Genomic DNA, 112,508 nt, shown 5'->3' with positions numbered 1-112,508 from the left:
GTCAGCTTCTCCAGGTCGCCGCGGATGCGGTCGGCCTCGGTGCCACGGCGACCGATGACGATGCCGGGGCGCGCGGTGTGGATGTCGACGCGGACGCGGTCGCGGGTGCGCTCGATCTCAACCTTCGAGATGCCGGCGCGCTCCATGCCCTTCGTCATCATGCGACGAATGGCGACGTCTTCCTTGACGTAGTCCTTGTACAGCTTGTCGGCGTACCAGCGGGACTTGAAGTCCGTGCTGATGCCGAGGCGGAACCCGTGCGGGTTAACCTTCTGGCCCATTACCGGGTCCCTTCCTTGCTGCTGACGACCACGGTGATGTGGCTGGTCCGCTTGCGGATCCGGTAGGCACGGCCCTGGGCACGCGGACGGAACCGCTTCAGGGTCGGGCCCTCGTCAACGTACGCCTCGCTGATGACGAGGTCGTCCACGTTGGAGTGGTTGTAGTTGTGCGCGGCGTTGGCAATGGCGCTGTTGAGCACCTTGCTGACCGGCACGGTAGCGGCCTGCGGAGCGAAACGCAGGACCGCCTGGGCCTCCGTGGCGTTCAGGCCACGGATGAGGTCCACCACGCGGCGGGCCTTCATGGGCGTGACGCGGATGTACCGCGCCTGGGCCCTGGCTTCCATGGTTGTCCCCTTGCTGGTGTAAGTCATTGAGTCGGTAATCTCGCTGGCGACTAGCGACGCTTCGACTTGCGGTCGTCCTTGACGTGACCGCGGAAGGTACGCGTCGGCGCGAACTCGCCGAGCTTGTGGCCGACCATCGACTCGGTGACGAACACCGGGACGTGCTTGCGGCCATCGTGCACCGCGATCGTGTGGCCGAGCATGGCCGGGAAGATCACGGAGCGACGGGACCAGGTCTTGATGACGTTCTGGGTACCCGCCTCGTTCTGAGCGTCCACCTTCTTGAGAAGGTGGCCGTCAATGAAGGGGCCCTTCTTGAGACTGCGCGGCATCTGACCTGCTCCTAGCGCTTCTTGTTGGTCTTGCGGCGGCGCACGATGAGAGCGTCCGACGCCTTCTTCGGGCGACGGGTACGACCCTCCTTCTGGCCCCACGGCGAGACCGGGTGGCGACCACCGGAGGTCTTACCCTCACCACCACCGTGCGGGTGGTCGATCGGGTTCATGGCCACACCACGCACGGTCGGGCGAACGCCCTTCCAGCGCATACGGCCGGCCTTGCCCCAGTTGATGTTCGACTGCTCGGCGTTGCCGACCTCGCCGACCGTCGCGCGGCAGCGCGCGTCGACCAGGCGGATCTCACCGGAGGGCATGCGCAGGTGCGCCATCTTGCCCTCACGCGCCAGCAGCTGGATGCCGGCACCGGCGGAGCGGGCCATCTTGGCACCGCCGCCGGGACGCAGCTCCACCGCGTGGATGGTGGTACCGACCGGGATGTTGCGAAGCGGCAGGTTGTTGCCGGGCTTGATGTCGGCGCCAGGGCCGTTCTCGACCCGGTCGCCCTGCGCGATGCCGCGCGGCGCGATGATGTAGCGCTTCTCGCCGTCCGCGTAGTGCAGGAGCGCGATGCGCGCGGTGCGGTTCGGGTCGTACTCGATGTGCGCGACCTTGGCCGGCACGCCGTCCTTGTCGTGACGACGGAAGTCGATCACGCGGTAGGCGCGCTTGTGACCGCCACCCTGGTGGCGAACGGTGATCCGACCGGCGTTGTTACGGCCGCCCTTGCTGTGCAGGGGGCGAACCAGCGACTTCTCCGGCGTGGACCGCGTGATCTCTACGAAGTCGGCCACGCTGGAGCCACGACGGCCCGGCGTAGTCGGCTTGTACTTGCGGATGCCCATTTGGCTCTCTCGTCCTCGTCCTTATCGACGATCACGATCTCCGTTAGGAGACCGGACCACCGAAGATGTCGATGCGGTTGCCCTCAGCCAGCGTCACGATGGCGCGCTTGGTGTCCTTGCGCTTGCCAAAGCCCGTCTTGGAGCGCTTGCGCTTGCCCTGACGGTTGAGCGTGTTGACGGACTCGACCTTGACCGAGAAGACCGTCTCGACGGCCTGCTTGATCTGGGTCTTGTTGGCACCGGGCGACACGACGAACGTGTACTTGTTCTCGTCGAGGAGCGAGTAGCTCTTCTCCGAGATGACCGGCTTCACCAGGACGTCACGGGGGTCCGTGAACGTCTTGCTCGTGATCTCTGCAGCCATCAGGCGGCGCTCCCTTCGAGCTCGCCCTCAGCAGCCACGGCCTTGGCGGACGCGGCGGGACCCGCCACGAAACGCTCGAAGGCGGCCTGGGTGAAGACCACATCGTCGGAGACGAGCACGTCGTAGGTGTTCAGCTGGCCGGCGTCCAGGATGTGCACGTGCGGCAGGTTACGAGCGGACTTGAGGCCCAGCTCGTCCGCGCGCTCGACGACCAGGAGGACGTTCTTGCGCTCGGTGATCTTGCCGAACAGGCTCTTCGCGGCCTTGGTCGACGGCGCCTCGGTCGCGGTCACGTCGGTGATGACGTGGATGCGGTTGTGGCGGGCCCGGTCGGTGAGCGCACCGCGCAGGGCGGCGGCGATCATCTTCTTCGGGGTCCGCTGCGAGTAGTCGCGCGGCACGGGACCGTGCACGACGCCACCGCCGGCGAACTGCGGCGCGCGGGTCGAGCCCTGACGGGCGCGGCCGGTGCCCTTCTGGCGGTACGGCTTCTTGCCGCCACCGCGGACCTCGCCACGCGTCTTGGTCTTGTGGGTGCCCTGACGGGCCGCAGCGAGCTGCGCCACGACGACCTGGTGCATCAGCGGAACGCTGACCTTCGCGTCGAAGATCTCGGCCGGCAGCTCGAGGCTGCCGGTCTTGTCGCCCGAGGGCGACAGGATGTCAATGGTGCTCATATCCTCACAGCCCCTTCGCCGCGGTGCGGACGAGGACGAGGCCGCCGTTCGGGCCCGGGATTGCGCCCTTGATCAGGAGCAGCCCCTTCTCCGCGTCAACGGCATGGATGGTCAGGTTCTGGGTGGTCACGCGCTCGTGGCCCATCCGGCCGGCCATCCGTACGCCCTTGAACACACGACCCGGGGTGGCGCAGCCACCGATCGAGCCGGGCGAGCGGTGCTTGCGCTGCACACCGTGACCGGCGCCGAGGCCCCGGAAGTTGTGGCGCTTCATGACACCGGCGAAGCCCTTGCCCTTGGAGGTGCCGGTCACATCGACCTTGACACCCGCCTCGAACAGCTCGGCGGTGATCTCCTGGCCCAGCGTGTACTCGGACGCGTCCGTGGTACGCAGCTCGACCAGGTGCCGGCGCGGGGTGACACCGGCCTTGGCGAAGTGACCCGCGAGGGGCTTGTTCACCTTGCGGGGGTCGATCTCGCCGAAGCCGATCTGGACGGCGTCGTAGCCGGCCGGGCTGTCGGCGGTGTGGACCTGGGTCACGACATTGGGCCCAGCCTTGACGACGGTCACCGGAACGATCCGGTTGTTCTCGTCCCAGACCTGGGTCATGCCGAGCTTCTCGCCCAGGATGCCCTTAATCTGCTTAGCCATCTTCGGTGTGCCTCTCAGAGCTTGATCTCGATGTCGACACCAGCCGGCAGGTCGAGACGCATCAGCGAGTCAACCGTCTTCGGCGTGGGGTCGAGGATGTCGATCAGACGCTTGTGAGTGCGCATCTCGAAGTGCTCGCGCGAGTCCTTGTACTTGTGCGGCGAGCGGATGACGCAGTACACGTTCTTCTCAGTGGGCAGCGGCACCGGGCCCGCGACCTGCGCACCAGTGCGAATGACGGTCTCGACGATCTTCTTCGCCGAGGAGTCAATCACCTCGTGGTCGTAGGCCTTGAGCCGGATGCGGATCTTCTGTCCCGCCATGGCTACTCAGTAGTCCTTTGTGTCGTCTGCTGCTTCTACGGCCGGATTCATCCAGGTGGACTGTGTCCGGTGGTGCCTGTGGATGGTTTCCTCCGACCCACGCGGTCGGGCGTGTCGCCCTGTCGCTTGCAAAAAGTCCGCGAAGAGGTTTCCCTCTGCGGATTTCCTACGGATCGGTGAGGTCTTGCATCCACCAGGCGCCGGATCGAGGCCCCGCCCACGCTTCCCGGAAGATTCCCGTACGTCCGCCCCGCAGCTGCCGCGGTGTCGCCTTCACACCACTGCGTCCACATACCTCACGTGAACACATGAACGGCCATCACGGGAACGACGAGTACATGGGACTCGCTTCCAGTCCTCCCGGCGGGAGGCGCGTAGCATCGGCACTCAACCGAGCAACTTGGACATACTGCCACATGGAGCAGCGACAAAGCCAATCGGGGCCGGCGGGGATCTCCCCCGCCGGCCCCGATGGGGTCCGTCCCGGTCAACCGGCGCATCCGGTCACCCGGGGCGCCCGGTCAACCGGCGCGTCCGGTCGCTCAGCGCTTGCGCCAGATCATCCAGCCCTGCTGCTTGTTGGTCCGCTCCACGTACCACTCGTCCGGATGTTCCTTCCAGTAGGACTCCGGCGCCTTCCCCTCCTCGGCGAGCGGGGTGACGATCGCGGTCGCCGCGGCGGGGACGGGCTGCCAGCGCGGGTCCAGGTACCAGACCCGGCCGTCGTAGACCTCGAAGGCCTGGGCCATCCGCAGGCTGCCGTCGAGGTCCCAGGCGAGCACCAGGTTGTCCTTGGGCTTGATCCCGGCGGCCTTGGTGAAGCCCGTCGCGAGCGGCTTGCGCCAGTCCGAGTGCGGGTAGGCGACCTGCTCGGTGATGGTCGCGGTGGCGAACCCGGCGAACAGCGCGAGCGAGAGGCCGACCGCCCAGAGCACCCGGCGCCCGCCGGCCACCAGCATCAGGGCGACGGCGCCGAGGATGATGAACGCCGCGGCGGTCGAGCGCATCATGTTCAGCCTGGACCAGTCGGCGGCCAGGAAGGTCACGTCCGGCATGCCCCAGCCGATGAAGACCTGGGTGTGGAGCAGCTTGCCGGCGGACCAGATCACCAGCTTGGCGAGGACGAGGGTGAGCACCACCGAGCCCGCCACCGTCAGGACGACGTTGCGCAGGCTGAACCGGGCGAGCACCGCGACCCCGGCCACGAAGGCCACCGGGACGAGGTAGGCCACGTAGCGGGCGTAGACCCAGTTGTCGATGCGGGCGTCGTCCGGCAGGGCGGCGGCCGAGGCGAGCGCGGTGCCGACGAGCAGGGCCACCATCACGCCGCCGACGATCCGGTGCGGGCGCGGGAAGCGGCCGCTGAACAGCGCGAACAGGCAGACCACGACCGCCAGGCCGCCGATCCCCCAGGTGGAGACGATGAAGTACCAGATCTGCCCGGTGGTCCTGGTCAGCGTGCGCTGCAGGATGTCGGGGTTCTTCAGGCCGTCGATCAGGTAGCTGCCGACCTTGCTCGGCTCGACGGTGAACTGGCGGTCGAGCCACCAGGAGAGCGCCTTGGCGCCGACCGAACCGACGGCGAGCGCGCCCAGGCCGACCAGCGTGGTGCGCCACGGGGCCCAGCGCAGCACCAGGACGCCGACGAGGACCACTCCGGTGAGCGCCACCACGACACCGCCGCGGTCGTGCGTGGCCATCGTGTACGCGGCGGCCGCGCCGGTGCCGGCCGCGTACCAGTAGCGGTGCTTGACCGGGCCCTCGCTCAGCCAGCCGTGCATGCAGAGCAGCCAGGCCAGGATCAGCACCGGCAGCACGGTGTCCGACATGACGAACTCGGAGTAGAAGATCACCGGCGGCAGCAGCGCGGTGGCCCCGGCGAAGACGTACGCCAGCAGCCGGCGCAGACCGAGCCGGCGCAGCGCCAGGTAGGCCAGCGGGAAGACCAGCGCGTTCAGCAGCGCGTTGATCCCCATGATCAGGTGGTAGGCCATGACCGGGTCGTCGGCGATCCGGAACGCCGGGGAGATCAGCAGCGGGTAGCCGCCCGGGATCACCACGCCGACCGGCATCTCGGTGGTCGGCCGGCCGGCCAGCACGCGGGCCAGTACCAGGTACCCGTCCTCGTCCGCGTGGACGGAGGGGTAGCTCATGTGCCGGACGAGGACGAGCCGGAAGAGCACCTCCGCGGCGTACCCGGCCACCAGCGCGGCCGGCCAGAACCAGCGCCGCCCGCGGGCCTCCTCGAACCGCCGCACCGCCCGGGCCGCCAGACCCGCCGACCGCGAGGCGCCGACCCGTCTCGTCCCCTGGACACCGTCCAGCTGCTCGTCGACGGTCTCTGCTGAAGTCTGCACTGGAGCTCCGAACCTTCCCCTGGTCACCCGGCCGGGCATACGATCCGGCATGCCGACGGGCCGTTCACGGTCCACCCGGCAGCACACCGCGCCGTTCGGACAGACCAGTTGTGAAGGTCACGCTAACAAGTCACCCAGACTCGACCTTCCCGCGCACATACCACGTGCGGCGCGCCGCTCATGGTAGCGATAGCCCCCAGGGCCTGTCACAGCCCGATCAAGCGGTGCCGACGCCCTCCGGGTGCGATCCGACAGCCCGGCTAAAGTGTCCAACGTCATTTGCGTCCCGTCCGCCGGTCCAGCCTTTCGACCAGTTGAGGCAGACCTGCTCCCCTACCAGGCCCGGAGCCCTCCAGACATGTCTCGCACTTCGCGCAAGCGGCCTGCTTTCCTGGCCGCTCCACCCTTGGCGGAGGCCCTCGGGCGGAAGAACGGCTTCGGACTGCTCCGCCTGGTCCTCGCCGTCGCGGTCATCTTCGCGCACGCGATGCCGCTCGGCATGAGCAAGCCGGACCTCGGCCTGCTGCAGTCCCGCGGCCAGACCAACGTCGGCGCCATCGCGGTGGCCGGGTTCTTCGTGCTCTCCGGCCTGCTGATCACCCGCAGCGGCATGCGTCTCTCCACCGGCCGCTTCCTCTGGAACCGCGCGATCCGCCTGCTGCCCGCGCTCTGGGTCTGCATCCTGCTGACGGCGTTCGTAATAGCCCCCCTGGTGGCCCGGCACCAGGGCCGGCTGGACGGCTTCTGGTCGCACCCAGAGGGCCCGTTCGAGTACCTGAAAGCCAACTGGGCGATCGGCGTCAACCAGTGGGGCATCTCCGGCCTGCTGGACCACAACCCGCACGTCGGCGCCTTCAACGGGTCGATCTGGTCGCTCGGCACCGAGGTGTTCTGCTACCTGGTCGTCGCCCTCTTCGCCGCCATCGGCATCCTGCGCAGCGCGCGGTGGGCCGTGGCGCTCATGATCGGCGGCATGTACGCGTTCATGGTCTACCTGGCGCTGGACTACGACTTCCTCCGCGCGCCGATCTACGCGACCACCGGCCTGCCCACCTGGCGGCTGCCGTTCCTCTCCTGGATCGCGCCCGAGCAGCTGCTGCCGGTCGGGTTCATGTTCGGCCTCGGCGCGCTCGCCGAGCTGTACCGCAAGAAGCTGCCGATCAACGACGTCGCCGGTGTGCTGGCGTTCGTGGTGTTCCTCGCCAGCACGCGGTACGGGGCCTTCACCGTCGTGGGACTGCCCGCCTTCGCCTACGGGCTGCTCTGGCTGGCCGCCCGGATGCCCGACCCGCTGACCAAGATCGGTACCAAGGTCGACGTGTCGTACGGCGTGTACATCTACGCCTTCCCGATCCAGCAGTGCCTGACGCTCTGGCAGGTCCCGCGGCACGGCTACGCCGTCTACACCGGACTGTCCGTCCTGCTCGCGGTCATCGCGGCCCTCTTCTCCTGGCACCTGGTGGAGAAGCCCGCGCTGAAGCTCAAGGACCTCGGACTGCCCCGCAAGCAGGAGACGGCACCGGCCCCCAGCCGCCCGGTGGACGTCCCGGTGGCGGTCGGCGCGCCGGTGCCTGTCGCTGCGGAGGCGACCGCCGACCGGTAGGAACCCTTGGGGACGAAGGCCGAGGGCCGGTACGCGGTGCGTACCGGCCCTCGGCGTTTCCCGGAGGACGGGCGGGGTCGGGTCCCGCCGCACCGCACCCGTGCCCCGGCGGAGGTCCCTGCGACGAAGCGAAGCCGCTCCACGCCCGTCGGCGGGCGTGGAGCGGCTTCGAGAAACGGGCGGCGGGCTCCGAAGTGCCCCGCCCCTGACGTCCGGTACGAGCGTCAGGACCGTCCGGCCAGCTCGGGGCGGCGGGCCTGCTGCTTGCTCGCGGGCTCGATGGTCTTCAGGTGCTTGGGCATCCGGCGGATCATCGCGAGCAGGAGCACCAGGCCGGCGCGGGCCAGGTAGATCGTCGCCTTGATCGGGGAGGCGCTGGGCGTACCGGTGGTCCGCTCGCGCATCGCCACCGGGACCTGCCGGATGACGAAGCCGCAGCGGGCGGCGCCGACCATGCTCTCGATGGTGTCGCCCAGGTACTCGACCGGGTACCACTGCGAGAAGAACTCGATCATCGGCTTGTTGCAGGCCTTGAAGCCCGAGGTGGTGTCGGTGAGGCGGGTCCGGGTGACCCTCGACAGCACCACCGAGAGCAGCTTCATCGCCCAGCTGCGCGGGCCGCGCACCTTGTAGCTGCCCTGGCCGGCGAACCGGGCGCCGATGACCAGGTCGGCTTCCTGGAGCTTCTCCAGCAGCGCCGGCACGTACGCGGGGTCGTGCTGGCCGTCGGCGTCGCACTGGATGGCGACGTCGTAGCCGTGCAGGTGCGCGTAGCGGTAGCCGAACCGCATGGCGCCGCCGACGCCGAGGTTGTACGGCAGCTGCGCGACCCGGGAGCCGGCCGCGGCGGCCACGGCCGCGGTGTTGTCCACGGAGCCGTCGTCGACCACCAGGGTGTCCACGCCGGGGAGCTTCTGCTGGATCTCGTGGAGGATCTTGGGCAGACCCTCCGCCTCGTTCCAGGCGGGGAGGATGATCAGAACCCGCTTGCCGTCGATCATGCCGTCACCCCGGAGTCCGTCGCCTTGCCGGCGTCGTTGCTGCTGCGTGCGATCGGGTACCCGTGGTGCTCGGCCAGGTGGGCCCGCATCATGGCGACGTCCTCGGCCAGGGTCCGGGTCTCCGCCTCCAGCCGGGAGGCCTCCCAGCTCAGGTGCAGCGAGACCATCAGGACCAGGACGAAGCCCGCGAAGAGCACGAGGCTCACGCCGGAGGCGATGCCGAGCCGGCGGGCGGTCGAGTCGAGGATCGTCGGGAAGAACCCGAGCGGCGCCACGACGACGCCGATCGCGAGCCAGATAGCCGCGTACTTCTCCCGGAGTTGCTGTCGGCGCAGCAACTCCAGGATGTAGACGAGCACCAGCACGCCGGTGATCGAAGTGATGACGGTGAGATGCACGACTGGAGGCGCCTTTCAGCGGCAGTGGCGTGGCCAAGGGTAATCACATATTAAAGGCGTGGCGTGAACGTCCCGCCACCGCCGGCTGTGCCAGGCCCTAAGAACGGGCGTCATACCTCCGACGACTGGTGTGCCGCCAGTGGTGCCCGGTGTTCCGCCACGGGCCGGGCCGGGGCGGACAGCGAGCGGGCCAGCGCCCACAGCATGGCAGCAGCGCTCACGGCCGCACCAGCCAGGTAGGCGAGTTCGACCCTCGTCGCGATGTCTCCGGGCACCAGCGTGACGGCCACCAGCACCACGGAACCGGCCAGCCACGAGAGCAGCTGGCGCTGGTGGCGCCCGAGTGCGAGCAGGGCCTGGCCGAACACGGTCGCCAGCATGTAGCAGAGGGTGCCGAGGGCCAGCCAGAGGAAGTCCACCGAACCCAGCACGTCCTGCGCCTTGAAGAACAGCCGGATCGCCCAGGGGCCGAGGATCACCGTCGGCAGGCCGGCGGCGGCGCTCATCAGCACCACGATGCCGCCGGTGCGCAGCAGGACCTTGCGGAACTCCCCGTGGTTGCCGGCCGCGGCGGCGCCGGAGAGCGAGGAGACCAGGGAGGCCTGGATCGCCGCGTAGGCGAAGAGCGGCACCCGGGCCAGCACCACGGCGTTCAGCAGGGCGGCGATCAGCGCCTTGGAGGACGGCGAGAGCACGCCGACGCTGACCACGGCCGCGTTGACCATCAGCTGGGCCAGCAGCGTCGAACCGGTCAGCAGGCCGAGCCCGGTCACCACGTCGCGCCAGACCGGGGCCGGCCCGCCGCGCCGGTCCGCGAGGACCGAGCGCATCCCGATCGCCGAGGCGGCGAGCGGTGCGGCGACCAGGATCAGCGCGAACGCGAACGCGGAGTGCGCGCCGAACACCGGGATCAGCGCGGCGAGCCCGATCCGCAGCCCGCCGTCGACGGCGAGCTGCATGCCGTACGCGCCGAAGTTGCCCAGGCCGGCCAGCGCCCCGCGGGCCACCGAGCTCACGGCCAGGCCGACCAGGGCGCCGCCCAGGCCGGCCACCAGGCCGAGGTCGCCGGAGAAGAAGCGGTCCGCGATCGGCCGGGCGGCGGCCGCGATCACGGCCAGCACCGCCACCAGGACCCCGGCGGTGACCAGCAGGACCCGCCGGACCGCCGGTCCGGGGCCCTGTCCGGCCACGTCACGGGCGGCCACCAGGCGGGTCAGCTCCAGCTCGACCGGGGAGAACAGCCCGTACCCGACGGACATGACCACGGTCCAGAGCATCGAGACGCCGGCGACCTGGGTGGTGTCCAAGCTGTGCCCGGCCAGGGCCAGGAAGATGTACGAGGAGACACCGAGGACCACGGTGCCCCCCGCGACGAGCCGCACACCGGGGGGCAGCGCCCCCAGCAGCTTGGCCACCGGGTTCGTCATCGCAGGGTGGCCTTGGCCTTCAGCGGCTCCCACCAGGCGCGGTTCTCGCGGTACCAGGCGATGGTGGCGGCGAGGCCGTCCTCGAAGCGGACCTGCGGGGCGTAGCCGAGCTCCTCGCTGATCTTGGTGATGTCCAGCGAGTAGCGCAGGTCGTGGCCCTTGCGGTCGGCGACCGGCTCGACCATCGACCAGTCGGCGCCGGCCGCCTGGAGCAGCAGCTCGGTGAGCTCCTTGTTGGTGATCTCGGTGCCGCCGCCGATGTTGTAGACCTCGCCGGAGCGGCCCTTGCGCATGGCCAGCTCGATGCCGCGGCAGTGGTCGGAGACGTGCAGCCAGTCCCGGATGTTGCCGCCGGTGCCGTAGAGCGGCACCTTCCTGCCGTCCAGCAGGTTGGTGGTGAACAGCGGGATGACCTTCTCCGGGAACTGGTAGTGCCCGTAGTTGTTGGAGCAGCGGGTGACCACCACGTCCATGCCGTGGGTGCGGTGGTAGGCGAGCGCCAGCAGGTCCGAGCCGGCCTTCGAGGCCGAGTAGGGGGAGTTGGGCGCCAGCGGCCACTCCTCGGTCCACGAGCCCTCGGAGATGGAGCCGTAGACCTCGTCGGTGGAGACGTGGACGAAGCGGCCGACGCCGTGCTTCTTGGCCGAGTCCAGCAGCACCTGGGTGCCCAGGACGTTGGTGACCACGAACGGGCCGGCGCCCTCGATGGAGCGGTCCACGTGGGACTCGGCCGCGAAGTGGACGACCACGTCGTGGCCGGGCATGACCTGGTCGACGGCCTCCGCGTCACAGATGTCGCCACGCACGAAGGAGTAGCCGCTGTGACCGGCGACGGGCGCCAGGTTGGCCTCGACGCCCGAGTAGGTGAGCTTGTCGAAGACGGTGATCTGATCCGTTGCGTCGGCGCCGAGCAGCTGGCGGACGAACTCTGAACCGATGAAGCCGGCGCCGCCGGTGACGAGGATGCGCATAGTGCGGGCAGTCTACCGGTGTGCCCCGGGGCCCTCGCCCCGGGTCAGCGGCGGGCTCCGAACCTCACATAAGCTGCGCGCATGCGTGGAATCCTCTTGGCGGGCGGCACCGGGTCACGACTGTGGCCGCTGACCCGAGCAGTCTCGAAGCAGCTCCTCCCCGTCTTCGACAAGCCGATGATCTACTACCCGCTGTCGACCCTGGTCATGGCGGGCATCAGCGAGATCCTGATCATTACCACCCCGCAGGACCAGGAGCAGTTCCAGCGGCTGCTCGGCGACGGCTCCCAGTTCGGCCTCAAGCTGGAGTACGCCGTCCAGGAGAAGCCGGAGGGCATCGCCCAGGCCTTCGTGCTCGGCGCCGACTTCATCGGTGACGAGCCCGTCGCGCTGATCCTCGGCGACAACATCTTCCACGGCAGCGGCCTCGGCACCCGGCTCGCGCAGCGCACCGCGCCGCAGGGCGGCATGGTGTTCGCCTACCCGGTCGCCGACCCGACCGCGTACGGCGTGGTGGAGTTCGACGACAACGGCCAGGTCATCTCCATCGAGGAGAAGCCCACCCAGCCCAAGTCCCGCTACGCGGTGCCCGGCCTGTACTTCTACGACAACCGCGTGGTCAAGATCGCGGCCGGCCTGCGCCCGAGCGCGCGCGGCGAGCTGGAGATCACCGCGGTCAACGAGGAGTACCTCAAGACCGGCGAGCTGCACGTCACCATCCTCGACCGCGGTACCGCCTGGCTCGACACCGGCACGTTCGTGTCGATGGTGCAGGCCTCCGAGTTCGTCCGGGTCATCGAGGAGCGCCAGGGCTTCAAGATCGGCTGCATCGAGGAGGCGGCCTGGCGGGCCGGCCTGATCGACGACGCGCAGCTGCGCGAGCTGGCCGAGCCGCTGTGCAAGAGCGGCTACGGCGACTACCTGATCGCGCTGCTCGAAGAGGAGGCGGCCCGGTGAAGTTCCGTGAGCTCTCGATCCCCGGCGCCTTCGAGGTCACCCCGCAGCAGCACGGCGACCCGCGCGGCCTGTTCATGGAGTGGTACCGCTTCGACCGGCTCGAAGAGGTGGTCGGCCACCCGCTGAAGTTCGCCCAGGGCAACCTCTCGGTGTCCGCCAAGGACGTCGTGCGCGGCATCCACTTCGCCGACGTCCCGCCCGGCCAGGCCAAGTACGTCAGCTGCGTGCGCGGCGCCGTGCTCGACGTGATCGTGGACCTGCGGGTGGGCTCCCCCGCCTTCGGCCGCTGGGAGTTCGTCCGGCTGGACGACGCCGAGCGCAGGTCGGTCTACATCCCCGAGGGCCTCGGCCACGGTTTCTGCGCGCTGACCGACGACGCCACGCTGTCCTACGTCTGCTCCGAGACCTACAACCCGACCGGTGAGCACGCGGTGCACCCGCTGGACCCGGACCTCGGGATCGAGTGGCCCACCGACGCCCCGCAGCTGTCCGCCCGGGACGACGCCGCGCCCTCGCTGGCCGAGGCGCTCGCCACCGGCCTGCTGCCGGACTACGAGAAGTGCCTCGCCTTCACCGAGAGCCTGCGCACCCGCTGAACCGCCCGATGCCCGGGCCCGCCGCCCTCCGGCGCGGGCCCGGGCATCGTCGTCCGCCCCGGCGGGAGCCGCCGACCGGCTCAGTATGATGGGCCCGCCGCGGGGTCCTCGCCCCGCACCCGGCCCCGACTCAGACCAGCGGATGTGCCCTCCACCATGACCACTCTGGAAATCCTGCTTCCGTACTACGGCGACGTCGCGCTGATGCAGGCCGCGGTCCGCAGCGTGCTGGCGCAGAGCGATCCCGACTGGCGGCTGACCGTCGTCGACGACGGCCGGGAGCCCGGCGTCCCGGAGTGGTTCGCCGAGCTCGGCGACCCGCGGGTGCGGTACTTCCGGAACGAGCAGAACCTCGGCGTCACCGGCAACTACCGCAAGTGCCTGGGCATGGCCGAGTACGAGTACATGATGTTCATGGGCACCGACGACATCATGCTGCCCAACTACGTCGCCACCATCCGCTCGATCCTGGCCCAGTACCCCGGCGTCGCGATGATCCAGCCGGGCGTCCAGGTGATCGACGGCGACGGGAAGCCGACCAGCTCGCTGGCCGACGAGGCCAAGCGCCGGATCTACGCGCCCAAGCAGCAGGGCCGCACCCTGCGGGGCGGCGAGGAGCTCGCGGTCAGCCTGCTCAAGGGCAACTGGCTGTACTTCCCGTCGATCTGCTGGCGCACCGAGGCCGTGCGGACCACCGGTTTCCGCGACAACCTGGAGATCATCCAGGACCTCGCGCTCGTCATCGACCTGCTCCAGGCCGGCGAGCACATGGTCGTCGACGACGTCCGGGCGTTCCAGTACCGCCGGCACACCGTCAGCATCTCCTCGAAGTCCGCCTACAGCGGCACCCGGTTCACCGAGGCCCGCCGGTACTTCCTGGACGCCGCCGACCGCCTGGACGCGCACGGCTGGCCGCGGGCCGCCAAGGCCTCCCGGATGCACCTCTCGGCCCGGATCCACGCCCTCACCCTGGTGCCCGGCGCGATGCGCGCCGGCCAGTGGGACGGGGCGAAGGCCCTGCTGCGCAACGCCACCAGCACCGCCGCCCGCCCCCGCTGACCCAGCCGCCACCGTCCCGGGCCGTCCACCGTCCGGGCCCCATCACCGTCCCAGGGAGTCACCGCACATGACCGCACCGCACCCGGCCCCCTCCCGGGTCGCCGTCCTCGGCGGCACCGGCTTCATCGGCCGCGTGGTCGGCGCCCGCCTGCTGGAGCAGGGCGCCGAGGTCGTCAGCCTCGCCCGCAAGGCCCCGGCCGTGCCGGCGCCCGGCCGGTTCGTCGCCTTCGACATCTCCTCCGACGCCGCCGCCGACCTCACCGCGCTGCTCGACCGCGAGCGGATCGACACCGTCGTCAACGCGGCCGGCGGCATGTGGGGCCTGAACGACGAGCAGATGTACCAGGCCAACGTGGTCCTGGTGGACCGGCTGATCGAGGCCGTCTGCGCGATGGCCTCCCCCGCTCGCCTGGTCCACCTCGGCACCGTGCACGAGTACGGCATGGCGCCGGTCGGCACCAGCCAGCGCGAGAGCGACCCCGCCGCGCCGGTGATGGAGTACGGCAAGCTCAAGCTCACCGCCACCGAGGCCGTCGTCCGCGCCGTCGAGGCCGGCCGGCTGGACGCGGTGTCGCTGCGGCTCGGCAACGTGGTCGGCGCCGGCCAGCCCGGTCACAGCCTGCTCGGGGTGATGGCCGCCAAGCTGGACGCCGCCCGCCGGGCCGGCGAGACCGCTCAGCTCTCGCTGCAGCCGCTCACCGCCCAGCGCGACTTCGTCGACCTCGGCGACACCCTGGACGCCGTGCTGCTCGCCGCCGTCCGCCCGGACGTGCCGCCGGTCGTCAACATCGGCACCGGCGCCGCGTCCTCCGCCCGGCTGCTGGTCGAGCTGCTGATCGAGGAGAGCGGGGTGCCCACCGAGATCACCGAGGTCCCCGCGCCGGACGGCACCGGCCCGGAGACGGAGTGGCAGCAGCTCGACATCACCGTCGCCCGCGAGCGGCTCGGCTGGGAGCCCCGGCGCACCCTGCGCGAGGCCGTCCGCGACCTCTGGGAGGCCCAGATCGCCGCTCCGCAGGCGTAAGCAGGGCCGGGCCCCGGGGACCGCGCGGTCTGCCCGACGCGCGGCTCCCGGGGCCGGCTCCGATCCAGCCCTCGAGGACCTCATGAGACCCCGCAGTCTGTTCCACTCCCGGGGCACACTGGCCGAGTTGTTCTCCGGCCGTGCCAACAGCTTCGGCCTGCTGCGGCTGTTGCTGGCCACCTCCGTGGTCGTCTCGCACGTCTATCCGCTCGCCTGGGGCCATCTGGACCCGCTGTGGAAGCAGAGCGGCGAGCAGACCGACATCGGGAAGATGGCCGTGGTCGGCTTCTTCGTCCTGTCCGGCTTCATGATCACGGGCAGCGGGCGGCGGACCACCGTCGGCCGCTTCGGCTGGCACCGGCTGCTGCGGATCCTGCCCGGCCTCTGGGGCTCGCTGCTGATCTCCACCCTGGTCATCATGCCGCTGCTGTACCAGTGGCAGCACCACACCCTGGACGGGTTCTGGGGCCACCCCAACGGCCCGAAGACCTACCTCACCGGCACCTGGAACACCTCGCTGACCGGCGGCTGGGACGTCTCGGGCGTGATGGCGGAGGGCGTCCGGCGCGGCACCAACTTCGACGGCAGCGTCAACGGTGCGCTGTGGTCGCTCAAGTACGAGCTCCTCTGCTACCTCGTCGTCGCGACGCTGGCGGCCGGCGGAGTCCTGCTGCGGGCCCGCCGCTTCGTACCCTTGGCCGCGGCCGGGCTCTGGGTGCTGATCCTGAACGACTGGCTGGACGCACCCGGCTGGCGGGGCATCCCGGGGGACCTGGGCTCCGGCGTGAACGTCCCGTTCCTGGGCTCGCTGAGCGTCCACTTCATCGTCCACCTGACCTTCGTCTTCCTGATCGGCGCGACCTTCCAGCTCTACCGGGAGCGGGTACCGGTCCACGACGGCCTGGCGCTGCTGGCCGCGCTGACCCTCCTGGCCACGCTGCGCTGGGGCGGGGTCTTCGTGATCGGCTACCCGGCCTTCGCCTACCTGCTGCTCTGGCTCGCGATCAGGCTCCCCGCGCCGTTCCAGCGGGTCGGCCGCAGGGCGGACTACTCGTACGGGATCTACATCTACGGCTTCACGGTCGAGCAGGCGCTCGCGATGCTCGGCTACGCGAGGTACGGCACCGTGGGCTTCCTCGCCTGCGCACTGGCCGGCACGCTCGTCCTGGCCGCGCTCTCCTGGCACCTGGTCGAGTCGCCGGCGATGCGCCTCAAGGACTGGACGCCCGGGCCGGTCGCCCGGCTCAAGGACCGTCGCCGGCGCGACGGTACCCCGGACGCCCCGGCGGAGCCGAAGCCCGTCCGCTCGACCTGAGCGGGAACCGGTGCCGGGCCCCCGACCAGGGGCCCGGCACCGAGAGCCACCGGCCCGGGGCGCGCCCGGTCAGTCCTTGAACACCCAGACCTTCATCAGCAGGAAGCGGACGACGGTGGCGAGGCCGTTGGCCACGATGAGACCGCCCACCTCCACCACCTTCGTCGCGTGCGGCGCCACGACGTCCAGCAGGGCCAGCACCCCGCTGCTCAGCCCCAGCCCGATCAGGAACGCCACCGCGCCCTGGAGCTGGTGGCGCAGTGCCCCCTCGGAGCCGGTGATCCCGAAGGTGAAGCGCCGATTGGCCGCGGTGTTGGCCACCGCGCTCACCGCCAGGGCGATCAGGTTCGCCGCCTGGGGGTTCACGAGCTGCCGCGCGCCCACGTACAGGCCCAGGTAGAAGAGCGTGCTCAGCACGCCGATCACCAGGAAGGACGGGACCTGGCGCTTGGCCGAGCCGCCCGGCTGCTCCGCGGCCCGACCGTCCTGTGTCGGCACGGTCGGCTTGTCGGTGGAGACCATCTGGATGCCCATGATTCGATCGTCGGGTCAGGAGAGCTCGTACACGGCCACCCGGCCGTTGTCGAACACCTGCTTGGCCAGGTCCTTGAGGAGCGGCGACTCGACGCCGGCCTTGCGCTCGACCACGAGGTAGCGGACCCCGTGGTCGTCGTTCAGACGGCGCAGGACATCCGGTGTGGGGTGGTAGAAGGCGTCCTCGTTGAGCTTGAACAGCGCCTCGTCCCAGAAGGGGGCCGTGGTCGCCGCCTGGCCCCCCGCCGTCGCCATGAGCCGGGGTGCGTACGCCCAGCCCTCGATCAGCACCGAGCGTTCGGAGTAGGCGCCCAGCCAGTGCGAGCGGTAGTTGTCGCACCAGGGGCCGTTGGCGTAGTCGTCGAACTGCCAGCAGTGGCTGTTGGTGGCCACCACATCGCTGGGATCACTGTGGCTCCGCACCCAGCGCGCCCCGTCGACCTGGGTGGCGGGCAGGATCCACGTCCCCTCCCAGACGACGTTTCGCGCCTGCAGGACGTCCAGGGCCAGCCCCGGCACACCGACGGCCAGCGTCATGGTCAGCAGGACGATGCCGCCCCGACGCCGCAACGACGGGACGACCCGCGCCAGACCCCACCAGACCGAGGCGCAGACCAGGGCGAGAACTGCCAGGCCGCCCGCCGCGACCAGGGCCGGCACCAGCGGGGAGTACGACTTCCAACCGCCCGTTCCGCCGAGGACCCGGTAGGCGAACGCCGACCAGTCGGCGGCATGGCGGTAGAACACGAAGGTCAGCACCGCGATCAGCACCAGCACACCGGCGCCCAGCACGACCTTGGCCCGGCCCCGGAGAGCGGCCCGGTCAAACGCCTCGCAGTAGCCCCAGGCCGAGAGCAGGGCCCCGAAGGGCAGACCCGCCAGGGTGAAGTAGCTGGCGTTGAATCCGAAGACGGCCAGATAGGCGGCCGGCCCGGCCAGCGCGCCACCGAGCAGGAACCACTGCACCGGGTCCAGCCTGAGCCGCCTGCGCCACATCAGCGGCACGATGCCCGCCAGCTTGAGCTGATGGTTCAACACGAACATGATCAGCGTCGCGCCGACCACCGCCGCCTGCGCCGTCGCCGTCCGGTTGTGCTGCGGGTCGGCCCAGTAGGCCTGGATGTTCCCGAAGGGGATGACCTCCAGGCCGTAGCTCTCGAAGTTGAAGATCGCAGCCGTCGCGAAGATCTGCGCCGCGGCCACGACGGCACCGAGACCGACGATGGTCCAGGGGACGCGCCGGGTGCCGATCAGGACCATGAGCCCGGCGAAGGCCAGGCCGGCGAGCGTGACCGGAAGGGAGCTCGCCTTGGCAGCGCTCGAAGCCAGCGCAAACAGCGCGGTCAGCACGAAGGCACCGCGGCCGAGTGCCGGGATGCCCCCGTCGGCCCCCTCCCTACCCCGCCTCAGCGCGTCGCCGACGACCCCGATCAGCGCGATCAGCAGCGGCTGGCTGTACGCCAGCGACAGGCTCGCGAAGGACATCAGCCGCACGGCCGGAGCACCGAAGGTCCAGCTGCTGACGTTGTTCGGGTACGCCGCGGTGAACTCGCCCACCGCGAAGACCAGTACGGCCGCCACCGGCCCCGCCCAGGCCCTGCCGCTGAGCCGCTGGGCGACCACCGCGGTGATCAGGACACCCAGTGCACTGAGGGCCGGAACCATCAAGCGCATCTCGATCACCGGCAGGTCGATGTGCCCGACCAGGTCACCCATCGCCATGTGGGCGAAGGTGAACCAGTGGTAGTGCAGGGGCTCGCCCGCCGCCTGAGGCAGAGTCAGCGGAAAGTTCTGCTTGGCGTTCCCCGCGAGCGAAAGCAGGTAGGGCAGGTCGCCGTACTGACGGGTGGTCTCGTCCTGCGGCAGGATCGGGAACCGGGAGAGGAACACTTCGTAGTAGTAGACCGAGGTGAGCGCGACCGCGCCCGCCATCGCCCACGACCAGCCCTCCGTCTGCCGGCGATAGCCGGTCGGCCGCCAGTGCCGGCGCAGTGCGGGAACCGCCGCGAAGGGCACGACCACGAGCAGCGGCCAGGCGATCGCCAGGTCCTGCAAGCCGCACGAGACCAGCAGAGCCCAGGCGCCGAGTTCGAGGACGAGTCCGGTGGCGGCGCCGAGGACGAGGTCCTCGACCAAGGTGTGGGGGCGCCGCCGCAGCGCCCGGAACACCAGGGTGCCGGGCAGCAGCACGGCCCAGACCGCGTAGCCGGTGTAGCGGGCGACGTCGGCCGGCGAGGTATCCGCGGCCAGCAGCAGGGCGGCGAACACCAGGTAGGCCGCCACGGCCGGTGCGAACTGCCGCAGTCGCCGCAGGACCGGCTCGACCGCCTGATCGACCGTCAGCGGTACAGGCCCGCCGGGTCTACCGGGCCGGTCTCCGCCGGACTCCTGCGTCGGGGTTGCGGTTCGTTCCGTGCCCATGCTGTCCGTTCTGTCGTGCCGACTCTGCCAACGTGCCGCGACCACGCGCGACACGGCTCCGTCAGTGGTCGTGCCGCCGCCGCTGACCGAGCGTCTGTCAGCCTGCGTACGAGGCCTCGCTCGGGCGGGCGGTGGCCGGGGCGCCCTCTTCCGCGGAGTCGAAGCCGACGAAGTAGGCCGGCCGGGCTTGCGCCGCCGAGTAGATCCGGCCGACGTACTCGCCGAGCAACCCGATGCAGACCAGTTGGACGGCGCCGAGGAAGAGCATGCCGACGAACAGCGAGGACCAGCCGGGCACGGTCTTGCCGAGCGCGTACTCGACCGTGGTGTAGATCCCCAGGCAGAAGCAGAGCACGAAGCTCAGCAGGCCGAGCCAGGTGGCGAGCCGCAGCGGGCTGGCGGAGAAGTTGGTGATGCTGTCGATGGCGAGACGGACCATCTTGGACAGCGGGTAATGCGTGCTGCCCGCGACCCGCTCCTCGCGGACGTAGACGACCTCGCCGCTGGGGAAGCCCAGCCACGGGACCAGCAGGCGGTAGACCGGCTGGTGCTCGGGCATCGCCTTGAGCGCGTCCACCGCGGCGCGGCTGAGCAGGCGGAAGTCACCGGCCTGGTTCGGCATGTTCTTGCCGACCAGCTTGCGCATCAGCCAGTAGTAGGCGCCGGCCGTACGCCGCTTGAAGAAGGTGTCGGTGCCGCGGTCGCCGCGCACGCCGTAGACGATGTCGAGGTTCTTCTCGCGGGCGAGCGCGAGCATCTCGGGGATCTTCTCCGGCGGGTCCTGCAGGTCGGCGTCGATGGACACCACGTAGTCGCCGTGGGCGCGGTGGATGCCCGCGGTCAGCGCCGCCTGGTGACCGGAGTTGCGCGCGAAGCGGACGATCCGGAACTCCGGCCAGTCCTGGTGGATCTTCTGCATGATCGCCGGCGTGGCGTCGGTGCTGCCGTCGTCGATGCCGACGACCTCGTAGTCGATCCCCAGCTCGTCCAGGATCGGGCGCAGGCGCTGGACCGTCAGCGGCAGGGCCTCCTGCTCGTTGTAGATCGGCATCACGACCGAGAGCAGCGGGACCGGTCGGACCGCCGGGCCATCTGCCCCGGCTGTTGAGTTGAACATTGTTGTTCGCCTGTCCCCTATGTGTCCGAGAGCGACCGTGAAGGTATGACCCGTGCTGGGACGACACACCAGCGGGAATTCTTCTCCCTCCGTACCCGGAGGATCATGGACAGCGAGGAGGGAGAAATCAGTGAGGGGCCAGGATAGCAGCACGATCCAGACAACCAATGAAGGGCCCTGCCACTTGATCCACACGGTGCGGACACATCTGACACGCCGAAGGGCCCCGCACACCGAGGTGTGCGGGGCCCTTCGGACTTCACCTGTGTGACACAGGCAGGTCCAGAGCCTCGATTACTTGAGGATCTTGGTGACCTGGCCGGCGCCGACGGTGCGGCCACCCTCACGGATGGCGAACTTCAGGCCCTCCTCCATGGCGATCGGCTGGATCAGCACGACCGTCATGGCGGTGTTGTCGCCCGGCATGACCATCTCGGTGCCCTCGGGGAGGGTCACGACGCCGGTCACGTCCGTGGTACGGAAGTAGAACTGCGGGCGGTAGTTGTTGAAGAAGGGGGTGTGACGGCCACCCTCGTCCTTCGACAGGATGTAGGACTGGGCCTCGAACTCGGTGTGCGGGGTGACCGAACCGGGCTTGATGATGACCTGGCCGCGCTCGACATCCTCGCGCTTGATGCCACGGAGGAGCAGACCGACGTTCTCACCGGCCTGGCCCTCGTCGAGCAGCTTGCGGAACATCTCGATACCGGTGACCGTGGTGGTGGTCTTGGTCTCCTTGATGCCGATGATGTCGACAGTCTCGTTGACCTTGAGGATGCCACGCTCGATACGACCGGTGACGACGGTGCCACGACCGGTGATCGTGAAGACGTCCTCGATCGGCATCAGGAACGGCTGGTCCACGGCGCGGGCCGGGGTCGGGATGGCCTCGTCGACCGCGTGCATCAGGCCGAGGAGCTTCTCGCCCCACTCCTTGTCGCCCTCCAGCGCCTTCAGCGCGGAGACGCGGACGACCGGCAGGTCGTCGCCCGGGAACTCGTACTCGGAGAGGAGCTCACGGACCTCGAGCTCGACGAGCTCCAGGATCTCCTCGTCGTCCACCATGTCGGCCTTGTTCAGGGCGACGACGATGTAGGGGACGCCGACCTGGCGGGCCAGGAGGACGTGCTCCTTGGTCTGCGGCATCGGGCCGTCGGTGGCGGCGACGACGAGGATCGCACCGTCCATCTGGGCCGCACCGGTGATCATGTTCTTGATGTAGTCCGCGTGACCCGGGCAGTCGACGTGGGCGTAGTGACGCGCCTCGGTCTGGTACTCGACGTGCGCGATCGAGATGGTGATACCGCGCTGCCGCTCCTCCGGCGCCTTGTCGATCTGGTCGAACGGCGTGAAGGGGTTGATCTCCGGGTACGCGTCGTGCAGCACCTTGGTGATGGCCGCGGTAAGGGTCGTCTTACCGTGGTCGATGTGACCGATGGTGCCGATGTTGACGTGGGGCTTCGTCCGCTCGAACTTCGCCTTCGCCACTGCAGTCCTCCTGAGGACAGTTCTGTACGCCGTGCTGACGTCAGTTGGTCTTTGATCGGGTTGGGTATGCGGCGCTGGAGTGCGCCCCATGCCGTCCCGCGGGTGGGGGCGGAGGCCCCCGGGGGAATCCGAGTGGGTTCCCCCGGGTTCGCCTCCTAATAGCCTAAGGGTTCGCAATCGTCCCGAATGTCGGGATGTCCTGCGAGCTCGGGCAAGGACTCGGCTCGCGCCGGTCCTTACTCGCCCTTGGCCTTGGCGATGATGTCGTCCGCCACGTTCCGCGGAACCTCGGCGTACGAGTCGAACTGCATCGAGTAGCTTGCGCGACCAGAGGTCTTGCTGCGCAGGTCACCGACGTAGCCGAACATCTCGGAGAGGGGCACCAGCGCCGAAACGACGCGGGCACCGTAACGCTCGTCCATGGACCGGATCTGGCCACGGCGAGAGTTGATGTCGCCGATCACATCGCCCATGTAGTCCTCGGGCGTGGTGACCTCGACGGCCATCATCGGCTCCAGCAGGGTCGGAGAGGCCTTGCGGGCGCCCTCCTTGAATGCCATCGAGCCGGCGATCTTGAACGCGAGCTCGGAGGAGTCGACGTCGTGCGAGGCACCGTCGAGCAGCGTCACGCGGACACCCTGGAGCGGGTAGCCGGCGAGCACGCCGAACTCCATGGCCTCCTGGCAACCGGCGTCGACCGAAGGGATGTACTCCTTCGGCACGCGGCCACCGGTGACCTTGTTGACGAACTCGTAGCCCTCGCCGGACTCGATCGGCTCGATCGCGATCTGGATCTTCGCGAACTGGCCGGAGCCACCGGTCTGCTTCTTGTGCGTGAAGTCGATGCGCTCGACGGCCTTGCGGATCGTCTCGCGGTACGCGACCTGCGGCTTGCCGACGTTGGCCTCGACCTTGAACTCACGCTTCATACGGTCGACCAGCACCTCGAGGTGCAGCTCGCCCATACCCGCGATGATGGTCTGGCCGGTCTCCTCGTCCGTGTTGACCTGGAAGGACGGGTCCTCCTCGGCCAGGCGCTGGATGGCGGTACCGAGCCGCTCCTGGTCGCCCTTGGACTTCGGCTCGATCGCGACGCGGATGACCGGGGCCGGGAAGTCCATGGACTCCAGGATGACCGGGTGCTTCTCGTCGGACAGGGTCTCACCGGTGGTGGTCTGCTTGAGACCCATGACGGCGACGATGTCGCCGGCGCCCACCGACTCGATCTCCTCACGCTTGTTCGCGTGCATGCGGTAGATCTTGCCGATGCGCTCCTTGCGGCCCTTCACCGCGTTGAGGACGGCGGTGCCGGCCTCAAGGCGCCCGGAGTAGATCCGGACGAAGGTGAGCTTGCCCAGGTGCGGGTCGGACATGATCTTGAACGCCAGAGCCGCGAGCGGCTCGTCGTCCGACGCCTTGCGGGAGATCTTGACCGTGTCGTCGCCGGGCTTGGTGCCCTCGATGGACTCGATGTCCAGCGGCGACGGCAGGTAGTTGACGACCGCGTCGAGCAGGGGCTGAACGCCCTTGTTCTTGAAGGCGGTGCCGCAGAAGATCGGCGTGAAGTCCGAGTTCAGCGTGCCCTTGCGGATCGCGGCGATCAGCAGCTCCTCGGGGACGGCCTCGCCCTCCATGGCGAGCTCCATCACCTCGTCGCTGACGGTCGACACGGTGTCCAGCAGCTGCTCGCGGTACTCCTCGGCCTGGTCCACCAGGTCGGCCGGGATGTCGACGATGTCGTACATCTCGCCCTTGGCGGCCTCGGCCGTCCAGACCAGCGCCTTCATGCGGACCAGGTCGACAACGCCCTGGAAGTCCGCCTCGGCACCGATCGGGAGCTGCATCACCAGCGGGGTGGCGCCGAGGCGCTCCACGATGGTGTCGACGCAGAAGAAGAAGTTCGCGCCCGTGCGGTCCAGCTTGTTGATGAAGCAGATGCGCGGGACGCCGTAGCGGTCAGCCTGCCGCCACACGGTCTCGGACTGGGGCTCCACGCCGGCGACACCGTCGAACACCGTGACGGCACCGTCGAGGACGCGCAGCGAACGCTCCACCTCGACGGTGAAGTCGACGTGACCCGGGGTGTCGATGATGTTGATGGTGTTGTCGACGCCGTCGAGCGTCCAGTGACAGGTCGTCGCGGCCGACGTGATCGTGATGCCGCGCTCCTGCTCCTGCTCCATCCAGTCCATGGTGGCAGCGCCATCGTGGACCTCACCGATCTTGTACGAGACACCGGTGTAGAACAGGATCCGCTCGGTGGTGGTGGTCTTGCCCGCGTCGATGTGCGCCATGATCCCGATGTTGCGGACCCTGGCGAGGTCAAGGGAGGTTGCAGCCATGGTGGCTCGTTCTCTCTCTGTCTAGTGACGGGGTTCGGACTACCAGCGGTAGTGCGCGAAGGCCTTGTTGGACTCGGCCATCTTGTGGGTGTCCTCGCGACGCTTCACGGAAGCGCCCAGGCCGTTGCTGGCGTCGAGGATCTCGTTCATCAGGCGCTCGGTCATGGTCTTCTCGCGACGGGCGCGGGAGTAACCGACCATCCAGCGCAGCGCCAGGGTGCTGGCGCGGCCCGGACGGACCTCGACCGGAACCTGGTAGGTCGCGCCACCGACACGGCGGGACTTGACCTCAAGAGCCGGCTTGACGTTCTCCAGCGCGCGCTTCAGCGCCACGACGGGGTCGGAGCCGGTCTTCTCGCGGACGCCCTCGAGGGCGCCGTAGACGATCCGCTCGGCGGTGGAGCGCTTGCCGTGCAGCAGGATCTTGTTGACCAGCTGGGTGACGACCGGGGAGCCGTAAACCGGGTCGATGATGACCGGGCGCTTCGGGGCGGGGCCCTTACGAGGCATTCTTACTTCTCCTTCTTGGCGCCGTAGCGGCTGCGAGCCTGCTTGCGGTTCTTGACACCCTGGGTGTCGAGCGAACCGCGGATGATCTTGTAGCGGACACCAGGAAGGTCCTTCACACGACCACCGCGCACCAGCACGATGGAGTGCTCCTGCAGGTTGTGGCCCTCGCCCGGGATGTAAGCGGTGACCTCGATCCCGCTGGTGAGGCGCACACGGGCGACCTTACGAAGCGCCGAGTTCGGCTTCTTCGGGGTGGTCGTGTACACACGCGTGCAGACGCCGCGACGCTGGGGCGAGCCCTTCAGCGCGGGAGTCTTGTTCTTCTCGACCTTGTCCTGCCGGCCCTTTCGGACCAGCTGCTGGATCGTAGGCACCGTTTCTCCGTTTTCTGTGTGCCAAGGCTTGGTAAAACTAACCTGCGGTGTCTCCATCGCACACGACCCCGTGGTCGACCCACGCGGTCGGGTGTGTTGGGCTTATTCCGACACGGAATCCCATGAGCTGATGTACAGCGACGGCGCTCAACGCGCGGAGCGCTGGGAGGCGCTCCGGCTCGGCGCGGCGGCCGGTGTGCATGCACGCACAAGGACCCGGGGACACCCCAGGCACAAGGTCAGAGCGTACCTAGCGCATCGGGCTCGGTCAAAACAAATGCAACGCCGCAGGTCGCGGCGGTGGCCGGGCGGCGCCGGGGTGTCGCGCGCACGACTTCCCGGTGACGAACCGCTCTTCTGCCGCTCTACCACACCCCGGCGGGCGCCGCCACCGGGGCGGGCGCCCGCCGGGGGGCCGGGCGGGCGGGGGCGATCGGCCGGTCAGGCGCTCAGGTGCTGAGGCGCTCAGGCCATCAGGCGATCAGGCGATCAGGCGATCAGGCGATCAGGGCCAGCATCAGCAGGGTGTAGACGGCGCTGGCCAGGTAGCCGAAGACCAGGCCGACCGTGGCCATGGTGTCGCCCTCCTCGTTGCGCTCCCGGATCTGGGCCTTGGCGATGTGCCCGGTGATCACGGCCGGCAGCCCGAGCCCCATCAGGCCGAGCACCATCGACGCCACGGCCGTGCTGTTGGTCGGGCGGGTCGGCACCGGCGGGGGCGGCAGCAGGAAGGTCTGCGGCACCGGCTGGCCGACCGCCGTCATCGGCGGCATCGGCGTCACCATCGGGCCGGAGGGCAGATCGGCCACCAGCCGGGCCAGCTCGCCGTACGTCTGCGCGGCGCTCGCCGCGTCGAAGCGCTGGCCGTACTCGTCGGCGGAGAGCCGGCCCTCGGCGTACGCGGCCTTCAGCACGTCGACGGTGCGGTCCCGGTCGGTGTGGGCCGCCCGCATCGCCGACTGCGGCATCGGCGCCGGCTGCGCGTAGGACTGGGCGTACGGCTGCGGCTGCGCGTACGGCTTGGCCGGTACCTGGGGCGGCCGTCCTCCGTACCCGGGGCCCTGCTCGCCCCACGGTTGAACGGCCATCCGCCACCTCCGACACCCCGGCGCGCCGTGCGCGCTCACTGGCCTTCATAGTGCAGGACGAACAGGGGGCCTGAGTAGTTGCCACTTTCCGCGACCTGCCTCGGCGGCCCCCGAGGAGCGCCTCACACTCACCCGTTCGGCCCAGTCTCGCCCAAGATCATCAATCCGGACGACAGCCCGCCCCGGGCGATGGCAGGCTGGCCTGGACATTCACCCGTTTCCCAGCAGAGAAGGCCGCCATGCAGGCGTCAGCACCGCCGTCCCCGGTCCCCGCGTCCCCGGTCCCCGCCGCCGTCAGCATCCAGGGGCTGTGGAAGCACTTCGGCAGCCAGGCGGCGGTCGCCGGACTGAGCCTGGAGCTGCCGGCCGGCGCGTTCATCGGCCTGGTCGGCCCGAACGGCGCCGGCAAGACCACCACGCTCTCCATGGTCACCGGCCTGCTCCGACCCGACCAGGGCACCGTCCTGGTGCACGGCGCCGACGTCTGGGGCGACCCGGTCGCCGCCAAGGCCCGGATCGGCATCCTGCCCGAGGGCCTGCGGATGTTCGAACGGCTCAGCGGCCGCGAACTGCTGCAGTACAACGGCCGGCTGCGCGGCCTGCCCGGGGCCGAGGTGGACCGCCGCGCCGAGGAGCTGCTGGCCGTCCTGGACCTCGCCGGTGACGCCGACAAGCTGGTCGCCGACTACTCCACCGGGATGCGCAAGAAGATCGGCCTGGCCGCCGCGCTGCTGCACAACCCCGACGTGCTCTTCCTGGACGAGCCCTTCGAGGGCGTCGACCCGGTCTCCGCCCAGACCATCCGCGGCGTGCTCAAGCGCTACGCCGCGGCCGGCTCCACCGTCATCTTCTCCAGCCACGTCATGGAACTCGTCGAGCAGCTCTGCGACTGGGTCGCCGTGGTCAACGCCGGCCGGGTGATCGCCCAGGGCCCGCTGGACACCGTGCGCGGCGACCGCAGCCTGCACGAGGCGTTCCTGGACCTGATCGGCGTCCGCGAGGACGACGGCCAGGCCCTCGGCTGGCTCGGGGGCGAGCGGTGAGCTCCACCCGCGCCGACACCGGGGTCCGCACCGCCCGCGCGACCGTGCCCGACGGGCGCGTGGTCGTCCGCACCCTGGTGTCGCTCAAGCTGCGACTGCTCCGCAACGGCCTGCGGCGCAGCCGCGGACGCGCCGTGCTCTACGTCGTCGGCACGGTGGCCGGCCTGCTGTTCGCCTCGCTGATCGCGTTCCTGCTGGCCCTGCTGAACGGGCACGCCGGCGCCGGTGACGCGGGCGTGATGCTGGTCGGCGCCCTCACCATCAGCTGGGCCGCGCTGCCGCTGTTCCTCTTCGCCAGCGACGAGAGCGCCGACCCGACCCGCCTCACCATGCTGCCGCTGCGCCCCGGCCCGCTGCTGCGCGGCTCGGCGCTGGCCGCGCTGCTCGGGCCCGGCCCGCTGGTCGCCCTGGTGCTGGTCACCGGCGCGGCGCTGTCCGGCGCGGACGGCGCCGCCTCGGCGGCGGCCGCGGTGGTCGGCGTCCCGCTGACGGTGCTCACCCTGGTGACGCTCTCCCGCGCGGTCGCGGCGGGCAACGCCCGGCTGCTCTCCAGCCGGCGCGGCAAGGACTTCGCGATCTTCGGCGGTCTGCTCTTCGCGCTGCTGATCCAGGTCGCCAACGTCGGTTCGCAGAGCGTCTTCGGCAAGCCGGGGAAGGACGGCCTCGACCTCAGCCCGCTGGCACCGATCGCCTCGGTGCTGCGCTGGGTGCCGCCGGTCGGCGCGGCGGACGCCGGACGCACCGCCGGTGAGGGGCGGTACGGGCTGGCGCTGCTCCAGCTGGCCTCCACGGCCGTCGTGCTGGCCCTGCTGCTGCGCTGGTGGCGGGCCAGCCTCCAGCAGCTGATGGTCACCGCCGACGCCTCCACCCTGGAGGTGGCGCGCGGCGTGCAGGCCTCGCGCGGCTGGGGCTTCCTGCCCGCCGGCCGGACCGGCGCGGTGATGCAGCGCCACCTGCGCTACGCCTGGCGGGAGCCGCGTGCCAAGGCCGCCGTCTTCACCAGCATCGGGATGACGGTGGTGATCTGCGTGCTCTCGGTGGTCCAGGGCTGGTCGACCGTCTACCTGGTGGCCGCCACCGGGATGTTCCTCGGTCTGCAGATGCTCAACCTGTTCGGCATGGACGGCTCGGCGTTCTGGATGGTCGCCGCGACCCTGCTGACCCCCGCCGACGCCCGCGAGGAGCTGCGCGGGCGGGCGTTCGCGATCCTCTCCTACGCGGTGCCGGTCACCCTGGTGCTGGCGCTGCTGCTGGCCGCCGTCACCGGTGACTGGGCCGGTCTGGCGCCGGCGTTCGGCCTGGCGCTCGGCCTGCTCGGCTGCGGCATCGCGATCGGCGCGGTGCTCAGCGTGCTGGCCCCGTACACCATGCCGTCCGACAACAACCCGATGCGCAACGCCGCCCCCGGCCAGGGCGGGCTGGTGATGCTCAACAGCTTCGGCTCGATGTTCGGCGCCGCGCTGCTCAGCCTGCCGGTCTCCGGCTACCTCGGCTGGGCGCTGCTCTCCGACGGCCCGGCCTGGCCGGTGCTGGCGCTCGGCCCGCTGTACGGCGCGCTGGTCGCCTTCCTCGGCATCCGGCTGGCCGCCGGCCGCCTGCTGGAGCGTGCCCCGGAGATCCTGGCCAAGGCCGTCGAACGCTGACGGCCACCCCGTCGGGCACCCCCGCGAGCGCCCGGTCCCCGTCGTCGGGGCCGGGCGCTCCGGCATCATGGGCGGAGGCCGCCCCGACCGCGGGACGGGCACGACGAGAGCAGGCGACACCGTGGGCAAGCGCAGGCAGCAGGGCGGGACCGGGGCGGACGGGAGCGCCGGACCGCTACTGGAGCAGGCGGTGCGAGCGGTGCTGACCGCACCGGACGAGGGGCTGGACCTCGCCCTGGACACCGGCGCCTCGCTGCTGGCCGCCTCCCCCGCCCAGTGGCCGGCGGTGAGCCGGGCGCTGCTCGGGTACGCGGACACGGCGGTCGGGCGCTGCTGGTCGGCGGGCTGGCGGCCGGCCGACCTGGCCCGGGTGGTGCGGCGGGAGCTGAAGCCGGTGCACCTGGCCCTCGCGGTGGACCTCATCGCCGCCGAGAACCGCCGCCACCCGGCGGCCACCACCGACCGGCGCTGGCAGGAGCAGCTGCGCGAGCTGGAGACCGCGGTGTGGTGGCCGGCCGACGAGGCGTACCTGGGTGCCTTCGCCGACCGCCACCGGCTGGACCGGTTCGCGCTGGCCACCAACGTGCTGGAGCTGCTGCGCAGCTGGGGCCGGCTGCCCCCGATCGCCCCGGTCGGCCCGGGTCCCGGGCCGGGCGGGCAGGCCCCCCGGGCGGAGCGGCGGGCCGCGGGCCCGGTGCCGGGCGAGCCGCGGATGCTGTCCCGGATCCGGGCGCTGCTGGCGAAGGCCGAGTCCACCGAGTACCCGGAGGAGGCCGAGGCGCTGACCGCCAAGGCCCAGCAGCTGATGGCCCAGCACAGCATCGACGACGCGCTGCTGGCGGTCGGCGGCGAGGACCGCGACGCCCCGGCGGCGCTGCGGATCGGCGTGGACAACCCCTACGAGGTCCCGAAGACGATGCTGCTGGACGCGGTGGCGGCGGCGAACCGGTGCCGGGTGGTCTGGGCGAAGGAGTTCGGCTTCTGCACCATCATCGGCTTCGACGGCGACCTGGACGGCGTCGAGCTGCTCTACACCTCGCTGCTGGTGCAGGCGACGCACGCGATGAACAAGGCCGGTTCGCGCCAGCACCTGGACGGCGCCTCGCGCACCAAGGCGTTCCGGCACTCCTTCCTGGTCGCGTACGCGGCGCGGATCCGTGAGCGGCTGACCGCCGCGACCGAGCAGGCCACCAGCGACGCGGCGGCCGGGCGGCACCTGCGCGAGGACGGCACCGCTGAGCAGCTGGTGCCGGACGAGCGGCTGCTGCCGGCGCTGGCGGCCCGGACCGAGGCGGTCGACCAGCAGGTCGGGCGGATGTTCCCGAAGCTGGTCTCGCAGCGGGTCCGGGTGAGCGACGGCGAGGGCTGGGTGGCGGGCCGGGCGGCGGCCGACCGGGCCGCCCTGCACGGCCGGGCCGGGGAGATCCGGCGGTAGCGGTCGGGCCTGATAGAACGGACGTCGGCAGGGCCGGTCCGGCCGGTCCGGCCTCGGCCCGACCGGCCGGGCGGGCCCCGGGAGCAAGGGGGAGCGACGGTGGCGGTGACGGAGTCGGGGTATGCCGACCGGGTACGCGGGGCGCTGCTCGGCGGGGGCGTCGGCGACGCCCTGGGCTGGCCGGTGGAGTTCCAGCAGCTGCAGCAGATCCGGGAGCAGTACGGCCGGGCCGGGGTGACCGGGCTGCCCGGTGGCGGCCGGATCGCCGAGGTCACCGACGACACCCAGATGACGCTGTTCACCGCCGAGGGGCTGATCCGCGGCTTCGTCCGGGGCTGGTCGGGCGGCGGCGGATCGGTGCCGGAGGCCGTCCACGGCGCCTACCGGCGCTGGCTGCTGACGCAGCAGCAGGGCGCCCCGGACCAGAATCCGCTCCCCCGCCCGTACGACGGCTGGCTGCTGCGGCAGCCGTTCCTGTACGCGCGGCGGGCGCCGGGCAACGCCTGTCTGAGCGGGGTGTCGTACCACCCGGAGTTCCGGGCACCGGCGCCGTTCGGGCAGCCGGGGCCGATCAACGCGCACTCCAAGGGGTGCGGCACGGTGATGCGCTCGGCGCCGTTCGGGCTGGCCCGGCTGGGCGTCGAGCAGTCCTTCGGGCTGGCCGCGCAGTGCGCGCAGCTCACCCACGGGCACCCGACCGGCTACCTGGCGGCGGGCGCGTTCGCGTCGCTGGTCGAGCGGCTGGTGGACGGGGTCGAGCCGTGGACGGCGGTCGGGCAGGTCGTCGAGCAGACCCGGGACTGGCCGGGCTCCAAGGAGACCGTCCTGGCGCTGCACCGGGCGGTGCGGGTGGCCGAGGAGGCCGAGCCCTCGGCGGAGGCGGTGGAGCGGGTCGGGCTCGGCTGGATCGCCGAGGAGTGCCTGGCGATCGCGGTGTACTGCCTGCTGGCGGCCGCGTCCGGGCCGGACCCGGCCCGGACGGCGCTGCTGCTGTCGGTGAACCACTCCGGGGACAGCGACTCCACCGGCGCGGTCTGCGGCAACCTGGTCGGCGCGGCGTACGGCGCGGCGGCCCTGCCGACGGCCTGGACCGAGGCGGTCGAGGGCACGGAGACGCTGCTGCGGGTGGCGGACGACCTGCTGGTGCTGTTCGGCAGCCGCGAGCCGACCCACCCGGCCCTGGACGGGCGCTACCCGGCCTGGTGACCCGGGCGGGCCTGGTGGTCGGACGGGGCCGGGTGACCGGGCGGGTCGCCGGGGCGGGCCGCCGCACGGCCCCGGCGGCGCCGGTCACCCGGCCTGCGGGTCGGTGACCTGGCCGAGGAAGAGCGGGCGGCCGGTCGTGGTGTCCCTGATCAGGAACAGGAACGGCCGGTCGATGTGCAGTTCCTCGGCCCTCTTGGGGACCGCCCCGGCCGCCGCCTCGATCCCGACGCCGCTTCCGGCGGCGGCCACCGTGCCGTCCTCGTCCACCTGCACGGTGGCCTTCTGCACCACCGTGCCGACCTTCAGCCGCTCGTCCGTCCCCGGTCCGGGGATGCCGCCGAGGTCCGCGGCGTCGAAGGCCGCGGCGACCCCGAGCGCCCGCAGGGTCGGCGTCAGCTCGTTGGCGGTCTCGAAGTGGAAGCGCGGCAGGGTGAGGTCGACGGAGCGCTCGGTGAGCGAGTCGAGGATCGTCGTGAGCTGGGCCTGGTCCAGGCCCTTGCGGAAGGCCTCGAACCCGCCCTGGGCGGGCACCAGCAGGTCCATCGCCATCCCGCCGTCCGCGTAGGGCAGTTCGACGGCCTGCCAGGGCTGGCCGAGGATCCCGCCGGAGCCGTCGGCGTAGCGCAGGGTGCCGGTCCGGGCCATCGTGGCGACGGACGGGGTCGAGCCGTCCGGCCGGTGGAACGGCCGCTCGGAGGTCTGCGAGGCCTTGAACGGGGTGGCCCACCTCGCCTTCAGGTAGAGCGCGTCGGTGAGCGCCAGACGGGTGTCCTGGTTGATCGTCCGCTCGGCGAAGAGGTCCTTGATCCGGCCCTCGGTCGCCTTCTCCACCGTCGCGTTGACGGTCCTTCGGGCGCTCTCCGGGTCCTTGCGGAAGTCGGCGGTGTGCACGCCGGTGCCGAAGGCGGCGGCGAGGGTGGCCAGGTAGCCCTGGTCGAGCGGGAAGCCCTGCTGGACCCAGAGGTCGTCCGCCTGACGCAGGGTCAGGCCCTCGGTGGGCGGGCCGGTCCGGTTCAGGGCGCCGGTGGCGAGGGCGTACTGCTGCGGGGTGAGCTCGGTGTGCAGGGCCTTGGCGAGTTCGTCGGCGGTGGCGCCGCGGGCACCGGGCAGCACCATGGCGAGCACGGTGGCCAGGCCGGACGGCGAGAGCACGAGGTTGCGGCCGGCCCCGTCGGGCGTGGCGGTGAGGGTGTGCAGCAGGTCCAGGCCGAAGGCGTTGGTGGCGGCGGCGGTCGCCGCGACGTGGGCCGGGTCGGCCGGCGGGGCGGAGGTGGGTGCGGGGGCCCGGACGACCTGGTCCGCGACGCCGGTGCTGCCGCAGCCGGTGAGCAGCGGTGCGGCGAGCGCGGCGACGAGGACCGGGGCGAGGAGCGGGGCCGCCGGGCGGCGGCGGGTGCGACTGCGGGTGCTGCGCGTGCGACTCGTCATGGCGGTTCGACGCGGCGCCCGCCGGACCGGTTCCCCCGCCCGACCGGCTCCCCCGCCCCCGGGGCCGGGGTCAGTCCCAGAGCGCGCCGAGCGCGAGCAGCTCGTCCCGGTGCTCGATCCGCTCGACCCAGTCCGCCGGCCAGGCCGACGCGCCCAGGTGCGCGCCGGCGAAGGCGCCGGTCAGGCAGGCGAGGGAGTCGGAGTCGCCGGAGGAGTAGGCGGCCCGGCGCACGGCGGCCACCGGGTCGTCGGGCAGCAGCAGGAAGCAGAGCAGGCCGGTGGCGAGCGCCTCCTCGGCGATCCAGCCCTCGCCGGTGGCCAGGCACGGGTCCGCCTCGACGTCGGGCTCGGCGAGCGCCGCGTCCAGCCGGTCGAGGACGCCGAGGCACTCGTCCCAGCCGCGGGCGGCGAAGCGCTCGGGCGAGGGGTCCTGGGCGTGCGCCGCGAGGTCGCCGAGCCAGCACTCGTCGTACCGGGTGCGGGCGGCCCGCGCGTACGCGCGCAGCTCGGCGGTCAGGGCGGCCGGCGCCAGGCCGGCGGCGAGCCTGCGGACCGCGTAGGCGGTGAGGTCACTGGCCGCGAGCGCGGTCGGGTGGCCGTGGGTCAGCGCGGACTGCAGCTGGGCGGCGCCGGAGAGCTGGCGCGGCGTCAGCTCCCTGACCAGGCCGATCGGCGCGACCCGCATGTTGGCGCCGCAGCCCTTGGAGCCGAGGTCGCTCGCCTCCTGCCAGCGGCGGCCGTCGCTGAGCCGCTGGCAGGAGGCGAGGCAGGTCATCCCCGGCGCGCGGTTGTTCTCGGGCGAGCGCCACCAGTCGACGAACTCCTCGCGCAGCGGCCGCTCCAGCTGCGGCGGGCCGAGCGGGCCGAGCTCCAGGGCGGTGCGCAGGGCCCGTCCCAGAGCGAGCGTCATCTGGGTGTCGTCGGTGACCAGGGCCTTCTTCGGCAGCGGCAGTCGGCGCCAGTCGGGGTCGTGGGCGGCGATCAGCTCGATCGTGCGGAATTCGGTCATCCGCCCCAGGGCGTCGCCGAGCGCCAGGCCCAGCAGTGTTCCGGTCGCCTTGTCCACGGCTCCCCCTCAGATCTCGACCAGCAGTTCCTCCAGCCCCCGGATCACGTAGCCCGGGCGCCACCGCGGCTCGCGGACCAGCCGCAGGCCGGGCGCCCGGCGCAGCAGTGCGCCGTAGGACTCGGTGAGCTCCAGTCTGGCGAGCGGGGCGCCGAGGCAGAAGTGGATTCCGGCGCCGAAGGTGACGTGCGGGTTGTCGGCACGGCCGAGGTCGAGCCGGTCCGGGTCGGCGAACCGGGCCGGGTCCCGGTTGGCGGAGCCGAAGAGCAGCGCGACCTCGGAGCCGCGCGGGACGGTGACGCCGCGGACCTCGATGTCCTCCAGCACCCAGCGTTCGAACATCTGGAGCGGGGTGTCCCAGCGCATCAGTTCCTCGACCGCGGTGGGGAGCAGCTCGTCCACCGAGCCGCGCAGCCGGGCGAGTTCACCGGGGTTGCGGAACAGCGCCCACCAGCCGTTGCCGGTGGTGTTGACGGTCGCCTCGTGGCCGGCGTTCAGCAGCAGCACGCAGGTGGAGACCATCTCCTGCTCGCTGAGCGCGTCGGCGCCCTCCTGGGCCTGGATCAGCGCGCTGATCAGGTCGCCACCGGGCTCGGTCCGGCGCTCGCGGATCAGGGCGCGCAGGTAGTCCGAGAACTCGGTGCTCGCGGTGACGGCCCGGCGGGCGGCCTCCTCGGTCGGGTTGAGTTCGAACATGCCGGTGATGTCGGCGGACCACGGCCGCAGCAGGTGCCGGTCGCCCTCCGGTACGCCCAGCATCTCGGCGATCACCGCGACCGGCAGCGGCTCGGCGACGGCGGCGACCAGGTCGCCGCCGCCGGCCGCGAGCAGCCCGTCCACGAGCTCCGCGGCGAGCCGCCGGACGGTCGGGCGCAGCCCCTCGACCATGCGCGGGGTGAAGGCCTTGGAGACCAGCCGCCGGATCCGGGTGTGGTCCGGCGCCTCCAGGTCGAGCAGCCCGTGGTCGTTGAGCGTGTGGAACGGTTCGTGCGCCGGGTCGGGCGCGGGCCGGCCGAACTCCTCGTGGGTGAAGCGGTGGGTGTACGTCCGCCCCAGCCGCCGGTCCCGCAGCAGCGCGCTGACGTCCTCGTGGCGGGACACCAGCCACTGGCCGGTCGGCTCGTAGTACGTCACCGGGGCGTGCTCGCGCAGCTCGGTGTACGCGTCGTAGGGGTGGGCCACGAACGCCGCCGACCAGGGGTCGAACTTCGCCGTCGTCGTCATCGGTCGATCACTCCTGGCCGTGAGGGGGAGCCGGGGTGATCATCGTACGCAGCCGGCCGGTCCGGTCCACTAGGCCTGCTCGGCCACCAGCCGGCGGACCAGGGCCGGGAGCGCGGTGGAGATCGGCTCCCGGATCACCTCGTCCGCCGCCTCGTCGAACGGCGTGGGCTCGCCGTTGACGACGACCAGCCGGGCACCGGACTCCAGCGCGATCTGCGGGAGGGCGGCCACCGGGTACACCTGGAGGCTGGTCCCGACGGCGACGAACAGGTCGCAGGCCCGGGCCACCGCGTCGGCCCGCTGGAGCACCACCGGGTCCAGCGCCTCGCCGAACATCACCGTGCGGGGCTTGAGCACCCCGCCGCACGCCCGGCAGGCCGGGTCCGGCTCACCGGCGGCGACGCGTTCCAGCGCCTCGGCCGTCGGGCCGACGACGTGGCAGCGCACGCACTCCACCTCCCGTGCGGTGCCGTGCAGTTCGAGCACCTTGCGGGCGGGCAGCCCGGCCCGCTGGTGCAGGCCGTCCACGTTCTGAGTGAGCACCCGCACCGGCAGGCCGCTGCGCTCCAGCTCGACCAGCGCGAGGTGGCCGGCGTTCGGCTCGGCGGCCAGCGCGCCGGTGTCCCGGCGCAGCAGCCAGGCCCGGCGGCGGACGTCCGGATCGGCCAGGTAGGGGCCGATGGTGACGAGTTCCTGGGCCCGCGGATCGCGCTGCCAGAGGCCGTTCGGGCCGCGGTAGTCGGGGATGCCGGAGTCGGTGGAGACGCCGGCGCCGGTGAGAACGGCGATCAGCGGGCGCTTGGCGGTCATGCCCGGGACGTTACGGGCCCGCCGCCGCGCGCCGCCACCGGAATTCCCCGGGCACGACGGGCCGGCCGCCCACCCCCGTGCGAACGGCCCGCCCGCTCAGGCCGCGACCGGGCGACGCACCCCGCCGAACCCCGCCAGCGGTGCCAGCGCCGCCAGGTAGAGCGCGGCGGCCGGCGGGATCAGCGCCAGGTCGGCGGCCGTCATCGCCGTCCCGACCAGCACCAGCACCGGGCTCCACCACCGCAGCGCCCGGGTCGCCCCGGCCGAGGCGGCGACCAGCAGCGCCAGCAGGCCGACGTAGAACAGCAGCGGACCGACCGAGTAGAAGGCCGGCAGCACGCCCGGCCGGCTCTGGATGCCGTCGAACAGCCGGTGCTGGTCGGCCTTGTCCACGGCGACCGCCCCCACGTACAGGTCGATCCCGATCTGGACCACCGAGGCCGCCAGTCCCGCGAAGGCCACCGCCGTGGCCGCGTTCGCGGCGATCCGGCCGGCCGGACGGCGCGGCGCGAGCAGCCCGCGCAGCGCGGCGAGCAGCGGACCGAACAGCAGCAGCCCCGCCAGCATCAGGGCGTGGCCCACCGTCCAGCCGGGGCCGGGCTCCCGTGAGCCCTCCAGCAGCCGGACACCGCCGTACAGCGCCATCAGGACGGGGGCGCCGACGGCGGCGATCGGGGTGAGGCGGTCGAGCCTGGTGACGGTCATGGGTGTGCTCCGCTTCGTGAGTGCGTTTCCGACACTCCGGATGCTGTCCGCCGGGCCCCTCGTCGCGGATCACCCGCCCCGGCGATCCCGCCGGCTCCCCCGCGCGGGGGACTCCCCCGGGCCGGGCCGCGGTCAGCCCTCCCCCGCGACGACCGCCCCCGCCTCGTACGCGAACACCACCGCGTGCACCCGGTCCCGCAGCCCCAGCTTGCCCAGCACATTGCTGACGTGCGTCTTCACGGTGTGCTCGCTGACCACCAGCTCGGCGGCGATCTCCGCGTTGGAGAGCCCCCGGGCCAGCAGCCGCAGCGTCTCCCGCTCCCGCAGGGTCAGCTGCTCCAGCAGCCGGGACGGCGCCCGGACGCCCTGCGCGGGCGGCCTGGCCCCGCCCGGCCGGCGGGCGGCGAACTCGCCGATCAGCCGGCGGGTCACCGACGGCGCCAGCAGCGCCTCGCCCGAGGCCACCATCCGCACGCCGTGCGCCAGGTCGTCCCGGCGGACGTCCTTGAGCAGGAACCCGCTCGCCCCGGCGTAGAGCGCGTCGAAGACGTAGTCGTCGATGTCGAAGGTGGTCAGCATGATCACCTTGGTCTCCGGGTAATCCGCGCAGACCCGGCGGGCCGCCTCCAGGCCGTCCATCACCGGCATCCGGACGTCCAGCAGCAGGACGTCCGGGCCGTGCTCGCGCACCGCCTCGACCGCCTCGGCGCCGTCGCGCGCCTCCGCGACCACCTCGATGTCCGGCTGTGCGTCCAGGATCATCCCGAACCCGGCCCGCACCAGCTCCTGGTCGTCCGCGACGACCACCCGGATCGGCTTCACCGGCCCCCCCTCTCCCTCGACGCACCCTCGCCCAGCGGCAGCCTGGCACTCACCAGGAAGCCGTTCCCCTCCGGTCCCGGCCCGGCCTCGGCCCGCCCGCCGCAGGCCGCGGCCCGCTCCCGGATGCCGACCAGCCCGCGCCCGCCGGACCAGTCCGCCGCGCGGTCCGCCGGCCGGCGCACCCCGCGCCCGTTGTCGGACACCACGACCTCCAGCACCCCGCCCGAGCGGACCACCCGCACCGCCGCCCGGTCCGCCCCGGCGTGCTTGACCGTGTTGGTCAGCGCCTCCTGCACGATCCGGTAGGCGGCCGCCTCCACGTCCGCGGGCAGCGGGCCCGGCGTGCCTTCCGGGTCCAGCTCCAGCTCCACCCGCAGCCCCGCCCCGCGGACCCGCTCGACCAGGCCCGCGAGTTCGGCCAGCCGCGGCTGCGGCGCCAGCTCCGGAGCCGCGCCGTCCTCCTTCAGCACCCCGAGCACCCGCCGCAGCTGCACCATCGCGTCCCGGCCGGAGTCGGCGATGGTGTCGAAGGTCCTGATCGCCCGCTCCGGGTCCTTGTGCACCACCAGCGGGCCGGCCTCCGCCTGGATCACCATCAGCGACACGGCGTGCGCCAGGATGTCGTGCATCTCCCGGGCGATCCGGCCGCGCTCCTGCGCCACCGCGCGCGCCGCGTCGCTGGCCGCCCGCCGGCCGGCCTCCCGGGCCCGCTCCGCCTCCACCTGCGCCAGCCGGCGCAGTTCGCGCACCAGCGAGCCGAAGACGAAGGCACCGACCGAGGTCAGCAGCGAGAACAGCATGCCGTTGAGCGAGTGGGTCCCCACCACGTTAGCCGCCACCACCACGGCCAGCACCGCCCAGCGCTGCCGGTCCGGCGCGCGCTCGGCCACCGTGTACACGGTGATCACCGCGTACAGCGGCAGCTGCGGCATCACCGGGTGCGCCACCACCGAGAGCACCGCCGACACCCCGCCGCTGACGGCCATCACGGCGAGCGGGGCCCGCCGCCGCCAGGGCAGCGGAAGCGCGGTGCCGAGCGCCAGCAGATAGACCCACCAGGGCCGGGTGACGTCGTCGTGGTACACCGCCCAGAACGAGACCCCGGCCGATCCGACGGCCAGCAGGGTGTCCAGCACGTAGGGGCTCACCCCGGCGAACCGCGCCCGCCAGGCCCGCCCCGGCGCGAACCGGTCCTCGTCCACGTACCCCCCGTACCCGGGGACCCCGCCCCCGCGGAGAAGATCATGCCCTACCGGCAGCACCGTGGGCACCGGCCCGTCAGGCACCGCCGACCGTCACGCCGCCGGTCTCGGCCCGCGCCGTGATGCTGCGCGCCGCCCCCGCCGCGCGGGGCACCTCCACCGAGACGTCGCCCGTCCCGGCGCTCGCGTCCACCGCGTACGCCTGCCCCGCCGGCACCCGGACCCGGACCCCGCCCGTCCGCGCCCGGACCTCCACGGTGGTCGGGCTCCCCGCGAAGGAGGCCTCGATCCCGCCCGTCCCGGTGCTCAGCCGCACCACCGGCGAGGTCAGCCCGCTCGCCTCCACACCACCGGTGCCGGCCTTCACCTCCACCTCGGCGGCCAGCCCGGACAGCCGCACCCCGCCGGTCTCCGTGCCGACCCGCACCCGGGTGCCGGCCGGCACGTCCACCTCGTACCCGACCCCGCAGTTGTCGCAGTCGTAGCGCAGCGTCAGGGTGCCGTCCCGGACCTCGTGGCTGCTCGTCGGCGCCGCGCCCCGGTAGTTCTGGTGCTCGGTGACCCGCACCGCCTCCCCGCCGCCGCGGATCGTGACCCCGCCGGTGCGCCCCTCGACCACCAGCTCCCGCACCGGCCCGTCCACGCCGTAGCCGACGTCCCGCCGCTGCTCGTCGCCCGGCAGACAGCCCGACACCCCGGCCAGCACCGCCCCGGTGACCGCCATCGCACCCAGTACCCGCTTCATCGCCGACTCCCCTCCACGTCCGTCGTTCCGACGCCGCCCAGCCTCCCCCGCCGCCCCCGGCCGGCGCCTCGCCCTCCCGAGCGGTTCCCCCGGCTCCCCCGCGCGAGGGAGGCGCGCGACCCCGGGAACGCCGAAGGGCCCGGAGGCTGAATGCCTCCGGGCCCTTCACTGTGTAGCGGGGACAGGATTTGAACCTGCGACCTCTGGGTTATGAGCCCAGCGAGCTACCGAGCTGCTCCACCCCGCGTCGGTAAACACGACTCTACGCGACTTCGTCCGGGGAACCTAATCGGTTTGATATTCGCCCCCGCCAACGGCCCCGCGGAGCCGGTGCGGAGCCTGCGCCGCGTCCTCTCCGACCCCCCCCCGCCCGCCCTCGTTCGGACCCCGGAAGGCCCCGGGAACGCCGCCGGGCGGCCACCCCCGTGAGGGGTGACCGCCCGGCGGTTCAGGGACCGTCGACTCAGCCGGTGTAGGGGCCGTAGTCGTAGTCGTCCAGCGGGACCGCCTGGCCGGAGCCGGCGCCGAAGGGCGACAGGTCGTAGTCGTCGTAGCCGACGGCCGAGTACATCGCGGCCTTGGCCTCCTCGGTCGGCTCGACCCGGATGTTGCGGTAGCGGGGCAGACCCGTACCGGCCGGGATGAGCTTACCGAGGATGACGTTCTCCTTGAGGCCCAGCAGCGGGTCCGACTTGGCGTGGATCGCCGCGTCGGTGAGGACCCGGGTCGTCTCCTGGAAGGAGGCGGCCGACAGCCAGGACTCGGTGGCCAGCGAGGCCTTGGTGATACCCATCAGCTGCGGACGGCCGGAGGCGGGGTGACCGCCCTCGGAGACCACACGACGGTTCTCGGTCTCGAAGCGGCCGCGCTCGACGAGCTCGCCCGGGAGCAGCTCGGCGTCGCCCGACTCGATGATCGTCACGCGGCGCAGCATCTGCCGGATGATGATCTCGATGTGCTTGTCGTGGATCGACACGCCCTGCGAGTTGTAGACCTTCTGGACCTCGGCGACCAGGTGGATCTGGACGGCACGCTGGCCCATGATCCGCAGCACGTCGTGCGGGTTGGTGGCACCCATGGTCAGCTTCTGGCCGACCTCGACCGCCTCGCCCTCGCTGACGAGCAGCTTCACACGCTTCGAGACCGGGTAGGCGATCTCGTCGGTGCCGTCGTCCGGCGTGACGACCAGCTTGCGGGTCTTCTCGGTGTCCTCGATGCGGACCCGGCCCTGCGCCTCCGAGATCGGGGCCACACCCTTGGGGGTACGGGCCTCGAAGAGCTCGACGACACGGGGCAGACCCTGCGTGATGTCGTCACCGGCCACACCACCGGTGTGGAAGGTACGCATGGTCAGCTGGGTACCGGGCTCACCGATGGACTGGGCGGCGATGATGCCGACCGCCTCACCGATGTCGACCAGCTTGCCGGTGGCCAGCGAGCGGCCGTAGCAGAAGGCACAGGTGCCGACGGCCGACTCACAGGTCAGGATCGAGCGGGTCTTGACCTCGCTGATGCCGTGGCGGATCAGCTCGTCGATCAGCACGTCACCGAGGTCGGTGTTGGCGGTGGCGAGGAGCTTGCCGTCCACCGTGATGTCCTCGGCCAGCATGCGGGCGTAGACGCTGGTCTCGACGTCGTCCGTCTTGCGCAGGACGCCGTTCTCGACCGTGCCGATCGCCAGCTTGAGGCCGCGCTCGGTGCCGCAGTCCTCCTCGCGGATGATGACGTCCTGCGAGACGTCGACCAGACGACGGGTGAGGTAGCCGGAGTCGGCGGTACGCAGCGCGGTGTCGGCCAGACCCTTACGGGCACCGTGGGTCGAGATGAAGTACTCGAGAACGGTGAGGCCCTCACGGAACGACGCCTTGATGGGACGCGGGATCGTCTCGTTCTTGGCGTTGGACACCAGACCACGCATACCGGCGATCTGACGCATCTGCATCATGTTTCCACGAGCACCCGAGTCGACCATCATGAAGATGGGGTTCGTCTTCGGGAAGTTCGCGTTCATGGCCTCGGCGACCTCGTTGGTCGCCTGGGTCCAGATGCCGATGAGCTCCTGCTTGCGCTCGTCGTTGGTGATCAGGCCGCGCTCGTACTGACGCTGGACCTTCTCCGCCTTCGCCTCGTAGCCCTCGAGGATCTGGGGCTTGCTCGGCGGGACGACGACGTCGGAGATCGAGACCGTGACACCCGAGCGGGTGGCCCAGTGGAAGCCGGCCGCCTTCAGGTTGTCCAGGGTCGCCGCGACGACGACCTTGGGGTAGCGCTCCGCCAGGTCGTTGACGATCGCGGAGAGCTGCTTCTTGCCCACCTCGTAGTCGACGAACGGGTAGTCCTCGGGCAGCAGCTCGTTGAAGAGCGCGCGGCCCAGGGTGGTCTTCAGGCGGAAGGACTCGCCCTCGAACCAGTTCGACTGACCGTCCTCGTCGACCGGCGGGGTCCAGCCACGGGGCGGGACGGTGCCGATCGGCAGGCGGATGTCGATGACGGCCTGGACGTCCAGCTCCTTGGCGTCGAAGGCCATGACGGCCTCGGCGGTCGAGGAGAAGGAGCGGCCGGCGCCCTTGACGTTGTCGCGGTCCGAGGTCAGGAAGAACAGACCCAGCACCATGTCCTGGGTCGGCATGGTGACGGGGCGACCGTCGGCCGGCTTCAGGATGTTGTTCGAGGACAGCATCAGGATGCGGGCCTCGGCCTGCGCCTCCGCGGAGAGCGGCAGGTGGACGGCCATCTGGTCACCGTCGAAGTCCGCGTTGAACGCGGTGCAGACGAGCGGGTGGATCTGGATGGCCTTGCCCTCGACCAGCTGGGGCTCGAAGGCCTGGATGCCGAGGCGGTGCAGGGTGGGTGCGCGGTTCAGCAGCACCGGGTGCTCGGCGATGACCTCTTCGAGCACGTCCCACACGACCGGGCGGGCACGCTCGACCATGCGCTTGGCCGACTTGATGTTCTGCGCGTGGTTCAGGTCCACCAGGCGCTTCATCACGAACGGCTTGAAGAGCTCCAGCGCCATGGCCTTGGGCAGACCGCACTGGTGCAGCTTGAGCTGCGGGCCGACGACGATGACCGAACGGGCCGAGTAGTCGACTCGCTTGCCGAGCAGGTTCTGACGGAAACGACCCTGCTTGCCCTTCAGCATGTCGCTGAGGGACTTCAGCGGGCGGTTGCCGGGGCCCGTGACCGGGCGACCACGACGGCCGTTGTCGAACAGCGCGTCGACGGCCTCCTGGAGCATGCGCTTCTCGTTGTTCACGATGATCTCGGGGGCACCGAGGTCGAGAAGGCGCTTCAGGCGGTTGTTGCGGTTGATCACGCGGCGGTACAGGTCGTTCAGGTCGGAGGTCGCGAAGCGGCCACCGTCCAGCTGCACCATCGGACGCAGGTCCGGCGGGATGACCGGGACGCAGTCCAGCACCATGCCGTTGGGCTTGTTGGTGGTCTGCAGGAACGCGGAGACGACCTTGAGGCGCTTCAGCGCACGGGTCTTCTTCTGGCCCTTGCCGGTGCGGATGATCTCGCGCAGGCGCTCGGACTCCTCCGCCAGGTCGAAGGTCTCGAGGCGGTCCTTGAGGGCCGCCGCGCCCATCGAGCCGGAGAAGTAGGTGCCGAAGCGGTCGCGCAGCTCGCGGTAGAGCAGCTCGTCGCCCTCCAGGTCCTGGACCTTGAGGTTCTTGAAGCGGGCCCACACCTCGTCGAGGCGGTCGAGCTCGCGCTGCGCGCGGTCGCGCAGCTGCTTCATCTCGCGCTCGGCACCCTCGCGCACCTTGCGGCGCACGTCGGCCTTGGCGCCCTCGGCCTCCAGCTCGGCCAGGTCGGTCTCGGCCTTCTTGGCACGGGCTTCGAGGTCGGAGTCGCGGCGGTTCTCGATCTGCTGGCGCTCGACCGAGACGTGCGCCTCCAGGGACGGGAGGTCGCGCTGGCGACGCTCGTCGTCCACCCAGGTGATCATGTAGGCGGCGAAGTAGATGACCTTCTCGAGGTCCTTCGGCGCCAGGTCGAGCAGGTAGCCCAGGCGGGACGGGACACCCTTGAAGTACCAGATGTGGGTGACCGGGGCGGCCAGCTCGATGTGGCCCATCCGCTCACGGCGCACCTTGGCGCGGGTCACCTCGACGCCGCAGCGCTCACAGATGATGCCCTTGAAGCGGACGCGCTTGTACTTACCGCAGTAGCACTCCCAGTCCCGGGTCGGACCGAAGATCTTCTCGCAGAAGAGTCCGTCCTTTTCGGGCTTCAGGGTGCGGTAGTTGATGGTCTCCGGCTTCTTGACCTCGCCGTGCGACCACTGGCGGATGTCGTCGGCGGTGGCCAGGCCGATGCGGAGCTCGTCGAAGAAGTTGACGTCAAGCACTGGTCGTCAAGCCCTCTTTCGTAAGTCGAGAGTCGTTCATGTGGTCTGAGGGGGGCCTGGGGGCGGGCCGGCTCCCAGTGGTGAAGAGCCGGCCCTGCCTCCGTCAGACCTCTTCGACGCTGCTCGGCTCGCGCCGGGACAGGTCGATGCCGAGCTCCTCGGCGGCGCGGAACACGTCCTCGTCGGAGTCCCGCATCTCGATGGACTGGCCGTCCGAGGACAGCACCTCCACGTTGAGGCAGAGCGACTGCATTTCCTTGATGAGCACCTTGAAGGACTCGGGAATGCCGGGCTCGGGGATGTTCTCGCCCTTGACGATGGCCTCGTAGACCTTCACGCGGCCGAGAACGTCGTCGGACTTGATGGTGAGGAGTTCCTGCAGCGCGTAGGCGGCGCCGTACGCCTCAAGGGCCCACACCTCCATCTCACCGAAGCGCTGACCACCGAACTGCGCCTTACCACCCAGCGGCTGCTGGGTGATCATCGAGTACGGGCCGGTCGAACGGGCGTGCAGCTTGTCGTCGACCAGGTGGTGCAGCTTGAGGATGTACATGTAGCCGACCGAGACCGGCATCGGGAACGGCTCGCCGGAGCGGCCGTCGAACAGCCGGGCCTTACCGGTGGAGTTCACCAGGCGCTCACCGTCACGGGTGAGGGTGGTGTTGTCCAGCAGGCCGGTGATCTCGTCCTCGCGGGCGCCGTCGAAGACCGGGGTGGCGAGGTTGGTGCCGCCCTGGACGGTGTCGGCGCCGATCGCCTGGAGGCGCTGGGCCCACTCGTCGGCGAGGCCGGAGACGTCCCAGCCCTGCTTGGCGAGCCACCCGAGGTGGATCTCCAGGACCTGTCCCGGGTTCATTCGGGACGGGACACCCAGCGGGTTGAGGATGATGTCGACCGGGGTGCCGTCCTCCAGGAACGGCATGTCCTCGACCGGCAGGATCTTCGAGATGACGCCCTTGTTGCCGTGACGGCCGGCGAGCTTGTCACCGTTGGTGATCTTGCGCTTCTGGGCCACGTAGACGCGGACCAGCTGGTTGACGCCCGGGGGCAGCTCGTCGCCCTCTTCGCGGTCGAAGACGCGGACGCCGATGACCTTGCCGGACTCACCGTGCGGCACCTTCAGCGAGGTGTCGCGGACCTCGCGGGCCTTCTCACCGAAGATCGCGCGGAGCAGGCGCTCCTCCGGGGTCAGCTCGGTCTCGCCCTTGGGCGTGACCTTGCCGACCAGGATGTCACCGGTGACGACGTCGGCGCCGATCCGGATGATGCCGCGCTCGTCGAGGTCGGCGAGGACCTCCTCGGAGACGTTCGGGATGTCCCGGGTGATCTCCTCGGGGCCGAGCTTGGTGTCACGGGCGTCGACCTCGTGCTCCTCGATGTGGATCGAGGAGAGGACGTCGTCCTGCACGAGGCGCTGCGACAGGATGATCGCGTCCTCGTAGTTGTGACCCTCCCACGACATGAACGCCACGAGCAGGTTCTTGCCGAGGGCCATCTCGCCCTCGTCGGTGCACGGACCGTCGGCCAGCACCTGGTTGACCTCGACCCGGGCGCCCTCGTCCACGAGCACCTTCTGGTTGAAGGCGGTGCCCTGGTTGGAGCGGGTGAACTTGGCGGCGCGGTACGTGGTGTACGTGCCGTCGTCGTTGGCCACGGTGACGTAGTCGGCCGAGACCTCCTGGACGACACCGGCCTTCTCGGCGGTGATGACGTCCGCGGCGTCGACGGCGCAGCGGTACTCCATGCCGGTGCCGACCAGCGGAGCCTCGCTCTTCAGCAGCGGCACCGCCTGGCGCATCATGTTCGAGCCCATGAGCGCGCGGTTGGCGTCGTCGTGCTCGAGGAACGGGATCATGGCGGTCGCGACCGACACCATCTGGCGCGGCGAGACGTCCATGTAGTCGATCTCGGTGCCCGGGATGTAGTCGATCTCGCCGCCACGGCGGCGGACCAGGACACGCGGCTCGGCGAAGGTCAGCTCCGCCGTCAGCGGGGCGTTGGCCTGCGCGATGACGTAGCGGTCCTCCTCGTCGGCCGTGAGGTAGTCGACCTGCTCGGTGACGACACCCTCGATGACCTTGCGGTACGGGGTCTCGATGAAGCCGAACGCGTTGACCCGGCCGTACGAGGCCAGCGACCCGATCAGACCGATGTTCGGGCCTTCCGGGGTCTCGATCGGACACATGCGCCCGTAGTGCGAGGGGTGCACGTCACGGACCTCGAAGCCGGCGCGCTCACGGGAGAGACCACCGGGGCCGAGGGCGGACAGACGGCGCTTGTGGGTCAGGCCCGACAGCGGGTTCGTCTGGTCCATGAACTGCGACAGCTGGCTGGTGCCGAAGAACTCCTTGATGGAGGCGACGACCGGCCGGATGTTGATCAGGGTCTGCGGCGTGATCGCCTCGACGTCCTGGGTGGTCATGCGCTCGCGCACGACGCGCTCCATACGGGCGAGACCCGTACGGACCTGGTTCTGGATGAGCTCGCCGACGTTGCGCAGACGACGGTTGCCGAAGTGGTCGATGTCGTCGACCTCGACCACGATGTCGCGGCCCTCGGTGTCACGCCACTCGGTCTCGCCCGCGTGCAGCTTCACCAGGTACTTGATCGCACCGATGATGTCGGGCTCGGTGAGCACGCCGGAGTCCAGCGACTCCGCGTTGCCCAGCTTGCGGTTGACCTTGTAACGGCCGACCTTGGCGAGGTCGTAGCGCTTCGGGTTGAAGTAGAGGTTCTCCAGAAGCGTCTGCGCGGCCTCGCGCGTGGGCGGCTCGCCCGGGCGCAGCTTGCGGTAGATGTCGAGCAGCGCGTCGTCCTGGCCCTGGGTGTGGTCCTTCTCCAGGGTGGCGCGCATCGACTCGTACTCGCCGAACTCCTCGAGAATCATCTCGTTGGTCCAGCCGAGCGCCTTGAGCAGCACGGTGACGGACTGCTTGCGCTTGCGGTCGATGCGGACGCCGACCATGTCGCGCTTGTCGATCTCCATCTCCAGCCAGGCACCACGCGAGGGGATGACCTTGCAGGAGTAGATGTCCTTGTCGGACACCTTGTCCAGGGTGGAGTCGAAGTACACACCCGGGGAGCGGACGAGCTGCGAGACGACGACACGCTCGGTGCCGTTGATCACGAACGTGCCCTTGTGGGTCATGAGCGGGAAGTCGCCCATGAAGACCGTCTGAGACTTGATCTCACCGGTCTCGTTGTTGGTGAACTCGGCCGTGACGAAGAGCGGGGCCGCGAACGTGAAGTCGCGGTCCTTGCACTCGTCAATGGAGTTCTTCGGCGGCTCGAAACGGTGGTCGCGGAAGGTCAGCGACATCGACCCACTGAAGTCCTCGATCGGCGAGATCTCTTCGAAGATCTCCTCCAGACCGGACTTGGTGGGGACGTCCTGACCACTCTCCAGGGCCGCCTCGACCCGGGCCTTCCAGGCCGCGTTGCCGAGCAGCCAGTCAAAGCTCTCGGTCTGCAGGGCCAGGAGGTTCGGGACCTCGAGGGGCTCCTTGATCTTCGCGAACGAAACGCGGAGCGGGGCGGTGGATGCGGCGGAATTGTTCGAGGCGTTGCGCGGCGCGGCCAAGAGGGGGGTCCTTCCGAGGGCTCGGAGCTCACTGCGCGCGTACCGGCCGGGCCTGGAAAGGCTTGGTCCCACCTCCCTCGCCACTGGCCTCTGCCGGGTCGTGAAACCCGAGGTCAGAGCCGTTTTGCGGAGGCGGTGCCAGACCCCTTCAGGGCAACGCAAACTCCGGGCGACGAGTCACGGAGCAGCTAACAGGCAGCGCAAAGGGACAGTGTAGCCAAACGGCACACTGCTGTCCAGCTCTGATTCGGAAACCGAATCGGAGACTCCTCCCGGTAGCCGGCGGACGCGAACGCCCACCGGGTACTGCACTGGCCCGGACACCGCCGGGCCGCCTCGACTCACGTGGAGTCACTTCCCTCCGGAGCCGCTGGTTATGCATCCACCAGCGAACCAACCGGGGCGGACTCGCGCCACGAGAATCGCGCGCCGCGCCCGGTTCGTCAAGGGCCCGCCTCCGGCACGGACCTCGACCCGTCCATCGCCCTGGACCCGCCCGGCGTTACAGAAGCCGTGGTGAGGGCCACTCTCGATGACAGCGATCACCATACCCGCCCGCACCGACGGTGCCGAGTGCGCTCTCGGCCACTCCGGTGCCGCCGGGTCGCGGGGGCCGCCGCGGAGCCGCCACGGCCCGTCGGCGACCCGCTCCGGACGCCTCTGCCCGGCCCCCGGCGCCGGCGCCCGGTCCGGAGCCTCCCGGGGCCCGGGAGGGTCCGGGAACACGAAAAAGGCCGGGCCGACCACCCGCGAGGGTGATCGGCCCGGCCCGTGGCATCCTCCGCCCTCAGTGAGGGCGTGCGGCTGCCTCCCGGCCCTCAGGGCCGGGGAGGAGTCACTTGACGGTGACCTTGGCGCCAGCGGCCTCGAGGGCAGCCTTGGCCTTCTCGGCAACGTCCTTGGCAACCTTCTCCAGGACCTTGGCACCAGCGGTGTCAACGAGGTCCTTGGCCTCCTTCAGGCCGAGGGAGGTCAGGGTGCGCACCTCCTTGATGACCTGGATCTTCTTGTCGCCGGCACCGTCGAGGATGACGTCGAACTCGTCCTGCTCCTCAACAGCCTCGACCGGGGCAGCGCCACCGGCGGCGGCAACGGCGACCGGAGCGGCAGCGGTGACGTCGAACTTCTCCTCGAACGCCTTCACGAAGGCGGCGAGCTCGATGAGGGTGAGCTCCTCGAACTGCGCGAGCAGCTCGTCCTGGGTCAGCTTCGCCATGATTGGCGTCCTTCCACTAATTCGGCAGGTGGTGCCGTATGTACGGGTTGGCGGGCGTACGGGCCCGCAGCGAGGCGTGAGCCTGCGGAATTACTCCGCGGCCTCGTCCTCGGCGGCGGGAGCCGGCGTACCGGCACCGCCCTGCTCGACCTTGTCGCGCAGCGCGTCCACAGTGCGGACGAGCTTCGACGGCAGGGCCTGGAAGAGCGCGGCAGCCTGGGACTGCTTGCCCTTCAGCGCGCCGGCCAGCTTGGCGAGCAGCACCTCGCGGGACTCGAGGTCCGCGAGCTTCTTGATCTCATCGGCGGTCAGCGCCTTACCGTCAAGGACACCGCCCTTGATGATGAGAGCGGGGTTCTCCTTGGCGAAGTCACGCAGAGCCTTCGCCGACTCCACCGGGTCACCGGTGACGAAGGCGACAGCCGTCGGACCGGCGAACAGGTCGTCGAGCTCCGTGATCCCGGCCTCATTGGCCGCAATCTTGGTCAGCGTGTTCTTCACCACGGCGTACTGGGCGTTGTCACCCAGCGAGCGACGCAGGGTCTTAACCTGCTTCACCGTCAGACCGCGGTACTCGGTCAGCACGGCCGCGTTCGAGGCACGGAACTGCTCCGTGATCTCGGCGACGGCGGCAGCCTTGTCGGGCCTAGCCATAGGCTTACGCCTCCTTCCGTGATGTCGAAGTCAGGCCGACCGCGAAAGTCGACCATTCGAACCTCGGACCACCGGACGGAAGGAAAGCTCCTGCGGAAAAGCAGATGAGCCCCGGTGCGCAGGCGCACGGGGCTCAGTTCGACCTCGACGGGTCCACGTGCGAACACGGGGGTCCCGGAAGTCCAAGCTCCAAACAATCCTGCGCGGGCTGCCTGCGACGAATCGCAGATCCTTCGGTCTCCGCGCCCCTTGCGAGTGCACGGCGACAACCAGCGGTCTTTGGCTTCGGTAACACTAGCCGGACTCGGCCGTCCGGGGCAAATCGCCCACCCGGGGCCCTCAGCGGGCCAGCGGGGAGATGCTTCGGGTGCCCACGTCCACGGTGTCCGCCTCGGCCGGGGCCTGCACCGAGAGGGTGCCGGCGAAGTCGCTGTAGAGCACCGCGTCGTCCGCCCGGCCGCTCGCCCCGGTGCCCGTGCGCTGCAGCCGGACCAGCTGGTCCTTGTCGTTCAGCCACAGGTCCAGGGTCAGCGAGACCGAGCCGCCGGGGGCCAGCGCGGCCCGCAGGCCGTCCCGGCGGGCCTGGCCCAGCTGGACCTGGGCGGCCGCGTAGCGCTCGGCGTCGGTGGTGACCCGGAAGTGCTCGACCGCCGAGTCCTCGAACTTCTCCTCGCCGAGGTACTGCGCCTCGATCCCGTCGGCGGTCGCGGCGGCCAGCGCCTCGACCGGGTTCAGCAGGTCGATCAGCCCGGCGTAGGGGATCTCCCGGTGGCCGTCCGCGGTCGGCGCCACGGAGAACCGCTCCCAGTGCCGGCCGGCCTGCCGGGCCGCGGTGGCCGCGTCACCGCCCTGGTACGCCACGGTGTCCACGACGATCAGCTGCTCGGCCTCGGCCGAAGTGGACCGTTTGACCTGGAGCGCGGTCTTCGGCTGCCAGAACAGCGGGCCGGAGCCGGCGTCCGCCCCCAGCCGGTAGCTGACCTTGGCCCGGCGGGCGGTCTGCATGGTGAGCTGGGCGGAGAGCAGGACGCCGTGCGGCGACCGGTCGGTGGGCTTGGCCGGCCCGGTCGCGGCGACGGTGCTCGGCGACGGGGTGCCGGACGGCACCGGCGAGGCGCCCCCGCCGCTGCCGCACGCGGTGAGACCGCTCGCCAGGAGCACCGCGGCCGTGATGGCCGCCAGTCGCTGCCGCACCGCCATGCCCCCTCTCCTTCCGTCCGGTCACCACTGCGGCGGTCCCGCTGCGGGCCGCCCCGTCCCCGGCCGCCGTGGACCGGCCGTGCTGTTCCAGCCACCTTGCCACCAGGGACCGGACCGACCTGCGGCGACCCCCTCGGCCCGTCGGGCGGTGTCGCCGGCGCCCGGTGGGGTCAGCTGCGGAAGACCTTGGCGAAGTCGGCCCCCTTGCCGACGTCGCCCGCGGCCGGTGCCTCGATCTTGGGCGCGGCGCCGAGGCCCGAGTAGGTGACGGTGACGGCCGAGGACTCGCCGCCCTTGTCGCCGTACTCCCGGAGCTGGACGAGCTCCTGCTTGTCGTTGATCCAGAAGTCCACGGTCAGCGTGCTGCCGCCGGTGTCGAGCGTCTGGCGGACGGCCGCGCGCTGGTCGCCGCCGAGCGCGCTCAGGCTGTCGGCCAGCTTGGCGACCTCCTCGACGGCGCGGTAGTGGGTGGTCTGGACCCCGCCGACCGCCTCCGCGCCGACCTTGGTGAGCTTGCCGCCCTGGGCCGCCGCCGACAACTGGAGGACCGGGTTCGTCAGTTGCGCGACGGTCAGGAACATCACCGACATCGAGCCGACGACCGGGTCCTTCGGCTCGATCCTGGCCCAGTGCTTCCCGCCCAGCACGGCCGTGGTCTGCAGGCCTCCGCCGAGGTAGACCTCGTCACCGATGATCCTCGCCCTGGTGCCCGACTCGGTCTTGGCCGCGACGTCGACGACGGTCCGCTGCTGCCATTCGGCGGTACCGGCCATCGGGCCGGCCTCGACGGTCAGCGCGAGCGAGCCGTTGCCGGCCCGCTGCATCACCACGGCCGAGGCGGCCAGCGCCGCGCGCGGGTCGAGTCCCGCCGCGGCGCCGGCGATGGCGTCACCGGCCGCCTTGGTGCCGGTCGTACCGTCGCTGCCGCAGGCCGCCAGCCCGGCGGCCAGGACGGTCGCCGCGACCGTGACGCACGCATGGCGCAGAACGCGCATAAGGAGCCCCCCAAAGACCTGATCATCAGAAAATACCCAGCGGACTCTAATGGATCACCGGGCGCCTCCCCCACCGCGTGCGGTGGCGCCGCCTAGCCCGCGGGGGCCGGGCTCTCGGTGCCCGTCCCGAGCTCGGAGACGTCCGTCGTGGTGACCACGGTTCCGGCGCTGCCCACGGCGGTGGCGCGCAGCCGCAGCAGGCGGTCGCCGGGCGCGATCCAGACGTCGTACCCGATGGCGGTCACGCCGCGCTCCCGGTAGTAGCCGAGGACCACCGCGAGCCGCTCGGGGGTGAGGCCCTGGTCCGCGGCGAAGTACTCGGCCACCGGCGCGCTCCCCTGGTAGTGCGCCACGGTGGTGCCGGCGAGCTCCTCCCCGCCGAGCGAGGTGAGCCGGCCGGCCAGTGCCATGGTGTGCGCCGAGTCGCCCGGGTTGGATATCAGCCCGGTCATCCAGCCGCCCGCGTAGCCGCCCGCGCCCGGGGCGGCCCGCGGGTCGAGCGACTCGGCCTCGGCCCGCTCGGCGCGCAGCGGCGCCGCCCCCTCGTACCCGAGGTCGACCGTGCCGTCCTGGCTGCGCAGCCGGCCGGTGCCGCGCTCGTCGGTGACGGCCAGCTCGGCCGCGTCCCGGGGGCCCCAGACCACGGTGCCGGCGGCGGTGCGCCGCCCGGCCGGGCCCTCCTCGACCGTCCGCACCCGCGCGCCGCCGGTGTCGTCCAGCGTCTGGGTGGCCGAGAGCAGCACCTGCTTGGGCGGGCGGACCGTCGCGGGTGTGCCCAGCGGCGTGCGGTCCCCCGAGACCGCCAGCAGGCTGCACGCCGTCAGGCCGCTGGCGAGCACCAGGAGGGCCGCCCCCCAGGCGGCGGGGCGAAGGGCGGGCGGCACGGCACACTCCGGCGGTCGGCTTCGGTCGGGCATCGATCAGATGATCGGACCGGCCGAGCGTACGACGAGCCGCCCGGGAGTTCCCCACCGCCGGGATCTCGATCCGGACACGACGACGGGCCCGCACCCCCGGTGAGAGGGTACGGGCCCGTCGTGCGGACTACTGCTGCGCCCAGGACGCGGCTACCGGTCGGAGCTCAGGGCTCAGACGGAGGCCGGGTCCTCCTCGACCAGGAGGTTGCGGGTGCGGTTCGGGTCCACCAGGATGCCGGGGCCGATCGTGGTGCTGATCGCGGTCTTCTTGATGTAGCGACCCTTGGCGGCGGACGGCTTGGCGCGGAGCACCTCGTCCAGCGCGGCGGCGTAGTTCTCGACCAGCTGCTCGTCGGTGAAGGAGGCCTTACCGATGATGAAGTGCAGGTTCGAGTGCTTGTCGACGCGGAACTCGATCTTGCCGCCCTTGATCTCGTTCACGGCCTTGGCCACGTCCGGGGTCACGGTGCCGGTCTTCGGGTTCGGCATCAGGCCACGGGGACCGAGCACGCGGCCCAGGCGGCCGACCTTGCCCATGAGGTCCGGGGTGGCGACGACGGCGTCGAAGTCGAGGCGGCCCTTGGCGACCTCGTCGATGAGCTCGTCGGAGCCGACGATGTCGGCGCCCGCAGCACGCGCGGCCTCGGCACGCTCGCCGGTCGCGAAGACCAGGACCCGAGCGGTCTTACCGGTGCCGTGCGGGAGGATCACGGTGCTGCGGACCATCTGGTCGGCCTTGCGCGGGTCGACGCCCAGACGCATGGCGACCTCGACGGTGCCGTCGAACTTGGTGGTGCTGGTCGCCTTGGCGAGGCGGATGGCCTCGAGGGGGGCGTAAAGGCGCTCGCGGTCGACCTGTGCGTCCGCGGCCTTCAGAGCCTTGCTGCGCTTCACTGCTGCTCCTGAATGGGGAATGGAGTCGTGGTATGGACGGGCCGCGCAGGCCCTACCACAAGGACGAGAAGGGTGATCAGCCCTCGACCGTGATGCCCATCGACCGGGCGGTGCCGGCGATGATCTTGGACGCGGCGTCCAGGTCGTTGGCGTTCAGGTCGGGGAGCTTGACCGTGGCGATCTCGCGGACCTGGGCGGCCGTGAGCTTGGCGACCTTGGTCTTGTGCGGCTCGGCCGAACCCTTGTCCACGCCCGCGGCCTTCAGGATGAGGCGCGCGGCCGGCGGCGTCTTCGTGATGAAGGTGAAGGAACGGTCGTCGTAGACCGTGATCTCCACCGGCACGATCATGCCGCGCTGCGACTCGGTCGCGGCGTTGTAGGCCTTGCAGAACTCCATGATGTTGACGCCGTGCTGACCCAGCGCGGGGCCGACCGGCGGCGCCGGGTTGGCCGCACCGGCGTTGATCTGGAGCTTGATAAGCCCCGTGACCTTCTTCTTCTTGGGAGGCATTTCTCTCCGGGTCCTTCCGAGAGGTGATTGCTGGTGCGTGCGGAACCGGGGCGACACCCAGCCGCCAGCACACACATCGGACCAGGCTAACGCGGATGCGCCGCTGGACCAAAACGACTTCGGGGCGGGGCCGAAGCCCCGCCCCGAACCCGAGGACTCGTCCGAGTCCCCCGCGGCCGTACTAGTTCTTCTGGATCTGGTCGAAGGAGAGCTCGACCGGGGTCTCCCGGCCGAAGATCTCGACCAGGCCCTTGACCTTCTTCGAGTCCGGGTTGATCTCGTTGATCGTCGCCTGGAGGGTGGCGAAGGGGCCGTCGGTGACGGTGACCGAGTCGCCGACCTCGAAGTCCAGGACCTGGATCTCGCTGGGCTTGACCGGCGACGGCTTGCCGGCGTCCTTGGCCGCCTGGCGCTCGACGTCGGGGGCGAGCATCTTGACGACCTCGTCCAGCGTCAGCGGGTACGGGTCGTAGGCGTTGCCGACGAAGCCGGTGACACCGGGGGTGTTGCGCACGACGCCCCAGGACTCCGGGGTGAGGTCCATGCGCACCAGCACGTAGCCGGGGAGCTTGTTCTGGCGGATGGTCTTGCGGTCGCCGTTCTTGATCTGGACGACCTCCTCCTGCGGCACCTCGGCCTGGAAGATGTACTCCTCGACGTTGAGGGAGACCGCGCGCTGCTCCAGGTTCTGCTTCACCCGGTTCTCGTAGCCGGCGTAGGTGTGGATCACGTACCACTCGCCGGGCATGAAGCGCAGGTCCTCGCGGAACTTGGCGACCGGGTCGACCTCGACGGCCTCCTCGGCGGCTTCCTCCTCGGCCTCCGCCTCGGCGCCGGCCTCGTCCGCCGCCTCGTCCTCGTCCTGGTCCTCGGCGGCCTCGGTGTCCTCGGCGTCGAGCTCCTCGGCGGACTCCGCGTGCAGCGCGGCCTCCTCGGCGGGCTCGCCGGCCTCGGCCTCGTCGTCCGCCGCGACCTCGTCCTCGTCGCTGTCCGCGGCGTCCACGATCTGCTCGGCGGCCTCGGCTTCGTCAGCCAGCTCGGCCGCGTCCAGCTCGGCGGCGACATCCGCCTCGCGGACGGTCTCGTCGGCGTCGTACAGGGGGGACTCAGACACGGTGGCTGCTTCTTTCCTGGAGATGGTGAAGGTGGCGCGCTCCGGGACCTTTCCGGCGCCGCTCTGCTTCACACGGGCGCCAGGAGATGACTCGGAGACTTCAACAGTACCGAGTCAACGGTAGCGGCCTCGTACGTCCGGCGCCGACAGCTCGACCCGGGCCGAAGAATCGGCCCGGGTCGGGAAGCTGTTTCGAAGGTGGGACCGCTCGGTCAGCCGAAGACCCAGAGGCTGAGCTTCGAGAAGCCGTAGTCGAGGCCGGCGACGAACGCCATCACGACCACGACGAACACGACCACCACGGTGGTGTAGTTGACCAGCTCGTTGCGGGAGGGCCAGACGACCTTGCGCAGCTCCGCGATGATCTGGCGGTAGAACAGCGCGAGCCGGGCGAAGGCGCCCTTCTTGGCACGCTTGCCGGACTTCTTGTCCGCGCGGCCTGCCCGCTTGCGGTCGCGGCGCGACTGCCCCTCGTCCCCGCCCTCGGCAGGCGTGGTCTCGTCAGCGCCGTCGGCACCCTCGGGGTTGCCGCTCTCAGGCGTTGCGGTGGAGCCCGTGGTCTCCGTCACTCGTCCTCACCTGAATCCGGGTCCTGCCGAGCATCACCTGCGTGCCCGAGAGGGCACGAGCGGCCGGCTAAAGCGGTGCTGTTCGGAGCCCTCTCCGCATCAAGCCCGCTCGCTCTGTGGAGCGAACGGGCTGAATACGGATCAAGCAGCAGGGCAAGAGGGACTTGAACCCCCAACCGCCGGTTTTGGAGACCGGTGCTCTACCAATTGAGCTATTGCCCTACGGTGCCTCTCGGCCCCTGTAGCGACCACCAACCTACCGCATCTCCCGCCGCTGCATGCACAGGCGGTGGAAGCGTGGCTTCTCGGTGGCCGTCGAGGAGTGAGTGTACGTGGTCGAGAGGCATTTGGTCGAACCTCTTCTTTCACGTCCGACCACCGAACCGGCCGCCTGACGACCACGGACCGGCCCCGCTCGGGCCACCATCCGGACGAGCCCGTACATATGGTGAAACCCCCATGCCCGGTCCGTCCCGGTTCTGCGACCATGCAGGCATGAGCGCTTCCACCCCGCAGCCCGACAGTTCCGTCCGCCCCGCCGACCGCCGGGTCTCCGCCCGGATCGGCGCGATCGCCGAGTCCGCGACCCTCGCCGTGGACGCCAAGGCCAAGGCCCTCAAGGCGGCCGGCCGGCCGGTCATCGGCTTCGGCGCCGGCGAGCCGGACTTCCCCACCCCGGACTACATCGTCGAAGCCGCCGTCGAGGCCTGCCGCGACCCGAAGAACCACCGCTACACCCCGGCCGGCGGCCTGCCGGAGCTGAAGGCCGCGATCGCCGCCAAGACGCTGCGCGACTCCGGCTACCAGGTGGACGCCTCCCAGGTGCTGGTGACCAACGGCGGCAAGCAGGCGATCTACGAGGCCTTCGCCGCGATCCTCGACCCGGGCGACGAGGTCATCGTCCCGGCCCCGTACTGGACCACCTACCCGGAGTCGGTGCAGCTGGCCGGCGGTGTGCCGGTGGAGGTCGTGGCCGACGAGACCACCGGCTACAAGGTCTCGGTCGAGCAGCTGGAGGCCGCCCGCACCGAGAACACCAAGGTGGTGCTCTTCGTCTCGCCGTCCAACCCGACCGGCGCGGTCTACACCGAGGCCGAGGCCCGGGCCATCGGCGAGTGGGCCCTGGAGCACGGCCTCTGGGTGCTGACCGACGAGATCTACGAGCACCTGGTCTACGGCGACGCGAAGTTCACCTCGCTGCCGGCCCTGCTGCCCGAGCTCGCGGACAAGACCATCGTGGTCAACGGCGTGGCCAAGACCTACGCCATGACCGGCTGGCGGGTGGGCTGGCTGATCGCCCCCAAGGACGTCGTCAAGGCCGCGACCAACCTGCAGTCGCACGCCACCTCGAACGTCTCCAACGTCGCGCAGCGCGCCGCGCTCGCCGCCGTCAGCGGTGACCTCGCCGCCGTGCACGAGATGCGCACCGCCTTCGACCGGCGCCGCAGGACCATCGTGAAGATGCTGAACGAGATCGAGGGCGTCCTCTGCCCCGAGCCCGAGGGCGCGTTCTACGTCTACCCGTCGGTCAAGGGCCTGCTGGGCAAGGAGATCCGCGGCAGCCGTCCGCAGAGCTCCGCCGAGCTGGCCGCGCTGATCCTGGACGAGGTCGAGGTCGCGGTCGTCCCCGGCGAGGCCTTCGGCACCCCGGGCTACCTGCGGCTCTCCTACGCGCTCGGCGACGCCGACCTGGTCGAGGGCGTCGGCCGGATGCAGAAGCTGCTCGCCGAGGCCACCGCCTGACGGTCCCGACCGTCCCGCTCCACCGCGGACCGCCCCCTTTTCACCCCTTCGGGGGACGGGAAGGGGGCGGTTCCCGTATCGGGGCCCGATACGGCAGTATCGGCGAATGGAACGCCTGCTGAATCCGCGAGACGTCAGGGACCTCCCCAAGGCCCACCTGCACCTGCACTTCACCGGCTCGATGCGCCCCGCCACCCTGCTGGAGCTGGCCGACAAGCACGGCGTCCGGCTGCCGGAGGCGCTCAGCTCCGCCGAGCCGCCCAGGCTGCGGGCCACCGACGAACGCGGCTGGTTCCGCTTCCAGCGCCTCTACGACACCGCCCGCTCGGTGCTGCGCGACGAGTCCGACATCCGCCGCCTGGTGCTGGAGACCGCCGAGGACGAGCGGCGGGACGGCTCGCGCTGGCTGGAGATCCAGGTCGACCCGACCTCGTACGCGCCCCGGCTGGGCGGTCTGATCCCCGCCCTCGAACTGATCCTGGACGCGGTGGAGCAGGCCGCCGGGGCGACCGGCGTCGGGATCCGGGTGCTGGTCGCGGCCAACCGGATGAAGTCCCCGATGGACGCCCGGACGCTGGCCCGGCTGGCCGTCCGCTACACCGACCGGGGCGTGGTCGGCTTCGGCCTCTCCAACGACGAACGGCGCGGCTTCGCCCGGGACTTCGACCGGGCCTTCGACATCGCCCGCAAGGGCGGGCTGCTGGCCGCCCCGCACGGCGGCGAACTGGCCGGGCCCGAGTCGGTCCGGGACTGCCTGGACGACCTGGGCGCCGGCCGGATCGGCCACGGCGTCCGGGCCGCCGAGGACCCCCGGCTGATGCAGCGGCTGGCCGACCGGCAGGTCACCTGCGAGGTCTGCCCGTCCTCCAACGTCTCGCTGGGCGTCTACGAGCGGGCCGAGGACGTCCCGCTGCGGCGGCTGTTCGACGCGGGCGTCCCGCTGGCGCTGGGCGCCGACGACCCGCTGCTGTTCGGCACCCGGCTGGCCGCCCAGTACGAGCTGGCCCGCGACGTGCTCGGCTTCTCCGACGCCGAACTCGCCGAGCTGGCCCGCCAGTCGGTGCGGGGCTCACGCGCGCCGGACAGCGTCCGCAAGGAGCTGCTGGCGGACATCGACGGCTGGCTCGGGGACGGCACCACCCCGGGGGTGGCGGCCGCCCGGGGCTTCCCGGCCGACCGGCACCCGGGCCGCGCCGCCGGCTAGAGCTCGACGCCCACCATCACCGGCTCGTTGACCAGCTCCACGCCGAACGCGGACCGGACGCCGTCGCGGATCTCGCGGGCCAGCGCCAGCAGGTCCTCGGCGGTGGCCGCGCCGCGGTTGGTCAGGGCCAGGGTGTGCTTGGTGGAGAGGGTGGCCGGGCCGCTGCCGTACCCCTTGCCGAAGCCGGCCTTGTCGATCAGCCAGGCCGCCGAGGTCTTGGTCCGGCCGTCCGGCGCCGGGTAGGCGGGGGCGGTGAGCTCTCGCGCGGCCGCCAGCGCCAGGAAGGCGGCGTACTGCTCGGCGGTCAGCACCGGGTTGGTGAAGAAGGAGCCCGCCGACCAGGTGTCGTGGTCGGCCGCGTCGAGCACCATGCCCTTGCCCGCGCGCAGCGTCAGCACGGCGTTCCAGGCGGTGGTGAGGTCGACCCGCTCGCCCGGCAGCACGCCCAGGTGCCGGGCCGTCTCGGCGTAGGCGACCGGGGTGGAGAGCCCGCCGCCGTCCTCCAGGCCGAAGCGGACCCGGAGCACGACGTAGCGGTCCGGGTCGGCCTTGAAGCGGCTGTGCCGGTAGGAGAAGCCGCACTCGGCGTTGGTGAGGGTGACCACCCGGTCGGTCCGGCGGTCGTAGGCGACCACCTCGGTGATCGACTGGGCGACCTCCTGGCCGTACGCGCCCACGTTCTGGACCGGGGTGGCGCCGGCCGAGCCGGGGATCCCGGCCAGGAACTCGATCCCGGCGAGGCCGTGCTCCAGCACGGTCCTGGTCACCGCGTCGGCCCACACCTCACCGGCCGCGAGTTCCAGGGTGGTGCCGTCCAGCACGAAGCCGGTGGTGGCGATCCGCAGCACCGTCCCGGCGAAGCCGGCGTCGCCGATCACCAGGTTGGAGCCGCCGCCGAGGACCAGCAGCGGCTCGCCGGCCGCGTCGGCCTCCCGGACGGTGGCGATCACGTCCTCGTCGGTCTGCGCGGTCACCAGCCGGCGGGCGGGACCGCCGAGCCGCAGGGTGGTCAGCGGGGCGAGGGGGGCGTCGAGTTCTACCAGCACGCCCCCAGCGTACGGGGAGGGGCCGGTCCGCCCCTCCCCGCCGGGCGCTCGGGCTCCGGGCGCTCAGGCCAGCCGGACGACGGCGCGGGACATGCCCAGCACCTTCAGGCCGCCGAAGGTCGCCAGCAGGTCGACCTGCACCTTCCGGTCGTCCAGCAGCTTGGCGACCTTGCCGGTCACCTCGATCACGGAGCCGACGCCGTCGTTGGGCACCGTCACCGGCCGGGTGAAGCGCACGCCGTACTCGACCACCGCGCCCGGGTCGCCGACCCAGTCGGTGACCACCCGGACCGCCTCGGCCATGGTGAACATGCCGTGCGCGATGACGTCGGGCAGGCCGACCTCCAGCGCGAACTTCTCGTTCCAGTGGATCGGGTTGAAGTCCCCGGAGGCGCCCGCGTACTGCACCAGCGTGGCGCGCGTCACGGGGAAGGACCGCGCCGGCAGCTCGGTGCCGACCGCGACCTCGTCGTAGCTGATCGCCATGGTGTTACTCCCCCGCCTCGTCGGCGGCCCGGGCCACCAGGGTCATGACCGACGTCACCACGTGCTCGCCGGTCGCGTCCGTCACCTCGCCGCGCACCGTGAGCACGTCGTTGCCCGCGAGCGACTTGATGTTGTCGATGGTCACCGCGACGGAGAGCCGGTCGCCGGCCCGCACCGGGCGGGTGTAGACGAACTTCTGGTCACCGTGCACCACGCGGCTGTAGTCCAGGCCCAGCTGCGGGTCCTCCACCACCTGGCCGGCGGCCCGGTAGGTGAGCACGAACGGGAAGGTCGGCGGGGCGATGACGTCCGGGTGGCCGAACGCCTTGGCCGCCTCCGGGTCGGTGTACGCCGGGTTGGCGTCGCCCACGGCGACGGCGAACTCGCGGATCTTCTCCCGGCCGACCTCGTACGGCTCGGTGGGCGGGTACGTCCGCCCGATGAAGGAGGGGTCGAGTGCCATGGCAGCTCCTCAAGAGCTTGGTGAATGACGAAAAAGACTCCGGGCCGCACCCTGTGAGGGGTACGGCCCGGAGTCGTAGACCTGTGATCACACAGGCCCGCGGACACGCGACAGGGTCAGCGGGTCTCGCGGTGCGCGGTGTGCGAGTTGCAGCGGGGGCAGTGCTTCTTCATCTCAAGACGGTCCGGGTCGTTACGCCGGTTCTTCTTGGTGATGTAGTTCCGCTCCTTGCACTCCACGCAGGCCAGCGTGATCTTCGGGCGGACATCGGTGGCAGCCACGGGAGTGCCTTCCTTGGACATTGAATAAGAACACAACAAGAGTAGCCGACCGGGAGTGCGATCTCCCGACCGACTACGCGGGGTAGCGGTGACCGGACTTGAACCGGTGACACAGCGATTATGAGCCGCTTGCTCTACCAACTGAGCTACACCGCCACAGTGATCCGGAGCACAGCCGAAGCTGACTCCTTCTCACCAGAGCCCCCATGCGGAATCGAACCGCAGACCTTCTCCTTACCATGGAGACGCTCTACCGACTGAGCTATAGGGGCGAACGAGGAAGAGATTACACGTTCCGCGCCCAGAGGTGAAATCCGTATCCCGGCGCGAAGACCGCAGGTGGGCGAGGTGCACGGGCGAACGATCGAAGGCAGGGCGTTCGATCGGCCCCGGTGGGGCGCGGCCCGACCCGATACGACTATTGCCCGCGTCCCCGCACCCCGTGCCCCCGCGCCATAGGCTCGTCGCTCATTGATCGGGACGGGCCGGGGATCCGCACCGGCCGGCGCGAGGGAGGAACCGGGCGATGGACAGCGCACCCTCCGACGGGCCCCACCCCGGGTCCGGGCCGGCCGCCAATCCGCTGGGGCACGGCCCCGTCCTGCTGCTCACCGACGCCCGGCTCGCCGACGGCCGGGTGGTGGACGTACGGATCAGCGGCGACCGGATCCAGGCCGTCGGCACCACCGGCAGCCTCGGCCCGCTGCCGGCCCTGCCCGGTGCCCCCACCACGACCACCGGGGCCCGGATCGACCTCAAGGGCTATCTGCTGCTGCCGGCCCCCGCCGAGGCGCACGCCCACTACGACGTCGCCTTCTCGGCCGCGCTGCCCGCACCGCCGCCGGAGACCTCCGGCGACCTGACCCGCCGGGTCACCGAGGCCGCGCTCACCTCGCTGGGCTACGGCGCCACCGCGCAGCGCACCCACGTCCGGATCGGCGACGTGCACGGGCTGCGCCGGCTGGAGGCGGTGCTCACCGCCCGGCAGGCGCTGCGCGGCCTGGCGGAGCTGCAGGCGGTCGCGATGCCCCGGCTGCTCACCGGTCTGGCCGGCGCGGACGGCCGGGCCCAGCTGCGCGACGCGCTCAAGCTCGGTGCCACCGCGGCCGGCGGCTGTCCGGAGCTGGACCCTGACCCGGCCGGGTACGTCCAGGTGCTGCTGGAGGCCGCCCGGGAGGCGGACTGCCCGGTGGACCTGCACACCACCGGGGCCGACGCGGCGCAGCTGGCCCGGCTGGCGAGCGCGCTCGCCCCGCTGCGGCCCCGGGTGGTGCTCGGCCCGTGCGGCGCGCTGGCGCCGGGCGGGCCGGCGGTGCTGGCCAGCAGCGGCGTCCGGGTGGTCTGCCTGCCGCAGAACGGCGGCTGCAGCGGTCTGGAGGGCCGGGCCGCCGGGATGCGGCCGGGGCTGCCGCGGGAGCTGGCGCAGGCCCGGGTACCGCTCTCGGCCGGCAGCGGCTCGCTGCGGGACCCGGCCAACCCGGTGGGCCGGGCCGATCCGCTGGAGGCCGCCTACCTGCTGGCGGCGAGCGGGGTGCTGGACGTGGAGGAGGCGTACGACGCGGTGGCCAACCAGGCCCGGGCGGCGCTCGGGCTGCCGCCGGTCCGGGTGGACGCCGGGTTCCCGGCGGAGCTGCTGGCGGTGCGCGGGGACAGCCTGGCGGGGGCGCTCGCGGGCGGGCACAGCCGGCTGGTGGTGCACAGCGGTCGGATCGTCAGCCGGACCAGTGCCGTGCGGGAGTTCGCCGACACGGTGGCGCTGGCGCTGCCGCGGCAGTCGGGGAGCACGGGCGGGGGCTGAGTGGCGGGCCGGCGGCGGCCCGACCAGGGCGGCTGAGCAGGGCCGAGCAGGGCGGCCGAGCAGGGCCGAGCGGGTGACAGGGGCGCGCGTCGTTGGTCGCGCGCCCCTCCCCCACCGGTCGGCCGCCGAGGCGGCGGAGCGGTCCCGGCATCCCCCACATGGAGCAGGGCCGCTCGCTCACCGACGACGCTACGCCCGCCGACCGCCCCGTCCGGCCCGTCCTGACGCCCTCCTGTCGCCCGACGGCCCGCCCTTGACGCTCCGTTGACGCGCGGCCGTCGGGGCGCCGCCGCCGTCCCGGCGTCAGGGCTCGTACCGGTAGCCGAGACCGGGCTCGGTGATCAGGTGGCGCGGCCGGGCCGGATCGCGTTCCAGCTTGCGGCGCAGCCCCGCCAGGTAGACCCGCAGGTAGTTGCCGCGCCCCTCCTGCGCCGGGCCCCAGACCTCGCGCAGGATCCGCCGGCCGGGCACCAGGCGGCCGGGGTCGGCGAGCAGCAGCGCCAGGATCCGCCACTCGGTGGGGGTGAGCCGGACCGGGCCGTCCGGGCCGGTCACGGTGGTGGCGGCGAGGTCCACGGTGTGGGCGCCGATCACCCGCGCGGCCGGGGCCGGGCCGCCCGGCGGACGGCGCAGGACGGCGCGCAGCCGGGCCAGCAGTTCCTCCATCAGGAACGGCTTGGTGAGGTAGTCGTCGGCGCCGGCGTCCAGGGCGCCCACCTTGTCGGCCGCGCCGGTGCGGCCGGAGAGCACGATGATCGGTACGGCGCTGCGGCTGCGCAGGCCCCGGATGACGTCCAGGCCGTCCAGGTCGGGCAGGCCCAGGTCGAGCAGGACGGCGTCGGGCGAGGTCCGGGCGGCGCGGTCCAGGGCCTCGCCGCCGCTGGCGGCCGTCCGGACGGCGTACCGGCGGGCGCTCAGGTTGATCCGCAGGGTGCGCAGCAGCGCCGGTTCGTCGTCGACGACCAGGATCTCGCTCATGCGGGCGCTCCTCCCGGGTGGGCGGCGGGCAGGGTGAGCAGCATGGTGGTGCCGCCGCCGGGGGTGTCCTCGACCTCCAGGCCGCCGCCCATGGCCTCGGCGAGGCCGCGGGAGAGGGCGAGGCCGAGGCCGACGCCGGTGGTGTTGTCGGTGTCGCCGAGGCGCTGGAAGGGCAGGAAGACGCGGTCGCGGTCCTCGGCGGCGATGCCGGGGCCGCGGTCGATCACCCTGACCTCGACCCGGTCGCCGAGGTGGCTGGCGGCGACCAGGACCGGGGTGCCGGGGGCGGTGTGGCGCAGGGCGTTGGCGATGACGTTGGCCAGGACGCGCTCCAGCAGCGGCGGGTCGACCAGGACGGCCGGGACGCCTGCCTCGATGTCGAAGGTGAGGTCGAGCGGCCGTACCGGCGCGTACGGGTCGGGGAGGGTGTCCAGGGCCCGGGGCAGGATCTCGTCCAGGTGGGTCTCGGCGAGGTGGAGGGTGAGGGCCCCGGCCTGGAGGCGGCTCATGTCGAGCAGGTTGTCCACCAGCCGGGTGAGCTTGACCAGGGACTCGTCGGCGGTGGCGAGGAGTTCGGCCCGGTCCTCGGCGGAGAACTCGACGTCGGGGCTGCGCAGCGAGCCGACCGAGGCCAGGGCGGCGGCCAGCGGGGTGCGCAGGTCGTGGCTGACGGCGGCGAGCAGGGCGGTGCGCATCCGGTCGGCGGCCCTGATCGGTTCGACCTCGGCGGCCACCACGGCGAGCCGGTCGCGTTCCAGCGCGGCGGCCACGTGGGCGGCGAACGCGGTGAGGACGCGCTGGTCGGCGGCGGGCAGCCGGCGGCCGGTGAGCGCCAGCAGGGCGTCGGCGCCGACCGGGACCTCGGTGGTCTCGCCGGGCCCGGCGGGCCCGCCCTCGCCGTCGCAGCGGGCCAGCACCGCGCCGCCGGTGCGTTCCAGCAAGGCGACGGAGTCCATCCCGAAGGCCGTCCGGGACTTCTCCAGCAGGGCGGGCAGGGCGTCGGCGCCGCGCAGCACGCTGCCGGCCAGGGTGGAGAGGGTCTCGGCCTCGGCGGTGGCCCGGGCGGCCCGGGTGGTGAGCCGGCCCGCGTGGTCGACCACGGTGGAGACGGTGAGCGCGACGGCGGCGAACACCAGCAGGGCGACGAGGTTGTTGGTCTCGCCGATGGTCAGGGTGTGCAGGGGCGGGATGAAGAAGTAGTTCAGCAGCAGCGAGGCGACGAGGGAGGCCAGCAGGGCCGAGGTGGCGCCGCCGAGGAGGGCGACGACGACCACGCCCAGCTGGAAGATCAGCGCGTCGGTGGTCAGGTTGACGGTGCCGTGGGACTGCGAGAGGCCGGCCGTCAGCAGCCAGGGCAGCACGAGTCCGGCGGCGTAGCCGGCGACGGCGCGGCGCCTGGAGTGGCGGCGGCCGAGCGGGGGCAGCCGGCCGCGGCCGGTGAACGCGTGGGTGACCATGTGGACGTCGATGTCCTCGGAGGCGTCCACGGTGGTCTCGCCGATGCCGGGGCCGGTGAGGAGCCGGGTGATCCGGCCGCGCCGGCTGGTGCCGAGGACGAGCTGGGTGGCGTCGTGGGCGCGGGCGAAGGCCAGCAGCGCGGTGGGGATGTCGTCGCCGACCACCACGTGGTAGCCGCCGCCCAGCGCCTCCACCAGCTGCCGCTGCTGGGCGAGCGCCCCCGAGGACGCCCCGGCCAGGCCGTCGCTGCGGGTGACGTGCACGGCGAGCAGGTCGCCGCCCGCCGTGCGGTCGGCGATCCGGGCGGCGCGGCGGATCAGCGTCTCGCCCTCGGGGCCGCCGGTGAGGGCGACCACCACCCGCTCGCGGGTCTCCCAGACGCGGTCGATGCGGTGGCTGGCCCGATAGTCGCGCAGCCCCTCGTCGACCCGCCCGGCCACCCAGAGCAGGGCGAGCTCGCGCAGGGCGGTGAGGTTGCCGACCCGGAAGTAGTTCGAGAGCGCGGCGTCCACTTTCTCCGCCCGGTAGACGTTGCCGTGGGCCATCCGGCGGCGCAGCGCCTGGGGGGCCATGTCGACGAGTTCGATCTGGTCGGCCCGGCGGACCACCTCGTCCGGGACGGTCTCGCGCTGGGGGATGCCGGTGATCTTCTGGACGACGTCGTTCAGCGATTCCAGGTGCTGGACGTTGACGGTGGTGATGACGTCGATCCCGGCGGCCAGCAGCTCCTCGACGTCCTGCCAGCGCTTGGCGTGCCGGCCGCCGGGGACGTTGGTGTGCGCGAGCTCGTCCACCAGCACCAGGGAGGGGCGGCGGGCGAGCAGCGCGTCGAGGTCCATCTCCTCGAACTCGGCGTCCCGGTAGGACCGTCGGGCCCGGGGTGCGACGTCCAGGCCGTCGAGCATGGCCTCGGTGTGGCGGCGGCCGTGGCACTCGATGTAGCCGACCACCACCTCCGCGCCGCGGTCCTGTCTGCGCCTGGCCTCGTCCAGCATCCGGTAGGTCTTGCCGACACCGGGGGCGGAACCGAGGTACACCCTCAGCCGGCCGCGGCGGGGGCCGGTGCCGGGGGCGAGGTCGCGGGCCATGGGCGCTGCTCTTTCGTCTTCGTACGGGGGTCGGGGCGTGGTGCTTTCGTCTTCGTACGGGGGTCGGGGCGTGGTGCTTTCGTCTTCGTACGGGGGTCGGGGCGTACGGCGGCCGACCCGGGCGCGGGGTGGTGCCCCGGCCCGGGTCGGCCCGTCTCACGGTGCTGCCTGCCTGTCCGTCACTTCTGGTGCGCAAGAGCCGTGTTGAGGAGGACGACGTTGACTCCCGGCTGGCCGAGGAAGCCCAGCGAGCGGCCCTGGGTGTACCTGTCGATCAGCTTCTCCACCGTCTCCACCGGCAGGTTCCGGGCTGCGGCGACCCGGGCGGCCTGCTCCTCGGCGTAGGCGACCGAGATGTGCGGGTCGAGGCCCGAGCCGGAGGCGGTGACCGCGTCCACCGGCACCTTCGCCGGGTCGACGCCGTCGAACGCGGCGACCGCGGCGCGGCGGTCCTCGATCGCCTTGGCGAGGTCCTCGCTGTTCGGGCCCAGGTTGGAGGCGCCGGAGCTCTTCGGGTCGTACCCGCCGGCGGAGGGCCGGGGTTGGAACCACTTCGGGTCCGGCCGGGCCGCCTCGTTCTCGTCGCCGGGGTTCCGCTTGGGCAGGTCGTAGGTCTGGCCCAGCAGACTGGAGCCGACCTCCTTGCCGTCGGCCCTCACGATCGAGCCGTCGGCCTTGTCGGCGAAGGCGACCTGGCCGATGCCGGTGACCAGCAGCGGGTAGGCGAGGCCGAGGATCACCGTCATCACCAGCAGCATCCGCAGTGCGGTGAGGTGCGTGCGCACGGTGGTGGGCAGGGGCTTGGACATCTGGGTTCTCCTCTCTCAGCTCAGGCCGGGGACGAACTGGACGACGAGGTCGATCAGCTTGATCCCGACGAAGGGGACGACCAGACCGCCGAAGCCGTAGACCCCGAGGTTGCGGCGCAGCAGGGAACTCGCTTCCGACGGGCGGTACTTGACCCCGCGCAGGGCGAGCGGGATCAGGCCGACGATGACCAGGGCGTTGAAGACGATCGCCGAGGTGATCGCGGACTGCGGGCTGTGCAGGCCCATGATGTTGAGCCTGTCCAGGCCCGGGTAGACCGCCGCGAACATCGCCGGGATGATCGCGAAGTACTTCGCGACGTCGTTGGCGATCGAGAAGGTGGTGAGCGCGCCGCGGGTGATCAGGAGCTGCTTGCCGATCTCGACGATCTCGATCAGCTTGGTGGGGTTGGAGTCCAGGTCGACCATGTTGCCGGCCTCCTTGGCCGCCATGGTCCCGGTGTTCATCGCGACGCCGACATCGGCCTGGGCGAGGGCGGGGGCGTCGTTGGTGCCGTCGCCGGTCATCGCGACCAGCTTGCCGCCCGCCTGCTCCTTCTTGATCAGGGCCATCTTGTCCTCGGGGGTGGCCTCGGCGAGGAAGTCGTCCACGCCCGCCTCCTCCGCGATCGCCCTGGCGGTCAGCGGGTTGTCGCCGGTGATCATGATGGTCTTGATGCCCATCCGGCGCAGCTCGTCGAACCGCTCCCGCATGCCCTCCTTGACCACGTCCTTGAGGTGGATGACGCCCAGTACCCGGGCCGGGGCCGAGGCCGTGCGCGTCGCCACCACCAGCGGTGTGCCGCCGGCCGCGGAGATGCCGTCGACCAGGGCGGAGACCTCGTCGGTGACCGTGCCGCCGTGGCCGGTGACCCAGTGGGTGACCGCGGCGGCCGCGCCCTTGCGGATCTGGTGGACCCCGTCGGCCTCGTCCAGGTCGACGCCGGACATCCGGGTCTGCGCGGTGAACGGCACCCAGGTAGCGTGCGTCAACTCGCCCTGGGCGCGGGCCCGCAGGCCGTAGCCGGTCTTGGCGAGGACGACGATCGAGCGGCCCTCCGGAGTCTCGTCCGCGAGGGACGACAGCTGGGCGGCGTCCGCGAGCCGCTCGGTGGAGACGCCCGTGGCGGAGAGGAACTCGGCGGCCTGGCGGTTGCCGAGGGTGATGGTGCCGGTCTTGTCGAGCAGCAGGGTGTTGACGTCGCCGGCGGCCTCGACGGCCCGGCCGGACATCGCCAGCACGTTGCGCTGGACCAGCCGGTCCATGCCCGCGATGCCGATCGCCGAGAGCAGCGCGCCGATGGTGGTCGGGATGAGCGCCACGATCAGCGCCACCAGCACGATCATCGACTGCGGCGCACCCGCGTAGGTGGCCATCGGCTGGAGCGTGACGACCGCGATCAGGAAGACGATCGTCAGCGAGGCCAGCAGGATGTTGAGCGCGATCTCGTTCGGCGTCTTCTGCCGGGCCGCGCCCTCGACCAGGGCGATCATCCGGTCGATGAACGACTTGCCGGGCTCGGAGGCGATCTTCACCACGATCCGGTCGGACAGCACCTTGGTGCCGCCGGTGACCGCGCTGCGGTCACCGCCCGACTCGCGGATCACCGGCGCGGACTCGCCCGTGATCGCCGACTCGTCCACCGAGGCGACCCCCTCGACGACGTCGCCGTCGCCGGGGATGATCTGCCCGGCCTCGACCACCACGTGGTCGCCCAGGCACAGCGCCGTCCCCGGCACCTCCTCCTCGGCCCGGCTCGCCGGCCAGTCGGTGAGCCGGCGGGCCATGGTGTCCGTCTTGGTCTTGCGCAGGGTGTCCGCCTGCGCCTTCCCGCGGCCCTCGGCCACCGCCTCGGCCAGGTTGGCGAAGACGGTGGTCAGCCAGAGCCAGACGGTGATCGACCAGGCGAAGACGGACGGGTCGGCGATCGCGGCGATCGTGGTCACGACCGAGCCGACCTCGACCACGAACATCACCGGGTTCCTGACCATCACCCGGGGGTCGAGCTTCTTCACCGCGTCGGGCAGCGACGAGACGATCAGCCTCGGGTCCAGCAGTCCGCCGGAGACCCTGTGCGGCGCCGCCGCGGGCGCCTGCGGCTGCGCGGCCGGCTTGTCGGTAAGGGTGGAGGACATCAGGAGAGACCTTCCGCGATCGGCCCGAGAGCCAGGGCCGGGAAGTAGGTGAGACCGACGACGATCAGGACGACGCCCGACAGCAGGCCCACGAACAGCGGCTTGTGGGTGGGCAGGGTGCCCGGGGTGGCGGGGACGGGCTGCTGGCTCGCGAGCGAGCCGGCCAGCGCCAGGACGAAGACCATCGGCAGGAACCGGCCGAACACCATCGCCAGTCCGATCGCGGTGTCGTACCAGTCGGTGTTCACCGTGATCCCGGCGAACGCCGAACCGTTGTTGTTCGCGCCCGAGGTGAACGCGTACAGCACCTCGGAGAAGCCGTGCGCACCGGAGTTGAGCATCCCGGCCCGCTCACCGGGCAGCGCCATCGCCACCCCGGTGCCCACCAGCACCAGCGTCGGCGTGGTCAGGATGTAGAGCGAGGCGAACTTCATCTCCCGCCCGCCCAGCTTCTTGCCCAGGTACTCCGGGGTGCGGCCGACCATCAGCCCGGCCACGAAGACCGCGACGATCGCCAGCACCAGCATCCCGTACAGGCCCGAACCGGTGCCGCCGGGCGCGATCTCGCCCAGCATCATGTTGAACATCGTCAGCCCGCCGCCGAACGGCGAGTACGAGTCGTGGAAGGAGTTCACCGCGCCGGTCGAGGTGAGCGTCGTCGAGGCCGCGAACAGGCTGGACGCCGCGATGCCGAACCGCTGCTCCTTGCCCTCCATCGCGCCGCCGGCCGCCTGCATCGCGGTACCGGAGTGCCGGGCCTCGGAGAGGGTGATCAGCGCGACCGAGGCGACCCAGAACAGACCCATCACCGCGACGATCGCGTAGCCCTGCCGGTGGTCGCCCACCATCTTCCCGAAGGCGCGCGGCAGCGCGAACGGGATCAGCAGGATCAGGAAGACCTGCAGCAGGTTGGTGAACCCGGTGGGGTTCTCGAACGGGTGCGCCGAGTTGGCGTTGTAGAAGCCGCCGCCGTTGGTGCCCAGCAGCTTGATGACCTCCTGCGAGGCCACCGCCCCGCCCGGGACCGCCTGCGGGTCGCCCGCCAGGGTGGTCACCTCGTGGAACCCGTGGAAGTTCTGCACCACCCCGTTCGCCACCAGGACCAGCGCGAAGACGATCGAGACCGGCAGCAGCAGCCGCAGCGTGATCCGGGTCAGGTCGACCCAGAAGTTGCCCACCCGGTCCGTCCGGTTGCGGGTGAAGCCCCGGATCAGCGCGGCCACCACGGCGATGCCGACGGCGGCGGAGACGAAGTTCTGCACCGCCAGGCCCGCCATCTGCGCCAGGTGCCCCATCGCGGACTCGCCGCTGTAGGACTGCCAGTTGGTGTTGGCGGTGAAGGAGATCGCGGTGTTCCACGCCTGGTGCCCCGACATCTGCGGGACCCCGAGGCTCAGCAGCAGGTGTCCCTGGAGCCGGATCAGGCCGTAGAGGAAGAGCACCGAGACGGCCGAGAAGGCCAGCACCGAGCGCAGGTAGACCGGCCACCGCTGGTCGGCGTCGCCGTCCACCCCGACGACCTTGTACAGGCCGCGCTCCGCTCTGAGGTGCTTGGACGTGGTCAGGATCCGGGCGACGTAGTCGCCCAGGGGCCGGTAGCACAGGGCCAGCGCGCCCACCAGGGCGACGACCTGCGACCAGCCCGCGAGAACGGAACCCATGTCAGAACTTCTCCGGGTAGATCAGCGCGACGACGAGGTAGCCGACGAGGGCGACGGCCACGATGAGACCTGCGACGTTCTCGGCGCTCACAGCTTCTCCACCCCCCGCGCGATCAGGGCGATGACGGCGAACACGGCGACCGTGACACCGACGTGGATGAGATCGGACATGGGCTCCACCACAGTGGTTCGGAGGTGGCCGCGGCCCGGCCCCTGCGGGCGGTCGACGCGGCACCGGCGGTGGGCCGGCCTCGCCAGCCAACCGCGCCTACGGACCGTCACCGCCGTTCTTGACGCCCTCCATACGGCGCCCGTTCGATTGTTGACGGGCTCCATACGGTGACTCCCCGCGCTGCCCTCACACCTCGCCCGTCGCGCTGCCTGGCGTCCCTCGGGACGGCCGCGCGGATACGCCGAGAGCCCCGGACCGCGTGGTCCGGGGCTCTCGGCGTGGTCCGGGGCTCAAGCTGGGACCGGCGGCGCCTCAGGCGTTCTCGGGCGCCGGCAGCCGCTCGTACTCCGACCGCGTCGCCGGCTCGCCGCGGCGGACCGCGCCGGGGGCCCGGCGGGACGGGTGGTGCGCCTTGCTGGAGGAGGTCAGCTGCCACGGCACGCTGATCACCATCACGCCCGGGGTGAAGAGCAGCCTGCTCTTCAGCCAGAGCGCCGACTGGTTGTGCAGCAGGTGCTCCCACCAGCGCCCGACCACGTACTCGGGGATGAAGACGGCCACCGCGTCCCGGGGGCTGGTCCGGCGGTACTCGCGCACGTACGCCACCACCGGCTTGGTGATCTCCCGGTACGGCGAGTCCAGCACCTTCAGCGGCACCCGGACGTCCAGTTCGCCCCACTGCCGCTCCAGTTCGCCGGTGGCCTCCCGCTCCACCGCCACGGTCAGCGCCTCCAGCGAGTCCGGCCGGAACGCCTCGGCGTAGCCGAGCGCCCGCAGGGTGGGCTTGTGCAGCTTGGAGACCAGCACGATCCCGTGCACCTGGGAGGGGCGCACCGAGTCGGCCTCCGGGTCGTCCACCGCCAGTTCCTCGGCGACGCGGTCATAGTGCCGGCGGATGCCCCGCATCATCACCCAGAGCACCACCGCCGCGACCACGGCCAGCCAGGCGCCCTGGGTGAACTTGGTGAGCAGCACGATGACCAGCACCAGCGCGGTGGTGACCGCGCCGAAGGCGTTGATCACCCGGGCGCGCTGGGCCGGGCCGCGCACGCCCGGCTCGGTCTCGGTGCGCAGCACCCGGTTCCAGTGCTTCACCATGCCGATCTGGGAGAGCGTGAACGAGGTGAAGACACCCAGGATGTAGAGGTGGATCAGGCTGGTGACGTCCGCCTCGTACAGCCAGAGCAGCCCGCCGGCCACCACCGCGAGGGCGATGATGCCGTTGGAGAAGGCGAGGCGGTCGCCGCGGGTGTGCATCTGCCGGGGCAGGTAGCGGTGTTCGGCCAGGATCGAGGCCAGCAGCGGGAAGCCGTTGAAGGCGGTGTTGGCCGCCAGGATCAGCACCAGCGCGGTGACGGCCTGGATGAAGTAGAAGAGGAAGCTCCGGTCGCCACCGAAGATCGCGGCCGCCAGCTGGGCGATCACGGTCTGCTGCGGCGCGGTGTGGCAGTCCCCCGCGAAGCCGGTCAACGTGCAGGCGTCGTCGGCGATGTGGACCTTGGACATCAGCGCCAGCGCGGTGATGCCGACGAACATGACCACGGCCGTGGTGCCCATCACGGCCATCGTGGCGGCGGCGTTCCTCGACTTGGGCGCCCGGAAGGCCGGTACGCCGTTGGAGATCGCCTCCACGCCCGTCAGTGCCGTGCAGCCCGAGGCGAACGCCCGCAGGCCCAGCATCAGCAGACCGAGGCCGGCCAGGGTGTCCTTGCCGTCCACCGGCAGGATCCCGTACGAGGCGCTGGCCGCCACCGGGGTGTCCCCGAAGAGCGCCTTGACCAGGCCGGTGACCACCATCAGCAGCATGCCGCCGATGAACAGGTACGTCGGCGCGGCGAAGGCCTTGCCGGACTCCCGGACCCCGCGCAGGTTCATCGCCGCGAGCAGCACGACGAAGGCGACCGCCAGTTCGACCCGGTGGTCGGCCAGCGAGGGCAGCGCCGAGATGATGTTGTCGACGCCCGAGGCCACCGACACCGCGACCGTCATCACGTAGTCGACCAGCAGCGAAGCCGCCACCACCAGGCCCGAGTTGGCGCCGAGGTTGCGGGACACCACCTCGTACGAGCCGCCGCCGCTCGGGTAGGCGTGGACGACCTGGCGGTAGGACATCACCACGACCGCCATCAGCGCGACCACACCGGCCGCGACCCACGGGGTCAGGTACAGGAAGGCGGTGCCACCGACGGTGAGCACCAGCAGGATCTCCTGGGTCGCGTAGGCGACCGAGGAGAGCGGGTCGGAAGCGAAGATCGGCAGCGCCAGCCGCTTGGGGAGCAGCGTCTCGCCCAGCTCCTCGCTGCGCATGGCTCGGCCGATCACTAGGCGCTTGAGCGCCTGGGGCAGGTTGAACACATGGGCGAGCGTAAGGGCGGAAAACGGACCGTCCATGGGCCCGAGCGGAGTACCGCGAGCGCCGGACACGCCCTTTGGGCGGGGTGTTCCCGCAGGTGGAAGCCGCTATGGGGGGCGTGCTCCGAGCGGTTCGGAGGCGTTTGGGGGGCGCTAAGGGGGGCCGTTAAGACATCGTCAAGATATGACAATCAGATAGGACATTTACGACATAGGCTCTCAATTCCCGCCTTCGCGAGCCACCCCCGGAGCATCGCCCCGACCGCCGGATCCACAGCCACAGCCGGCAGACCACCGCGTCGGTGTGCTGGAGCCGCGCCGCTCGCCGACGCCTCGTCGGCGGTTCCTGCGCGGGGTGGGCGGGCCGATGTCCCGGCGGGCGCCGGTTGGGAAGACGATCAGCTCGGACGGAGGACTCCCGGCGCACCTGGGCACGTCCGGAACTTCTCGGCGGGGAGGCTGAACGGCCCGGCCCCACCCCTCGGAGAACACTCTGCTGCCCCCAAGAAGCAATTGCAAGTGATGCGCAATTATGCCGATCCCTCCAGCGGGCTACGCTCCGCGCATGGATCACCACTCTGCGCAGGCGAGCCCGCTCCTCCTCATCGACCTCGACCACACCCTGGTCGAACGCGACGGCGGCACCGACGCCTGGGCCACCGCGTTCTGCACCGCCCACGGCCTCCCCCTCGACACCGCACCCACCATCGTCACGCTGGTGCGCGCCGACCGCTCCCCGGCCGGCTTCGCCGGGATCGCCGCCCGCTACGGCCTCCGGCAGACCGGCGAGGCCCTCTGGGAGGAACACGTCGCCCACGAGGCCGCCCGCACCCACCCGATCCCGGGCGTCCCCGCCGCCCTCACCGCCCTGCGCGAAGCCGGCTGGACCATCGGCGTCGTCACCAACGGCTACACCGACGTCCAGCGCGCCAAACTCGCCCGGACCGGCCTGCTCCCCGCCGTCGACGCCGTCTGCGTCTCCCAGGAGGCCGGCGCCCGCAAGCCCGACCCCGAGATCTTCCGCCTGGCCGCCGCCCGCCTCGGCCGCACCCTCACCCCGGACACCTGGATGGTCGGCAACAACCCCGCCACCGACCTGCTGGGCGCCCACGCCTGCGGCATCCGCTCCATCTGGATCACCCCCACCCCACCTCCGCCGCTCCCCCCGGCCCACCCCGCCCCCACCCACACCGCCCCCGACACCCCCACGGCGGCCGCCCTCCTCCTGGCCGCCCCCTGAGCCGCACCGGCCGCCCGCCGATGTCGGCCCCCTCGGGCAGGCTTCACCCATGCGCGCACCACGAGTCCAGTGCCCCGCCTGCGGCCGACCCGTCGCCCTGATGCCCACCCGCCGGGCCGGCTACGGCGTCATCCACGACCACAAGAGGGACCGCCGCTCCCTCCTCCTCTGCGAGGCGAGCATGCGACCCCTCCCGCTCTCCCGGGCCACCGCCTGGCAGGACGCCCTCCCCGGCGTCACCCCCGACCCCCCGGCCCCCACGCTCTTCTGACCCCCCGGCACCGCCGGACCCCGGGCGGCCGCACCCGAGATCCGTCCCCGGATACGACAAAACCGGCCCTGAACAACGTTTCCGCTGTTCAGGGCCGGTCTGGTAATCCAGTGGCTGGTGCAGGGTTCGAACCTGCGTAGCTTACGCGGCAGATTTACAGTCTGCTCCCTTTGGCCGCTCGGGCAACCAGCCAGGATTTGGTGTCTCGCGGGGCTTGCCCCGTTCGACTCCGTAAACGATACCTGATGCCGGGGGGTGGTTCGCCACCTGGTTGGTCACGTGATGATCAACGGATGTGGCGTGGCTGTCGGGGGCGGGGGCGGGGTGGTGCTGGATAGGCTGGGGCTGCGGGCGTCCGGTGGGGCGGGCCGTGTCAGTGAAGCCAGAGCATCAAGGAGACCAACACCCATGGCCGACTCCAGTTTCGACATCGTCTCGAAGGTCGAGTGGCAGGAGGTCGACAACGCGATCAACCAGACCTCGCGTGAGATCGCCACCCGCTTCGACTTCAAGAACGTCGGCGCCGAGATCAGCCGCTCCGGCGAAACGATCGAGATGAAGGCCAGCGGCGAGGAGCGGGTGAAGGCCATTCTGGACGTGCTGCAGAGCAAGTTCATCAAGCGTGGCCTGTCGCTGAAGGCGCTGGACGCCAAGGAGCCGCAGCTGTCCGGCAAGGAGTACAAGATCTTCGCGGACGTGAAGGAGGGCATCTCCCAGGACGATGCCAAGAAGGTCGCGAAGATCATCCGTGACGAGGGCCCGAAGGGCGTCAAGGCCCAGGTCCAGGGCGACGAGCTCCGCGTGACCTCGAAGAGCCGCGACGACCTGCAGACCGTCCAGGCCCTGCTCAAGGGCAAGGACCTCGACTTCGCGCTCCAGTACGTGAACTACCGCTAGCAAACCGCGCTGACCTGCGGAAACGCTAGCTCTCCCGGCAGGGAGGGCACCTCGAGGACACAGCGCCGCAATCTTGAGCGCTGCCCGTGATGCTGCCCTCCCTGTCTGGCGTCCATGCCAGGCTGGGGGAATGCTCTCCGACTCCGCCACGCCAAACGACTGGCACATCTCAACCGAGCTGGCACCCCTCGACGGCAACGAGTCCTTTCGAGGCACTGATGCCGGCGCGGTGCTGGACTTCTGGCGCTATGCGATGCCCGACCTGCGGGTTAACACCACCCGGGGCCTCCTCGCGGAATTCCTGGTCCACCGCGCGGTCGGCGCTGTGGCACGCAACATGGAATGGGAGAGCTTCGACGTCCTGACGCCGGACGGGATCAAGATCGAGGTCAAGACCAGCGCCTACCTCCAAGCCTGGGGCCAGCGTCGGCTGTCGGAGATTCGCTTCTCCCGGCTACGCGGACGCACCTGGACTCCCGAGGACGGTGGCTCGGCAGAGCAGTCCTACAACGCGGATGTCTACGTCTTCGCTCTCCATACCGCGCTTAGCCACGCCGACTACGATCCGCTCGATGTCGGCCAGTGGGACTTCTACGTCGCCGCTCGCACCCTCATTCAAGCCACCGGCCAGGCCAGTCTGGCCCTTGCTTCGGTACGCCGGCTGTGTGGCGAACCCATCCACTACGAAAAGCTCGCGGTCCGGATCGCGACCTGCGCCCTCCGATCGTCCTCGACCGGAGGAGCCACCGAGTCTGCCATCAGCGGTGCGTGACAGGACAACCGGAATGCCAGCGAGCGGGACGCACGCAGCAATCGAACTCCTCCCCCCGCAGGGCCTTGTCGGCAACCCGCACGAGGGTCTCCAACACCGACACCCAGGCGGCACGGCGGATCGCCTCACCGCGCTCATTGGCAAAGACGAGCAGCGCCTTCCGCCGCTTCCACTTGGAGGGGTGCGGGTCGGTGCGAGACGACCGCCGAGCCCGTCTCCGGCCCGAAGATCACATCCAGCAGCACAACCAGGTGGCTCGACTGCGGGGATCTTCGCCGCAGGGCTGCTAGAGCAGCCCATCTACGCCATACACGAAAACGCTAGCCCTAACCTCCCCAATGCCATGGCGGCCACGCAATGGCTGCGTCAAGGGAGCAGACCGCGCCGGGCTCGCATCGCGATGCGGTCCTGCTGCCGCGCCATCCAGAGCAAGGCCAAGCGAACTATCAAAGCGGCGAAGCCGACGAACGCGGTCCACTGCAGACCTTCGGCGGCCGCGCCAACTGCCGCCTTGCTTGCATCTCCACGACTGAGGCCGAACAAGACACCGCACCACATGGCAGTGCCAATCGTGAACACGACCGCCATCACGCCCATGAGTCGGGCCGTACTGCGGCAAGTGGCAGCAGCCTCAAGCGCTTGGTAAGCACTACCGTCCTGTAGCGGACCCCCCTCCGGGGAGGGCTCGGCTTCGGCCAGCCCTGGGGTATCCCCGCCAACGACTCCGCCCCTGTCGGGCGCGTCGCGACTGACACCAGCGTTATGCCCCTGGTCGGCTCGTTCCCCGGCCCTGCTGCCGCGGCCGGAGCCCATGCCCTGACGCCGCTCGAACGCTGCCCGCCGCCGCAGTCGCTCCCAGTCCTGGAGGCTCCTGTGCTTGCGGGTTGGACTGCGCTTCGACGCGGCGCCCTCCAGTACCTCAACAAGGACACGGAACACAGCTGGGTCGGACGGCACAGACCTGCCACTGAGCCATTCGCTCAGTGAGGACTTTGAGAACGTCACAGACCCGACGCGCCTACTGAGCCTGATGGTCTCGTTCAGGGAGCACCCCGAAGCCTCCCTCAGAGCCTTCAGCTCTCTCGCGAGCTCCTCCGCAGCGCCATCCGGCGTGCTTCCCCCGTCTGCTCCGAACACTCGCCGAACTCTAGCCGAACCCCTCGCTACCAGGGCCTTCATGTGCTCCGACAGCGAACCCGCTCGCCGGACCCCACTGCGGTCCAGTGCACTGCTCCACGACGAGCCGGCATCTCTGTCGGACCAGCTTGAGGAGCGCCTCTATGAACGACCGTCACCTCGCTCGCCCTGTCGTGCGCACCCTGCGGGCCATCACCCGTCATCCGACCACCACCATGGTGGTGCGCCTGCTGCTCACCACCGTCATTCGGGTCATCGCGGACACCCTGACTCGCTCCTGATTTCTCCCGTTCTGCCGCCACGGCGGGCATAAGACCACGCCTTCACGGGTGTCGTAGCTCCGGTTCGCAGCCCGGCACGACAGGACCCACCAGGCACATGCGGGCGGAAAACGGCGCTGAGCAGTGAAACCTCTCTACGAGAGTTTTCCCAGGTCAGAGCCATGATCACCGACTATCTGCAGGTCGGCGCGGCGCTGGTCCAGGACGTGAACTACCGCTAGGTCCCGTCGGGACGCGCAGCGGCGACGGCCCCCCGGACACCGTGTGGTGTCCGGGGGCCGTCGTGTCGGGCGGTGGGTCAGGGGCCGGTGAGGCGGGTGACCGTGCCGGTGGTGGTCGCGACGGTGTCGGGGGCCAGAGCCGTGACGGCCTGCTGGACGGCGGCCGGGTCCGGCTTGGCGGCCGTGGCAGCGTCGACCAGGGCCTTGGCCTTGGTCCCGAGCGAGGCGAGCCGGTCCTCCAGGGCCAGCGGCGGGAGCGCGGGGGTGGTGGTGCGCGGGGGCTCCGCCGCCGGCTGCTGGTCCAGCGGGGCCGGGGCGGGCACGGGGGCCGCCACCGGGGCCGCGGGCAGCTGGGCGAGCAGGCCCTTCGTCGCCGTGTCGAGCGTGGCGAGCAGCTGCTGGAGGACGCCGAGGTCGGGGCTGCCGGTCGGCGGGGTGGCGGCCGAGAGCAGGCCGCTGACCAGCTTGAGGACGTCGCCGAGGCCGCCCAGCACCCCGAGCGCGGCGGCCGGGTCGGGCACGGCGGTCGGCGCCGCGGCGAGGTCGGGTGCGGCGGGGAGCGCCGGAGCCGGGGCGGAGACCGGCGGGGCCGCGACCGGCGGCACGCCGACCGGCAGCGGGACGTCCGTGAGGATCGCGGGGGGCGAGCTGGCGGGGGTGAAGGCCGCGGCTTCATTGCCGGCGGCGGTGGCGGACGCCGTGGCGACCGGGGTCAGCGCGATGGCTGCGGTCAGCGCGGCGGCCATCCAAGTGGCACGCATGGGTGATGCTTCCTCTCGATGCGAATCAGGCGAAATGCCTGATTCACACGTTGGGGCAAGCCAGTTGACCCAGCCACCGCGGGTACGCCGAACGGTTCACGCCCCGTCGGGAGCGGCCCAGCCGTCGGTGCGGCGGTGGGCGGACAGGCCGACCGCCTCGAACTCGTCGTGGTGGTGGGCGTCCACGACGCGGGCGCCGATGCGCCGCAGGGCGCGGGAGATCGGGGTGCCCTCGGGCGGGCTGGGTTCGAACTCGCCGCTGACGAGCGGGCCCAGGTCGAGTCGGCCGTCGGCCCAGACGGCGGCGCGCTGGGTGCCGCTGCCACCGAAGTAGTCGGCCTCCACGCAGGCGATCGGACCGGCCTTGGACCACGCGGCGAGCCGGCGTTCGAGACCGTCCGGGAACCAGTCGAAACCGGACTCACCGCCGAACCCGGGCTCACCGCGGCCGAACTGGAGCGCGGACAGGAAGGCGGGGGTGGCCGGTATCAGGGCCAACCCCTGGGCCAGCGGACTGAGACGGGCGGCCGGGACCTCCGCGGCGGCCACCGCGAGCAGCTCCGCCGAACCGATCAGCGCCTGAAGTTCGTACGACATTCAGTCATCCTGAACCAAGGCACTGACACTCCGCCCGGCATTTACCATTCCGTACCCGGACGGGTAGGGCCCGGACGGCGCGGCTCCGCGTTCGGGCGCCCCGGGCAGGGCCCGGACAGGGCTTCCGGCAGGGCTTCCGACAGGGCCCCGGACGCGGCGGCACCGCGCGAACGGACCCCGGCAGTCCTGACCGCCGGAGGCACGCGGGACGGCCGACCGGGACGGCCGACCAAGACGGCCGACCGGGCACCGGGGCCCCCGCGGGCCAAACCTCCGCCGCACATCCCTGACAGTCGCTCACCCGAGCGGCCGCACGCCGCATGCGACACCCCCGGCAACCGGGTGAACTGGCCGGGTACGGCCCGCCCCCGGGGCTCTCCCGGGGCGAACCCCACCGCCGGAGCGGACCCCCGGTGGACGTACCCCGGGCCGCACCCGAGGAGGACGCATGAGTTCGATGGAGGCACCCTCGCCCGGCCGGGGCAGCCCCGGCCCGAGCGCCGCCCGCAGGAGCGGCGGCGCGGTCGCCACCCGGATGGCGGGCGCACCACGGATGTCCTGGCTGACGCTGGCGCTGATGACGACCAGCTCCGTGGCCAGCCTCCGGGCCGCGCCGACCATGGCGGTCTACGGCCTGGCCTGCGTCTTCCTCTACCTCGTCCCCGCGATCGTCTTCCTGCTGCCGACCGCGCTGGTCTCCGCCGAGCTGGCCTCCGGCTGGGAGGGCGGCGTCTACCGGTGGGTGTCGGAGGGCCTGTCGAAGCCGCTGGGCTTCCTCGCCGTCTGGTGCCAGTTCGCGATGACGATCTTCTACTACCCGTCGCTGCTCGCGTACGTGGCCTCGACGATCGCCTACGTGGTCAACCCGGCGCTGGCCAGCAACGGGCCCTACACCGCTGTCGTGATCATGGTGCTGTACTGGACCGGCGTCTGGGTCTCCTCGCGCGGGACGAAGGCCGTGGCCGGCCTCTCCTCCTGGGGCCTGGTGATCGGCACCCTGATCCCCGGCACGCTGCTCGTGGTGCTCGGCCTCGTGTTCCTCGGCCAGGGCAACACCTCGGCCGCCCCGATGAACGCCGCGCACCTCTTCCCGCAGTGGACCGGCCTGGCCAGCCTGGTGCTGATCGTCAACAACTTCCTCAGCTACTCCGGCATGGAGATGAACGCGGTGCACGTCTCCTCGCTCCGCGATCCGGCCCGGGAGTTCCCGCGGTCGATGTTCACCGCCTCCGGGATGGTCCTGCTGATCTTCATCCTGCCCGCGCTGGCGATCAGCTGGGTGGTGCCGTCCAGCCAGCTGAGCCTGACGGCCGGCGTGATGCAGGCCTTCGACTCCTTCTTCCAGTACTTCCACATCGGCTGGCTCACCCCGGTGATCGCGGTGGCGCTGATCGCCGCCTCCCTCGGCGGCATGCTCACCTGGCTCGCCGGACCGTCCAAGGGCCTGCTGATGATCTCCCGCCAGGAGGGCTACCTGCCGCCGTTCCTGCAGCGGCTGAACAAGGAGGGGATCCAGCAGAACCTGCTGGTCACCCAGGGTGTGGTCACCACGGTCATCGCCCTCGCCTACGCCCTGATCCCGAACGTCTCCAGCGCCTACTGGATCTTCTCGGTGATCACCACGCAGGTCTACCTGATCGTCTACCTGCTGATGTTCGCCGCCGCGATCCGGCTGCGCCGCACCCAGCCGGACCACCCCCGCGGCTACCGCGCCCCGGCGCTGGTCCCGGTCTGCGTGACCGGCCTGATCGCCTCGGCGGCCGCGATGGCGATCGGGTTCGTCCCGTCCTCGCAGTTCGGCAGCGGCAGTGTCTGGTCGTACGTCGCGATCGTCGGCGGCGGCCTGGTGCTGCTCGGCCTGGTGATCCCCTACCTGTTCCTGAGGCTGCGCAAGCCCTCCTGGCGCAACGCCGACGCCCAGGCCGAACTGGCCGAGCAGGAGGCCGAGGAGCGGCGCGGCACCACCGGAGGTGCGGCATGACCGGCACCATGATGGCCTCCCGCCACCGCTGGATCTACCTGGGCGCGATCGTCCTGCTGGTCGGCATGCTGATCACCGGTCTGCTGACGTACTCCCAGCTGCACAGCACCAACGAGGCCAACGACAAGGCCAAGCAGCTCTCGTCCGCGCTGACGGCGGCCGGCTACCCGGTCCCCAGCCAGAGCCAGATCGTGCACACCCTGGGCGAGGACGGCGGCGCGGTCTGCGAGAACCCGGCCGACGCGCTGAACCAGGCGCAGTGGAAGTACGGGATGTCCAACGGCGCGGGCGGTCCCGGGCAGCGGCCGGTGCTCTCCGACCGCGAGGTGGTGTTCGCGGAGTCGATCGTGCTCTCGGTGTACTGCCCGGACAAGCTCGCCGACATCCGGCAGAAGATCGACGACCTCAAGCTCCGTGACACCGTGCGCAATTGACGATCAGCCCACCGAACCGACCGATCGCCCAGGAGCCGTACCCATGACCGACGAACTCGCCCGCCGGATCGCCGCCCTGATGCCCCGGGCCAAGGACGACCTGGCCGAGCTGGTCGCCATCCCCTCCGTCGCCGACCCCCGCCAGTACCCGCCGGAGAAGTGCCGCGAGGCCGCCGAGTGGGTCGCCGCCGCCTTCACCCGGGCCGGGCTGCGCGACGTCCACCTGGAGGAGACGCCGGACGGCAGCCACGCCGTGATCGGCCACCGCCCGCCGCCGCCCGGCGCCCCGACCGTCCTGCTCTACTGCCACTACGACGTCCAGCCGCCGCTCGACGACGCCGCCTGGACCTCCCCGCCGTTCGAGCTCACCGAGCGCGACGGCCGCTGGTACGGCCGCGGCACCGCCGACTGCAAGGGCAACATCGTCATGCACCTCACCGCCCTGCGGGCGCTCGGCGACGACCTCCCGGTCGGCATCAAGTTCGTCGCCGAGGGCTCCGAGGAGCAGGGCACCGGCGGGCTGGAGGCGTACGTGCCGCCGCACGCGGGCGAGTTGCACGCCGACGCCCTGCTGGTCTGCGACACCGGGAACGCGGCGGTCGGCGTGCCGACCGCCACCACCTCGCTGCGCGGGGTCACCAACGTGGTGATCGGCGTCTCGACCCTCGCCGGCGACGTGCACTCCGGCATGTTCGGCGGGCCCGCCCCGGACGCCCTGGCCGCGCTGATCCGCGCCCTCGACTCGCTGCGCGACGCCGAAGGCGGCACCCGGATCGACGGCCTGGACTCCACCGGCACCTGGCGCGGCGTCGGCTACGACGAGCAGCAGTTCCGCACCGACGCCGGAGTCCGGGAGGGCGTCCGGCTGACCGGTTCCGGCACCGTCGCCGACCGGCTCTGGGCCAGGCCCGCCGTCACCGTGCTCGGCATCGACTGCCCCCCGGTGGTCGGCTCGGCGGCCGCCGTCCCGGCCACCTCCCGCGCCCGGGTCAGCCTGCGGGTGCCGCCCGGCACCGACGCGCGGGCCGCCCAGGACGCGCTGACCGCGCACCTGAAGGCCGCCGTGCCGTGGGGCGCGCAGGTCACGGTCGAGCCGGAGAGCGTCGGTTCGCCGTTCCAGGCCTCCACCGGCGGGCCGGCGTACCAGGCGCTGGACCGGGCCATGCGGGAGGTCTACGGCAAGCCGATCTCCTTCCTCGGCCAGGGCGGCTCGATCCCGCTCTGCAACGTGTTCGCCCGCACCTACCCGGACGCGGAGATCATCCTGATGGGCGTCGAGGAGCCGCGCTGCCTGATCCACGCGCCCAACGAGAGCGTCGATCCCGGCGAGATCGAACACATGGCCCACGTCGAGGCGTTGTTCCTCCGGCACTACGCCGAGTCCGCCCGGACGTGAGGGAGTTCGGTACGCGCGACAGCCCCTGCCCGGCGGCCGGCCCGGTCCGGACGGCCACCGGTCCGGGACCGGTTCCAGAACGGGAAGGACGGCGAGGAAGACAGCGGGAAAGACAGCGGGAAAGACAGCGGGGAAGACCCCACGGGACAGAAGCGGAATTCCGGTACGGGGCAGACGCAGCACTTCCGGTACGGGACAGACGCAGAGAGGAACCCTCATGCCACGACCGTTCACCACCGAGGACTACACCGCCCGGATGGTCCGGGCCACCGCCGACGCGGCCGCCGCCGGACTCAGCGGCCTGGTCGTCGCCCCCGGCCCCGACCTGGTCTACCTCTGCGGCTACCAGCCGACCGCGATCACCGAACGGCTGACCGCGCTGCTCCTCACCGACGGCCGCGAACCAGCCCTGATCGTCCCCAAGTTGGAGCGGCCCGACGCCGAACGGGCCACCGGCGCCCCCGGCCTGCGGCTGCTCGACTGGACGGACGGCGAGAGCCCCTACGACACCGCCGTCCCGCTGCTCGACCCCGCCGGCCGCTACGGCGTCTCGGACAACGCCTGGGCGATGCACCTGCTCGGCCTCCAGGCCGCCCTGCCGGGCGCCGGCTGGACCTCGCTCACCGAGGCGCTGCCGATGCTCCGGGCGGTCAAGGACACCGACGAGCTGGAGCGGCTGGCCGCGGCCGGCGGCGCCGCGGACGCCGCCTACCGCGGCATCCTGGAGGTGCGGTTCGCCGGCCGGCGGGAGACCGACGTGGCCGCCGACCTCAGCGCCCTGCTCATCCAGTACGGGCACAGCCAGGTCGACTTCACCGTGGTCGGCTCCGGCCCCAACGGCGCCAACCCGCACCACGAGGCGGGTGACCGGGTCATCGAGGCCGGGGACACCGTCGTCCTGGACTTCGGCGGCCTCAAGGACGGCTACGGCTCCGACACCACCCGGACGGTGCACGTCGGCACGGACGTCCCGGCCGAGGTGCGGACGGTGCACGACGTCGTCCGGCAGGCGCAGCAGACCGCGTTCGAGGCGGTCCGGCCCGGCGTGACCTGCCAGGAGATCGACCGGATCGCCCGCCGGGTGATCACCGAGGCCGGGTACGGCGAGTACTTCATCCACCGCACCGGGCACGGCATCGGCATCACCACGCACGAGCCGCCCTACCTGGTCGAGGGCGAGGAGCAGCCGCTCGTCCCGGGGATGTGCTTCTCGATCGAGCCCGGTGTCTACCTGCCCGGCCGCTTCGGGGTGCGGATCGAGGACATCGTGACGGTGACCGACCAGGGCGGCCGGCGGTTCAACAACACGCCCCACGAGCTGGGCACCGTCTCCTGACCACTGCCGACCGGCCCCGCGACCTGCGGCGGAGTCCGCCCGCACCGCGCCGCACGGGGCCGATCGGGCGGGCCGGGCCGTTCCGCTGTCCGGCGTCTTTCTGAGTCTTTGCTGGACGACAGGCCGTTCGCGTGAAGAGTTCTCAAAGAATGCCTTGCTAGCTTCGGCTGGCATGACCAAACTGCTCCGCCCGGCGCCGCCCCCACCCGCGAGCGCCGGGCGGCTGCGTCCGGTGACCCGGCCGCTGCCCGGTGCGCGCGCCAGCGCACTGACGCGGCTGCGGCTCCTGGCGTGGCCGCTCTACCTCGTCGCCCTGCTCTGGTACGTGCGCGCGTACGGCCTGCCGTACTCCAACGACGTGGTCTTCTGCTGGCTGATCGGCGCGCTGCTGGCCGCCGCCGTGCACAGCGGCCACGGGACGCGCGGCTTCCTGCTGGTGCTGCGCGACTGGGTGCCGGTGATGGCCGTCGTCTGGGCGTACTCGCTACTGCGCGGGTACGGCGCGCACACCCCGTGGGCCCCGCACTGGCGGCCGCAGCTGCGCGCGGACGAGCTGCTCGGCTTCGGTGAGACCTGGACGGTCCGGCTGCAGCACGGGCTCTACACCGCCGGTTCGCCGCACTGGTACGACTACGCGGCGGTCCTCGTCTACATGTCGCACTTCTTCATGATCTTCGTGGTGCTGGCCGTGCTCTGGCGGCGCCGCCACGACCGGTTCCGGCACCTGCTCACCTGCTACCTCGCGCTGACCTTCGCCGGTTTCGCGACGTACATCCTGTTCCCGGCCGACCCGCCGTGGCTCACCGCGCAGGAGGGCCACATGCCGGCGCTCACCCGGGTGGTGTCGGACGTGCTGACGCAGAGCGGGCTGCCCCGGGCCGGGTCGGTCTTCGAGAACGGCAGCCGGTTCGCCAACGACGTCGCCGCGATGCCCTCGCTGCACTCCGCGTACCCGGCGATGCTGCTGTTCTTCTTCTGGCCGACGGCCGCGCGGTGGGTCCGCGTGCTGCTGGTCGCGTACCCGCTCGCGATGGCGTTCACCCTGGTCTACGGGGCTGAGCACTTCATCGTCGACGTCTTCGCCGGCTGGGCGTACGCGGCGGCGGTGGTCTACGGCGTGCGGTGGCTGCGCGCACGGCGCCGGGCCCGGCTGCTGGCGGTGGCCGTACCGGGGTAGCCGCGCCGCCCGGCCGGGTGCGGATCGCACCACCCCCGTACCCGGCCGGCGGCCGCCACCGGCAGACTGGACGGGTGACCGAGACGCCCAGGAAGCCCACGCAGGACCAGCTGCTCGCCGCTCGCGACAGCACCATCGCGGACATCGTCGGCCCCGGGCTCCGGGTGCTGTTCTGCGGGATCAACCCCGGCCTCTGGTCGGGCGCCACCGGTCACCACTTCGCCCGGCCGGGCAACCGGTTCTGGCCCGCGCTGCACCGCTCCGGCTTCACCCCGCGCCAGTTCCGCCCGGACGAGCAGCGCGAGCTGCTCGACCTCGGCCTCGGCATCACCAACGTCGCCCCGCGCACCACCGCCAAGGCGGACGAGCTCACCGCCGACGAACTGCGCGAGGGCGGCGCCGCGCTCGCCGCCCGCGTCCTGGCGCTGCGCCCGCGGGCGCTGGCCGTGCTCGGCATCGGCGCGTACCGGACGGCCTTCGGCCGGCGGACGGCGGCGGTCGGCCGGCAGCCGGAGGGCCTCGGCGAGACCGAGGTCTGGGTGCTGCCCAACCCGAGCGGGCTCAACGCGCACTACACGCTGGACGCGCTGGCGCGGGAGTTCCGGCGGCTGCGCGAGGCCGTGGAGTGACCGGGGCCGGGACCGCCGGAGGGCCGGCAACCGGCCCGCGGGGGCGGTTCAGCGCGCGCCGAACCGCTCGTCGGTGGGTACCACCTCGCGCCCCAGCGGCATCAGCGAGATCGGGATCATCTTGAGGTTGGCCCAGCCGAACGGGATCCCGATGATCGACACGAACAGCGGGATGCTCGTCGCGATGTGCGCCAGCGCCAGCCACCAGCCCGCGAACACCAGCCAGATCACATTGCCCACGCAGGACGCCGCCCCGGCCTCCGGCCGCTCCACCGTCGTCCGGCCGAACGGCCAGATCACGAAACCGGCGATCCGGAACGAGGCGATGCCGAACGGGATCGTGACGATGAGGACGCAGCAGATGATGCCGGCGATGACGTAGCCGAGCGCCATCCAGATCCCGCAGAAGATCAGCCAGATGGCGTTCAGGACGAACTCGATCACCTTCATGGTGGGCACCCTCTCACGACGGACGGCCGACCCCTATGACGTGCCATGCCCGCTGTCCGCCGTGTCTACGCCGCCGCCCGCCGACCCGGCCGCAGAACCGACGACCGAACCGACCGCCGAACCGGCCCGCCACGCGCGGTCCGCCGGTGCCGGGCCCCTACAGCGGGGTGACGGCCTTCAGCACCAGCAGCAGCGCCACCGCCGCGTTGACCGCGCAGAGCGCCGACGCGGCCGTGCCGATCGCCGCCACCATGGCCGCGAGGCCCGCCCGGGTGTGGGCCGGCGGCCAGTTCCGCGAGGACGGCACCGGGCCGAGCAGCGCGGCCACCCGGCGCGGCACCGGGCCGGGCACGGCCCCCGGCGCGGCGAAGGCGGCGAAGCCGGGAGCGGGCGCCCGGTGCGAGACCAGCGCCGCCCGGGCCACCGCCCGGGCCGTGATCCGCCGGTCGCCGACCGCCTGGGCAGACTCCTCGTCCGCCCACCGCTCCGCGCTGTACGCCACCGCCTGCTGCAGGGGCCGCAGGAACGGGTTGACGCAGCCCGCGAGTTGGGTGATCAGCAGATAGCGGTGGTGCCGGTGCTCCAGGTGCGCCCGCTCGTGCGCGAGCAGCGCCTCGCGCTCGTCGGCCGCCAACCCGGCCAGCATCCCGGTGGAGACCACCACCCGCCCCGGCGAGCCGGGCAGCGCGTAGGCGTAGGGCCGGTCGTCCGGCAGCACCGCGAGGTCGTCCGGGAGCCCGGCGCCGGGCGTGTCGCCGAGTCCGTACCCGGCGGTCCCGGCGAGTCCGTACCCGGTCGTGCCGCCGAGGTCGCGGCCGAGCGCCCGGCGGGCCCGGGCCCGGATCCTCAGGTGTCGCACCACCGTGCGCAGACAGGCCCCGGCCACCACGGCCAGGACGCAGATCGCCGCCGTGCCGACCGTCTCGTGGTACGGCAGCGCCGCCCGCACCTCCGGGTCGGACCAGCTGTCCGGCAGCGGGTTGCCCGGGATCTGGGCGGTGCCCACCACCCCGGTCAGGCCGAGGCAGACGGCGCTGCACAGCGCCATCACCGCACTGATCACGGTCAGCAGCCGGGACGCCCCGCGCGGATGCAGGTGCTGTTCGGTGAGCCGGGCGATCGGGACGGCGGTCAGCGGCAGGATGAGAGGGAGGAAGACGAAGACGCCCACGGGTCAGCTCTCGTGGTCGGCCACTGCCGGGTCGGCACCGGCGCTGTCCAGCAGCGTCCGCAGCAGCTCCTCGTCGTGCGGCAGCAGGGCGGTGACGAAGCTGGCCAGGACGGCGTCCCGGTCCGGCTCGCCGTCCAGCATCCGGCGCATCCGCAGTGCGGCCAGCCCGGCCGCGTCGGAGGACGCCTGCCAGAGGTAGGAGCGGCCCGAACGGGTCCGCGAGACGGCCTTCTTGGCGTGCAGCCGGGACAGGATGGTCATCACGGTGGTGTACGCCAGGCCACCGTCCAGCCGCTCCTGCACCCAGACCGCGGTGGCCGGGCCGGGCGCCCGCTGGAGCACCGCCAGCACCTGGGCCTCCAGCTCGCCCTGGCCTCGCCGGCGGGCCCGTGGATCCCCGGCCGCCGGGGCGTGCCTCTCCTCTGCCATGACGGCCACTCCCTCCGGATGCCGCGCCCCGCAGCCGGCGGGACGCGCTCTCATCCTAACGAGCGGCCGCCGGCCGCCCACCGGCCCGCTCAGACCAGCGGCTCACGGGCGTTCTGCCGCCGGTCCAGCTCGGCGATCCCGGGGTGGTGCAGGTCGAAGGCCGGGGACTCCGAGCGGATCCGGGGCAGGGTGACGAAGTTGTGCCGCGGCGGCGGGCAGGAGGTGGCCCACTCCAGCGACCGCCCGTACCCCCACGGGTCGTCCTCGGTGACCCTGCGGCCGTACCGCGCGGTGTGCCAGACGTTGTAGAGGAACGGCAGGGTGGAGATGCCGAGCAGGAAGGAGCCGATGCTGGAGACGGTGTTCAGCGTGGTGAAGCCGTCCGAGGCCAGGTAGTCGGCGTAGCGGCGGGGCATGCCCTCGGCGCCCAGCCAGTGCTGCACCAGGAAGGTGGCGTGGAAGCCGACGAAGAGCGTCCAGAAGTGGATCCGCCCGAGCCGCTCGTCCAGCATCCGTCCGGTGAACTTGGGCCACCAGAAGTGGAAGCCGGCGAACATCGCGAAGACCACGGTGCCGAAGACCACGTAGTGGAAGTGGGCGACGACGAAGTACGAGTCCGAGACGTGGAAGTCGATCGGCGGCGCCGCGAGCAGGACCCCGGTCAGCCCGCCGAACAGGAAGGTGACCAGGAAGCCGACCGTCCAGAGCATCGGGGCCTCGAAGCTCAGCGAGCCCTTCCACATGGTGCCGATCCAGTTGAAGAACTTCACCCCGGTCGGCACCGCGATCAGCATCGTCATGATCGAGAAGAACGGCAGCAGCACCTGGCCGGTGACGAACATGTGGTGCGCCCAGACCGTGATCGACAGGCCGGTGATGGCGATGGTGGCGGCGATCAGCCCGGAGTAGCCGAAGACCGGCTTGCGGCTGAAGACCGGGATGATCTCGGTGACGATGCCGAAGAACGGCAGCGCGATGATGTACACCTCCGGGTGCCCGAAGAACCAGAACAGGTGCTGCCAGAGCAGCGCCCCGCCGTTCGCCGCGTCGAAGACGTGCGAGCCGAACTTGCGGTCCGACTCCAGGCAGAGCAGCGCGGCCGCCAGCACCGGGAAGGCGAAGAGCACCAGGACGGCGGTGAGCAGGATGTTCCAGACGAAGATCGGCATCCGGAACATCGTCATCCCGGGGGCCCGGAGGCAGACGATCGTGGTGATGAAGTTGACCGAGCCGAGGATGGTCCCGAAGCCGGAGAAGGCCAGGCCCATGATCCACAGGTCCGCGCCGAGGCCCGGGCTGTGCTCGGCGCTGTTCAGCGGCGCGTAGGCGAACCAGCCGAAGTCGGCCGCGCCGTCCGGGGTGACGAAGCCGTAGAGGGCGATCAGCGAGCCGAACAGGTAGAGCCAGTAGGCGAGCGCGTTCAGCCGGGGGAAGGCCACGTCGGGCGCGCCGATCTGCAACGGCATGATCCAGTTGGCGAAGCCGGCGAACAGCGGGGTCGCGAACATCAGCAGCATGATCGTGCCGTGCATGGTGAAGAGCTGGTTGAACTCCTCGTTGGAGAGCAGTTGCAGCCCCGGCCGGGCCAGCTCGATCCGCATCAGCATCGCCATCAGCCCGCCGACCAGGAAGAACAGGAACGCGGTGGTGATGTAGAGGGTGCCGATCCGCTTGTGGTCGGTGGTGGTGAGCCAGCCCACCAGGGCCCGGCCGCGCCGTCGGCGCGCGGCCGCCCGCCGGCGGTCCAGTCGCGGCGTGCGCGACGGGCGCGGAGCCCGCTCCACGGCGTCCTTCGGCAGGAGAGTCACGCGGCGCACCTTCCGTACTCGGGGCCGGGCCCCGGTCGAGCCCGCCGGCCCGGGCCCGGACAGCAGTCGGACAACGACTACCAGCCGCCGCCCGGCCCCGCCGGGGGCGCGCGGGGCCGGTCACCCGAACAGGCGCGGTCCGGTTGCCCGGCGCCCGGCCGCGGCGGACGGTCGAGGTCCGTACCCCTTTCCGTGCGCCTGTTCGCCCGTCGGTCCGGCTCCGGCCGGGTACCGCCGACGACGCCGGCCCGCGGCCCAGGAGGAGTCCATGAGCACCTCGTCGCCCACCCCCGACCAGCCCCCGCCCCGGCGCTCCGGCACCGGGGCGCCGCCCCCGCCGCCATCGGCCGACCGGTTCCGTGACTGGGCCCCCGGCCTGGTGATGTTCGCGGGTGTGCTGATGCTCATCAACGGCTTCATGGAGGCGGTGCGGGGCATCATGGCGGTCGCCGACGACGACATCTTCGTCTCGACCCCGCGCTACGTCTTCCGCTTCGACCTCACCGGGTGGGGGTGGGTGCACATCGTCATCGGCGCCCTGGTCGCGGTGGTCGGTGCCTTCGTCCTCAAGGGCGCCGCCTGGGCCCGCTGGGCCGGTGTGTTCCTCACCGCGCTGAGCGCCCTGGACAACTTCCTGGCCCTGCCGTACTACCCGCTCTGGTCGATCGTGGTGATCGCCCTGGACGTCTTCGTCATCTGGGCGCTCTGCGTCTACCGGCCGGAGGACGACGTGTACTGACCGGCCGCACCGACCCGCCCCGCGCCCGTACCGCACCGCCGGTACGGGCGCGGGCCGTCTCAGCTGCGGGCGCGCTGGGTGACCGCGATGCAGACCAGCACCACCACCGCGGTGACCGGCGCCGCCACCGGCAGCTCCTCGCCCAGCAGCAGCACCGCCCAGACCAGCGTCAGCAGCGGCTGGGCGAGCTGGAGCTGACTGGCCCTCGGCACCCCGATCGCCGCCATCCCCCGGTACCAGAGCACGAACCCGCCGAGCTGCGACACCGCCGCCGTGTACGCCAGCCCGGCCAGCGCCTTCACCCCCGGGTGCGCCGGCTCGCCCGGCAGCGCCAGCGCCGTGGTCACCACGGTGACCGGCAGCGCCGCGACCACCGCCCAGGCGATCACCTGCCACCCCGGCAGCTCGCGCGAGATCCGCCCGCCCTCCGCGTACCCGGCCGCGCAGACCACCAGCGCGGCGAACAGGTAGAGGTCGGCGGTGGTCGGCCGCCCGTGGCTCTGCAGCAGGGTGAAGGCCAGCACCGCCGCCGCACCGGCCAGCGCCGCGCACCAGAAGGCCCGGGACGGGCGCCGGCCGGTGCGCAGCGCCGAGAACGCGGCGGTGGCGAGCGGCAGCACACCGATGACCACAGCCGAGTGGGCGGTCGAGGAGGCCCGCAGCGCCAGCGTGGTGAGCAGCGGGAAGCCCAGCACGCAGCCGGCCGAGACCACCAGCAGCCCGGGCCAGTGCCGGCGGGCGGGGAGCGGGACGCGGGCGGCCGCCAGGCAGAGCGCGGCGAGCAGCCCGGCCACGGCGCCGCGCAGGCCGGTCGCCGTCCACGGACCGAAACCGGACAGGGCCCAGGCGGTCGCGGGGAAGCTGAAGGAGAAGGAGAGGACGCCGAGGGCCGCCAGGGCCGTACCGGAGCTGCCCGAGCTGGCGGAGCTGCCGGAGCCGATCGGTGCCTGCGGTGCTATCGCGATCGGGCGGGTAGCGCTATCTTGTGCCGTCATGAACGAGCGTAGCAGCGTGACCGATCTGGCCGACAGCCTGCGCCGGGAGGTCGAGCGCTACCCGGAGGGACGCAAGCTGCCGTCGAGCCGGGCCCTGATGGAGCGCCACCAGGTCAGCCCGGTGACGGTCTCCCGGGCGATCGCCGTGCTGGCGGCCGAGGGCCTGGTGGTCTCCCGGCCGGGCGCCGGGGTCTTCCGGGCCGCCGCCTTCGCGGGCGGCGGCACCACCGGCGGAGGTTCGCCGCTCGCCGCGCCGACCGCCCGGCCCGGCGACCTCTCCTGGCAGGAGCTCGCGCTGAGCGCCGACGCGGGCCCGCGCGACCGGGGCGCGGGCGCGCTGTTCGCCACCCTGAACGTCCCGCCGCCCGACGTGGTCGACCTGAACGGCGGCTACCCGCACGCCTCGCTCCAGCCGGAGCGGCTGCTGGCCGCCGCCCTGGCCCGGGCCGGCCGGCGGCCCGGCGCCTGGGAGCGCCCGCCGGTCGACGGGCTGACCGAACTGCGCGCCTGGTTCGCCCGGGACATCGGCGGCAACGGCGGGCCGCTGGGCGCGGGCGACGTCCTGGTCACGGCGGGCGGGCAGAGCGCGCTGACCGTCGCGATCCGCTCGCTGGCAGCCCCGGGCGCACCCGTGCTGGTGGAGTCGCCGACCTACCCCGGGACGCTCGCGGTCGCCCGCGCGGCGGGCGTGCGGCCGGTCCCCGTCCCGGTGGACGAGGACGGCGTGCGCACCGACCTGCTGGCGGCGGCCTTCGACGCCACCCGGGCCCGGGTCTTCGTCTGCCAGCCGCTGTTCCAGAACCCGACCGGCGCGGTGCTCTCCCCCGAGCGGCGCGCCGAGGTGCTGCGGATCGCCCGGACGGCCGGCGCGTTCGTCGTCGAGGACGACTTCGCCCGCCGGCTGGTCCACTCCGACTCCCCCGCGCTGCCGCGCCCGCTCGCCGCCGACGACCCGGACGGCGTGGTGGTCCACCTGCGCTCGCTGACCAAGGCCACCTCGCCCAATCTGCGGGTCGGCGCGCTGACCGCCCGCGGCCCGGCCCTGCGGCGGCTGCGGGCGACCCAGGTGGTGGACAGCTTCTTCGTGCCCCGGCCGCTCCAGGAGGCAGCGCTGGAACTGGTCGCCGACCCGGGCTGGGCGCGCCACCTGCGCACCCTCGGCGCCGAGCTGCGCGACCGCCGAACGCTCACGGTGGCCGCGCTGCGCCGCGAACTCCCCGGGCTGCTCGGCCCGCACCGGCCCGGGGGCTACCACCTCTGGCTGCGGCTGCCGGAGGGCACCGACGAGGCCGCGCTGGCCACCGCCGCGCTGCACGCCGGGGTGCTGGTCGCCCCCGGAAGCCCCTACTACGCCGCCGAGCCCCCGGCGCCCCACCTGCGGCTGAGCTACGCCGCCGTCGACAGCCCGGCCCGGATCGCCGAGGGCGTCCACCGGCTGCGCCGGGCCTACGAGGGTCTCACCGGCTGACCGCGGCCGGCCGCCGAGCGAGCCGGCGGGCGGGCGGGGGCGCGGGGCAGGCGGGCCCTCGTCAGCCCCGGTAGCCCGCCATCCGCTCCAGGCGGGCGATCCGCTCCGCCATCGGCGGGTGGGTCGAGAAGAGCTTCGTCCCGGCCTCGCCCGGGCGGAACGGGCTGGCGATCATCATGTGGCTGGCCGTCTGGAGCTGCGGCTCCGGCGGCAGCGGCAGCTGCCGGGTGCCGACGTCCAGCTTGCGCAGGGCGCTCGCCAGGGCGAGCGGGTCGCCGGTGATCCGGGCGCCGTCGGCGTCGGCCTGGTACTCCCGGGAGCGGCTGACGGCCAGCTGGATCAGCGAGGCGGCGAGCGGCCCCAGGATCATGATCGCGAGCATCCCGAAGAGCCCGGGGCCGTCGTCGTCGTCGCTGCGGCCGAACGGCACCAGCCAGGCGAAGTTCACCAGGAACATCACCACCGAGGCGAGCGCCCCGGCGACCGAGGAGATCAGGATGTCCCGGTTGTAGACGTGGCTGAGCTCGTGGCCGAGCACCCCGCGCAGCTCCCGCTCGTCCAGCAGCTGGAGGATGCCGTCGGTGCAGCAGACCGCCGCATTGCGCGGGTTGCGGCCGGTGGCGAAGGCGTTCGGGGCCGGGGTCGGGGAGATGTACAGCCGCGGCATCGGCTGGCGGGCCGAGGTGGAGAGCTCACGGACGATCCGGTACAGCCGCGGCGCCTCGATCTCGCTCACCGGGCGGGCCCGCATGGCGCGCAGGGCGAGCTTGTCGCTGTTCCAGTACGCGTAGGCGTTGGTCCCGAGCGCGACCAGCAGGGCGATCACGAAGCCGGTGCGGCCGAAGAAGCTGCCGATCACCAGGATCAGCGCCGAGAGGCCGCCGAGCAGTGCGGCGGTCCTCAGTCCGTTGTGCCGGCGGTGCACGGCAGGCCCTCCAATGGTGCGGTGGGGAAGCCCTCGCTGCCTCGTCCCTCTGCCCGCTCAACGGGCGAGCCCGGCGGCCTTGTTCCCTTGTGACCACCGCTACACCCGGACCGCCCAGGCGCCCGCCCCGGCCGGCGGCCTCAGAACAGCGTGCCGCCGACCACCTGGAGGACCAGCTGCGGGGCCACCGAGAGCACCACGGCCACCGAGGCGGTGAGCCCCAGGGTGGCCGTCAGCGAGGCCGGCAGCCGGCGCTCGGCGACCGCCGTGACCGCGTCCTGCGACGGCGCCGGGGCGAAGAGCCGCGCCGTCCAGAGCAGGTAGTAGTACAGCGCGATGACCACATTGACGGCCATCACCACGGCCAGCCAGCCCAGCCCGGCGTCGACGGCGGCGCGGAACACCACCACCTTGCCGAACAGGCCGATCACCCCGGGCGGGAGCCCGGCCAGGCAGAGCAGGAAGAAGGCCAGCGCCAGGGCCGTCCAGCGGCGCCGGGCGAACAGGCCGCGGAACTCGTCCACGCTCGTCCCGGCCCGGCGGCCGACGGCGGCGACCACCGCGAAGGCGCCGAGGTTCACCACGCCGTAGATCAGCGCGTACGCGGCGGTGGCGCCCAGGCTGTCCGCCCCGGTCCGTGCGTAGCCGGCGGCGGCGAGCGGCACCAGCAGGTACCCGGCCTGGCCCACCGAGGACCAGGCGAGCAGCCGCACCGCGCTGTACCGGGTGTCGAACCGCTGGCGCAGCGCGCCCACGTTGCCGACCGTCATGGTGACGGCGGCCAGCACCGCGAGCACCAGGCCCCAGGTGTGCGCGTACGGCCGGAAGGCGATCGTGGTGACCAGCGCCAGGCCGGAGAGGCCGGCCGCCTTTCCGACCACCGAGAGGTAGCCGGCCACCGGCAGCGGGGCGCCGACGTAGGTGTCGGGCACCCAGAAGTGGAACGGGACGGCGGCGACCTTGAAGGCGAAGCCGACCAGGGTGAGCACCGCGCCGGCCTCGGCCAGCGGCTTGAGCTGGGCAGGGGCGTGGGCCAGGCCCTCGGCGACGGCGCCCAGGTGCAGGCTGCCGCTCGCGGCGTAGACGAAGCCGATGCCGAGCAGCATCACCGCGGTCGCGGTGACGGAGGAGAGGAAGAACTTCAGCGCGGCCTCCGCGCCCCGGCCGTCCCGGCGCAGCGCGACCAGGGCGAAGGCCGGCAGCGAGGCCACCTCCAGGGCGACCACCAGGGTGGCGAGGTCCCGGGAGGCGGGCAGCAGGGCGGCGCCGGTGGCGCTGGAGAGCAGCAGGAACCAGTACTCGCCGCCGGGCAGCCCCGCGGCGGAGCCGTCGTCCGGCGCCGGGCCGTTCACGGTGTGCGTCGAGAGCAGCGCGGCGATCAGCGCGCCGCCCAGCGCGAGCAGCTGGAAGACCAGCGCGAAGTGGTCCGCGACGTAGGAGCAGCCGGCGTCCCGCACGCAGAAGGTGCTCCGGGGCGAGCCGCCGGTGAGCGGGAGCAGGGCGAGCAGCGCGAGGGCGAGGCCGCCCACGGCCAGGGCGCCGAGCAGCTTGCGGTGGCGCGCGGGCAGGAAGAGGTCGGTGACCAGCACCGCGAGGGCGGCCAGCGCGGCGATCAGCGGGGGCGCGATCGCCACCCAGTCCACGGACTGGATCAGGCTGCCCGGGTCGGCTACGGCGAGGGAGGTCACAGTGGGCTGCCCCGTGGAGTGAGGTCCGAGTGCGGCGAGCTGGGGTCCGAGCATGTCAGCCACCCCCGAGGAGGTGCTTGACGGCCGGGTCGGAGAGACCGAGCAGGAGCGCGGGCCAGAGGCCGGCGAGCAGGGTGAGGGCGGCCAGCGGGGTCCAGCTGACGGCCTCGTACGGGCGCAGGTCGGCGAGCTCGGCCACCGGGGCCGGCTGCTTCGGGTCGCCCATGCAGACGCGCTTGACCACCATCAGCAGGTACCCGGCGGTGAGGAGGGTGCCCAGGCCGGCCAGCACCATGTAGGTGACGAACGCGGGGCGCGAGAGGCCCTCGGCCGGGTCGAACGCGCCGAACATCGCGAGCAGCTCGCCCCAGAAGCCGGCCAGCCCCGGCAGGCCGAGGCTGGCGACGGCGGCGAAGGCCAGCAGGGCGCCGATCCGCGGGGCCCGTCCGTAGAGGGCGGCCCCGGTGGAGCCGGCCAGGGTGTCGAGGTCCGCCGTGCCGTAGCGGTCCTTCAGGGCCCCGACCACGAAGAACAGCAGGCCGGTGATCAGCCCGTGGGCGATGTTGGCGAACAGCGCGCCGTTGACGCCCACCGGGGTGAGGGAGGCGATGCCCAGCAGCACGAAGCCCATGTGGCCGACGGAGGAGTAGGCGATCAGGCGCTTGAGGTCGCCCTTGGCCCCGGGCCGGACCAGCGCGAGGCAGGCCAGCGAGCCGTAGACGATGCCGACGGCGGCGAACGCGCCCAGGTAGGGGGCGAGCGTCGCGGTACCGTCCGGGACGACCGGGAGGAGGACCCGGACCAGGCCGTACGTCCCCATCTTCAGCAGCACGCCGGCGAGCAGCACCGAGCCGACCGTGGGGGCCGCCGTGTGCGCGTCCGGGAGCCAGCTGTGCAGCGGCCAGGCGGGGGCCTTGACCACCAGCCCGACCATGATCGCCAGGGCGGCGACCACCTGGGTGGTGTGGCTCAGGCCGCCGCCGTGCGCGGCGGCCAGCGCCTGCATGTCGAAGGTGCCCGCCTTGCTGCCGACCAGCAGGAAGCCGAGCAGCATCACCGCCGAGCCGAGCAGCGTGTACAGGATGAACCGGTTGGCGGCCGGCACCTTCGCCCCGGTGCCCCAGCGGGCGATCAGGAAGTACATCGGGATCAGCACGATCTCGAAGGCCAGGAAGAAGAGCAGCAGGTCCAGCACCGCGAAGGTGGCGAGCATGCCGACTTCGAGCAGGAGGAACAGCCCGGTGAAGGCCCGGGCCGAGGGGACGCCCTCCCCGGTCGGCAGCCGCTTCTCCGAGTACAGCGCGCAGAGGAAGGTGAGCAGCGCGGTCAGCACGATCAGCGGGAGCGAGACGCCGTCCACGCCGAGGTGGAGGCGCACGCCGATGGCCGGGATCCAGGACACGTCGGTGGTCGCCTGCATCCGGCCGGGCCCGTCGTGGTCGAAGCCCGCCGCGAGGACGATGCCGAGCACCAGGACGGCGCCGGTGACCACGGTGTTCAGCCGCAGCGCGCGCCGGTCGGCGGCGGCCGGGTCGGCGCCGAACGCCGGTACCAGGGTCAGCGCGGCCCCGGCCAGCGGCAGCACCAGGAGGGCGATGAGGACTGCGTTCATCGGGGGCTCCTACGGGCTGCGGTCGGCGGGGCTGGGCGGCGGGGCTGCCTGTTCTGGTCCATCCGGCTACACCGCCACCAGGACGGCCAGCAGGACGACGCCGGCGAGCAGCGCGCTGAGGTAGGTCTGCGCGTTCCCGGTCTGGGCGAGCCGGACGGCCCGGCCGAGCAGGCCGGCCGCCGTCCCGCTGCCGCGCACGTACGTCTCGACGACCTCGCGGTCGAGGAAGCGGACCAGCCGGGCCGCGGCGGTCACCGGCCGGACGAACAGCGCGCTGTAGAGCCGGTCGACGCCGAAGCCGTGCCGGGCCGGGCCGAACAGCGGGCCGAGCAGGGTGCGGCCGGGGTCGGCGACGATCACCTCGGCGGCCGGGGCGCCGGCCTGCTCGGGCACCCGGCCCAGCGGTGCGGCGGGCGGCAGGCCGGCGCCGAGCCGGGCGGTGGCGGAGCGCCAGGCCCCGTACGCCAGCAGCGCGCCGACCACGGCGAGGCCGGTGCCGGTCACGGCGGTGACGGCCGAGGGCCGCAGCGAGCCGCCGTCCAGCAGCGCGGGCAGCCAGTCCGAGCGCAGGCTCGTCACGCCGAAGGCCATGGTCGGGACGGCCAGCACCCAGAGCGGCCAGCGCATCGCGGGCGGCTCGGCGGTGGCCGGGTCGGCCTCGTCCACCTCGGGCGAGTAGGGCGCGTCGGCCTCGTGGTCCGCCGGCGAGACGGGGGCGGCAGGCGCGGCGGCGCCGGCGGCGGCCGGGCTGTGGAACGCCACCAGGAACAGCCGCGCCGCGTACGCCGCGGTCAGCAGGGCGGTGAGCGCGGCCGAGATCAGCACGATCCAGCCGGCCGCCTGCGGTACCGCGGACGCCGGGCCGAGGCCGTTGGTCAGCGCCTCGCCGTTGGCCGCGTGCTCGGCGGCGGTCAGCACCGCCTCCTTGCTGAAGAAGCCGGAGAACGGCGGCAGCCCGATCAGGGCGACGAGCGCGATGCCCATCGTCCAGTAGGCGTCCGGCACCCGCTTGCGCAGCCCCGGCATCCGGGACATCGCGGAGATCGAGTTGGTGTGCGCGGCGTGGATCACCACACCGGCCGCGAGGAACAGCAGGGCCTTGAACGCCCCGTGGCTGACCAGGTGGAAGACGGAGGCCTCGCGGTCGCCGGCGGCCAGGGCGCCGGCCATGTAGCCGAGCTGCCCGACGGTCGAGTAGGCGAGCACCCGCTTCAGGTCGTCCTGGGCGAGCGCGCAGAGCGCCGAGCCGATCATCGTCACGGCGGCCATCACCGCGAGCACCACCAGCGCCGCGCCGGAGAGCAGGAAGACCGGCAGCAGCCGGGCGACCAGGTAGATGCCGGCCGCGACCATGGTGGCGGCGTGGATCAGCGCGGAGACCGGCGTCGGACCGGCCATCGCGTCCGGGAGCCAGGTGTGCAGCGGGAACTGCGCGCTCTTGCCGGCCACGCCGGCGAGCAGCAGCAGCGCGGTCAGCGTCGGGTGGCCGAGCCGCCCCTCGGCGGCGGCCGCCAGGACGTCAGAGATCCGGAAGCTGCCGGCGTCGGCGCCGAGCAGGAAGATGCCGAACAGGAACGGCACGTCGCCGAGCTTGGTGACCAGGAAGGCCTTCAGCGAGGCCGACCGGGCGTCCGCGGTCTCCCAGTGGTGGCCGATCAGGAAGTACGAGCAGATGCCCATGACCTCCCAGCCGACCAGCAGCACGATCAGGTCGCCCGAGTAGACGACCAGGAACATCGCCGCCGTGAACAGCGAGACCAGCGCCGCGTACGACGGGTAGCGCGGGTCGTCCTTGAGGTAGGCGGTCGAGTACACCTGCACGCAGGTGGCGACCAGGCCGACCAGCACGGAGATCAGCGAGCTGTAGCCGTCCAGGTAGAGGCCGAGCGTGAGGTCCGGCCCGCCGGTCGGGGTGAGCCGGGTGCCGGCCTCCAGCACCTGGCCGGTGCCCAGCTGGAGGGCGACCACCAGGGCGAGCACGGCCGAGACGGCGACCGGCACGATCGCCAGCGGCCGGGCCAGACCGGGCGCGCGCCTGCCGACGGCCAGGGTGGCGGCCGATCCGAGCGCGGGCAGGACGGGGACGAGGACGGGCAGGGCGAGGTTCATGCGGCGGCCTGGCCCTTCAGTGCCCCGGCGCCGGCCGGCGCCTCCTCGGCGGACTCGGCGGGGTCACCGAGCGCGGTGGCCCGGTCGATGTCCGCGGTGCCCCGGGCCCGGAAGAGCAGCAGGACGATGGCGAGCCCGAGGCCGATCTCGGCGGCGGCGATGGTGATGGTGAACAGGGTGAGCGCCTGGCCGGCGTGCAGGGAGTCCCGCAGCCAGGCGTCGAAGGCGACGAGGTTGAGGTTGACGGCGTTGAGCATCAGCTCCACGGACATCAGCACCAGGACGACGTTGCGCCGGGCGAGCACGCCGTACACGCCGACGCTGAACAGCAGCGCGGCGAGCACGACGGGGTAGGCGAGATGCATCAGCTCTCCTCCGCCGAGGTCGTCGAAGCGGGAGCCGCGGGCTCGGCCGGGGCCTTCGGCGCGGTGGCGGCGACCGTCCCGTTGGAGCCCACCGGCCGGCCCGCGCGCAGCTTGGCGGCCCGGGGCGGCGGCACCCGCCGGCCGGCCCCGCGCGACAGCACGATCGCGCCGACCAGCGCGGCCAGCAGCAGCACCGAGAGCGCCTCGAAGGGCAGCACCCAGGTCCGGAACAGGCTGGTACCCGTCGCCTGCGCCGAACCGCCGCCCCCGCCGAGGTCGATCCACGACGTCCGGAAGGCGTCGACGAGCAGCGTCACCAGCGTCCCGGCCGAGGCCAGCGCCACCACCAGGGCGACCCAGCGGTTGCCCGAGTCGGCGTCCGGCGAGCGCCCGATCGGCGCCCGGGTGAGCATCAGCCCGAACAGCACCAGGACGACCACCGAGCCGAGGTAGATCAGCACCTGCACCCAGGCGATGAACTCGGCGGTGAGTAGCAGGAACTCCACCGCCAGGCCGCCGAGCGCGACCACCAGCCAGAGCGCGGCGTGCACCAGCTGCCTGGTGGTCACGGCCGTCACGGCCGAGCCCAGCACGGCGACGCCGACCAGCAGGAAGACGATCTCGACCCCGGTCGGGGAGAGGAACGAGCGGGCGGCCGGGTCCAGCGACCCGGCCGCGGTCAGCAGGGCGGCACTCATCGCGGGTCACCCTCCTCCGGCGCCGCCGAGGCGGCGGCCAGCTTGTCCGCGGCCTTGCGCGCGGTGGCGATCTCCTTGGGCTCCTCGGCCGCCGGGTCCAGCGCCGGCGGCGCCGGCACCGTCCACATCCACTCGCGGAGCTTGTCCCGCTCGTGGGTCAGCTCCAGGATGTCGGTCTCCGCGTACTCGAACTCCGGGGACCAGAACAGCGCGTCGAACGGGCACACCTCGATGCAGATCCCGCAGTACATGCAGAGCGAGAAGTCGATCGCGAAGCGGTCCAGCACGTTGCGGGTCCGGGCGCGGGCGTTCGGGTCGGCGGCCGGCAGCGTCTCCTTGTGGGAGTCGATGTAGATGCACCAGTCCGGGCACTCGCGGGCGCACAGCATGCAGACCGTGCAGTTCTCCTCCAGCAGCGCGATCACGCCGCGCGAGCGCGGCGGCAGCGCGGGCTGCACGTCGGGGTACTGCGCGGTGACGGTCTTCTTCGTCATCGTCCGCAGGGTGACGGCCAGGCCCTTGGCCAGTCCGGAACCGGGGAAGCTCATGCGCCCACCCCGCTCCGCCGGGCCGGGGCGTCGGCCCCTGCGTGCCTGTCGGCCACGAGCTCGCTGCGCTCGGTCATGAGATCGCCACCTTGATGATGCCGGTGAGGGCGAGCTGGACGAGGGCCAGCGGGATCAGCACGAGCCACGCGAAGCGCATCAGCTGGTCCTCCCGCAGTCGCGGGTAGGTGACCCGCAGCCAGATGACCACGAAGGCCAGCGCGAAGGTCTTCAGGATCGTCCAGAGCCAGCCGAGCTCGTCCGGCAGCGGACCGTGCCAGCCGCCCAGGAAGAGCACCGCGGTCAGCCCGGAGACCACCAGGATCCCGACGTACTCGGAGAGCAGGAAGAGCGCGAAGCGCAGCCCGGTGTACTCGGTGTACGCGCCGAAGATGATCTCCGAATCGGCCACCGGCATGTCGAACGGCGGGCGCTGGAGCTCGGCCAGGCCGGCCGTGAAGAAGACGAAGGCGCCGATGAGCTGCCACGGGATCCAGTACCACTGCCAGGCGTCCAGGATCCCCGGGAGCGAGAGCGTGCCGGCCGCCATCGCCACCGAGGCGGCCGCGAGCACCATCGGCAGCTCGTAGGACATCAGCTGCGCGGCCGTCCGCAGACCGCCGAGCAGCGAGAACTTGTTCGCCGAGGCCCAGCCGGCCATCAGCTTGCCGATCACGCCGACGCCCATCACGGCCAGCACGAAGAAGAGGCCGGCGTCGATCGCCTGGCCGACGAAGCCGTCCGGCCCGACGGGGATGGCGAGCAGCACGAACAGGTAGGGCAGCAGGGAGACGGCGGGCGCCAGCTGGAAGATCCTGCGGTCCGCCCCGGCCGGGACGATGTCCTCCTTCTGCGCGAACTTCACGCCGTCGGCGACGAGCTGCGCCCAGCCGTGGAAGCCGCCGGCGTACATCGGGCCGAGCCGGCCCTGCATGTGCGCCATCACCTTGTGCTCGGTCTGGCCGATGACCAGGGGGAAGGTGAGGAAGACGACGAGGGTGGCGACGCAGCGCAGCAGCGTGTCGAGCAGGTTCACGTGCTGTCTCCGTCCTGGTCGGCCGGGTCGGCCGGCGTCTCCTTCGTCCCGTCCTCCGCGCGCTTGCCGTCCTCCGGTCCGGTCGCACCGGCCGCCTCGCCGGGCGCCTCGGGCGCGGCGGCGGCCTCGGTCTCGGTCTCGCTCTCGGGTGCGGCGGTGCCCTCGGGTGCGGCCTCGGCCTCGGAGCCGTGCGCGGGCACCGGGGCGTGCCAGGGCGCGTCCGCGGACCGGGTCCGGGCCGGCGCCGCCCGCCCGGGCTTCGGCTCGGCGCTCTCCACGACGGGCTCCCCGGCGGGGGCCTGGCTCGCCGAGCCGTCCGTGACGGACCTGGTCCGGCGCGGCCGGTCGGCCCGCACCGGCGGCGCCGCCTCGGCGGCGGCTCCCTCGGCGGTGGTTCCTTCGGCGGTGGTCTCGGCGGCCTGGCTCACCGAGCCCGCGTCGACCGACCTGGTCCGGCGCGGCCGGTCGGCCCGGACGGCGGGCCCGCCCTCGGCCGAAGCGGCGGCCGCACCGGCCCGGGGCGTACGGGCCGCCGCGCCGGCCGCCCGCGCACCGCGCGCGGGCCGCTCGGCCACCGGCGGCAGGGTGCCCTTGAGCGGGCCCCACTCGTTCGGGTCCGGGACGCCGGGCGGCTGCATCTTGCGCCGCGCCGGTCCGTCACCGTGGTCGGACTCGCCCGGCTCCTTGGCGCCCGGCCAGGCCTTGGCGACCCGGGCCGCGAGCACGAACTCCTTGCGCAGCGGGAACCCCTCGAAGCCGTCCGGCAGCAGCAGGGTGACCAGGTGGGGGTGCCCGGGGAAGTCGATGCCGAACATCTCGTGCGTCTCGCGCTCGTGCCAGCCGGCCCCCGCGTACACCTCGACGGCGGTCGGCAGGGCGGCCCCCGCCCGCGCCACCTTGGTGCGCAGCGCCAGGTGCCGCACCCCGGGGCCGTCCGCGGCGGCCAGGTGGGCGACCACCGAGAAGCCCTCGGCCAGCTCGTCGACGGCGCTCAGCCAGTCGAAGAACCGCAGGCCCAGGACGTCCCGGGCCGCGGTGAGCGCCTCGATCCAGTGCTCGGCGGGCACGTCGACGGTGACCAGCCCGTACGCCTCGGCGCCGGTGGCCCACTCGCCGACCGACGCCGCGTACTGCTCGGCGGTGCTCACGAGACGCCCCCTTCGGACGGCGCGGGGCCGGCCACCAGCGGGCGGCGCAGCGCGCTCGCGGGCGCGGCGTACCGGCCGGGCAGCGACTCGGCGGCGATCTTCTCCTGGAGCTTGAGGATGCCCTGGAGCAGGGCCTCCGGCCGGGGCGGGCAGCCGGGCACGTAGACGTCGACCGGGATGATCTGGTCGACGCCCTTGGTGACGGAGTAGGAGTCCCAGTAGGGGCCGCCGGAGTTGGAGCAGGCGCCGAAGGAGATGACGTACTTCGGCTCGGGCATCTGCTCGTAGAGGCGCTTCACGGCGGGCGCCATCTTGTCGGTCACCGTCCCCGAGACGATCATCAGATCGGCCTGCCGGGGGCCGGGCGCGAACGGAATCACACCCATCCGGATGAAGTCGTGCTTGGCCATCGACGCGGCGATGAACTCGATCGCGCAGCAGGCGAGGCCGAAGTTGAAGCACCAGAGGCTGTAGCGGCGGCCCCAGTTCAGGACGACCTTGACCGGGTCCGGCGCCAGCCGGGCGAGCGGGCCGAGACTGCTCCGCCCGACGGCCGCACCGGGGCGCGACGGGTCCGGCAGACCGAGCGGTACCGGGCCCCCGGCGCCGTGCGCGTGCGAGTGGTTGTGGGTCACGTCCATTCCAGAACGCCCTTCTTCCAGGCGTAGAGCAGCCCGACCGCGAGGAAGCCGATGAAGACGAACATCTCGATCAGCGTCCCGGCGCCGTAGCCGGCGGCGGCGAAGACGGTCGCCCACGGGAACAGGTAGATCGCGTCCACCGCGAAGATCACGTACAGGAAGGCGTAGACGTAGTAGCGGATCTGGGTGTGCGCCCAGTCCTCTCCCACCGGGTCCACGCCGCACTCGTAGGCGAGGAGTTTCTCCGGCGAGTACACCACCGGCCGCAGCAGCCGGTTGGCGGTGAACGCCACGGCGACGAAGAGCACGCCGACGACGGCGAGCAGGCCCATCGCGGCGTACGCGTCGAAGTAGCCGCTGCCGGCGGCCGGGTCGGCCGCGACGGCAGCTGCCGGCTGCCCCTCCATGCCCCTCGCCTCCACATCGCCTGGGAAAACCGCCCTCACGGCAGTTCTACGACGTTTCTTTACACGGTCATAACCATCGCCAATGCGTGAGTCTAAGTGCACGGCCGTGGAGCACCGCATCCCGCCCGATCCGCAAGACGGCCGATGGACATTCGGTGGACGACCGCGCCCGCCGGCCGCCCCGGCCGGGGGTGGGGATAACCCCCGGGCGGGAAGACGTATCACCCCCATGGCCCCGCGCGCCCCCGACCGGGGAAGCTTGGATCACCAGCTCGACCCCAAGGGACGGTAGATCCGACATGAAGCCACTGCACCGCCGCGCCGCGGATGCCCTCAAGGAGCAGGACGCGGGCCCCGAGCGCGCGCCGCTGTACGGCGCGCGGATGTGGCGGCAGGCCGGGCAGCTGATGCTCAATCTGCCGCTCGGCCTCGCCGGGTTCGTCTTCACCGTCGTCCTGCTCTCCGTCGGGCTGGCGCTCTCCATCACCGTGATCGGCCTGCCGCTGCTGGCCGCCGGGCTGGCCGGGTGCCGGCTCCTGGGCGCCTTCGCCCGCCGCCGGGCCCGCTCGGTGCTCGGCTCCGAGGTGCGCGAGCCGGAGCCGGTGCGCCGGAACCGGCCGGGGATCACCGGCTACGCGATCGCCTACCTCACCGACCCGCTCAGCTGGCGCTCGGCGCTCTACAACGTGCTGCTGCTGCCCTGGGGCCTGCTGAGCTTCACGGTGACGCTGATCTGCGTGGTCGTCGGCTGGCCGGTGCTGCCCTGGGTGGTCCGCTTCCAGGCGGCGATCGACCGGATGCTGGTGGAGGTCCTGCTCTACCCGGGCGCGCTCTCCGAGCGGGTGCGGGAGCTGGAGGACGACCGCGGCACGGTGATCGACACCGCCGCCGCCGACCTGCGCCGGATCGAGCGCGACCTGCACGACGGCGCCCAGGCCCGGCTGGTGGCCCTGGCGATGGACCTCGGCATGGCCAAGGAGAAGCTGAGCGAGACCGAGACGCCCGAGGACGTGGCGGCCGCGGCCCGGATGGTCGGCGCCGCGCACGGCGAGGTGAAGCTGGCCCTGCAGGAGCTGCGCGACCTGGCCCGGGGCATCCACCCGGCGGTGCTCACCGACCGGGGGCTGGACGCGGCGCTCTCCGCGGTGGCGGCCCGCTGCACGGTGCCGGACGGGGTCAAGGTGCACGTCGAGCTGACCGCCGCCGACGGCACGGTGGAGCGCCCGGACTCGGCGGTCGAGGGCATCGCCTACTTCACCGTCAGCGAGCTGCTGACCAACATCTCGAAGCACGCCCGCGCCCGCTCCGCCACGGTGGACGCCTGGCGGGCCGGCGACCAGCTGATGCTGCTGGTCCGGGACGACGGCAAGGGCGGCGCGGCCGCCTACCCGGGCAGCGGCCTGGCCGGGCTGGCCGAACGGATCCGGGCGGTGGACGGGGTGTTCCTGGTGGAGAGCCCGGACGGCGGGCCGACCACGGTCACCATCGAGCTCCCGTGGCGCACCCGCGCCGCCCGCCGCTGACCGTTCCTCCGGGCACCCCCCGCCGGACACGACAATGGGCCGGGACTCCGTCGAGGCAGTGACGGAGCCCGGCCCGTACCCGTGCGGCGGCCGCCCGCCGACCCTTGCGCGGTGCGCGGGCGGCCGCCGCCGGGGACCCGAGGGGCCAGGGCTTGTCCCACCCGGCCCTAGGGCGTTTCCAGCGTGCCGAGGGTGACGTCGGCGGTCTTGGCCTGGCCGTCCCGGGTGTAGCCGACGGTCGTCGTGGTCCCCGGGGTGAGCGAGGCGAGCGCGCTGGTGAGCCCGTTCAGCGAGTCGACGGTGGCGTCGCCGACCTTGGTGATCACGTCGCCGGGCTGGAGCCCCGCCGAGGCGGCCGGCCCGCCCGCGCTGACGGCCACCACCACGGCCCCGGCCGGACGGAAGTTCTGGTCGAAGTACGTCCGGGCGGTGACCCCCAGCGCGGCCCGGCCGGAGTTGGTGACCTTGCCGTCCTTGATCAGCTGGTCGGCGATGCTGGTGATGGTGGACGCCGGGATGGCGAAGCCGATACCGGGCGCGGCGGCCCCGTTGGCCTCCGGCTCGGTGGCGGCGAGCGTGTTGATGCCGATCACCTGGCTGTTCAGGTTGACCAGCGCGCCGCCGCTGTTGCCCGGGTTGATCGCCGCCGAGGTCTGCACCATGTTGCCGATGGTGGCACCCGGCGAACCACCGCCCTGGGGCTCCGAGACGGTCCGGCCGGTGGCCGAGACGATGCCCTGGGTGACGCTGCTGGACAGGCCCAGCGGACTGCCCATCGCCAGGGTGATCTGCCCCAGCTCGACCTTGGCGGAGTCCCCGAAGACGGCCGGCTTGAGGGCGCTCGGCGGGCTGGTCAGCTTGATCACCGCGAGGTCGGAGTCCGGGTAGGAGGCGACCAGCGTGGCGTCCAGGGCCTTGGTGCTGTTGGCCAGCGTGACGGTGAAGGTGGTGGCGGTGCCGACCACGTGGGCGTTGGTGACGATGTCGCCCTTGTTGTCGTAGACGATCCCGGAGCCGAGCCCGGTCGCGGTGGTGATCTGCACCACCGAGGGCAGCACGTCGGCGATCACCTTCTGGTAGGCGTCCTGGAGCTGGTTGCCGCCGGCCGGCTGGGCGGAGGACGACGAGGACGCACCGGGGGTGGTGGCGGTCGACGAGGAGGAGGACGATCCGCTGCTGCACCCGGCCACCGTCAGCGCGGTCAGCGCGGCGACGGCCGCCGGCCCGGTCAGTCGCCCGCCGAACGCCCGGGGGCCGGTGGGGCGCGGCCCGGCCGGGAGCGGGCGGGTGGGTTCCTTCTTTCGGTTCACCTGGGCTGCCTCCGATTCCATCGGCCGTACCGGGGCCGTCGAGTTCCGTGCGGAACCATCGAGATCACAGAGATCTTTGTCAGCATTTCACCGATATGTCCGAATCATTGCCCCGACGCGCCCGTCACCGGGGCACGACCTGGGGCAAGGCGGACAAGCCCTAGGATTCACGCCATGACTTGGTTGATCACCGGTGGTGCCGGGTACATCGGCAGGCACGTGGTGCACCAGCTGGTCGAGGCCGGCGAGCGGGTGGCGGTACTGGACGACCTCAGCACCGGCGACCGCGCCCGGCTGCCGCGGGGGGTCACCCTGATCGAGGGCTCCACCCTGGACCGCGCCGCGCTGGACACCGCCCTGCGCTCGCGGGACATCGCGGGCGTGCTGCACTTCGCGGCGAAGAAGCGGGTCGGCGAGTCGGTGGAGCGGCCGTTCTACTACTACCGGGAGAACCTCACCGGCCTGCAGAACGTGCTGGAGGCCGTCGCCGAGGCCGGGGTGCCGCGCTTCCTCTTCTCCTCCTCCGCCGCCGTCTACGGCATGCCCGACGTCGAGCTGGTCACCGAGACGGCCCCCTGCGCCCCGATGAACCCCTACGGCGAGACCAAACTGGCCGGCGAGTGGCTGGTGTCCGCGGTCGGCCGGGCGCACGGCATCTCCACCGTCTCGCTGCGCTACTTCAACGTGGCCGGCGCCGCCTCGCCCGAGCTCTCCGACGAGGGCGCCTACAACCTGATCCCGATGGTCTTCGAACGGCTCACCGCCGGGCGCGCCCCACTGATCTTCGGCGCCGACTACCCCACCCCGGACGGCACCTGCGTCCGCGACTTCATCGACGTCCGGGACATCGCCTCGGCCCATGTGGCGGCCGCCCGGCGGCTCGCCGCCGACCCGCCCGGCGAGACCTCGCTGGTCCTCAACATCGGCCGCGGCGAGGGCGTCAGCGTCCGGGAGATGCTGGACGTGATCGCCCGGGTCACCGGCTACGACACCACCGGCGAGGTCACCCCGCGCCGCGCCGGCGACCCGGCCCGGGTGGTCGCCTCCGCCGAGCTGATCCACCGCGAGCTGGGCTGGACGGCCCGCCACGGGGTCGAGGAGATGGTGACCTCGGCCTGGGAGGGCTGGTGCGCCCGGCACCCGGGGGCCCGCAGGCGGTAGGGCCGGTCCTCGGGGTCCCGCCTGCGGGGCGTTCGGGACGGCGGCTCAGTGCGAGGGCACCGCCGTGCCGTAGAAGGCGTCCAGCGCGTACACGCAGCGGTCCTTGCTGCCGACGAAGACCCGCCCGCCGACCGCCACCGGCGAGCCGGTCAGCTCGCCCTTGGTGCCGAGCTCCCACCGCAGCTGACCGCTCACCAGGTCCAGGGTGTGCAGCGAGTGGTCGCGGCTGCCCAGGTGGACCAGGCCGTCGGCGACCGCCGGCGAGCCGACGATCTCGCCCCGCGCGGTGTAGCGCCAGCGCTCCCGGCCGGTGGCCGCCTCGAACGCGTAGAGCACGTCCCCGCTGCCGACCAGCACCATGCCGTCCCCGACGACCACCGGCTCGGCGCCCTGCCGGTTGCCGGTGGCGGCGCGCCAGCGGTCCCGGCCGGTCGCCGCGTCGAGCGCGTAGACCGTGCCGAGGTAGTCGGCGACGTAGACCGCGTCCGCGTCCAGCGTCGGCGGGGTGAAGAGCACCACCGGCGCCTCGAAGCGCCAGCGCTCGGCGCCGCTGGCCGCGTCCAGCGCGTACACCCGGGTGCCGGCCGTCACGTACAGCACGCCGGCCCGCTCGGCGGGGCGCGACGGCACGTCCTCCCCCACCGGGAAGGACCAGCGCAGGCCCGCACCGCGCGGATCGACGCAGCGCAGCCGCCCGCCGCCGTAGTAGTACGCGGCGCCGCCCACCAGGGCCGGCCCGGACTGCGGGTTCTCGTAGTCCTGCTGGGCGTCGTCGGCGCGCCACAGCTCGGCGCCGCCGGCCGCCGAGCGCAGCTGCACCCCGCCGCCCCGGACACCGCAGCAGAGCACGCCGTCGGCGGCGTCCAGCGAGTAGACCCAGCCGTCCAGCGAGTTGCGCCAGCGCTCGGTGCCGTCCGCGACGTCCACCGTGTACAGGTGCGGGCCGTCGGCGGCGTGCACCCGGCCGGCGTCCACCGCGAGCGCCCAGGCGACGTCCCGGGTCTTGTAGCGGCGCTGGCCGGAGGCGACGTCCAGGGCGTGCACCTCGAAGCTGGAGACGAAGAGCGTGCCGTCGGCGACCACCGGGGTGCCCCAGACGTCGTTGGACATCCGGAACCGCCAGGGGCGCCAGCGGGCGGCCTGGACCGGCGGCGGCGTGGCCCGGCGGACCCAGTCCGTCTCGGCGGGCGCGGCCCCCGGCCCGGCCTGCTCGGCGCGCGGACCCGGGCCTATCCGGACCGAGGCCCCGGGCAGCCGGACCTCGGCGGCGCTCTCCCCTGCGACCGGGGCCCGGTGGCGGCGGGGGGCGGCGAGCTTCTCGGTGGCGGCCTCGGTGTCCGGCCCGGGCAGCGCGTGCACCGGCCCGGGCGCGGGCGGCGCGTACCGCTCGGCGGGGTGCCGGGTGCGCGGGTCGTCCTGCGCGGGGCGCTGGGGCGGCAGCGGCTGGTGCTGGTGGGGCGGCGGGGCCGGCTGCGGCGGCACCGGTGCGGGCGCCGGAGCGGGGGCGGGCGCCGGGGCCGGGGCCGGGCGGCGGCCGCGCTTGCGTTCGATCAGCTCCAGCGCGTTGGCCGGCAGCCAGTCCCCCGCCTCGCCCGAGGCGTCGTCACGGGAGAACAGGTGCGGGGCCAGCTCGGCCTGGATCTGCGCCGGCGAGGGCCGGTGCTCCGGGGAGGGCCGCATGCAGGCGCGCACCAGGTCCACCAGCTCGGCCGGCAGGCCGGAGAGGTCGGGCTGGTCGCGCAGCAGCTGGAAGACCGTCTCGACCGGGTTGGCGCCCCGGTACGGCGGGTGCCCGGTGGCGCAGAAGACCAGCAGCGACCCGAGCGAGAAGACATCACTGGCACCGGTGACGCCACGGCTGTCCCGGGCCTGCTCCGGCGACATGTACGCCGGGGTGCCGACCGCGACGTTGGTCATGGTGAGCCGGGTGCTGGAGACGCCGGCGGCGATGCCGAAGTCGATCACCCGCGGACCGTCCTCGACCACCAGCACGTTGGAGGGCTTGAGGTCACGGTGGACCAGCCCGGCCGCGTGGATGGACTGGAGCGCCTCCGCGATGCCCGCCACCAGCCAGCGCACCGCCCCCGCGGGCAGCGGCCCGCACTCGGTGACCAGGTCCTCCAGGGACGGCGCCGGGACGTACGCGGTGGCCAGCCAGGGCACCCGGGCGTCGGCGTCGGCGTCGACCACGGCGGCGGTGTAGAACCCGCCCACCGTCTTGGCGGCCGCGATCTCCCGGGCGAAACGGACCCGGAACAGCTCGTCCTCGGCCAGCTCCCCCCGGACGGTCTTGATGGCCACTCGCCGGCCGGAGGCGGAGCGCGCCAGGTAGACCAGGCCCATCCCGCCCGCGCCGAGCCGCCCCAGCACCTCGAAGGGCCCGATCCGCCTCGGATCGTGCGCCGTCAGCTGGTCCACTCCGCTGCCACCTCCCCGTCTTCCGCACCCGCCACGGGGTGCCGCAGCCGATTCTCCAATGCCGCCCCGGTCAACTCCAACCTCCCCCGCCCAGAGGCCCCTCCGGCTCACCGTCCGGTCAGTGCCGCCGGAACGGCCGGATTCTGACGCCCGCTCCGCCTGCGGCTTGCACACGAGATGCCCGCAACTCTTTTTCGGGCACCTCGGATCCGACCTCGGTCGTCACGCTCTGTCACTCGACCACCCCTCAGCGGAGGGTCCGTCACGCTGTGGGGTCATAAGCACACGGGGGGGCTTCAACAGGCGCCTCCGGAGCCCGATGAATATCCGTCCGAAGTCGTTCACGCCCCCTATAGCAACCCCCCGTGCGGAGTAATAGTCGCATCACCGAATCGCGCCAAGATCGTGCCACGGTAAGCTGACGGCATGACAGGACAAGTTCGCACCGTCGACGGTCGCGTCGCCGGGCGACGCGGACAGGAGACGCGGCAGAAGCTGCTCGACTGCCTCCGCGAGATGCTCAGCACGTCGCCCTATCGGGACGTCAAGGTCATCGACGTCGCCCGTATGGCGGGTACCTCCCCCGCGACCTTCTACCAGTACTTCCCGGATGTCGAGGGCGCAGTCCTCGAAATCGCCGAGGAAATGGCCAAGGACTCCGACACCCTCAAAGAGCTGGTGGCCGGAAAGTCCTGGGCAGGGAAGTCCGGCACGACCACTTCGGAAGAACTGGTCGACGGATTCCTCGCCTTCTGGCGCAAGAACGACGCCATTCTCCGAGTGGTCACGCTCGGTGCCGCCGAAGGGGACAAGCGGTTCTTCAAGATCCGCATGACGGTCCTCAACGCGGTCGCCAAGCCCCTCACGGAGGCCGTCAAGGAGCTCCAGACGAAGGGCCAGGCCGACAAGTCGCTCGACCCGGCCGCCGTCGCCGGCTCGCTGGTCTCGCTGCTCGCCTCGGCGGCCGAGCACCAGAAGGCGTTCACCTCGTGGGGCGTCAAGGTCAAGGACCTGAAGCCCAACCTCGCTCCCCTGGTGTACCTGGGTGTCACCGGCAAGAAGCCGCCCAAGTAGACCGATCCCGCCTACCCACCCATCCGCTCCGCACGCAGCCCCGGCCTCCTGTCCGGGGAACGACGGACGGCGGCCGTGTCCTCGGGGGAGGTCCGCCGACGTGCCGCAGCGTGCCAGACATGCCGGTGGGCGGGCACCCGTGCAGGGTGCCCGCCCACCGGCATGGGAGGGGGGAGGGGGGGTTCCCGGTCCCCCGGGGAGAACGGGGGCCAGGGAGGGGCGGGGGGGGGGGCCCGGGGGGTCCTTG

At 72.0% G+C, this 112,508-nt stretch carries 101 protein-coding genes, 5 tRNA genes and 1 pseudogene (1 of these 107 cut by a window edge); 29 read left to right on the top strand and 78 right to left on the bottom strand.

All coding sequences use genetic code 11. The features are described from left to right. The 9 genes from rpsC to ACZ4UX_RS03650 form a co-directional block, all read right to left on the bottom strand. On the bottom strand, nt 1-281 hold the 5' portion of the coding sequence (rpsC, locus tag ACZ4UX_RS03690) for a 30S ribosomal protein S3 (protein ID WP_327677868.1). It extends 544 nt beyond the left edge of the window; 281 of the gene's 825 nt are visible here — the first part of the coding sequence; the start codon lies at nt 279-281; its stop codon lies beyond the left edge, outside the window. Next, nucleotides 281-628 (bottom strand): 50S ribosomal protein L22, encoded by a 348-nt coding sequence (gene rplV / locus ACZ4UX_RS03685; protein ID WP_329488124.1) that lies wholly within the window; start codon nt 626-628, stop codon nt 281-283. The genes rpsC and rplV overlap by 1 nt, the downstream gene beginning before the upstream one ends. Before the next feature lie 50 nt (nt 629-678). Continuing rightward, nucleotides 679-960: a 30S ribosomal protein S19 gene (gene rpsS / locus ACZ4UX_RS03680; protein WP_030055821.1), complete on the bottom strand. Its 282-nt coding sequence runs from the start codon at nt 958-960 to the stop codon at nt 679-681. 11 nt (nt 961-971) lie between these two features. Then, nucleotides 972-1,808 (bottom strand): 50S ribosomal protein L2, encoded by an 837-nt coding sequence (rplB, locus tag ACZ4UX_RS03675; protein ID WP_327677872.1) that lies wholly within the window; start codon nt 1,806-1,808, stop codon nt 972-974. 43 nt (nt 1,809-1,851) lie between these two features. Beyond that, nucleotides 1,852-2,172: a 50S ribosomal protein L23 gene (gene rplW, locus ACZ4UX_RS03670; protein ID WP_380382396.1), complete on the bottom strand. Its 321-nt coding sequence runs from the start codon at nt 2,170-2,172 to the stop codon at nt 1,852-1,854. Further along, nucleotides 2,172-2,849, bottom strand: a complete 678-nt coding sequence (rplD, locus tag ACZ4UX_RS03665) for a 50S ribosomal protein L4 (RefSeq protein ID WP_329488126.1) — start codon at nt 2,847-2,849, stop codon at nt 2,172-2,174. Before rplD ends, rplW begins: the two co-directional genes overlap by 1 nt. Before the next feature lie 4 nt (nt 2,850-2,853). Beyond that, nucleotides 2,854-3,501: a 50S ribosomal protein L3 gene (gene rplC, locus ACZ4UX_RS03660; RefSeq protein WP_327677876.1), complete on the bottom strand. Its 648-nt coding sequence runs from the start codon at nt 3,499-3,501 to the stop codon at nt 2,854-2,856. Between the two features lie 14 nt (nt 3,502-3,515). Next, nucleotides 3,516-3,824 (bottom strand): 30S ribosomal protein S10, encoded by a 309-nt coding sequence (gene rpsJ, locus ACZ4UX_RS03655; protein WP_012785157.1) that lies wholly within the window; start codon nt 3,822-3,824, stop codon nt 3,516-3,518. Between the two features lie 542 nt (nt 3,825-4,366). Continuing rightward, a complete protein-coding gene (locus ACZ4UX_RS03650) occupies nt 4,367-6,181 on the bottom strand; it encodes a phospholipid carrier-dependent glycosyltransferase (protein WP_465705304.1) in 1,815 nt (604 codons plus the stop codon). A 358-nt stretch (nt 6,182-6,539) separates the two neighbouring features. Here ACZ4UX_RS03650 and ACZ4UX_RS03645 point away from each other — a divergent pair, with 358 nt between their 5' ends. Then, complete coding sequence (locus ACZ4UX_RS03645; RefSeq protein ID WP_465705302.1) at nt 6,540-7,784, top strand: acyltransferase family protein; 1,245 nt, start codon at nt 6,540-6,542, stop codon at nt 7,782-7,784. 224 nt (nt 7,785-8,008) lie between these two features. Here ACZ4UX_RS03645 and ACZ4UX_RS03640 read toward each other — a convergent pair whose 3' ends face one another. The 4 genes from ACZ4UX_RS03640 to rfbB all read right to left on the bottom strand — a co-directional run bounded on the left by ACZ4UX_RS03640 (nt 8,009) and on the right by rfbB (nt 11,581). Further along, nucleotides 8,009-8,785, bottom strand: coding sequence for a glycosyltransferase family 2 protein (locus ACZ4UX_RS03640; protein WP_465705300.1), 777 nt, complete (start codon nt 8,783-8,785; stop codon nt 8,009-8,011). Beyond that, nucleotides 8,782-9,183, bottom strand: a complete 402-nt coding sequence (locus tag ACZ4UX_RS03635) for a DUF2304 domain-containing protein (protein WP_329488130.1) — start codon at nt 9,181-9,183, stop codon at nt 8,782-8,784. Before ACZ4UX_RS03635 ends, ACZ4UX_RS03640 begins: the two co-directional genes overlap by 4 nt. Before the next feature lie 110 nt (nt 9,184-9,293). Further along, the gene (locus tag ACZ4UX_RS03630; protein ID WP_465705298.1) at nt 9,294-10,610 is read right to left on the bottom strand and encodes a lipopolysaccharide biosynthesis protein; all 1,317 of its coding nucleotides are present in this window, start codon (nt 10,608-10,610) and stop codon (nt 9,294-9,296) included. After that, entirely contained in the window at nt 10,607-11,581 is a 975-nt protein-coding gene (gene rfbB, locus ACZ4UX_RS03625; protein WP_329488132.1) for a dTDP-glucose 4,6-dehydratase, read from the bottom strand. The genes ACZ4UX_RS03630 and rfbB overlap by 4 nt, the downstream gene beginning before the upstream one ends. 81 nt (nt 11,582-11,662) lie before the next feature. On the opposite strand from rfbB, the gene rfbA reads away from it, so the two are divergent. From rfbA to ACZ4UX_RS03600, 5 genes are all read left to right on the top strand, one after another. Next, nucleotides 11,663-12,538 (top strand): glucose-1-phosphate thymidylyltransferase RfbA, encoded by an 876-nt coding sequence (rfbA, locus tag ACZ4UX_RS03620; RefSeq protein ID WP_329488133.1) that lies wholly within the window; start codon nt 11,663-11,665, stop codon nt 12,536-12,538. Continuing rightward, nucleotides 12,535-13,134 carry a dTDP-4-dehydrorhamnose 3,5-epimerase gene (rfbC, locus tag ACZ4UX_RS03615; protein ID WP_329488135.1) on the top strand — a complete coding sequence of 200 codons (600 nt, stop codon included), beginning with the start codon at nt 12,535-12,537 and terminating at the stop codon, nt 13,132-13,134. The genes rfbA and rfbC overlap by 4 nt, the downstream gene beginning before the upstream one ends. A gap of 156 nt (nt 13,135-13,290) precedes the next feature. After that, nucleotides 13,291-14,193, top strand: a complete 903-nt coding sequence (locus ACZ4UX_RS03610) for a glycosyltransferase family 2 protein (RefSeq protein ID WP_329488136.1) — start codon at nt 13,291-13,293, stop codon at nt 14,191-14,193. A gap of 67 nt (nt 14,194-14,260) precedes the next feature. Continuing rightward, complete coding sequence (locus tag ACZ4UX_RS03605; RefSeq protein ID WP_329488137.1) at nt 14,261-15,217, top strand: NAD-dependent epimerase/dehydratase family protein; 957 nt, start codon at nt 14,261-14,263, stop codon at nt 15,215-15,217. Nucleotides 15,218-15,299: 82 nt separating this feature from the next. Next, nucleotides 15,300-16,532: an acyltransferase family protein gene (locus ACZ4UX_RS03600; RefSeq protein WP_465705295.1), complete on the top strand. Its 1,233-nt coding sequence runs from the start codon at nt 15,300-15,302 to the stop codon at nt 16,530-16,532. 69 nt (nt 16,533-16,601) lie between these two features. Here the strand turns inward: ACZ4UX_RS03600 and ACZ4UX_RS03595 are convergent, their stop codons facing one another. The 8 genes from ACZ4UX_RS03595 to ACZ4UX_RS03560 all read right to left on the bottom strand — a co-directional run bounded on the left by ACZ4UX_RS03595 (nt 16,602) and on the right by ACZ4UX_RS03560 (nt 26,406). Continuing rightward, the gene (locus tag ACZ4UX_RS03595) at nt 16,602-17,066 is read right to left on the bottom strand and encodes a GtrA family protein (protein ID WP_465705293.1); all 465 of its coding nucleotides are present in this window, start codon (nt 17,064-17,066) and stop codon (nt 16,602-16,604) included. A gap of 15 nt (nt 17,067-17,081) precedes the next feature. Further along, complete coding sequence (locus ACZ4UX_RS03590) at nt 17,082-19,349, bottom strand: hypothetical protein (RefSeq protein WP_465705291.1); 2,268 nt, start codon at nt 19,347-19,349, stop codon at nt 17,082-17,084. A gap of 235 nt (nt 19,350-19,584) precedes the next feature. Next, nucleotides 19,585-20,538 carry a glycosyltransferase family 2 protein gene (locus ACZ4UX_RS03585; protein WP_465705289.1) on the bottom strand — a complete coding sequence of 318 codons (954 nt, stop codon included), beginning with the start codon at nt 20,536-20,538 and terminating at the stop codon, nt 19,585-19,587. 360 nt (nt 20,539-20,898) lie between these two features. Further along, on the bottom strand, nt 20,899-22,092 hold the full coding sequence (gene tuf / locus ACZ4UX_RS03580; RefSeq protein WP_329488145.1) for an elongation factor Tu: 1,194 nt from the start codon (nt 22,090-22,092) through the stop codon (nt 20,899-20,901). A 236-nt stretch (nt 22,093-22,328) separates the two neighbouring features. Continuing rightward, nucleotides 22,329-24,434 (bottom strand): elongation factor G, encoded by a 2,106-nt coding sequence (fusA, locus tag ACZ4UX_RS03575; RefSeq protein ID WP_329488147.1) that lies wholly within the window; start codon nt 24,432-24,434, stop codon nt 22,329-22,331. Nucleotides 24,435-24,473: 39 nt separating this feature from the next. Beyond that, nucleotides 24,474-24,944 carry a 30S ribosomal protein S7 gene (rpsG, locus tag ACZ4UX_RS03570; protein ID WP_148644378.1) on the bottom strand — a complete coding sequence of 157 codons (471 nt, stop codon included), beginning with the start codon at nt 24,942-24,944 and terminating at the stop codon, nt 24,474-24,476. A gap of 2 nt (nt 24,945-24,946) precedes the next feature. Further along, complete coding sequence (gene rpsL, locus ACZ4UX_RS03565; protein ID WP_014144289.1) at nt 24,947-25,318, bottom strand: 30S ribosomal protein S12; 372 nt, start codon at nt 25,316-25,318, stop codon at nt 24,947-24,949. A 497-nt stretch (nt 25,319-25,815) separates the two neighbouring features. Further along, a complete protein-coding gene (locus ACZ4UX_RS03560) occupies nt 25,816-26,406 on the bottom strand; it encodes a DUF1707 and DUF4190 domain-containing protein (RefSeq protein ID WP_329488149.1) in 591 nt (196 codons plus the stop codon). A 239-nt stretch (nt 26,407-26,645) separates the two neighbouring features. On the opposite strand from ACZ4UX_RS03560, the gene ACZ4UX_RS03555 reads away from it, so the two are divergent. The 4 genes from ACZ4UX_RS03555 to ACZ4UX_RS03540 all read left to right on the top strand — a co-directional run bounded on the left by ACZ4UX_RS03555 (nt 26,646) and on the right by ACZ4UX_RS03540 (nt 31,733). Beyond that, nucleotides 26,646-27,449, top strand: coding sequence for an ABC transporter ATP-binding protein (locus ACZ4UX_RS03555; RefSeq protein ID WP_465705287.1), 804 nt, complete (start codon nt 26,646-26,648; stop codon nt 27,447-27,449). Then, nucleotides 27,446-29,092: a GumC domain-containing protein gene (locus tag ACZ4UX_RS03550; RefSeq protein WP_359803466.1), complete on the top strand. Its 1,647-nt coding sequence runs from the start codon at nt 27,446-27,448 to the stop codon at nt 29,090-29,092. The genes ACZ4UX_RS03555 and ACZ4UX_RS03550 overlap by 4 nt, the downstream gene beginning before the upstream one ends. A 121-nt stretch (nt 29,093-29,213) precedes the next feature. Then, complete coding sequence (locus ACZ4UX_RS03545; protein WP_465705285.1) at nt 29,214-30,527, top strand: DUF2786 domain-containing protein; 1,314 nt, start codon at nt 29,214-29,216, stop codon at nt 30,525-30,527. 105 nt (nt 30,528-30,632) lie between these two features. Further along, complete coding sequence (locus tag ACZ4UX_RS03540) at nt 30,633-31,733, top strand: ADP-ribosylglycohydrolase family protein (RefSeq protein ID WP_465705283.1); 1,101 nt, start codon at nt 30,633-30,635, stop codon at nt 31,731-31,733. Between the two features lie 84 nt (nt 31,734-31,817). Here the strand turns inward: ACZ4UX_RS03540 and ACZ4UX_RS03535 are convergent, their stop codons facing one another. From ACZ4UX_RS03535 to ACZ4UX_RS03435, 21 genes are all read right to left on the bottom strand, one after another. Continuing rightward, the gene (locus tag ACZ4UX_RS03535; protein ID WP_465705281.1) at nt 31,818-33,161 is read right to left on the bottom strand and encodes a serpin family protein; all 1,344 of its coding nucleotides are present in this window, start codon (nt 33,159-33,161) and stop codon (nt 31,818-31,820) included. Between the two features lie 70 nt (nt 33,162-33,231). Next, entirely contained in the window at nt 33,232-34,170 is a 939-nt protein-coding gene (locus tag ACZ4UX_RS03530) for an ADP-ribosylglycohydrolase family protein (RefSeq protein ID WP_465705417.1), read from the bottom strand. A gap of 66 nt (nt 34,171-34,236) precedes the next feature. Next, the gene (locus tag ACZ4UX_RS03525; protein WP_329488156.1) at nt 34,237-35,451 is read right to left on the bottom strand and encodes a cytochrome P450; all 1,215 of its coding nucleotides are present in this window, start codon (nt 35,449-35,451) and stop codon (nt 34,237-34,239) included. 69 nt (nt 35,452-35,520) lie between these two features. Further along, complete coding sequence (locus ACZ4UX_RS03520; protein ID WP_329488158.1) at nt 35,521-36,261, bottom strand: SIR2 family NAD-dependent protein deacylase; 741 nt, start codon at nt 36,259-36,261, stop codon at nt 35,521-35,523. A 96-nt stretch (nt 36,262-36,357) separates the two neighbouring features. Then, nucleotides 36,358-36,966, bottom strand: coding sequence for a hypothetical protein (locus tag ACZ4UX_RS03515; protein ID WP_329488159.1), 609 nt, complete (start codon nt 36,964-36,966; stop codon nt 36,358-36,360). A gap of 132 nt (nt 36,967-37,098) precedes the next feature. Next, nucleotides 37,099-37,788 carry a response regulator gene (locus ACZ4UX_RS03510; RefSeq protein ID WP_465705278.1) on the bottom strand — a complete coding sequence of 230 codons (690 nt, stop codon included), beginning with the start codon at nt 37,786-37,788 and terminating at the stop codon, nt 37,099-37,101. Next, complete coding sequence (locus ACZ4UX_RS03505; RefSeq protein WP_465705276.1) at nt 37,785-38,990, bottom strand: sensor histidine kinase; 1,206 nt, start codon at nt 38,988-38,990, stop codon at nt 37,785-37,787. Before ACZ4UX_RS03505 ends, ACZ4UX_RS03510 begins: the two co-directional genes overlap by 4 nt. Before the next feature lie 76 nt (nt 38,991-39,066). Then, on the bottom strand, nt 39,067-39,735 hold the full coding sequence (locus ACZ4UX_RS03500; protein WP_465705274.1) for a DUF4097 family beta strand repeat-containing protein: 669 nt from the start codon (nt 39,733-39,735) through the stop codon (nt 39,067-39,069). A gap of 173 nt (nt 39,736-39,908) precedes the next feature. After that, nucleotides 39,909-39,982 (bottom strand) — tRNA-Met (locus ACZ4UX_RS03495). A 216-nt stretch (nt 39,983-40,198) separates the two neighbouring features. Beyond that, on the bottom strand, nt 40,199-44,089 hold the full coding sequence (locus ACZ4UX_RS03490) for a DNA-directed RNA polymerase subunit beta' (protein ID WP_329488164.1): 3,891 nt from the start codon (nt 44,087-44,089) through the stop codon (nt 40,199-40,201). A 103-nt stretch (nt 44,090-44,192) separates the two neighbouring features. Continuing rightward, nucleotides 44,193-47,669: a DNA-directed RNA polymerase subunit beta gene (gene rpoB, locus ACZ4UX_RS03485; protein ID WP_329488165.1), complete on the bottom strand. Its 3,477-nt coding sequence runs from the start codon at nt 47,667-47,669 to the stop codon at nt 44,193-44,195. Nucleotides 47,670-48,504: 835 nt separating this feature from the next. Beyond that, nucleotides 48,505-48,885, bottom strand: a complete 381-nt coding sequence (rplL, locus tag ACZ4UX_RS03480; RefSeq protein ID WP_329488166.1) for a 50S ribosomal protein L7/L12 — start codon at nt 48,883-48,885, stop codon at nt 48,505-48,507. Between the two features lie 90 nt (nt 48,886-48,975). Next, on the bottom strand, nt 48,976-49,539 hold the full coding sequence (gene rplJ / locus ACZ4UX_RS03475) for a 50S ribosomal protein L10 (protein ID WP_359803449.1): 564 nt from the start codon (nt 49,537-49,539) through the stop codon (nt 48,976-48,978). A 339-nt stretch (nt 49,540-49,878) separates the two neighbouring features. Continuing rightward, nucleotides 49,879-50,739: an SCO4651 family lipoprotein gene (locus ACZ4UX_RS03470; RefSeq protein WP_329488168.1), complete on the bottom strand. Its 861-nt coding sequence runs from the start codon at nt 50,737-50,739 to the stop codon at nt 49,879-49,881. A 170-nt stretch (nt 50,740-50,909) separates the two neighbouring features. Then, complete coding sequence (locus ACZ4UX_RS03465; RefSeq protein WP_465705272.1) at nt 50,910-51,734, bottom strand: SCO4651 family lipoprotein; 825 nt, start codon at nt 51,732-51,734, stop codon at nt 50,910-50,912. A gap of 92 nt (nt 51,735-51,826) precedes the next feature. Continuing rightward, the gene (locus tag ACZ4UX_RS03460; protein WP_465705270.1) at nt 51,827-52,618 is read right to left on the bottom strand and encodes a hypothetical protein; all 792 of its coding nucleotides are present in this window, start codon (nt 52,616-52,618) and stop codon (nt 51,827-51,829) included. Nucleotides 52,619-52,822: 204 nt separating this feature from the next. Continuing rightward, nucleotides 52,823-53,545 (bottom strand): 50S ribosomal protein L1, encoded by a 723-nt coding sequence (rplA, locus tag ACZ4UX_RS03455; RefSeq protein WP_329488172.1) that lies wholly within the window; start codon nt 53,543-53,545, stop codon nt 52,823-52,825. 76 nt (nt 53,546-53,621) lie between these two features. After that, nucleotides 53,622-54,056 (bottom strand): 50S ribosomal protein L11, encoded by a 435-nt coding sequence (gene rplK / locus ACZ4UX_RS03450; protein WP_148644356.1) that lies wholly within the window; start codon nt 54,054-54,056, stop codon nt 53,622-53,624. Nucleotides 54,057-54,237: 181 nt separating this feature from the next. Then, entirely contained in the window at nt 54,238-55,170 is a 933-nt protein-coding gene (gene nusG / locus ACZ4UX_RS03445) for a transcription termination/antitermination protein NusG (RefSeq protein ID WP_380382360.1), read from the bottom strand. A gap of 212 nt (nt 55,171-55,382) precedes the next feature. After that, nucleotides 55,383-55,739, bottom strand: a complete 357-nt coding sequence (gene secE, locus ACZ4UX_RS03440; protein WP_329488174.1) for a preprotein translocase subunit SecE — start codon at nt 55,737-55,739, stop codon at nt 55,383-55,385. A gap of 149 nt (nt 55,740-55,888) precedes the next feature. After that, nucleotides 55,889-55,961: transfer RNA gene (locus tag ACZ4UX_RS03435), tRNA-Trp, on the bottom strand. A gap of 273 nt (nt 55,962-56,234) precedes the next feature. Here ACZ4UX_RS03435 and ACZ4UX_RS03430 point away from each other — a divergent pair. Continuing rightward, entirely contained in the window at nt 56,235-57,482 is a 1,248-nt protein-coding gene (locus ACZ4UX_RS03430) for a pyridoxal phosphate-dependent aminotransferase (RefSeq protein ID WP_465705267.1), read from the top strand. 106 nt (nt 57,483-57,588) lie between these two features. Then, a complete protein-coding gene (locus ACZ4UX_RS03425) occupies nt 57,589-58,686 on the top strand; it encodes an adenosine deaminase (RefSeq protein ID WP_465705265.1) in 1,098 nt (365 codons plus the stop codon). On the opposite strand, the gene ACZ4UX_RS03420 is transcribed toward ACZ4UX_RS03425, so the two are convergent. From ACZ4UX_RS03420 to ACZ4UX_RS03395, 6 genes are all read right to left on the bottom strand, one after another. Next, nucleotides 58,683-59,729, bottom strand: coding sequence for a UDP-N-acetylmuramate dehydrogenase (locus tag ACZ4UX_RS03420; protein ID WP_465705415.1), 1,047 nt, complete (start codon nt 59,727-59,729; stop codon nt 58,683-58,685). The two genes, ACZ4UX_RS03425 and ACZ4UX_RS03420, sit on opposite strands and share 4 nt — an antisense overlap. A 66-nt stretch (nt 59,730-59,795) precedes the next feature. Continuing rightward, complete coding sequence (locus ACZ4UX_RS03415; RefSeq protein ID WP_329488178.1) at nt 59,796-60,218, bottom strand: MaoC family dehydratase; 423 nt, start codon at nt 60,216-60,218, stop codon at nt 59,796-59,798. Between the two features lie 4 nt (nt 60,219-60,222). Beyond that, nucleotides 60,223-60,681, bottom strand: coding sequence for a MaoC family dehydratase N-terminal domain-containing protein (locus ACZ4UX_RS03410; protein ID WP_329488179.1), 459 nt, complete (start codon nt 60,679-60,681; stop codon nt 60,223-60,225). A 116-nt stretch (nt 60,682-60,797) separates the two neighbouring features. Next, nucleotides 60,798-60,962, bottom strand: a complete 165-nt coding sequence (gene rpmG, locus ACZ4UX_RS03405) for a 50S ribosomal protein L33 (protein WP_006604855.1) — start codon at nt 60,960-60,962, stop codon at nt 60,798-60,800. Nucleotides 60,963-61,045: 83 nt separating this feature from the next. Then, nucleotides 61,046-61,118 (bottom strand) — tRNA-Met (locus ACZ4UX_RS03400). 43 nt (nt 61,119-61,161) lie between these two features. Continuing rightward, a tRNA-Thr gene (locus ACZ4UX_RS03395) sits at nt 61,162-61,234 on the bottom strand. Nucleotides 61,235-61,488: 254 nt separating this feature from the next. On the opposite strand from ACZ4UX_RS03395, the gene ACZ4UX_RS03390 reads away from it, so the two are divergent. Continuing rightward, nucleotides 61,489-62,760 (top strand): amidohydrolase family protein, encoded by a 1,272-nt coding sequence (locus tag ACZ4UX_RS03390; RefSeq protein ID WP_359803437.1) that lies wholly within the window; start codon nt 61,489-61,491, stop codon nt 62,758-62,760. 303 nt (nt 62,761-63,063) lie between these two features. Here the strand turns inward: ACZ4UX_RS03390 and ACZ4UX_RS03385 are convergent, their stop codons facing one another. From ACZ4UX_RS03385 to ACZ4UX_RS03355, 7 genes are all read right to left on the bottom strand, one after another. After that, a complete protein-coding gene (locus ACZ4UX_RS03385) occupies nt 63,064-63,738 on the bottom strand; it encodes a response regulator (protein ID WP_329488182.1) in 675 nt (224 codons plus the stop codon). Next, on the bottom strand, nt 63,735-66,284 hold the full coding sequence (locus ACZ4UX_RS03380; protein WP_465705263.1) for an ATP-binding protein: 2,550 nt from the start codon (nt 66,282-66,284) through the stop codon (nt 63,735-63,737). The genes ACZ4UX_RS03385 and ACZ4UX_RS03380 overlap by 4 nt, the downstream gene beginning before the upstream one ends. A gap of 179 nt (nt 66,285-66,463) precedes the next feature. Beyond that, nucleotides 66,464-67,093 carry a potassium-transporting ATPase subunit KdpC gene (gene kdpC, locus ACZ4UX_RS03375; RefSeq protein ID WP_465705261.1) on the bottom strand — a complete coding sequence of 210 codons (630 nt, stop codon included), beginning with the start codon at nt 67,091-67,093 and terminating at the stop codon, nt 66,464-66,466. Between the two features lie 15 nt (nt 67,094-67,108). Then, a complete protein-coding gene (gene kdpB, locus ACZ4UX_RS03370; RefSeq protein ID WP_465705259.1) occupies nt 67,109-69,226 on the bottom strand; it encodes a potassium-transporting ATPase subunit KdpB in 2,118 nt (705 codons plus the stop codon). Beyond that, nucleotides 69,226-70,887 carry a potassium-transporting ATPase subunit KdpA gene (kdpA, locus tag ACZ4UX_RS03365; RefSeq protein ID WP_396485687.1) on the bottom strand — a complete coding sequence of 554 codons (1,662 nt, stop codon included), beginning with the start codon at nt 70,885-70,887 and terminating at the stop codon, nt 69,226-69,228. Before kdpA ends, kdpB begins: the two co-directional genes overlap by 1 nt. 1 nt (nt 70,888) lies before the next feature. Next, nucleotides 70,889-70,978 carry a K(+)-transporting ATPase subunit F gene (kdpF, locus tag ACZ4UX_RS03360; RefSeq protein ID WP_238863773.1) on the bottom strand — a complete coding sequence of 30 codons (90 nt, stop codon included), beginning with the start codon at nt 70,976-70,978 and terminating at the stop codon, nt 70,889-70,891. 393 nt (nt 70,979-71,371) lie between these two features. Next, nucleotides 71,372-73,450 (bottom strand): APC family permease, encoded by a 2,079-nt coding sequence (locus tag ACZ4UX_RS03355; protein WP_359803425.1) that lies wholly within the window; start codon nt 73,448-73,450, stop codon nt 71,372-71,374. A gap of 526 nt (nt 73,451-73,976) precedes the next feature. On the opposite strand from ACZ4UX_RS03355, the gene ACZ4UX_RS03350 reads away from it, so the two are divergent. Together ACZ4UX_RS03350 and ACZ4UX_RS03345 are read left to right on the top strand one after the other, a co-directional pair. Then, entirely contained in the window at nt 73,977-74,651 is a 675-nt protein-coding gene (locus ACZ4UX_RS03350) for an HAD family hydrolase (RefSeq protein ID WP_465705256.1), read from the top strand. Nucleotides 74,652-74,700: 49 nt separating this feature from the next. Then, nucleotides 74,701-74,922 (top strand): hypothetical protein, encoded by a 222-nt coding sequence (locus ACZ4UX_RS03345; protein ID WP_329488197.1) that lies wholly within the window; start codon nt 74,701-74,703, stop codon nt 74,920-74,922. Between the two features lie 111 nt (nt 74,923-75,033). Here ACZ4UX_RS03345 and ACZ4UX_RS03340 read toward each other — a convergent pair. Then, nucleotides 75,034-75,114, bottom strand: a tRNA-Tyr gene (locus ACZ4UX_RS03340). A 216-nt stretch (nt 75,115-75,330) separates the two neighbouring features. On the opposite strand from ACZ4UX_RS03340, the gene ACZ4UX_RS03335 reads away from it, so the two are divergent. Together ACZ4UX_RS03335 and ACZ4UX_RS03330 are read left to right on the top strand one after the other, a co-directional pair. Next, nucleotides 75,331-75,819 (top strand): YajQ family cyclic di-GMP-binding protein, encoded by a 489-nt coding sequence (locus tag ACZ4UX_RS03335; protein ID WP_329488198.1) that lies wholly within the window; start codon nt 75,331-75,333, stop codon nt 75,817-75,819. A 130-nt stretch (nt 75,820-75,949) separates the two neighbouring features. Next, a complete protein-coding gene (locus ACZ4UX_RS03330) occupies nt 75,950-76,591 on the top strand; it encodes a hypothetical protein (protein WP_465705254.1) in 642 nt (213 codons plus the stop codon). Nucleotides 76,592-76,957: 366 nt separating this feature from the next. Here the strand turns inward: ACZ4UX_RS03330 and ACZ4UX_RS03325 are convergent, their stop codons facing one another. Together ACZ4UX_RS03325 and ACZ4UX_RS03320 are read right to left on the bottom strand one after the other, a co-directional pair. Then, a complete protein-coding gene (locus tag ACZ4UX_RS03325; protein ID WP_465705423.1) occupies nt 76,958-77,188 on the bottom strand; it encodes a hypothetical protein in 231 nt (76 codons plus the stop codon). A gap of 330 nt (nt 77,189-77,518) precedes the next feature. Next, a pseudogene (locus ACZ4UX_RS03320) lies at nt 77,519-77,770 on the bottom strand (helix-turn-helix domain-containing protein); the annotation flags it as partial. Nucleotides 77,771-77,871: 101 nt separating this feature from the next. On the opposite strand from ACZ4UX_RS03320, the gene ACZ4UX_RS03315 reads away from it, so the two are divergent. Further along, nucleotides 77,872-78,009 (top strand): hypothetical protein, encoded by a 138-nt coding sequence (locus ACZ4UX_RS03315; protein WP_465705252.1) that lies wholly within the window; start codon nt 77,872-77,874, stop codon nt 78,007-78,009. A gap of 298 nt (nt 78,010-78,307) precedes the next feature. On the opposite strand, the gene ACZ4UX_RS03310 is transcribed toward ACZ4UX_RS03315, so the two are convergent. Further along, nucleotides 78,308-78,991: a hypothetical protein gene (locus tag ACZ4UX_RS03310; protein ID WP_465705250.1), complete on the bottom strand. Its 684-nt coding sequence runs from the start codon at nt 78,989-78,991 to the stop codon at nt 78,308-78,310. 96 nt (nt 78,992-79,087) lie between these two features. Then, complete coding sequence (locus tag ACZ4UX_RS03305; protein ID WP_465705248.1) at nt 79,088-79,588, bottom strand: hypothetical protein; 501 nt, start codon at nt 79,586-79,588, stop codon at nt 79,088-79,090. 448 nt (nt 79,589-80,036) lie between these two features. Here ACZ4UX_RS03305 and ACZ4UX_RS03300 point away from each other — a divergent pair, with 448 nt between their 5' ends. From ACZ4UX_RS03300 to mug, 6 genes are all read left to right on the top strand, one after another. After that, a complete protein-coding gene (locus tag ACZ4UX_RS03300) occupies nt 80,037-81,569 on the top strand; it encodes a glutamate/gamma-aminobutyrate antiporter GadC (RefSeq protein ID WP_380382346.1) in 1,533 nt (510 codons plus the stop codon). Then, nucleotides 81,566-82,003 (top strand): hypothetical protein, encoded by a 438-nt coding sequence (locus ACZ4UX_RS03295; RefSeq protein WP_329488201.1) that lies wholly within the window; start codon nt 81,566-81,568, stop codon nt 82,001-82,003. The genes ACZ4UX_RS03300 and ACZ4UX_RS03295 overlap by 4 nt, the downstream gene beginning before the upstream one ends. A gap of 43 nt (nt 82,004-82,046) precedes the next feature. After that, on the top strand, nt 82,047-83,399 hold the full coding sequence (locus ACZ4UX_RS03290) for a M20/M25/M40 family metallo-hydrolase (protein WP_465705246.1): 1,353 nt from the start codon (nt 82,047-82,049) through the stop codon (nt 83,397-83,399). Nucleotides 83,400-83,616: 217 nt separating this feature from the next. Further along, nucleotides 83,617-84,735 (top strand): aminopeptidase P family protein, encoded by a 1,119-nt coding sequence (locus tag ACZ4UX_RS03285; RefSeq protein ID WP_465705244.1) that lies wholly within the window; start codon nt 83,617-83,619, stop codon nt 84,733-84,735. Between the two features lie 172 nt (nt 84,736-84,907). After that, the gene (locus ACZ4UX_RS03280; protein WP_465705242.1) at nt 84,908-85,912 is read left to right on the top strand and encodes a phosphatase PAP2 family protein; all 1,005 of its coding nucleotides are present in this window, start codon (nt 84,908-84,910) and stop codon (nt 85,910-85,912) included. A 74-nt stretch (nt 85,913-85,986) separates the two neighbouring features. After that, nucleotides 85,987-86,541, top strand: a complete 555-nt coding sequence (gene mug / locus ACZ4UX_RS03275; RefSeq protein WP_465705240.1) for a G/U mismatch-specific DNA glycosylase — start codon at nt 85,987-85,989, stop codon at nt 86,539-86,541. A 48-nt stretch (nt 86,542-86,589) separates the two neighbouring features. On the opposite strand, the gene ACZ4UX_RS03270 is transcribed toward mug, so the two are convergent. From ACZ4UX_RS03270 to ctaD, 4 genes are all read right to left on the bottom strand, one after another. Next, nucleotides 86,590-86,991 (bottom strand): YccF domain-containing protein, encoded by a 402-nt coding sequence (locus ACZ4UX_RS03270; protein WP_329488206.1) that lies wholly within the window; start codon nt 86,989-86,991, stop codon nt 86,590-86,592. 157 nt (nt 86,992-87,148) lie between these two features. Then, nucleotides 87,149-88,162, bottom strand: coding sequence for a M56 family metallopeptidase (locus ACZ4UX_RS03265; RefSeq protein WP_465705238.1), 1,014 nt, complete (start codon nt 88,160-88,162; stop codon nt 87,149-87,151). Nucleotides 88,163-88,165: 3 nt separating this feature from the next. Continuing rightward, nucleotides 88,166-88,591 carry a BlaI/MecI/CopY family transcriptional regulator gene (locus ACZ4UX_RS03260; protein WP_329488209.1) on the bottom strand — a complete coding sequence of 142 codons (426 nt, stop codon included), beginning with the start codon at nt 88,589-88,591 and terminating at the stop codon, nt 88,166-88,168. Between the two features lie 89 nt (nt 88,592-88,680). Then, nucleotides 88,681-90,339 (bottom strand): aa3-type cytochrome oxidase subunit I, encoded by a 1,659-nt coding sequence (gene ctaD, locus ACZ4UX_RS03255; protein ID WP_329492142.1) that lies wholly within the window; start codon nt 90,337-90,339, stop codon nt 88,681-88,683. 328 nt (nt 90,340-90,667) lie between these two features. Between ctaD and ACZ4UX_RS03250 the strand changes: the two genes are divergently transcribed. Further along, nucleotides 90,668-91,138, top strand: a complete 471-nt coding sequence (locus ACZ4UX_RS03250) for a DUF7144 family membrane protein (protein WP_465705236.1) — start codon at nt 90,668-90,670, stop codon at nt 91,136-91,138. Between the two features lie 59 nt (nt 91,139-91,197). Here ACZ4UX_RS03250 and ACZ4UX_RS03245 read toward each other — a convergent pair whose 3' ends face one another. After that, nucleotides 91,198-92,133 (bottom strand): DMT family transporter, encoded by a 936-nt coding sequence (locus ACZ4UX_RS03245; protein ID WP_465705234.1) that lies wholly within the window; start codon nt 92,131-92,133, stop codon nt 91,198-91,200. Here ACZ4UX_RS03245 and ACZ4UX_RS03240 point away from each other — a divergent pair. Continuing rightward, entirely contained in the window at nt 92,132-93,601 is a 1,470-nt protein-coding gene (locus tag ACZ4UX_RS03240) for an aminotransferase-like domain-containing protein (protein WP_465705232.1), read from the top strand. The genes ACZ4UX_RS03245 and ACZ4UX_RS03240 overlap by 2 nt on opposite strands. A gap of 61 nt (nt 93,602-93,662) precedes the next feature. Here the strand turns inward: ACZ4UX_RS03240 and htpX are convergent, their stop codons facing one another. From htpX to ACZ4UX_RS03185, 11 genes are all read right to left on the bottom strand, one after another. Beyond that, nucleotides 93,663-94,526: a zinc metalloprotease HtpX gene (gene htpX / locus ACZ4UX_RS03235; RefSeq protein ID WP_329488213.1), complete on the bottom strand. Its 864-nt coding sequence runs from the start codon at nt 94,524-94,526 to the stop codon at nt 93,663-93,665. Between the two features lie 140 nt (nt 94,527-94,666). Further along, on the bottom strand, nt 94,667-96,268 hold the full coding sequence (locus ACZ4UX_RS03230) for an NADH-quinone oxidoreductase subunit N (protein ID WP_465705230.1): 1,602 nt from the start codon (nt 96,266-96,268) through the stop codon (nt 94,667-94,669). Nucleotide 96,269: 1 nt separating this feature from the next. Beyond that, nucleotides 96,270-97,826, bottom strand: a complete 1,557-nt coding sequence (locus ACZ4UX_RS03225) for a complex I subunit 4 family protein (protein ID WP_465705228.1) — start codon at nt 97,824-97,826, stop codon at nt 96,270-96,272. Between the two features lie 66 nt (nt 97,827-97,892). After that, nucleotides 97,893-99,935: an NADH-quinone oxidoreductase subunit 5 family protein gene (locus tag ACZ4UX_RS03220; protein ID WP_465705226.1), complete on the bottom strand. Its 2,043-nt coding sequence runs from the start codon at nt 99,933-99,935 to the stop codon at nt 97,893-97,895. Beyond that, nucleotides 99,932-100,300, bottom strand: coding sequence for an NADH-quinone oxidoreductase subunit NuoK (gene nuoK, locus ACZ4UX_RS03215; RefSeq protein ID WP_352286278.1), 369 nt, complete (start codon nt 100,298-100,300; stop codon nt 99,932-99,934). Before nuoK ends, ACZ4UX_RS03220 begins: the two co-directional genes overlap by 4 nt. Continuing rightward, nucleotides 100,300-100,998, bottom strand: a complete 699-nt coding sequence (locus ACZ4UX_RS03210; protein WP_465705224.1) for an NADH-quinone oxidoreductase subunit J family protein — start codon at nt 100,996-100,998, stop codon at nt 100,300-100,302. Before ACZ4UX_RS03210 ends, nuoK begins: the two co-directional genes overlap by 1 nt. After that, nucleotides 100,995-101,546, bottom strand: a complete 552-nt coding sequence (locus tag ACZ4UX_RS03205; protein WP_465705223.1) for a NuoI/complex I 23 kDa subunit family protein — start codon at nt 101,544-101,546, stop codon at nt 100,995-100,997. The genes ACZ4UX_RS03210 and ACZ4UX_RS03205 overlap by 4 nt, the downstream gene beginning before the upstream one ends. Before the next feature lie 73 nt (nt 101,547-101,619). Continuing rightward, a complete protein-coding gene (gene nuoH / locus ACZ4UX_RS03200) occupies nt 101,620-102,573 on the bottom strand; it encodes an NADH-quinone oxidoreductase subunit NuoH (RefSeq protein ID WP_359803663.1) in 954 nt (317 codons plus the stop codon). A 2-nt stretch (nt 102,574-102,575) separates the two neighbouring features. Next, nucleotides 102,576-103,727 carry an NADH-quinone oxidoreductase subunit C gene (locus ACZ4UX_RS03195; protein WP_465705221.1) on the bottom strand — a complete coding sequence of 384 codons (1,152 nt, stop codon included), beginning with the start codon at nt 103,725-103,727 and terminating at the stop codon, nt 102,576-102,578. Next, nucleotides 103,724-104,368 carry an NADH-quinone oxidoreductase subunit B gene (locus ACZ4UX_RS03190; RefSeq protein ID WP_329488223.1) on the bottom strand — a complete coding sequence of 215 codons (645 nt, stop codon included), beginning with the start codon at nt 104,366-104,368 and terminating at the stop codon, nt 103,724-103,726. The genes ACZ4UX_RS03195 and ACZ4UX_RS03190 overlap by 4 nt, the downstream gene beginning before the upstream one ends. Then, entirely contained in the window at nt 104,359-104,775 is a 417-nt protein-coding gene (locus ACZ4UX_RS03185) for an NADH-quinone oxidoreductase subunit A (protein WP_329488224.1), read from the bottom strand. The genes ACZ4UX_RS03190 and ACZ4UX_RS03185 overlap by 10 nt, the downstream gene beginning before the upstream one ends. 299 nt (nt 104,776-105,074) lie before the next feature. Between ACZ4UX_RS03185 and ACZ4UX_RS03180 the strand changes: the two genes are divergently transcribed. Then, nucleotides 105,075-106,298: a sensor histidine kinase gene (locus ACZ4UX_RS03180; protein WP_465705219.1), complete on the top strand. Its 1,224-nt coding sequence runs from the start codon at nt 105,075-105,077 to the stop codon at nt 106,296-106,298. 167 nt (nt 106,299-106,465) lie between these two features. Here ACZ4UX_RS03180 and ACZ4UX_RS03175 read toward each other — a convergent pair whose 3' ends face one another. Further along, the gene (locus ACZ4UX_RS03175) at nt 106,466-107,608 is read right to left on the bottom strand and encodes a S1C family serine protease (protein ID WP_465705217.1); all 1,143 of its coding nucleotides are present in this window, start codon (nt 107,606-107,608) and stop codon (nt 106,466-106,468) included. Nucleotides 107,609-107,782: 174 nt separating this feature from the next. Here ACZ4UX_RS03175 and galE point away from each other — a divergent pair, with 174 nt between their 5' ends. Then, on the top strand, nt 107,783-108,769 hold the full coding sequence (galE, locus tag ACZ4UX_RS03170; protein ID WP_465705215.1) for a UDP-glucose 4-epimerase GalE: 987 nt from the start codon (nt 107,783-107,785) through the stop codon (nt 108,767-108,769). A 45-nt stretch (nt 108,770-108,814) separates the two neighbouring features. Here galE and ACZ4UX_RS03165 read toward each other — a convergent pair whose 3' ends face one another. Next, nucleotides 108,815-111,187, bottom strand: coding sequence for an outer membrane protein assembly factor BamB family protein (locus ACZ4UX_RS03165; protein ID WP_465705213.1), 2,373 nt, complete (start codon nt 111,185-111,187; stop codon nt 108,815-108,817). Between the two features lie 426 nt (nt 111,188-111,613). On the opposite strand from ACZ4UX_RS03165, the gene ACZ4UX_RS03160 reads away from it, so the two are divergent. After that, nucleotides 111,614-112,261 carry a TetR family transcriptional regulator gene (locus ACZ4UX_RS03160; RefSeq protein ID WP_329488227.1) on the top strand — a complete coding sequence of 216 codons (648 nt, stop codon included), beginning with the start codon at nt 111,614-111,616 and terminating at the stop codon, nt 112,259-112,261. Nucleotides 112,262-112,508: the final 247 nt, after the last annotated feature.

This window comes from Kitasatospora sp. NPDC028961 (assembly GCF_055564815.1).
Note: the sequence above shows the minus strand (reverse complement) of the source record. Positions and strands in the feature narration are given on the sequence as shown.

Coding starts and splice junctions, on each gene's coding strand:
- ACZ4UX_RS03305 (WP_465705248.1), bottom strand. CDS start 79,588: ATGTCGTACGAACTTCAGGCGCTGATCGGTTCGGCGGAGCTGCTCGCG.
- rpsJ (WP_012785157.1), bottom strand. CDS start 3,824: ATGGCGGGACAGAAGATCCGCATCCGGCTCAAGGCCTACGACCACGAG.
- ACZ4UX_RS03610 (WP_329488136.1), top strand. CDS start 13,291: ATGACCACTCTGGAAATCCTGCTTCCGTACTACGGCGACGTCGCGCTG.
- galE (WP_465705215.1), top strand. CDS start 107,783: ATGACTTGGTTGATCACCGGTGGTGCCGGGTACATCGGCAGGCACGTG.
- ACZ4UX_RS03525 (WP_329488156.1), bottom strand. CDS start 35,451: ATGACGACGACGGCGAAGTTCGACCCCTGGTCGGCGGCGTTCGTGGCC.
- ACZ4UX_RS03515 (WP_329488159.1), bottom strand. CDS start 36,966: ATGACCGTCACCAGGCTCGACCGCCTCACCCCGATCGCCGCCGTCGGC.
- ACZ4UX_RS03210 (WP_465705224.1), bottom strand. CDS start 100,998: ATGAGTGCCGCCCTGCTGACCGCGGCCGGGTCGCTGGACCCGGCCGCC.
- ACZ4UX_RS03470 (WP_329488168.1), bottom strand. CDS start 50,739: ATGGCGGTGCGGCAGCGACTGGCGGCCATCACGGCCGCGGTGCTCCTG.
- ACZ4UX_RS03240 (WP_465705232.1), top strand. CDS start 92,132: ATGAACGAGCGTAGCAGCGTGACCGATCTGGCCGACAGCCTGCGCCGG.
- ACZ4UX_RS03600 (WP_465705295.1), top strand. CDS start 15,300: ATGAGACCCCGCAGTCTGTTCCACTCCCGGGGCACACTGGCCGAGTTG.
- kdpC (WP_465705261.1), bottom strand. CDS start 67,093: ATGTCCAAGCCCCTGCCCACCACCGTGCGCACGCACCTCACCGCACTG.
- ACZ4UX_RS03260 (WP_329488209.1), bottom strand. CDS start 88,591: ATGGCAGAGGAGAGGCACGCCCCGGCGGCCGGGGATCCACGGGCCCGC.
- ACZ4UX_RS03315 (WP_465705252.1), top strand. CDS start 77,872: ATGAACGACCGTCACCTCGCTCGCCCTGTCGTGCGCACCCTGCGGGCC.
- nuoK (WP_352286278.1), bottom strand. CDS start 100,300: ATGCATCTCGCCTACCCCGTCGTGCTCGCCGCGCTGCTGTTCAGCGTC.
- ACZ4UX_RS03535 (WP_465705281.1), bottom strand. CDS start 33,161: ATGACGAGTCGCACGCGCAGCACCCGCAGTCGCACCCGCCGCCGCCCG.
- rplK (WP_148644356.1), bottom strand. CDS start 54,056: ATGCCTCCCAAGAAGAAGAAGGTCACGGGGCTTATCAAGCTCCAGATC.
- rplB (WP_327677872.1), bottom strand. CDS start 1,808: ATGGGCATCCGCAAGTACAAGCCGACTACGCCGGGCCGTCGTGGCTCC.
- ACZ4UX_RS03415 (WP_329488178.1), bottom strand. CDS start 60,218: ATGGCGATCAGCTACGACGAGGTCGCGGTCGGCACCGAGCTGCCGGCG.
- ACZ4UX_RS03500 (WP_465705274.1), bottom strand. CDS start 39,735: ATGAAGCGGGTACTGGGTGCGATGGCGGTCACCGGGGCGGTGCTGGCC.
- ACZ4UX_RS03295 (WP_329488201.1), top strand. CDS start 81,566: ATGACCGGCACCATGATGGCCTCCCGCCACCGCTGGATCTACCTGGGC.
- rplV (WP_329488124.1), bottom strand. CDS start 628: ATGGAAGCCAGGGCCCAGGCGCGGTACATCCGCGTCACGCCCATGAAG.
- ACZ4UX_RS03465 (WP_465705272.1), bottom strand. CDS start 51,734: ATGCGCGTTCTGCGCCATGCGTGCGTCACGGTCGCGGCGACCGTCCTG.
- rfbB (WP_329488132.1), bottom strand. CDS start 11,581: ATGCGCATCCTCGTCACCGGCGGCGCCGGCTTCATCGGTTCAGAGTTC.
- ACZ4UX_RS03390 (WP_359803437.1), top strand. CDS start 61,489: ATGGACAGCGCACCCTCCGACGGGCCCCACCCCGGGTCCGGGCCGGCC.
- rplW (WP_380382396.1), bottom strand. CDS start 2,172: ATGGCTGCAGAGATCACGAGCAAGACGTTCACGGACCCCCGTGACGTC.
- ACZ4UX_RS03410 (WP_329488179.1), bottom strand. CDS start 60,681: ATGGCACTCGACCCCTCCTTCATCGGGCGGACGTACCCGCCCACCGAG.
- ACZ4UX_RS03430 (WP_465705267.1), top strand. CDS start 56,235: ATGAGCGCTTCCACCCCGCAGCCCGACAGTTCCGTCCGCCCCGCCGAC.
- ACZ4UX_RS03345 (WP_329488197.1), top strand. CDS start 74,701: ATGCGCGCACCACGAGTCCAGTGCCCCGCCTGCGGCCGACCCGTCGCC.
- ACZ4UX_RS03560 (WP_329488149.1), bottom strand. CDS start 26,406: ATGGCCGTTCAACCGTGGGGCGAGCAGGGCCCCGGGTACGGAGGACGG.
- ACZ4UX_RS03205 (WP_465705223.1), bottom strand. CDS start 101,546: ATGAGCTTCCCCGGTTCCGGACTGGCCAAGGGCCTGGCCGTCACCCTG.
- ACZ4UX_RS03350 (WP_465705256.1), top strand. CDS start 73,977: ATGGATCACCACTCTGCGCAGGCGAGCCCGCTCCTCCTCATCGACCTC.
- kdpA (WP_396485687.1), bottom strand. CDS start 70,887: ATGGGTTCCGTTCTCGCGGGCTGGTCGCAGGTCGTCGCCCTGGTGGGC.
- ACZ4UX_RS03425 (WP_465705265.1), top strand. CDS start 57,589: ATGGAACGCCTGCTGAATCCGCGAGACGTCAGGGACCTCCCCAAGGCC.
- ACZ4UX_RS03605 (WP_329488137.1), top strand. CDS start 14,261: ATGACCGCACCGCACCCGGCCCCCTCCCGGGTCGCCGTCCTCGGCGGC.
- ACZ4UX_RS03595 (WP_465705293.1), bottom strand. CDS start 17,066: ATGGGCATCCAGATGGTCTCCACCGACAAGCCGACCGTGCCGACACAG.
- ACZ4UX_RS03630 (WP_465705298.1), bottom strand. CDS start 10,610: ATGACGAACCCGGTGGCCAAGCTGCTGGGGGCGCTGCCCCCCGGTGTG.
- ACZ4UX_RS03335 (WP_329488198.1), top strand. CDS start 75,331: ATGGCCGACTCCAGTTTCGACATCGTCTCGAAGGTCGAGTGGCAGGAG.
- ACZ4UX_RS03250 (WP_465705236.1), top strand. CDS start 90,668: ATGAGCACCTCGTCGCCCACCCCCGACCAGCCCCCGCCCCGGCGCTCC.
- rpsG (WP_148644378.1), bottom strand. CDS start 24,944: ATGCCTCGTAAGGGCCCCGCCCCGAAGCGCCCGGTCATCATCGACCCG.
- ACZ4UX_RS03520 (WP_329488158.1), bottom strand. CDS start 36,261: ATGACCGCCAAGCGCCCGCTGATCGCCGTTCTCACCGGCGCCGGCGTC.
- rpsS (WP_030055821.1), bottom strand. CDS start 960: ATGCCGCGCAGTCTCAAGAAGGGCCCCTTCATTGACGGCCACCTTCTC.
- rplC (WP_327677876.1), bottom strand. CDS start 3,501: ATGGCTAAGCAGATTAAGGGCATCCTGGGCGAGAAGCTCGGCATGACC.
- fusA (WP_329488147.1), bottom strand. CDS start 24,434: ATGGCTGCAACCTCCCTTGACCTCGCCAGGGTCCGCAACATCGGGATC.
- ACZ4UX_RS03220 (WP_465705226.1), bottom strand. CDS start 99,935: ATGAACCTCGCCCTGCCCGTCCTCGTCCCCGTCCTGCCCGCGCTCGGA.
- rplJ (WP_359803449.1), bottom strand. CDS start 49,539: ATGGCTAGGCCCGACAAGGCTGCCGCCGTCGCCGAGATCACGGAGCAG.
- ACZ4UX_RS03325 (WP_465705423.1), bottom strand. CDS start 77,188: ATGGGCGTGATGGCGGTCGTGTTCACGATTGGCACTGCCATGTGGTGC.
- ACZ4UX_RS03290 (WP_465705246.1), top strand. CDS start 82,047: ATGACCGACGAACTCGCCCGCCGGATCGCCGCCCTGATGCCCCGGGCC.
- ACZ4UX_RS03230 (WP_465705230.1), bottom strand. CDS start 96,268: ATGCTCGGACCCCAGCTCGCCGCACTCGGACCTCACTCCACGGGGCAG.
- ACZ4UX_RS03160 (WP_329488227.1), top strand. CDS start 111,614: ATGACAGGACAAGTTCGCACCGTCGACGGTCGCGTCGCCGGGCGACGC.
- ACZ4UX_RS03270 (WP_329488206.1), bottom strand. CDS start 86,991: ATGAAGGTGATCGAGTTCGTCCTGAACGCCATCTGGCTGATCTTCTGC.
- ACZ4UX_RS03585 (WP_465705289.1), bottom strand. CDS start 20,538: ATGCCGATCTACAACGAGCAGGAGGCCCTGCCGCTGACGGTCCAGCGC.
- ACZ4UX_RS03530 (WP_465705417.1), bottom strand. CDS start 34,170: ATGACCGAATTCCGCACGATCGAGCTGATCGCCGCCCACGACCCCGAC.
- ACZ4UX_RS03640 (WP_465705300.1), bottom strand. CDS start 8,785: ATGATCGACGGCAAGCGGGTTCTGATCATCCTCCCCGCCTGGAACGAG.
- ACZ4UX_RS03645 (WP_465705302.1), top strand. CDS start 6,540: ATGTCTCGCACTTCGCGCAAGCGGCCTGCTTTCCTGGCCGCTCCACCC.
- ACZ4UX_RS03385 (WP_329488182.1), bottom strand. CDS start 63,738: ATGAGCGAGATCCTGGTCGTCGACGACGAACCGGCGCTGCTGCGCACC.
- ACZ4UX_RS03225 (WP_465705228.1), bottom strand. CDS start 97,826: ATGAACGCAGTCCTCATCGCCCTCCTGGTGCTGCCGCTGGCCGGGGCC.
- rplL (WP_329488166.1), bottom strand. CDS start 48,885: ATGGCGAAGCTGACCCAGGACGAGCTGCTCGCGCAGTTCGAGGAGCTC.
- ACZ4UX_RS03185 (WP_329488224.1), bottom strand. CDS start 104,775: ATGGAGGGGCAGCCGGCAGCTGCCGTCGCGGCCGACCCGGCCGCCGGC.
- ACZ4UX_RS03180 (WP_465705219.1), top strand. CDS start 105,075: ATGAAGCCACTGCACCGCCGCGCCGCGGATGCCCTCAAGGAGCAGGAC.
- ACZ4UX_RS03190 (WP_329488223.1), bottom strand. CDS start 104,368: ATGGACGTGACCCACAACCACTCGCACGCGCACGGCGCCGGGGGCCCG.
- ACZ4UX_RS03285 (WP_465705244.1), top strand. CDS start 83,617: ATGCCACGACCGTTCACCACCGAGGACTACACCGCCCGGATGGTCCGG.
- ACZ4UX_RS03245 (WP_465705234.1), bottom strand. CDS start 92,133: ATGACGGCACAAGATAGCGCTACCCGCCCGATCGCGATAGCACCGCAG.
- rplD (WP_329488126.1), bottom strand. CDS start 2,849: ATGAGCACCATTGACATCCTGTCGCCCTCGGGCGACAAGACCGGCAGC.
- kdpB (WP_465705259.1), bottom strand. CDS start 69,226: ATGTCCTCCACCCTTACCGACAAGCCGGCCGCGCAGCCGCAGGCGCCC.
- ACZ4UX_RS03300 (WP_380382346.1), top strand. CDS start 80,037: ATGAGTTCGATGGAGGCACCCTCGCCCGGCCGGGGCAGCCCCGGCCCG.
- ACZ4UX_RS03355 (WP_359803425.1), bottom strand. CDS start 73,450: ATGGACGGTCCGTTTTCCGCCCTTACGCTCGCCCATGTGTTCAACCTG.
- ACZ4UX_RS03310 (WP_465705250.1), bottom strand. CDS start 78,991: ATGCGTGCCACTTGGATGGCCGCCGCGCTGACCGCAGCCATCGCGCTG.
- rfbA (WP_329488133.1), top strand. CDS start 11,663: ATGCGTGGAATCCTCTTGGCGGGCGGCACCGGGTCACGACTGTGGCCG.
- ACZ4UX_RS03380 (WP_465705263.1), bottom strand. CDS start 66,284: ATGGCCCGCGACCTCGCCCCCGGCACCGGCCCCCGCCGCGGCCGGCTG.
- ACZ4UX_RS03280 (WP_465705242.1), top strand. CDS start 84,908: ATGACCAAACTGCTCCGCCCGGCGCCGCCCCCACCCGCGAGCGCCGGG.
- ACZ4UX_RS03555 (WP_465705287.1), top strand. CDS start 26,646: ATGCAGGCGTCAGCACCGCCGTCCCCGGTCCCCGCGTCCCCGGTCCCC.
- ACZ4UX_RS03330 (WP_465705254.1), top strand. CDS start 75,950: ATGCTCTCCGACTCCGCCACGCCAAACGACTGGCACATCTCAACCGAG.